Below are 104988 nucleotides of genomic sequence, written 5' to 3'. Positions count from 1 at the left end.
CGCTCCAGCGCCGCGGCGGCGAACGAGGGCAGCTTGGTCACGAAGCCCCAGGGCGTGGTGCGGGTCGGCTGCAGCCACCCGAAGTCGAGCACGGGCGAGAGGAGGACGAGACCCGACAGGCCGACGCCGACATCCTGCTGGAGCTTCTGCGCGATCAACGGCCCGCGAAAGCCGCCATAGCTCTCACCGACGAAGAATTTCGGCGAGGCGAGACGGTCGTTCTGGCGCAGGTACCGGGCAATGGCGGCGGACAGCACCGAGGCGTCCGCGTCGACGCTCCAGTACTTCTTGCCGTCGCCGTCCGCCGCGCGGCTGTAGCCGGTACCAACGGGATCGATGAAGACGAGATCGGTGAAGTCGAGCCAAGTCGTCGGGTTGGGCTGGAGCGCGATGGTCTGCGACGGGCTGATCGAGGGCCCGTCGGTCGGCAGGCGCCAGGGGCCGATCGCGCCGATATTGAGATAGGCCGAGGCCGCGCCGGGCCCGCCGTTGACGCCGAAAGTGACCGGCCGGGCGGCGGCGTCCTCCGGTTTGCCTGCCTTGGTGTAGGCGATGAAGGCGATTTCGGATTGGAGCTTGCCCTCCTCGTCCACGAGGGCGAGGCTGCCGGCGGTCGCGGTGAATTTGAGCGATTGTCCGTTGGGCAGATCGATGCTGTGTTCGGTGGTCGCGTCCGGCGGCAGGCGTCGTCCCTCCGGAGCCTTGCGCGGCTGAGGCGGCCCCTTCGCCTGGGTCTGGCCCGGTGCGTCCGCCTGCGGACCGTGCTGGGCGTGGGCGGGCAGCGGTCCCAACCCGATCGCGAGGGTGAGGAGTCCGGCGAGACCGAGCCGGCTCGCTGCGGTCCGGGAAGAGTCAGGCGGGGCTTGCGTCATCGGTTTCTCGCGATCCTCGGCCGGTTGGTCGTGCGTGTTCCTTGCGCCTCGCCGTCGGACGACGCCTTGATCTCACGCCTTCTTGGTCCAGCGCCCGCTCTCGTCCTGCTGCCAGTAGGCGACCGCATGGCCGGCGGCCTTGGCGCCGCGCCACTGCTCGCGGGCATGGAGCAGCGCGTCGGTGTCGGTGCCGTCGAACAGGATGCAGATCCGCTGGTAGCTTCCCGCATCCTCGGGCAGCTCGGCGCCCTCGACGAGGAAGCGGATCGACGCGGCGTTCGGGTTCGTCTCGCGCAGGGTCAGCACCACGGGCTGGCTCGCCGCATCCGCGTCGCGATCCGTGCCGTGAGGCAGGAAGCTCTCGTCCGTATAAGTCCAGAGCCCGTCGTCGAGCGCTTGGAGCCGCTCCTCGCTCACCGCCTGGATGGCCGCCTGCCAGCCGCGCTCCAGCGACTTCTCGACGAGGCTCGGCAGCACCTTCTCAAGGGGCTGGCGCTGCAGGTGGTAGAACAGGATCTCGGTCACGGCATCGCTGCATATAGGGTTCGATGACGCTGCGGCAGGGCGGACGCAGCGTCGCGGCCATTCTTCCCCGGATCGGCGGAGCCGGCGGGAGCGGTCGCTCTGAACAATGCCACGAGCGGCGGGTTCGTCTTCCACGATCGAGTTCAGGATCGAGATAGGGAAGGAACGAGCCATGCCGATCAAAACCATCGCTCTGGCCGCCGCGCTGACCCTCGCCGTATCCGGCGGGGCCCTCGCCCAGTCGAGCACCGGCAAGGGCGGGACCGGAGGGACCACGGACAGCGCCAGTCCGATGCGCAACAACACCGGCAACAGCATGCGGCCCACGACGGGAACCGGCGCGACCACCGGCTCGACCGGGACCATGGCTCCGGGCGCCACGACGGGCTCGACGACCGGTGCGACCGGCAATGCGCCCGGCGGCACCATGGGCGGCGGCGCCGGCAGCGCCGGGGGCGGCAACAGTGCCGCTGGCCGCTGAGCGACAGACACGCGATGACGGGAGGGGCCGGAGCCTATCCGGCCCCTCTTTTCGTGACCCTCATCAAGCCGGCTCGATCAGGTGCGGCACGAACAGCGCGCCATCCCCGGTGATCGGGCCCTCCGACTCGCGGATGCAGAGGCCGGCCGGCGCATCCCCGACGATCCAGGCGCCGAGGAGCGGGCGGCGGCCGTCGAAGAAGGGCAATTCTGCCAGACCCTGCCGGATGTAGCCCTCCGTGCCGTAGGGCCCCGGTTCGCCGGCGAGCCGCGTGCCCTCGGCCGAGAACATCTCGACATTGGCACCCTCGCGCGAGAGCAGCGGCTTGCGCACGAAGGCGCCCAGGCTCGCGCAGGCAGGATCGCCCTCGAAATAGGCCGGCAGCAGATTCGGATGGCCCGGTTCGCGGGCCCAGAGATGAGCGAGCAGGCCCTTGTTCGAGAGCACCATCTTCCAGGGCGGTTCGAGGAAGCGCGTCGGCGCGGCCGCGACCGCAGGGCCGAACGCATCCTGAAACGCCCACTCCCACGGATAGAGCTTGAACAGGCCGGCGAAGGGTCGCTCGTCCGGGCCGCAGAAGGCGCCGTCCGCGCGCAGGCCGATCTGGCCGAGGTCGAGCAGGATCGTCTCGCAGCCGGCCTGCACCGCGCAGTCCTGAAGGTAGCCGGCGGTGCCGAGGTCCTCCGGGCCGCTCGAATCGGCGGCGAAGGCGAACAGGCCCGGCGGCGCGATCTCCCCCAGCCGCGCGATCAGCCGCTCGTGAACGGCATTGAACTGGTCGCTGCCCGCGGGCAGGCGCCCCTCCGCCAGCCCCTGGTCGAGCCAGAGCCATTGGAACACAGCGGTCTCGTAGAGTGCGGTGGGCGTGTCCGCGTTGTATTCGAGGAGCTTGGCCGGGCCCGAGCCGCCATAGGAGAAGTCGAGGCGCCCGTAGAGGCTCGGATCGCCCCGGCGCCAGCTCGCCCGCACCGTGTCCCGGACCGGTTCGGGAATGGCGAGCGAGGCCAGGATGCGCTCGTCCTCCACCGCGTCGGCGGCGAAGGCGAGGCAGAGGGCGTGCAGCTCCGCGCTCGGCGCCTCGATCACCTCCTCGATCTCCGTGAGCGTGAAGGCGTAGGCGTGGCTCTCGTCCCAGTAGGGGGCGCCGTCGATGGTGTGGAAGGCGAAGCCCGCTTCCCGTGCGATCTCCCGCCAGCCCGGCCGCTCTCCGCAGGCGAAGCGGCGCATCAGCTGCTGCCGAAGGAAGAGAAGCTCTTGCCGCTCCCGCCGAAGCCGCCGAAAGAGGTTGCCTTCGCCGCGGCGGGCTTGAGCTTGGCCGAGGAGGCGTGGCCTCCGCTCCCGGTCGAGACCTTGCCGCCCGACCCGGTGCAGTAACTTCCATCATGACCGCCGTGACCCTGGCGGTGGTCGTAGACGGGCTCGGGCGTCACCCAGTCGGCGGCGCGGCGGCCGAGCAGGTATCCGGCCATCCGGGGAACGAATTGCGTCGGCGCATTCGGATCCGGCTGGCAGTGCGATGTCCCGTGATGCCCCTCGCATTCCGGCGATGAGCCGTAATGCGGTGCGGTCGAGGGATAGGCGGCGCGGGCGGTGGCATAGTCGCTGCGGCACTCGTCCGCCGGGCGGATGCCGTCGGCGGCGCAGGCCGCCGCGTCGACGTAGACGAGGACATCCTTGGACGGCGCGGTCCGGTCGAGAGAGCCGAGGCCGAGTGCGGCGAGGCCCGCGCTCGCCACCAGCACCGTCGAGACGGTCTGCGAGCGCTTGCTCGCGCTCCTGTCGGGCGGTGTAACGGCCGGAGCCGGCTCGGCCGGCCTGCGCCGCCCGAAATCGGCCTGAGCCTCGCGGTCGTCCGCCACGGTCTCAGTAGCTCATGCAGGCGGCGTTCACGAGGCCGCCCGCCAGGGAGGCGGCTCCGAGCAGGACTGCGGGCGCGGTCTCGCCCTCGTCGATGCGCCGCGACAGGTTCGGCAGCAGCGGCCGCATCAGCCAGTAGATCGCGACTTGCACAACCAGCGCGACGAGGCCCCAGACGATGCAGTCGAGGAGCGAGCCGGCGTAGCGCACCGCCGCCGAGAGCGGTATCGAGTAGCCGAGCAGGCTCCCGCCCAGCGCCAGGGCGGCGGCGAGGTTGCCCTCGCGCACCAGGGCGATCTCCCGGTGCGCCGTCGCGGTCAGATAGGTCACGAGGTAGAGGGCGGTGAGGCCGAGGGAGACGGCGAAGTAGGCAAGAAAGGCCGGAAGGCCCGAGATCGTCGTCAACCTGGCTCCCCTCTCACGTCACACCAGCCGGCTCTGCTCGATCGCGGCGGCGATGAAGCCCTTGAACAGCGGGTGCGGCTCGAAGGGGCGCGACTTCAACTCCGGGTGGAACTGCACCCCGATGAACCACGGATGCCCCTCGTGTTCAACCGTCTCGGGCAGGAGACCGTCCGGGGAAGTGCCGGAGAAGCGCAGGCCCTTGGCCTCCAGGCACTCGCGATAGGCCATGTTGACCTCGTAGCGGTGCCGGTGGCGCTCGGAGATCTCGGTCTCGCCGTACATCTGCGCGATCTTGGTCTCCGGGCGCAGCGTCGCCTTGTAGGCGCCGAGCCGCATGGTGCCGCCCAGGTCGCTCTCGGCCGCGCGCCGCTCCAGCTCGTTGCCGCGCATCCATTCGGTGAGCAGGCCGACCACCGGCTCCCGGGTCTCGCCGAACTCCGTCGAGTTCGCGTCCTCGATGCCGGCAAGCGAGCGCGCCGCTTCGATCACCGCCATCTGCATGCCGAAGCAGATGCCGAAATACGGGATGTTCCGTTCGCGGGCGTAGCGGGCCGCCCGGATCTTGCCCTCCGCGCCGCGCTGTCCGAAGCCGCCGGGCACGAGAATGCCGTGCAGGCCTTCCAAAAACGGCGCCGGGTCCTCGCGCTCGAACACCTCCGCCTCGATCCATTCGAGGTTGACGCGCACGTTGTTGGCGATGCCGCCGTGGGTCAGCGCCTCGGTGAGCGACTTGTAGGCGTCCTTCAGCCCCGTGTACTTGCCGACGATGGCGATGGTGACCTCGCCCTCGGGGTTGCGCACCCGCTCGAGAATGTTCTGCCAGCGTTCGAGCCGCGGCTCGCCCTCGGGCTCCATCTGGAAATGCGCCAGGATTTCCCGGTCGAGCCCCGCCTCGCGGTAGGACAGCGGCACCGCGTAGATCGTGTCGACGTCGCGCGCCTCGATGACCGCGCTCTCCCGCACGTTGCAGAACAGGCCGAGCTTGCGCCGTTCGTCCACGGGGATCGGCCGGTCGCAGCGGCAGAGCAGGATGTCGGGCTGGATGCCGATGGAGCGCAGCTCCTTCACGGAGTGCTGCGTCGGCTTGGTCTTCAGCTCGCCGGCGGACGGGATGTACGGCAGAAGCGTCAGGTGGAGGTAGCAGACGCTGCCGCGCGGGCGCTCCTGGCCGATCTGGCGGATCGCCTCGAAGAAGGGCAGGCCCTCGATGTCGCCGACCGTGCCGCCGATCTCGACCAGCACGAAATCGTAATCGTCGTTTCCATCGAGCACGAACGCCTTGATGGCGTTGGTGACGTGCGGGATCACCTGGATCGTGGCACCGAGATAGTCGCCGCGCCGCTCCTTGGTGATGATGTCGAGATAGATCCGGCCCGTCGTCACGTTGTCGGCACGCGAGGCCGGCAGGCCGGTGAAGCGCTCGTAATGGCCGAGATCGAGATCGGTCTCGGCGCCGTCGTCGGTGACGAAGACCTCGCCGTGCTGGGTCGGGCTCATCGTGCCCGGATCGACGTTGAGATAGGGGTCGAGCTTGCGAAGGCGCACCCGGTAGCCGCGGGCCTGGAGCAGGGCCGCGAGGGCGGCGGAGGCGAGACCCTTGCCGAGGGAGGAAACCACGCCGCCGGTGATGAAGACGTACCGCGTCATGGGCTTTGGTCCATAAAGGGGCTCAAGCGATTCGCCAAACCGCAACGGTTGCCGCACCCCGCCGGCCACACGGGACGCGGCACGGGCGATGCCCCTCGTGCCGTTGAGGAATTCGTCTGTCACAACCTCGCGGCCGATGCGCCGGCCGCAAGGGTCTTATCCGCAGATGGTGCGGCTCGGCGGCACTCAGCGCGATTGCGGTGCGTCCGGCGTGGCGGGCGCGGCCGGCGGCACGCTCGGGGCGGGCGCCGGTGCCGGGGTCGCCGGCGTGGCGGGCGCATCGGTCGGAACCGAGGCCGGCTGGCCACCCTGACCCGCGCCGCCGCGCAGCGTATCGAGGAGGTTGTCCGCGTTGACCGGCTTGTTGGTCGGCTGCGTCTGACCCTGCTGGGTGCCGGCCTCGTCGAGGATCGAGCGGGGCGCGGCGCTGCGATGCGCCATGATCGCCAGGGCGATGCTCGTGGTGAAGAACAGGGCCGCCAGGATCGCGGTGGCGCGGGTGAGCGCGTTGGCTTGGCCCCGGCCGGTCATGAAGCCGGAGACGCCGCCGCTCCCGCCGCCGCCGAGCCCGAGCCCGCCCTCCGAGCGCTGCAGCAGCACCACGGCGATGAGCGCCAGCACGATGATGAGGTGGACGACGATGAGGACGGTCTGCATAGCGATTCCGGTGCCCGCTCGCGCGGACGCTGTCGGTGTGCCGAACACTGGTCGCGTGCCAAAGCGGCGCGCCCGCGTATCCGCTGCACGAAGTGGGGGCTCCTACACGGTTTGCCCACCCGCGCCAACCGGCCATCGCGCACTCGAAGCGGGACAGACGCCGCACCGGCAGCGGAGTGGCCGGGAAAACGCGGTGCGCGCATGGTCATCGGGGGGCGGCCCGTGCGAGGAAACGGAGATGAGCGATTTCCAGCACGAAGCCGGGCGGCTCGCCGCCTTCATCGACCGCGCCGACCGCGAGGAGATGGCTGCCATCCAATCCGATCTTCTGCGGATCGCCCTCGAACGGCCCGACCCCGCGGGGCGGGCGGGGGCAATGGATGAATTGCAGGCCGCCCTCTCCGATCGAATCCGACCGGACGGCATGAGTCCGCTGCAGCAGGCGTTCTACGTCGCCGTGCTGTCGATGATCGAGCGGACCCGGGAGGCCGTGGCGAAGGCGCCGGCCCGCCAGGGCTGAGGGCGGGCCGGACCCCGCTCGCATGGCGCCGGAACGACAGGCCCTTCTCGTCGTCGATGTCCAGGCGAGCTTCGGCGTGCCAGAGGCGGTGGTCGCGGGCATCGCCGCCCTGGGCCGAAGTCTGCACACGGTCGCGACCGTCGAGCGGCACGACGAGGCGGTGACGCCGTTCGCGCGGCAGCTCGGCTGGACGCCGCCCTTCGATGAGGCGCCGCTGGTCCCGGCCGACCGCCTCTTCGTGAAGCACGGCTACCTGCCGCCGCCCGCTCTGATCGAGCATTTCAGGGCGCTCGGCGTCGAGCGCGTCCTCGTCTGCGGGGTGCAGGCCGAGACCTGCTGCCTCGCGGCCGGCTTCATGCTGTTCGATGCGGGCCTGCAGCCGACCCTGCTCAGATGGCTCAGCTTCGGATCGTCCCTCGACCGCTCGGCCGCTCTCGGCGCCGCGCTCTGGCGGCACCATTTCGGCAGCGTTCTGGACGGCCCCGAGGAGTTGCAGCTCGGTCTGGAGCCCCTCCCCTACCCCTCGTAGGCGCGGCAGATTCCCAGGAAATCCTCCGCCACGAGGCTGGCGCCGCCGACGAGCGCGCCGTCGACATTCTCGACCGCCATCAGTTCGCGGGCATTGGCCGGCTTCACCGAGCCGCCGTAGAGGATGCGGATCTTGTGCGCCTCCTCGCCGACGAGCTTGTCGAGCATCTCGCGCAGGGAGGCGTGGACCTCGGCGATCTCCTTCGCGGTCGGCGTGCGGCCCGAACCGATCGCCCAGACCGGCTCGTAGGCGATCACCGTGTCTTCGCCGGTGGCGCCCTTCGGCAGGCCGATCGCGAGCTGCGCGCGCACGATGTCGAGCGCCCGGCCCTGCTGGCGCTCCTCCATCGTCTCGCCGACGCAGATGATGCCGCGCAAGCCTGCCCGGCGGGCGCCCAGCGCCTTCGCGTGGACGCCGTCATCGGTCTCGTAATGGTAGGCGCGCCGCTCGGAATGGCCGACGATGACGTAGGTGGCGCCGAGATCGGCGAACATCTCCGCCGAGATCGATCCGGTGAAGGCGCCGCTCGGGCGAGCATGCAGGTTCTGGCCGCCGATGGCGACGGGCGCGCCGTAGACGGCGGCCACGCAGGAGGAGATCAGCGTCGCGGGCGGGCAGATCAGCACGTCGATCTTGTCGGTCAGCGCGGGCGAGAGGCCGTCGCGGATCGCCTCGACGATCGGAACCGAGGAGCGCAGACCGTTCATCTTCCAGTTGCCGGCAACCAGCGGACGGCGTCCCTCGCTTGCCATGGCGTCCCGGTTCTCCGTGTCTCGATCCAAGGGCTTCAACGTGTGCGGGGACCTAGCAGAGCAAGCTTAGGCGCGCAAACGACCTTTGCGGCCGTTCCGTTTCCGTTTGGGCGGGCGGAACACATGCCCTTTGCGCCGCCGCCCCGATCGTCTATCGCGGGGCTCGAATATGGTCCCCCGCCCCCGCGGGTCGGGGCGGTTTGAAGAAATCTAGGCCCGGGCGTCCGATGCTCCAGTCCATTCGCAGTGCCAGCCAGCATTGGCTCGGCAAGGTCGTGCTCACGGTGATCTTCACCTTCCTGATCGCGGGTGTCGCGATCTTCGGCGTGGAGGAGTTTTTCCGCGGCGGATCGAGCACGACTGTTGCCACGGTCGGCAAGACGCCGATCTCGGCCGAGGAGGTGCGCACCGCCTACCAGAACCAGCTCCAGCGCTACCAAGCCCAGCTCAAGCGGACGCTGACGCCGGACCAGGCCAGGGCGATGGGCCTGGAGCGGCAGGTTCTGGCGCAGCTCATCACCGAGGCGGCGCTCGACCAGAAGACGCACGATCTCGGGCTCGCCGTCTCCGACGCGGCGGTGCTGCGGGCGATCCAGGAGGAGCCGAGCTTCAAGAACGCCAACGGCAGCTTCGACCGCGTGCTGTTCTTCCAGACGCTCCAGCGGGCGGGCCTGAACGAGGCGATGTTCGTGCGCGAGCAGCGCTCCGTCATCGCCCGCCTGCAGCTGGCCGACGCCATCGTCGCTGAGCCGCCGGTGCCGCAGGCGATGCGCGAGGCGGTCCACCGCTACTCGACCGAGCGCCGCGACGCCGCCGTGCTGACGCTCGCGCCCGCCGCCGCCGGCGAGATCCCCGCCCCGACCGACGAGGAGCTCAAGGCCTACTACGACAACAACAAGGCCTCGTTCCGCGCCCCCGAATATCGCAGCCTCAACCTGCTGGTGCTCGACCCCGCCGCCCTCGCCAAGCCCGACGAGGTGTCCGACGAGGAGGCGCGCAAGGTCTACGACGCCAATCAGAGCCGGTTCGGCCAGGCGGAGCGTCGTACCATCCAGCAGATCAGCTTCCCCGACGAGGCCGCGGCACGCGAGGCGCGAGTCAAGATCGAGAGCGGCGAGACGCCATTCGAGACGGTGGCCGCCGAGCGCGGGCTCGACCCGAAGCAGCTCGATCTCGGCACCCTGACCAAGGCGGAGCTGTTCGATCCGGCGGTGGGCAACGCCGCCTTCGCCCTGGAGCAGGGCAAGGTGAGCGAGCCCGTGAAGGGCCGTTTCGGCACCGTGCTCCTGCGCGTCACGGCGATCGAGCCCGGCACGGTGAAGCCGTTCGACGAGGTGAAGGACGAGATCCGCCGGGAGATCGCGCTGCGGCGGGTTCGCGACGGCGGCTTCGACAAGGTGCAGGACGCGATCGAGGATGCCCGCTCCGCCGCCAAGCCGCTGGCCGAGATCGCCAAGGACCAGGGGCTGGCCCTGCTCAGCATTCCGGCGGTCGATACGCAGGGCAACGATCCGTCCGGCCAGCCGGTCGCCGGCATTCCGGACAAGGAGACCACGCTGCCGGCCGCCTTCCGCGCCGATGTCGGCAACGACACCGAGGTGCTGCGCACCAAGACCGGCGGCGCGATCTGGTACGACGTCGTCAAGATCGACCCCTCGCACGAGAAGCCGCTCGCCGAGGTGCGCGACGAGGCGGTGAAGGGCTGGACCAAGGCCGAGGTCGAGAAGCGTCTCGTGGCGAAGTCCAAGGAGCTGACCGAGCGCCTGGACAAGGGGGAGGCGATCGAGACCGTGGCGCAGGAGGCGGGCCTCCCGCTGAAGACCGTCACCGAGATCGCCCGCAACCAGAACAAGGATGACCTCTCCTCCGACATCGTCGAGCGCATCTTCACGACGCCGGTCGGCAAGGCCGCCTCGGCGCCCGCCGGCGAGGGCCGCGCGGTGTTCAAGGTCACCGCGGCGAACGTGCCGGCCTTCGTGCCCGGCACGCCGAGCGACGGGCAGCTCGTGAATTCCCTACGCACCGCGCTTGCCGACGACCTGCTCGGCGAGTTCATCGCCGAGGTGCAGAAGAGCGCGGGCGTGAGCGTCAATCAGACCGCTCTCCGGCGGGCGCTCGGCGGCGAGTATTGAGGTCTTCCATGACCGAACCCGGCATGACTGAACCCGGCTCGACGACGGCCGCGCACGAGGCGGCGGCCCGCGCCTACGAGGCCGGACGCGCGAGCCTGCTCGGCCTGACCCTTGTGGCCGATCTGGAGACCCCGGTCGCCGCCTTCCTGAAGCTGAAGGCGGGACAGGCCGGCCCCGGCTTCCTGCTCGAATCGGTCGAGGGCGGCGCGGTGCGCGGGCGCTACTCGATGATCGGCCTCGACCCCGACCTGATCTGGCGGTGCCGCGACGGCCGGCCCGAGATCGCCCGCGACGCGGGGCTCTCGGATTTCGTGCCCGACGACCGGGCGCCGCTCGACTCGCTGCGGGCCCTGATCGCCGAGAGCGCAGTGGGCGATGACGCGCAGAGCGCCGCCCTGCCGCCGATGGCCGCGGGCCTGTTCGGCTATCTCGGCTACGACATGGTCCGCGCGATGGAGCGCCTGCCCGAGCCGAATCCCGACCCGCTCGGCGTGCCGGACGCGATCCTGATCCGGCCGCGGGTGATGGTGGTGTTCGATGCGGTGGCCGACGCGCTCACCGTGGTCACCCCCGTGCGCCCGGCCGAGGGCGTCAGCGCGCGCGCCGCGCTGGAGGCCGCGCAGACCCGTCTCGACCGGGTGGCGGAAGCGCTTGAGGGGCCGTTGCCGATCGAGGCGCGGGCGGATGCGGCGAGCCTCGCCCTGCCCTCCCCGGTCTCGAACACCGAGCCGGAGGCGTTCCTCGGCATGGTGGCCAAGGCCAAGGAATACATCGTCGCAGGCGACATCTTTCAGGTGGTGCTGTCGCAGCGCTTCGAGGCGCCCTTCACCCTGCCGGCCTTCGCGCTCTACCGCAGCCTTCGCCGCACCAACCCGGCACCGTTCCTGTGCTACCTCGACTTCGAGGCGTTTCAGGTGGTCTGTTCCAGTCCCGAGATCCTGGTTCGGGTCCGCGACGATAAGGTCACGATCCGCCCGATCGCCGGCACTCGCCGCCGCGGCGCGACGCCGGCCGAGGACCGCGCGCTCGCCGACGAACTCCTGGCCGATCCGAAGGAGCGCTCGGAGCACCTGATGCTGCTCGACCTCGGCCGCAACGATGTCGGCCGGGTCTCGAAGATCGGCAGCGTCACCGTCACCGACTCGTTCTTTCTGGAATATTATTCCCAGGTCATGCACATCGTCTCGAACGTCGAGGGCGACCTGGACCCGCGGCACGACGCGCTCTCCGCGCTGGCCGCGGGCTTTCCCGCCGGCACCGTCTCCGGCGCGCCGAAGGTGCGGGCGATGGAGATCATCGACGAACTGGAACGCGAGAAGCGCGGGCCCTATGGCGGCTGCATCGGCTATTTCGGCGCGCGCGGCGAGATGGACACCTGCATCGTCCTGCGCACGGCGATCGTGAAGGACGGCCGCATGCACGTTCAGGCGGGGGCCGGCATCGTCTACGATTCCGATCCCGCGTCCGAGCAGCAGGAATGCGTCAACAAGGCCAAAGCCCTCTTCCGCGCAGCGGAGGACGCGGTACAGTTCGCGAGCCGGGCGAAGCGGGGCCAGTAGGCGGCGTGGGCAGGTCGTCTTGACTTGCAGGCTCCGCGTCGCCACCCCTTGACCAAGGTTCATCCCACCCATCCCTCCTCCTGAGGAGCCGGCAGCTCGCGTCGGCTTCAGAGGATCCTCCAGATTCCGCGCGAATCCTGGAAGATCCTTCGAGGCCGCTGCGCGGCACCTCAGGAGAAGGGGCGTGGGCGGACGCGGAGTGCTACGGCTGAGTTCGATGTCCAACGTCCTCGTCATCGACAACTACGATTCCTTCACGTGGAATCTGGTCCATCTGATCGGCCCGCTCTGCGGGCGGATCGACGTGGTGCGCAACGATCAGATCGACGTCGCCGGCATCCGCGAGCGGGCGCCGGACGCGCTCGTGCTCTCGCCGGGGCCGTGCACCCCGAACGAGGCCGGCATCTGCCTCGACGCGGTGCGGGAGCTGGGCGCGGAAGTCCCGATCTTCGGCGTCTGCCTCGGGCTCCAGACCATCGGTCAGGCGTATGGCGGCGACGTGGTGCGGGCGCCCTCCCCCATGCACGGCAAGGTCTCCACCATCCGCCACGAGGCCAAGGGCGTGTTCCGCGGCATCAACGAGGGGTTTGCCGCCACCCGCTACCACTCGCTGGTTGTCGACCGCGCGAGCTGCCCACAGGATCTCGCGGTGACGGCGGAGGCCGACGGGCTCATCATGGGGCTGCAGCATCGCGAGTTGCCGGTCCACGGCGTGCAGTTTCATCCCGAGAGCATCCTCTCGAACCACGGCACGCAGATCCTGCGCAACTTCCTCGACATCGCCGCCGCGTGGCGCAAGGAGTCCGCGGCCCGAGCGTGACAAGGCCGGCCCCGGCGTGCATTGACGGAGGACCCCTCCCTCTCCCCTTCGCGGAAGAGGGTGCCTCGCGGATGCGAGGCGGGAGAGGGGCCGGCTCCGCATTTGCCGGAAACGGCACTCCCCTCACCCGACCCCCCTTGGGGGCCACCCTCTCCCGCGGAGGGGAGAGGGCTCGAACAGAGCCACGATCCCGATGGACGCCTTCAAAACCTATCTCGCGACCATCGCGTCCGGCGCCGCGCTGAGCCGCGAGCAGGCGCGCGCCGCCTTCGACGACCTGCTCTCCGGCGAGGTCACGCCGATCCAGGCCGGCGCCTTTCTCACCGCCCTATCGGTGCGCGGCGAGAGCGAGGACGAGATCGTCGGCGCCGTCTCGGCGATGCGGGCACGGATGCTCCCCGTGGCGGCGCCCGAGGGTGCCATCGACATCGTCGGCACCGGCGGCGACCATTCGGGCAGCTACAACGTCTCGACGCTCGCCGCGATTCTCACCGCCGCCTGCGGCGTGCCCGTTGCCAAGCACGGCAACCGTGCCGCGACCTCGCGCTCCGGCGCGGCCGACGTGCTCGCGGCACTCGGCGTGAAGATCGGCTTGCCCCCCGACGCACTGGCGCGCTGCCTGTCGGAAGCCGGGCTCTGCTTCATGTTCGCACAGACGCATCACGGCGCCATGCGCCACGTCGCGCCGGTGCGCACCGAACTGCCCTTCCGCACCATCTTCAACATGCTCGGGCCGCTCTCGAACCCGGCCGGGGTCACCGCGCAGGTGTTCGGCGTCTCGCGATCGGCCTGGGCCGAGCCGCTGACGCGGGTGCTGTCGGCGCTCGGTAGCCGCCGGGTCTGGACCGTGCACGGCTCCGACGGTCTCGACGAGATCACCACCACCGGACCCACCGCCGTCGTCGCGCTGGAGGACGGCGCGCTCTCGCACTTCACCATCGATCCGCGCGAGGTCGGCCTGCGGCTCGCGACCCTCGACGACCTGCGCGGGGGTGACCCCGAGCACAACGCCGCCGCGCTCGGCGCGGTGCTGGAGGGCGCCCGCAACGCCTATCGCGACATCGCCGTGCTAAATGCCGGCGCCGGCCTCGTGGTGGCGGGCGCCGCCGGCTCGCTCGCCGAGGGCGTCGCGCGGGCGCAGGCGGCCATCGATTCCGGAGCGGCGCGGGAGACGCTGGCGCGTCTCGTCGCCGTGTCGAATGCGTGATAGACGGCCTCGAACGGCTCCAAGGACATCACCGATGGACGACATCGTGGCCGACGTGACCGTCGGGCCCGCCGCGACGGCCCCGGAACGGGCGAGCGTGCTGGCACGGATCGAGGCCTACAAGCGGCGCGAGATCGCCGAGGCGAAGCTGCGGCTGCCGCTGGCCAAGCTGGAGAAGCAGGTCGCGAAGGCGGAGGCGCCCCGCGGCTTTGCGGACGCCATCGCCCGTCATATCGGCGAGGGCCGTCCGGCCCTGATTGCCGAGATCAAGAAGGCCTCGCCCTCCAAGGGGCTGATCCGCGCCGATTTCGACCCCAAGGCGCTGGCCAGGGCCTATGCCGAGGGCGGCGCCACCTGCCTGTCGGTGCTGACCGATACCCCGTCCTTCCAGGGGGCGCCGGAATTCCTGGTCGAGGCCCGCGCCGCGTGCGACCTGCCGGTCCTCCGCAAGGATTTCCTGTTCGAGCCGTATCAGGTCTACGAGGCCCGCGCCTGGGGCGCCGATTGCGTCCTCGTGATCATGGCCTGTCTCGACGACGCCGAGGCCGCCGCCATCACCGAGACGGCACATGATCTCGGCATGGACGTGCTGGTCGAGGTTCATAATGCGCAGGAGCTGGAGCGGGCCCTGCCGCTCGGCACGCGGTTGGTCGGGGTCAACAACCGAAACCTCAAGACCTTCGAGGTCTCGTTCGAGACGGCGATCCGGCTCAAGCCCGGCATCCCGGCCGACCGGATCGCGGTGGCCGAGAGCGGCATCAGCACGCATGCCGACGTGCTGCGGCTGCGGCAGCACGGACTCGACACCATCCTCGTCGGCGAGAGCCTGATGCGGCAGTCGGACGTGACCGCGGCGACGCGGGCGCTGCTGTTCGGAGATCAGGGCCGGTGAGCGGCGCGACCCTCACCCACATCGACCGGACCGGCGCGGCCAACATGGTCGACGTTTCCGACAAGGCCGCGACCTCGCGCAGGGCGATCGCCGAGGGCGTGGTGGTGATGCGGCCCGAGACCCTGGCGCTAATCCGCGAGGGCGACGCCAAGAAGGGCGACGTCATCGGCACTGCTCGGCTCGCCGGCATCATGGCGGCCAAGCGCACCCACGAACTGATCCCGCTCTGCCACCCGCTGCTGATCACCAAGGTGCGCCTCACCTGCGAGCCCGACGACGCCCTGCCCGGCCTGCGCCTCACTGCGGAGGTGAAGGTGCAGGGCCAGACCGGCGTCGAGATGGAGGCGCTGACCGCCGTCTCGGTGGCCTGCCTGACCGTCTACGACATGGTGAAGGCCGCCGATCGCGGCATGCGCATCGAGGGCATCCGTCTCCTTTCGAAAGAGGGCGGCAAGTCCGGCGCGTGGAACGCCGATTCATGAGCCTGCTCCCGGTCGCCGAGGCGCTCGAGAAGATCCTCGCCGCGATTCCAGAGCCGGTGGCGATGGAAGAGGTCCCGATCGCGCAGGGCGCCGGCCGCACCCTCGCCGCCGACCTCACCGCCCTGCGCACCCAGCCCCCGTTTCCGGCTTCCGCCATGGACGGTTACGCCGTGCGTTCCGCCGACCTTGCGACCGTTCCGGTGCGTTTGCGCCTGATCGGCACCAGCGCGGCGGGTCACGGCTTTTCCGGGACGCTGCAGGCGGGCGAGGCGGTGCGCATCTTCACCGGCGCGCCGGTCCCCGAGGGGGCCGATGCGATCCTGATCCAGGAGAACGCCGCGACCGAGGGCGAGACCGTCACCGCCCGCGAGCCTGTGGCGGCGGGCCGCTTCCTGCGCCGCGCCGGCCTCGATTTCCGCGAGGGCGAGACGCTCGTGCGGGCCGGCGATACCCTCGACGCCCGCCGCCTCGCTCTGGCGGCCGGCGCCGGCCACGCCGTGCTGCCCGTGCGGCGCAAGCCCCGGGTGGCCGTTCTCGCAACCGGCGACGAGCTGGTTCGGCCGGGTGAGCGGGCGGCCTGGGATCAGATCGTCGCCTCGAACGGGCTTGCGCTCGGTGCGCTGAGCCTGGAAGCGGGGGCGGAGGTCATCGATCTCGGCATCGTCCGCGACGATCTCGGCGCTCTGCGCGAGGCGGTCGGCCGCGCGCGTGCGGCCGGGGCCGATCTGTTGGTGACGCTCGGCGGCGCCTCCGTCGGCGACCACGACCTCGTCCAGGCGGCCCTCGGTGCGGAGGGGATGGAACTCGGCTTCTGGCGGGTGGCGCTCCGCCCCGGCAAGCCGCTGATGCACGGCCGGATCGGCGCGATGACGGTGATCGGCCTGCCGGGCAACCCGGTCTCCTCGATCGTCTGCGGCCTCCTCTTCGTGGTGCCGGCGATCCGGGCGCTCCTCGGCGATCCGCGCGCGGGTGAGGACCGCAGCGAGCCGGCTCTTCTCGGCCGCGACATGCCGGAGAACGACGCCCGTCAGGACTACCTGCGCGCCCGCCTCGACACGGCGCCCGACCGCTTGCCGATCGCGCATCCCGAAACACGCCAGGATTCCTCGATGCTCTCGGTGCTCGGCACCAGTGAGGCCCTGCTGATCCGCCCGGCGCACGCAGGTCCGGCCAAGGCGGGAGACCCGTGCCGGATCATCCGGCTGGATCGGCGGCTCGTCTGACAGGCGTGCCAGGCTCCGCAGCGGTTGCACTGATTGCGGCTGGTTGTCGGTCTCTACGTCATTGACGTATATGGTCGGACGGGTCATCTGTCGTCATGGCCGGCGCGCTGCATACCGTGATCGAAACCGAGATCTATCTCAGGTCAGCGGAGCGCCTGATGACCGAGGCGGAACGCGTCTCGGTCGTCGACTTTCTTGCTGCCAATCCATGGGCAGGGGACGTGATCCCCGGCACGGGCGGGCTGCGCAAGGTGCGGGTGCCCTTGGCCGGTCGCGGCAAGCGAGGGGGCGCGCGGCTGATCACGTGCTTCGTGAGTGGATGCGGTGTCTACCTGCTCTTGGCCTACGCGAAGGGCGATCAAGCCAATCCGACACCGGCTCAGGCCCAGGCACTGGCAAGATTGGTCGATATGCTGTCTCGAGGATGAGTCCAATGGATGAGGCCACGTTCCACGAATTGACGCGCAGCCTGGAGCAGGCAGCCGCCCACGCCCGGGGCGAATCCGTCGCTGGCTTGTGCGTGCACGTTCCTCACGACATCGACGTCGCGGCGGTGCGGAAAGCTTCCGCCCTCTCGCAGGACGCCTTTGCCCGCCGGATCGGCGTTGCTGTCGGCACTTTGCGGAACTGGGAGCAGCGTCGACGACGGCCGGAAGGGCCTGCTCGGGTCCTGCTGGCACTGCTGGAGAAGAACCCCCGCTTGGTCGAAGAGACGCTCGGCGGCTGATCCCACCAGCGACTCCAACGCCGCAAAAGACTTGCATCTGCCCGATTTTCTGTCGAAGAGGGCGGCCTTCACTGGATAGAGGCACCGGCAGAGCGCACGGGACCGTGCGGCCTATGCCGCCGGACAAGCATGGGCGGGGAGCGTTGGGACCGATGAGCGAGACGCGGGAGCTGGGTTCGGCCGATATCCAGAAGGTGCTGGAATTGCTGCCCCACCGCTATCCCTTCCTGATGATCGACCGCATCATCGAGATCGACCGCGACGAGAGCTGCATCGGCATCAAGAACGTCACGGCGAACGAGCCGCAATTCACCGGCCACTTCCCGGGCCTCCCGGTTTTCCCCGGCGTGCTCCTGATCGAGGGCATGGCTCAGACGGCGGGCGCGATCTGCTGCCGCCACATCATGAGCGACGAGCTGAAGACCAAGCAGGTCTTCTTCATGACGATCGACAAGTGCAAGTTCCGCAAGCCCGTCGTGCCCGGCGACCAGGTCCGATTCCACATGACGAAGATGAACCAGCGCCGGACCATGTGGTGGTTCCGCGGAGAGGCTCGCGTCGAGGGTACGCTCGTGGCCGAGGCCGAGATCGGTGCCATGCTGGTGACGGAGTGAGCGCGGTGCGGGAAGGCATTCACCCGAGCAGCGTCGTCGAGGACGGCGCCCGGCTCGGGGACGGCGTGCGGGTCGGCCCGTTCTGCCATGTCGGGCCCGACGTCGTGCTCGAAGACGGCTGCGAGCTGATCAGCCACGTCGTGGTCGCCGGCCGCACCACGGTCGGCGCGCGGACCAAGATCTATCCCTTCGCCTCGATTGGTCACCCGCCGCAGGATCTCAAGTTCCGCGGTGAGCCCTCGACGCTCACCGTCGGCACCGACTGCCTGATCCGCGAAGGCGTGACGATGAACCCCGGCACGGCCGGCGGCGGCCTGGAGACGGTGGTCGGCAACGGGTGCGCCTTCCTCGCCAACAGTCATGTCGGTCACGATTGCCGGGTCGGCAATCACGTCATCTTCTCCAACAACGTGATGCTCGCCGGCCACTGCACCGTCGGCAACTACGCCATTCTCGGCGGCGGCGCGGCGGTGATCCAGTTCGCCCGCGTCGGCGATCACGCCTTCGTCGGCGGCCTGTCCGGACTGGAGAACGACTGCATCCCCTACGGCATGGTGCTCGGCAACCGGGCCTACCTCTCGGGGCTCAACATTATCGGCCTCCAGCGCCGCGGCTTTTCGCGCGAGGACATTCATGCGCTCCGCCGGGCCTACCGGCTGCTCTTCGCGCAGGAGGGCACGCTGATGGAGCGCGTCGAGGACGTTGCGGCCGAGTTCGACACCCATCCGGCGATCCACGAGATCGTCACCTTCATCCGCGCGGGCGGAAAGCGCTCGATCTGCACGCCGCGCGCCGTCGCCGCGGCGGCCTGAGGCGTCACGCCGTGATCGATCCCGCCCGGCCCCTCGCCCTGGTGGCCGGCGCGGGCCACCTGCCGGAGCTGGTCGCGGCCTCCCTTGATCGCGCGCGTCGGCCGTTCCGGATCCTCGCCGTGCGCGGGTTCACCGAACGGGCGATGCGGCGGCGTGCGGATGCGGTCGTCGATCTTCTCGACATTCCCGGCACCCTGCGCATCCTGAAGGAGTGGGCGCCGGCCGCCGTGGTGCCGGCCGGCGGCGTCACCCGCCCGAGCCCGGCCGCCCTCCTCAACGCGGCGCACGCGGTGCGCAACCGGGACATCCTGAAGAGTCTCGCCGGCGGCGACGACCGGCTGTTGCGGGCCGTGCTCTCGCTGCTGGAGGAGAACGGGCACCGGGTGCTCGGCGTCCACGAGGTTGCCCCTGATCTCCTCGGCCGTCTCGGCCGTCTCGGCCGGTTCGAGCCGGAATCCGACGCCACCCTCTCGATCGCCACCGGACGTGCCATGCTCGCCGCCCTGAGCCCCTTCGATGTGGGGCAGGCCGCCGTGGTGGCGGGCGAGCGGGTCATCGCCGTGGAGGGTCCCGAGGGCACGGACCGCATGCTCGCCCGTGCTCGCGCACTCAACCGCAAGCCGTTCGGGCGGGGCACGCCTGCCAAGGGGACCGTGCTTGTCAAGCTGCCGAAGCTCGGACAGGATCTGCGCATCGATCTGCCGGCCATCGGGCCGCGGACCGTCCGCCGGGCGGCGGAGGCCGGTTGCGCCGGTATCGCCATCGGGGCCGGCCACACCCTCGTGATCGACGCCGAGCGCACGGTGGCGGCCGCGGATGCGGCGGGTCTGTTCCTGATCGGCGTGGAGGTCGCCCCGTGACGCACCGGCGGATCTGGCTCGTCGCGGGCGAGGATTCCGGCGACCAGCTCGGCGCGAAGCTGATCCGGGCGCTGCGGGCGCTCTCGCCCGAGCCTCCGACGCTCGGCGGGGTCGGCGGTGAGGCGATGGAGGCGGAGGGCTTCCGCTCGCTCTTCCCGATCGATGACGTCGCGGTGATGGGCTATCTGCCGGTGCTCGCCCGCGCTCGCACCCTGCTGCGCCGCATCCGCGAGACGGTGGACGACGTCGTGGCGGGACGGCCTGACGTGCTCGTGATCATCGACAGTCCCGGCTTCACCCATGCCGTCGCCACCCGCGTGCGGAAACGTCGGCCGGATCTGCCGATCGTCGATTACGTCTCGCCGAGTGTCTGGGCGTGGCGGCCCTGGCGGGCGAAGGGCATGGTGCCCTTCATCGACCATGTGCTCGCCCTTCTGCCCTTCGAGCCGGAGGCGCATCGCAGGCTCGGCGGACCGCCCTGCTCCTATGTCGGCCACCCGCTCATCGAGCGGTTGACCGAGCTGCGCCCTTCACCCGAGGAGGCGGCGATCCGCGAGCGGCGCCCACCGGTCCTCGCGGTGCTGCCGGGCTCGCGCCGTTCCGAGATCGAGCGACTGATGCCGATCTTCGGGCACGCCGTCGCCGACCTCGCCCGCCGCATCGGTCCGTTCGAGGTCGAACTGCCGGCGGTGAGCCGCCACCGCGCCCTGATCGAGCGGCTCGCCGCTGCCTGGGAGCGGCATCCGCGGGTCGTCCACGGGGAGGCCGACAAGTACGCCACCTTCCGCCGGGCCCGGGCGGCCCTCGCCGCCTCCGGCACCGTGACCCTCGAACTCGCCCTCGCCGGCGTACCGATGGTGGTGGCCTACAAGGTCTCGCGGGTCGAGGAGGTGATCGCCCGGCGCTTGATTCAGGTGCCGACGATCGTTCTGCCGAACCTGATCCTGTCCGAGAACGCCATGCCGGAATTCGTGCAGGCCGATTGCACGCCGGAGCGCCTGGCCGCGGCGCTGGCGCCCCTGCTCGCGGGCGGCCCGGACCGGCGGACCCAGCTCGAGGCGCTCGCCCGCATCGACGGCCGGATGCGCCTCGCCGGCGACGAGGAGCCGAGCCGCGCGGCGGCTAGGATCGTGCTTGAGGCGCGGCGGGCGGCATGAGTGTGGACGCGGCGACGCCGAGGATCAGGATCTACGTCGATGCCGATGCCTGTCCGGTCAAGGATGAAGTGTACCGCGTCGCCGGGCGCTACGGCCTTCACGTCACCGTCGTCTCGAACAGCTTCCTGAACCTGCCGCGCGAGCCCTGGATCGAACGGGTGGTCGTCGGGGACAAGTTCGACGCGGCCGACGATTGGATCGCCGAACGGGCGGGCCCCGGCGCCATCGTGGTCACGGCCGACGTGCCCCTGGCCAGCCGCTGCGTGAAGGCCGGCGCGGTGGCGATCGCCCCGAATGGCAAGGCCTTCACGGAATCCTCGGTCGGTCTCGCGCTCGCCACCCGCAACCTGATGCAGGATCTGCGGGAGGCCGGCGCGATCACCGGCGGGCCGAAGCCGTTCTCGCCGAAGGACCGCTCCGCCTTCCTCGGCGCGCTCGACCGGGCCGTCGTCCGATTGAAGCGCGACCTCGGACTTTGAGACCGTCAGGCCCCCGGGCCGCAAGGCCCGGAGGCGAAGGGTCCACTCAGCCGCGCTGGCCGATCGGAACGTAGTCGCGACGGTCGGGGCCGATATAGAGCTGGCGCGGCCGGCCGATCTTCTGGGACGGATCCTCGATCATCTCGGCCCACTGCGCGATCCAGCCGACGGTGCGGGCGAGCGCGAACAGCACGGTGAACATCGAGGTCGGGAAGCCGAGCGCCTTGAGGGTGATGCCCGAGTAGAAGTCGATGTTCGGGTAGAGCTTCTTCTCGATGAAGTACTCGTCCTCGAGAGCGATCTTCTCGAGCTGAACCGCGACTTCCAGGAGGTCGTCCTTCAGCCCGAGTTCGTTCAGAACCTCGTGGGTGGTCTTCTGCATGATGCGCGCGCGCGGATCGTAGTTCTTGTAGACCCGGTGGCCGAAGCCCATCAGGCGGAAGGGATCGTTCTTGTCCTTCGCCTTGGCGACGTATTTCTGCACGTTCTCGGGGTGGCCGATTTCCATCAGCATCTTCAGCGCCGCCTCGTTGGCGCCGCCATGCGCCGGACCCCACAGGCAGGCGATGCCGGCGGCGATGCAGGCGAAGGGGTTGGCACCGGAGGAGCCGGCGAGCCGAACCGTCGAGGTCGAGGCGTTCTGCTCGTGGTCCGCGTGCAGGATGAAGATCTTGTCGAGTGCCCGTGCGTAGATCGGATTGATCACGTACTCTTCGCACGGAACGGCAAAGCACATCCGCAGAAAATTCGACGTATAGTCGAGATCGTTCTTCGGATATACGAAAGGCTGACCGATCGTGTACTTGTAGGCCATCGCCGCGAGCGTCGGCATCTTCGCGATCATGCGCAGCGAGGCGATCATCCGCTGCGACTCGTCCGAGATGTCGGTCGAGTCGTGGTAGAAGGCCGAGAGTGCGCCGACGCAGGCCACCATCACCGCCATCGGGTGGGCGTCGCGGCGGAAGCCCTGGAAGAAGCGGTTCATCTGGTCGTGCACCATGGTGTGGCGCGTGACCCGGTAATCGAAGTCGGCCTTCTGGGCGGAGGACGGCAATTCGCCGAACAGCATCAGGTAGGCGGTCTCGAGGAAGTCGCCCTGCTCGGCGAGCTGCTCGATCGGGTAGCCGCGATAGAGCAGCACGCCCTCGTCGCCGTCGATATAGGTGATCTTCGACTCGCAGGAGGCGGTCGAGGTGAAGCCGGGGTCGAAGGTGAATTTGCCGGTCTGAGCGTAGAGCTTGCCGATATCGACCACATCCGGGCCGATCGTTCCGGTCTTGATGGGCAATTCGACGTTCTTGTCGCCCACGATGATGGTGCTGGCGGAAGCGCTCATGGGATCGCGGACCCTTTCTCGCGACGGGAACAGCACTGGACCGGAAGGCTCCGCCTCCCGCTCCGTTGTGGCGCCGCAGCAGAGCACTGCGCCCGCTCACTGAAGCACCGGGTTAGCGGATCGGTCGGCGCCCAGCAACGGCAGGCCGCCTTCCGCTTCTTCGCATATGCGAAGAACGGGCCGCGTCTGTCACTTGCGGGGCTTGATAAGATCGGCTCCGACCCACCTCGCGCCCGGATCTCACGCGATCCCAGCTTGTCGCCGGAGCGAAGTTGACGCCAAAACGCGGCGCGAGACAAGACTTTCCGGTGTCGAGCCCCGTGAGCGGCGCCGGCCGGAGGCCGACGCTGTCATCTGTGCCGGATTGTCACCCCGATCCATCGAAGGACAGGGTATGGTCGATCCGGGGAGCAGAGCCGATCAACGCATCCTCGGATTAGATGCGTTGATCCGCCGCGCGGCCGACGATTAGGCCGGCAGGCGATCCCGCAGGCGGGCCAGCGCCTCATCACGGCCCAGCACGGCCATCACGTCGAAGACCGGCGGCGAGGTGGCGCGGCCCGTGAGCGCCGCCCGGAGAGGTTGGGCGACCTGACCGAGCTTGACGCCCTGACTCTCGGCGAAACCGCGCACGGCGGCTTCGGTCGCCGCGGCGCTCCACTCCGGCAGGGCCTCCAGGGCCGGGAGTAGGGCGCGCAGCCGCTCCGGTGCCTCGCCGGCGAGCAGGCCCTCCGCCTTGGCGTCGAGGGCGAGCGGGCGCGGGGCATAGAGGTAGTAGGCGCTGTCGAGGAGTTCGACGAGCGTCTTGGCGCGCTCCTTCAGCCCGGGCATCGCCGACAGGAGCCTTTCACGCAGATCCGGCGTGAGGGAGGTTGGCAGACCGCGCTCGGGACCGCGGGCCGGCAGGATCGCGTTGATCGCCTCGACGAGAGCCGCGTCGTCACTGCCGCGGATGTAGAGCCCGTTGAGGCTCTCTAGCTTCGTGAAGTCGAAGCGCGCCGCCGAGCGACCGATTGCCTTCAGGTCGAAGGCGGCGATCATTTCTTCGGTGGAAAAGACTTCCTGGTCGCCGTGGCTCCAGCCGAGTCGGACGAGGTAGTTGCGCAGGGCCGCCGGGAGATAGCCGCGGTCGCGGTACTCCTCGACGCCGAGCGCGCCGTGGCGCTTGGACAACTTGGCCCCGTCCGCCCCGTGGATCAGCGGGATGTGCGCCATCGCCGGCACGTCCCAGCCGAGCGCCCGGTAGAGCTGGCTCTGGCGCGCGGCGTTGGTGAGATGGTCGTCGCCGCGGATGACCTGGGTGACGCCCATGTCGTGATCGTCCACGACGACGGCGAGCATGTAGGTCGGGGTGCCGTCGGAGCGCAGCAGCACGAGATCGTCGAGGTCGCGGTTCGCCCAGGTGACGCGGCCCTGCACGGCGTCCTCGACGACGGTCTCGCCCTCGATGGGCGCGCGCAGGCGGATCACCGGCTTGACGCCCGCCGGCGCCTCGGACGGATCGCGATCACGCCAGCGGCCGTCGTAGCGCGGGGCCCGGCCCTCGGCGCGGGCGGTCTCGCGCATCTGCGCCAGTTCCTCGGCGCTGGCGTAGCAGTGATAGGCATTGCCCGACGCGAGCAGGCTCTCCGCCACCTCGCGGTGTCGCTCGGCGCGGGCGAACTGGTAGATCACCTCGCCGTCCCAATCGAGGCCGAGCCAGCGCATTCCGTCGAGGATCGCGTCGATCGCGGCTTGCGTCGAGCGCTCCCGGTCGGTGTCCTCGATGCGCAGCAGCATCCGGCCGCCGAAGCGGCGGGCGTAGAGCCAATTGAACAGCGCCGTGCGCGCTCCCCCGATATGCAGGAAGCCCGTGGGCGAGGGCGCAAAGCGCGTGACGACCGGTGACGACATCGGCGGCTGGGAGGCTTCTTCGAAAAAAGTGCGGGATGGCGGGAGGGCGGCCGCGGCCGGTCTCGCCGGGCATGTAGCACGAGCGAGCGGATGCGTTAAGAATTCGTCACGTTTGCCCGTCGCGCGGGCATCGCAGGTCTCGGGACGTGGCGGGGCATGGCGCAGGGCGGCGGCAGGGCGGTGGGCGGGGCGGTTCCAGCCCTCCTCGCCGGCCGTGTTCCCGCGCCCACGCAGCTCTGGCGGGCGACGGTCGAGGGGCTGGGCGCGGAGCTCGCCCGCGAGGCCGAGCAGCGCCGGCTGTTCCCCTGGATCGCCGTCGCCTTCGGGTCAGGCATCCTGGTCTTCTTCACGGCAGCCGACGGAGAAGCCACCCTCGCTGCTCCGCTGATCGCCGCCGCCCTCTGCCTCGTCGTCACGCCGACCCTGCGGGCGCGTCCGATCGCGCTCGCGCTGATGCTCGCCCTCGCCGCCCTGTTCCTCGGCTACGCCGCTGCCGCGTGGAGGGTCGCCTCCGTCTCGGGGCCGGTGCTGACCCGCCTGACCATCGGCCCGCTCTCCGGCCTTGTCGAAGGACTCGACGAGCGGGAGGGCGGTGCGCGGCTGATCGTGCGGGTCGAGAGCTTCGGCGACCTTGGCGCGGGGCAGCGTCCGCGACGGGTGAGGGTCTCCCACCGCGCGGCGCAGGCGGTGCGGCCGGGCGACACGATCCGCGCCACCGCCCGCCTGCTGCCGCCCCCCGAGGCGGTGCGGCCGGGCGGCTACGACTTCGCCCGTGATGCATATTTCCGCGGGATCGGAGCGGTGGGGTCGCTGGTGGGCAAGGTCGAGGTCGGGGCTCCGGCCCAACCTCTCTCCTGGTCCCTGCGCTTGGCGGCCGGCATCGACGCGGCCCGAAACGCCTTCACCCGCCGGATCACCGAGGCGATCGGCGGGCAGGCCGGCGCCGTCGCGGCCGCCCTCGTCACGGGAAAGCGGGGACTGATCTCGAACGAGACCAACGACATCCTGCGAGCGGCCGGCATCTATCACGTCGTCTCGATTTCCGGGCTCCACATGGTGCTCGCGGCCGGCGTGGTGTTCTGGCTGGTTCGGGCCGGGCTCGCGCTGGTGCCGATGCTGGCCCTCGCCTGGCCGATCAAGAAGATCGCGGCCGGCGCGGCGATGCTGGGCGTGACGGCCTACTGCGGCTTCTCGGGCTGGGATGTCGCCGCCGAACGGGCGCTGATCATGACGCTGGTGATGCTCGGCGCGATCCTCGTCGACCGTCCGGCGCTCAGCATGCGCAATCTTGCGCTCGCCGCGATCCTGGCGCTTGCCCGCGAGCCGGAGGCGCTGCTCGGCCCGAGCTTCCAGATGTCGTTCGGGGCGGTGGCCGGACTGATCGCCTGCGCGCCGCTCATCGACGGGCGCGCCTTCCGAACCGACAATCCCTCCCGGATCGCGCGGGCCGCGTCGTGGCTGGCGACGGCGGTGGTCGGCACACTGGCCACGACGCTGGTGGCGCAGATCGCCACCGCGCCCTTCGCAACCTACCACTTCCAGACCGTGCAGCCCTTCGGCCTCGTCGGCAATGCCCTGACCCTTCCCCTCGTCTCGCTCGCGGTGATGCCCGCGGCGGTGCTCGGGATGCTCGCCTACCCCTTCGCCCTCGATCGTCCGGTCTGGTGGCTGATGGGGCTCGCCGTGCGCGGCATGCTCGACATCTCCGCCTGGATCGCCGAGTTCGGACAGGCCAACGTGGTGCTTCCGGCCTTCGGGACGGGCGCCCTGACGCTGCTCGCGGCCGCCCTGCTCCTCGCGACTCTGCCGGTCTCGCGGCTGCGGCTGCTCGCCCTGCTGCCGGCGGGACTCGGCATCGCCCTGGCCGCGAGCCCGACGCGATACGACATCTACATCGACCGGGACGGCGCCGGCGCCGCGGTCCGCGGTAGGGACGGACGCCTCGTCGTCCTCGGCCGCCCGCCCGGCTTCGTGTTGGAACAGTGGCTGAAGGCCGACGGCGACGGGCGCCGCCCGGAGGTCGTTACCGGAGAAGCCGGACCGCGCTGCGACCGTCTCGGCTGCACCCTCGTGGCTGTCGATGGCCGCACGGTCGCCCACGTCACCGATAAGCGCGCCTTTGCCGAGGACTGCGCCCGGGCCGATATCCTGATCACCCGCCTGCGGGCGCCGCCGGGATGCGCCGCACCGCTGATCGCCGATCGCACCGTCCTGGCCGTGCAGGGCGCCACAGCGATCCGCCTCGGAGCGGCGGGACCGGAACTCGCTACCGCGCGCGGGGCCGGTCAGCCGAGGCCCTGGCAGCCGAAGGCGATCGACACGGCGACACCGGCCGCCCGGAGCGAGCCGCCGGCATCGGGTGATCCGAGCGCGGCGGATCCACCGGACCCGCCGCCCTCCGAAAGCCCTCAGTAGCGGCGCACGAGGCTGACGAGTTTGCCCTGAATGCGAACCCGGTCGGGACCGAGCACGCGGGTCTCGTAGGACGGGTTGGCCGCCTCGAGGGCGATCGAGGAGCCGCGGCGGCGGAGGCGCTTGAGGGTCGCCTCCTCGTCGTCGATGAGCGCCACGATGATGTCGCCGTTATTGGCGGTGTCCTGCTTGTGGATCACCACGAGATCACCGTCGAGGATGCCGGCCTCGATCATCGAGTCGCCGCGCACTTCCAGCGCGTAGTGCTCGCCGCCCGAAAGGAAGTCGGGCGACATCGAGATCGAATGACTCTGGCTCTCGATCGCCGAGATCGGCGTACCGGCGGCGATCCGGCCCATCACCGGCACCATCACCGACTGGCCGTTGCCGTCATGAGCCTGCAGCATCGCCGGCTTCGGCGCGGGCGGCTTACCCGAGAGGCCCCCCTCGACCACGCTCGGGGTGAAGCGGCGCGGCTCGGAGCCCGGGGTGGGCTTCGCGGCCGTCAGGTCCGGCATGCGCAGGATCTCGATCGCCCGGGCCCGGTTCGGCAAGCGGCGCAGGAAGCCGCGCTCCTCCAGCGCCATGATCAGGCGATGGATGCCGGATTTGGACTTGAGATCGAGCGCGTCCTTCATTTCGTCGAAGGAAGGCGGCACACCGCTCTCCTGCATCCTCTGCTGGATGAACTGGAGCAGTTCGAGTTGCTTGCGGGTCAGCATGCGGCACCTGCTGTCGACCGCGGGCCGGGGGCGCCGCAGAATCGTGGAAAACAAAGCGCGAACAGCCTAGACGTTCCTCTCCTGTTCCGCAAGACGAGCCCGAACATGCGAGGGGCAGCGGCGCCGGTGCGCCGCCGCCCCTCGTTGCGTCGTTGCCGATCCGGATCAGGCCGGAATTACGTCCACGATCTCGTAGGTGTCGGGATCGATGATGACGATGTCGTCTCCGACCAGGATGAATTGCAGACCGCGATAGGCCGGCACCAGCGAGATGATCGCCGGGGGCAGCGGGTGCAGGGAAACCGAGCGCGGGATCGCCGTGCCGACGCGAACCGCGAAGTTCACGTTGGTGACCGCCCGGACGTTGGAGCGGGTGATCGACTGGCGGAACTCGGTGCGCTGAGTCGAGCTCAGGCTTTTCGAGGCACCGCGCGCCTCGGTGGCAGCGCCGCGACTGCCCCGCTCGCCGGCTCCGTCGCGGGCCCCGCGCTCAGCCGCTCCGTCGCGGCCCGTGTCGCGGCCGCCGCGCTCGCCGGCCGCATCGCGGCCACCCCGGCCGTCGCGCTCGCCCGCACCGTCCCGGCCTGTGTCGCGGGCTCCGCGCTCACCCGGCTCTCCGGCGCGGGCGGGGCCTCCCTCCCGGCCGCCGCGGGCGTCTCCCGGCTCGCCGCCGCGCGCGCCGCCGGCCTCGCCGCCGCGGACACCACCGGCCCCACCCCCGTCACCGGCACCCCCGCGGGCCCCACTCGCGGCTCCGCCGCCCGCTCCTCCTCCCGCACCGCCACCGGCTCCGCCCGCACCGCCGGCTCCGCCCGCTCCCATTCCGGCACCGCCGCCTGCGCCGCCGCCGGCTCCCCCGGCCGCGCCCCCTCCGGCACCGCCCCCCTGAGCGAGGGCCGTCGCCGCGCCGAGCACAAGAATCGCGGCCGTCGCCGTGCTGCGAAAGAACTTGGTCATGTTCCATCCCTGTCTTCTGCCGGCAGCCGACGCGGTGCCGAGAACCCGCTCGCAACGGCGGACGTCAGAAAACTGTTCCGAAAAGGCGCGCAGGCCGCTGTTACGCAAGATGAGCGTGGCGATGCATGAATGGCCTCGGTCGAGACTGGTTGCCTGTCGGTAAGTCGGCCTTTTGTTGTTCTCGAAGTCGCCCCATTGTCTCACGGATTGTTTGTCGGCGACTCGATCCTCGCCGACGCCCCAGCACGACTGGGTCCGGCGGTCGCTCTGCGCCGATGGTCACGACGCCTCACACGTGGCCCAACCGGCTTCGGGGCGTGCGACGCGCTCGGGTGCAACGTTCGACGACATCTGTCACCGAGCGCGCGCGTGCCGCGTCGGCGGGGCGCCGGTCTCAATTAGTTACAGCTCGGATTGGCTCGCGGCCGCCGCGAAGCCGCCGACCAGGAACGACGCATGCAGAGCCTCACCGCCACGGCGGCCCCGGATGACGGTGCCGACCGCCGCCGCCGCATCATGGCGATCGTCGGATCCTCGTCGGGCAATCTCGTCGAGTGGTACGACTTCTACTGCTACGCCTTCTTCGCGCTCTACTTCGCCCCGGTCTTCTTCCCCGAGGGCGACAGCACCGGGCAACTTCTCAAGTCGGCGGCGGTCTTCGCGGTGGGCTTCTTCATGCGGCCCATCGGCGGCTGGCTGTTCGGGCGTATCGCCGACCGGCTCGGCCGCAAGACCTCGCTGATGATCTCGGTGCTGATGATGTGCGGCGGTTCGCTCGCCATCGCCCTGCTGCCGACCTACGCCACCGTCGGTCCTCTCGCGCCGGTGCTCCTCGTCCTCGCCCGCATGGTGCAGGGCCTGTCGGTGGGCGGCGAGTACGGCACCAGCGCGACCTACATGAGCGAGGTCGCCGCCAAGGGGCAGCGCGGCTTCTACGCCTCGTTCCAATATGTCACCCTGATCGGCGGCCAGTTGCTGGCCTCGCTGGTGCTCGTCGTGCTCCAGGGCCTGCTCACGGCGGAGCAACTCACCGCCTGGGGCTGGCGCATCCCCTTCGTCATTGGCGCGGGGGCCGCGGTGGTCGCCCTGTTCCTGCGCCGGTCGCTCTCCGAGACGATGAGCGAGGAGAACAGGGATTCAAAGGAGTCGGGCACTTTCGCCGGGCTGTTCAAGCACTGGCGCGCCTTCGCCGTGGTGTTCGCCTACACGGCCGGCGGGTCGTTGGCGTTCTACACGCTGACGACCTACATGCCGAAATACCTGTTCAACACCGCCCACATGGACAAGGTAACGGCCTCGCAGATCACGACGGCAGCCCTGTTCGTCTACATGGTGATCCAGCCCTTCTTCGGCTGGCTCTCGGATCGGATCGGCCGGAAGACGAGCATGATCGTGTTCAGCGGGCTCGGCATGCTGATGATCGTCCCGCTGATGACGGCGATCGGCGCCAGCACCAGCCCGATCCTGTCCTTCGCCCTGATCATGATCGGGCTCGTCATCATCAGCTTCTACACCGGCATCAGCGGCATCGTGAAAGCGGAGCTGTTCCCGACGCAGGTGCGCGCACTGGGCGTCGGCCTGTCCTACGCCATCGCCAATTCGGTGTTCGGCGGCACGGCCGAGGCGATCGCGCTCTGGCTCAAGCAGGCGGGCACGGAGAGCAGCTTCTTCTGGTACGTCGCCGTGATGCTCGCCGTCGCGTTCGTCGCCTCGCTGCTGATGCCGAATCCGAAGCGCCACGGCTATCTCGACGGCGACGGGACCGTGGAGGAGGCTCTGGGGCGCAAGACGCGCCCCGCCCTCGCCTGATCGCCGTTCAGCCGAGGCGCAGCATCGCGCGCGCCTCGGCGGGCGTCGCCGGGCGGGCGCCGTGCTCGGCGCAGATCGCGGCGGCCAGCCGGACGAGCCCGGCGTTGCCGTCGGCGAGCCGCTCCCTGGAGAGGCGGACATTGTCCTCGAGGCCGGTGCGCACGCCCTGCGCGCCCCGTGCCAGCGCCCAGCCCATCACCGGGCTCTGGAAGCGGCCGATGCCGAAGGCGCCCCAGGTGGCGCCCGGCAACAGGCGCCGGGTCTCGGCGAGCAGGAGGTCGAGGAGGTGCGGTTCCGGCGGCAGCGCGTTGCGGATGCCCATCACGAACTGCACGTGCGGCGACGCGCCGATGACCCCCTCGTCCACGAGGCGGCGGGCGTTGTGGAGGTGGGTGAGGTCAAACACCTCGATCTCGGGGGAAACCCCCTCCTCCCGCATCCGGCTGGCGAGGCTCGTGTACGACGCCGCCGGGTTCTCGTAGACCGCATCGCCGAAATTGACCGATCCGGTCGTCAGCGAGGCCATGTCGGGCCGATGGATCAGGCAGGCGCCCCGCTCGGCCGGATCGGGACCGGCGCCGCTGGTCGAGAACTGCACGATCATGTCCGGGCAATGCCGGCGGATGCCCTCCTGCACCCGCCCGAAGCGCTCCGGATCGAGCGACGGGCTCTCGTCGTCCCCGCGCACGTGGATGTGCGCCAGCGCCGCGCCGGCCTCGTAGGCGGCCTGGGTCGATTCGATCTGCTCGGCCGGCGTGATCGGTACGGTCGGGTTGTCGGCCTTGCGCGCGACCGAGCCGGTGATCGCCACGGTGACGACGACGGGTCTCATCGCTGCCGACCCTTCAGCCCAGCGCCTGCTCGACCGCGCGGCCGCAGGCCTGCGTGCCGGCGGTACCGCCGAGGTCCCGGGTGCGCAGCGCCTGCTCGGAGAGCACCCGCTCGATGCCGGCGACGATCTCGGCCGCGGCTTCGCGCTCGCCGAGATGCTCCAGCATCATCGCCCCCGACCAGATCTGGCCGATCGGGTTGGCGATCCCGGCGCCGGCGATGTCCGGGGCCGAGCCGTGCACCGGCTCGAACACCGACGGGAAGCGTCGCTCCGGGTTGATATTGCCGGAGGGGGCGATGCCGATGGTGCCGGTACAGGCTGGCCCGAGATCGGAGAGGATGTCGCCGAAAAGGTTCGAGGCCACCACCACGTCGAAGCGGTCCGGGTTCAGCACGAAATGCGCGGTCAGGATGTCGATGTGGTACTGGTCCCAGCGGATATCGGGGTAGTCTTGCGCCACGGCCCGCACCCGCTCGTCCCAGTACGGCATGGTGATCGAGATGCCGTTCGACTTGGTCGCCGAGGTCAGGTGCTTCTTCGGGCGGCTCTGCGCCAGCTCGAAGGCGAATTTCAGCACGCGGTCGACACCGAAGCGGGTGAAGACCGATTCCTGCACCGCGAACTCGCGCTCCGTGCCCGGAAACATCCGCCCGCCCGCGTTCGAATACTCGCCCTCGGTGTTCTCGCGGACCACCCAGAAATCGATGTCGCCGGGGTTGCGGCCGGCGAGCGGACTGGGGACGCCCGGCATCAGCCGCACCGGGCGCAGGTTGACGTACTGGTCGAACTCGCGCCGGAACTGGATCAGCGATCCCCAGAGCGAGATATGGTCGGGCACGCGATCGGGCATGCCGACGGCACCGAAGAAGATCGCGTCATGGGTGCCGACGCGCTCCTTCCAATCCTCGGGCATCATCCGCCCGTGCGCCTCGTAGTAGTCGCAAGAGGCGAAATCGAACCAGTCCTGGACGATCTCGAAGCCGTGGCGGGCGGCGGCCCGCTCCAGCACCCGCACGCCCTCGGGCACCACTTCCTTGCCGATGCCGTCGCCGGGGATCACCGCGATCCGGTAGCTGCGCTTCGTCTCGCCCATGCTCGTTGCCTCGTCTCGACCCCCGCGCCTCACTCGCGCCGGCAGCCGTCGGCGTCAATGGCAAGCGAGAAAGTCGGGCGCGAGCAGGCGGCGACGGCTCAGTTGATCGAGCCGGTGATCTCGCCGGGGCAGGTCTCCTGCGCGCGCGGGCGCAGCACGCGCTTCAAGCGCAGCGGCTGCGCTCCGTCGGCGCCGTCCAGAGTGCCGACCAGCGCGTCAGGGCCGGCGGTGCCGCGGAAGCTGACGGGGCCGCCGCGCGTCTCGACCTGGAAGGCCAGGGCCTTGGTGGTGTCGTCGATCGTCACCGCCGCCTCGATCGGCGCGGGCAAGCCGGCGCCCTCGTAGACGAGGTTGTCGCCCCCGGGCCAGCGCTTGAGGGTGATGCGCCGGCCGGTCTGCGCGCCGTCCCCTGCCATGGTGCAGAGGTCGGCGTAGATGTAGGTGCCGGCGACCCAGCGCGGCTGTGCCGAGGCCGGAGCGCTGGCCGCGAGAAGAAGCGCGAGGCCACCGAGGAACCCGTTCAGAGCAAGGTGCCCGGCTGGTGTCATGACGCTTCTTTCCTCCTGGCGGTCCGCGCCGCTCCGGACATGAAAGAATCGCGCCAAGTCAGGTTCCGTCTCGACCCGACCGCGACGTGTGTCTGAGCACCTCTCTCCTATCCGCCATTCTGACTTTGCCACGCTTCGCGGCCTGCCCGGTCGAGAGTGGCGAAATCTTCGTCGCTGAGGCGTAGTTCGGCCCCGGCCACGTTCTGCGCGAGATGGTCCGGATCGCCGGTCCCGGGGATCGGCAGCATCACCGGCGAGCGCTTCAGGAGCCACGCGAGCGCCACCGCGCCGCCGCTCGCGTTGAGACGCGTGGCGATCGATTCCAGCGCCGAGCCCGGGCCGGTCAGCGACCCCTTGTCGAGGGGAGCCCAGGGGATGAAGCCGATGCCGTGCCCCTCGCAATGGGCCAGCACGTCCTCGCTGGTCCGATCGACCAGGTTGTAGCGGTTCTGCACGCTGGCGACGGGGAAGTATTTCCGGGCCGCCTCGATGTCCTCGACCCCGACCTCGGAGAGGCCGACATGGCGGATCAGCCCCTCCTCCCGCATGCGGGCGATCGCTTCGAACTGCACCTCGCGGGGGCAGTCCGGCCCGATCCGGTGGAGCTGCCACAGGTCGATGCGCTCGAGCCCGAGGCGCCGCAGGCTCATCAGCACGCATTGGCGCAGGTAGTCGGGATTGCCGACGGGCCGCCAGATGTCGGGCCCGTGCCGGGTCAGTCCGCCCTTCGTGGCGATGACGAGCCCCTTGTAGGGGTAGAGCGTCTCGCGGATCAGCTCCTCGCTGACGAAGGGGCCGTAGCTGTCGGCGGTGTCGATCAGGTCGATCCCCAGGCTGGGGACCGCGCGTAGGGTCGCCTTCGCCCGCTCGCGGTCCGGCGGATCGCCCCAGATGCCCGCCCCGGTGATGCGCATCGCACCGAATCCGAGCCGGTGAACGGTGAGATCCCCGCCGATCGCGAAGGTGCCCGATGCCTCGACGCCCGCCATGCCTGTCTTCCTCTCGCAGAGTGCCCGTCGAGGGGGAGAACCCGGAACGGCGATGCCGGGTCCGCCCGTCGGATCGAAGCCTGCGAACCGGCGGGCCGGGCGCGGGGCGGGCCCCTCAGGCGGCCCGGATCGCCGCGAGGAAATCCTCGACCTCGCGCCGCACATTCTCGGACTGGATCGAGAGTTCGGACGAGGCCATCATCACCTGCTGTGCCGCCGATCCGGTCTCGCTCGACAGCGCCTGGACCTGTGCCACGCTCATCGACACGTCCTGAGTGCCACGGGCCGCTTCCGCGGCATTGCGGGCGATCTCGTTGGTGGCGGCCGTCTGCTGGACGACGGTGGCGGCGATCGAGCCGGTGATGTCGTTGACCGAGACGATGGTGCGCCCGATCTGCTGGATCGCGCCGAGCGCCTGCGCGGAAGCCGATTGGATCGCGGCGACCTGATCGGAGATCGCCTCGGTCGTGCGCGCGGTCTGCGCGGCGAGTTCCTTGACCTCGGTGGCGACGACCGCGAAGCCGCGTCCCGCCTCGCCCGCCCGCGCCGCCTCGATGGTGGCGTTGAGGGCGAGCAGGTTCGTCTGGCTGGCAAGCCCTGAGATCATCGTCACCGCTTCCCCGATCTTCTCGGCCGCCCGGGTGAGATCGGTCATCGAGACGGTGGTCGCGCCCGCCTCGTGGCTGGCGTGGCTGGCCACGTCGTGGGACTGCTGGACACGCCGTTCGATCTCGGCGAGCGAGGCGACCATCTCCTCGGCCGCAGCGGCAACCGTCTGAACGTTCACGGTGGCCTCCTCGGCCGCTGCGCTCGAGGACACCGCACGCCCGTTGGTGGTCTCGGCGACCTGCGTCATCGAGTGGGCGGTGGAGTCCAGTTCGGTCGCGGCCGAGGTGACGATCGCGATCGATTCGGCGATCTTCTGCTCGAAACCGCGCACGAGTCCATCGACACGGTCGGCCCTGCGCTGGCGGGCCGAGGCCTGCGAGACCTGCTCCGCTTCGAGCGCGAGGCGCGCCACCGCGTTCTGGCGAAACACCTCCACGGCCTGGGCCATCCGGCCCATCTCGTCGGTCGCATCCTGGGACGGCACCGCGACGGCCATCTCGCCCGCGGCGAGGCGGCTCATGGCGGCGGTCATCCCCGCGATCGGGCGGATCAGGCTGCGCCCGATCAGGAAGGCCAGGGTGGCGCCCGCGGCCAGGATCAGTCCGAGCAGGACGAGCTGAACGGCCATGGTCCGTTGCATCAGGGCGTTGCTCTGCTCGACTCCTTCCGTCAGCGCCGTTTCGAGCTTGCCGCGGACAGCCAGACCCACGGCATCGATGCCGTCGACCTTCGGCTTCAGCGTCTCGTCGAAGAAGGCTTCGCTCTCGATGATGGCCTTGGAGGTGGCGATGAAGCTCGTGTTGAGGCGGTTCAGGGCCTCGCCGACGCGTCTCAGCGCCTTCTGGTCGGCAACGGTGAGGCTGAGGCCATTCAGCTTCGACAGGGCGGCCTCGGCATTGGCAAATGCGCCCGCGGAGAGGTTTCGCCCCTTCGGATCCTTCGTGGCGAGGAAGCGCCAGTTCATGATGCGGAAGAGGAGCAGGGAGCGCTCGACCTCCACGGCCTGGGCGATCACCGCATCCTGGCCGGCGGCCCGCAACTGGGTGATGAGGGCGCCGGAGGCATGGGTCAGTTCGTCCCCGTTCACGTAGACGCCGGCTCGATTCTCCCGGATCTGTGAGCCGAGCTCAACCAGCTTCGGCAGTGTCTGGCGAAGTTCCGTGGACCCGTCGCGCAGGCGCTCGTAGGCCGCGCGGCGCTCCGCGCTCGGCGTGGTCGCGATGAGCTTCTCGGCCCTCTGCCGGATCGCATCGAGCGAGGCGACCATGCCGGTGGTGTAATCCGGCTCCTGGGTCAGCCTGTACTGAGCCGCCTGGCCGATCAGTCGATCCGACAAGCCATTGATCGTGTAAAGGTTTCTCGTCGCCGACTCGAGCTGGGCCCTTGTCTGGAACATCTGGTCGAGGCTTTGGAGTTGTGTATAGGCGAATACTCCCGTTCCGCAGGATATCAATACGAGGAATGAAAAACCACCGTACAGACGTGTGCGAATGCTTGATTTCATTGTAATAAAACCGTCAATTCGAGCTTAATTACATTGTGCGCGCCCATGTCTTTCTACGAAATTAACATAGGATGGCGATCGCTTGAAAGTGACGCAATTGCCCGGGAATGATGCTGATTCTACGCTAAGATCACTGCGCAACCTCAAGGAATTTCAGGCTTCGATCCGGTTTTCTCAGTCTCGATCGTGACCCTCCGCTGCCCATGGCGCGAGCCGAACGACCGGTCATTCGGTCTCGGGGGGAGAACGAAAAAGCGCCCGCTCTGAGAGCGGGCGCGAAGTGAGGGGATGCGCAGAAAGGGCAGCGGAGCCGCTTGGGTTCCGCTCTGGACCGGAGGAGATCAGCCCTCCTTCTTGGTGAGGCCGACGGCGACGAAGCGGGTCTGACCCTTGGCACTCTTCACCCGCATCAGCACCGCCTTGCGGCCGTTCGACTCCGCCGCGCGGATCTGCGCCTGAACGTCCGAGGGCGTCGAGACGCTGGTCCCGGCCACATCCAGGATCACGTCGCCCTGCGCGATGCCCTTGGCCGCGGCCGGGCCGTCCGGATCGACGTCCATCACCGCCACGCCCTCGTCGCCGAGGCCGACGTCGTTCGCCGGGGCGAGGCTCAGGCCGAGGCGCGGCTGACCGCCCGACGAGCTGTCACCGCGGCTCGCCACCTTGCCGTCGGTCGGAAGCGTGCCGAGCTCGACCGTGGCCACGTCGCCCTTGCCGTTGCGCAGATAGGCGAGCTTCACCTCGGTGCCGGGCTTGAGGCCGGCGATGCGGCGCGACAGGTCGCGGGCATCGTTGACCGGCGCACCGTTGACCGACTCGATCACGTCACCCGACTTCAGCCCGGCCTTGGCGGCCGGCGTCCCGCTCTCGGCGTGATCGACCAGGGCGCCCTTCGCCTTGTCGAGGCCGAGACCCTCGGCGATGTCCTTGGTCACCGGCTGCACCTGCACGCCGAGATAGCCGCGCACCACCTTGCCGTCGGTGCGGAGCTGATCGACCACCGTCTGCACAGTCTCGGCGGGGATGGCGAAGGCGAGGCCGACCGAGCCGCCCGACGGCGAGGCGATCGCCGTGTTCACGCCCACGACCTCGCCGTTGACGTTGAAGGTCGGGCCGCCGGAATTGCCCTTGTTGATCGGCGCGTCGATCTGCAGGAAGTCGTCGTAGGGGCCGGCACCGATGTCGCGGCCGCGGGCCGAGACGATGCCGGCGGTCACGGTACCGCCGAGGCCGAACGGGTTGCCGATGGCCACGACCCAGTCGCCGACGCGCGGCGCACCCTTGCCGAACTGGACGTAGGGGTAGCTGCCGCTCTCGGTGATCTTGAGCAGGGCGATGTCGGTCTTGGGATCCTTACCGATCACCTTGGCGTCGAGGGTGCGGCTGTCGTCGAGGGTGACCTGGACGGTCTTGGCCTTGTCGACGACGTGGTTGTTGGTGACCACGTAGCCGTCCGCCGAGATGATGAAGCCCGAGCCGACCGCGCCGCGCTCGCCGCGCTGCGGCATGCCGCGCCCGCCCTGTCCGTTACCCTGTCCGAAGCGCTTGAAGAACTCGCGCAGCTGCGGCGGCACCTGCTGCATGTTCGGGCTGCCGGGGCCGTCGTCATCGTCGTCGAGGGCGCTGTCGAGCTTCACCTTCACGGCGACGACGCCGGGCTTCACCTTGTCGACGACGTTGGCGAAGGAGCCGGGCGGGTGCTCGGGCGCCTCGATCGGGGTCTTGGGCAGGGCCTGGGCATAGGCGGGCGTGGCGGGTTCGGTCAGGCCGAAGCCGGCGGCGCCGCCCGCGACGAGGGCGGCCGCGGCGACGGAGGCGAAGGCGCGGCGACGGACGGTCATGGTCATAAGGTTCTCCGACGAACAGAACGTGAGGTCTGCCGCCCGTGAGCATCGGGCAGCGATCCGTGCGGAGAGTCCTAGGGTCCTCAGCCTGACCGCCGGATGGCGTGAAGATTACGGTTTGGACAGGTGAGGCCCGGCCTTGAACGCCGTCGCGCGGGGCAGGCCCGTCCGCCAGCGCAGGTCGGCGAGGAGGCCGGCCGGATGGGTGTCGAGCACCGGCGTGATCGGCAACCCTGCGGCGTTCAGCAGACCGGCCGCCCAATGATTGCAGACGTTGCTGTACGAGAAGCGGCCCTCTCCCGCGTAGAACAGGCTCGGACCGTACAGTCCCGGCCCGAGCGCCGCGGGCTGACCGTCGGCGAGATGGAAATCGGCGTCGAGACGGGCGAGCAACCGCGAGAGCCCCCTTCGCGAGAGCGGCACCGGAACGATCTCGGCCTGCGGAAAGCTCTCGCGAACCGGGCGCGCCAGCCCGACCACCTGGATCACACCCTCGCTGCCGCCGGGCGTGAACAGGGCGGAGAGGGCGAGCCGCCAGTCGAAGGCGGCGAGCGTCGGTGTCGCCCGGTAGAAGCGCGCCTCGCCCCAGCCGAATTCCACGTCATCGTAGGCGCGAAAGCGCGTGGCGATATTGCGCAGCGCCGCACCGGCCCCCTCCCCCGCCAGGCTCTCGCGGCGCAGGACGAGTCCGGAATGCCAGCCGTGGCTGACGACGAACACGGTCTCCGTGTCCGCGTCCGACGGCGGGTAGAGGCTCGGATCGCCGGGCCGCGCCGTCGAGAGCGTGAGGGCGAGAAGTGCGGCGGCCAACCCGGCGAGCGCCAGGGCGAGCCGCCGCAGCCCCCTCATGCGTCGCTGAGGCGGGCCAGAGCTTCCTCGATCTTGGCGAGCCGGGCGGCTTCCGAATCGCGGCGCTCGCGCTGCTCGTCCACCACCTCCTCGGGGGCGCGGGCGAGGAAATCGGCATTGCCGAGCTTGCCCTCGATCTTGCCGATCTCGGTCCGCGCCTTCCCGGCCTCCTTCTTCAGCCGCGCGACCTCCGCGGCGAGATCGACGATGCCCTCAAGCGGGAGCGCCGCCACGCTGCCGCGCACGAGGAGCTGGACCGCGTTCTTCGGCGCGGCCTCGGCGAAACCGATCTCGGAGAGCCGGGCGAGTCGGACCAGGGTCTCGCTCCAGCGCTCCACCCGCGCCCGCACCGACGCGTCGGCGGCGACCAGCACCAGCGGCACCTGCGCACCGGCGGGCACGTTGGTCTCGGAGCGGGCCGAGCGGACCTCGGAGATCAGATCGACGAGCCAGCCGATCTCGGCCTCGGCCTGCGCGTCCGCGTAAGCCGAGAGATCGGGCCAGGATTCGAGCGTGAGCAGGCCGCGCGGGGTCGGCAGCGCCTCGCCCTTGATCGCCCATAGCTCCTCCGTGAGGAAGGGCATGAACGGGTGCAGCAGCTTGGCGATCTGGTCGAGGAGGAAGGCGACCGTGGCTTGCGTCTCGGCGCGCGCCGCCGGATCCACGCCCTCGCCCTGGAGCACGGGCTTGGCAAGCTCCAGATACCAGTCGCAGAACACGTTCCAGACGAAGCGGTAGGCCGCCGCCGCCGCGTCGTTGAAGCGGTAGATCGTGATGCCCTGCGCCACCTCGGCCACCGCCTTGGCGGCTTCGGTGAGCGCCCAGGCGTTGAGCGTCTCCTTGACGGATTCGGGCCTGAAATCGGCCTTGAGTTCGCAGCCGTTCATCTCGGCGAACCGCGCCGCGTTCCAGAGCTTGGTCGCGAAGTTGCGGTAGCCCTCGACCCGCTGGGGGCCGAGCTTGATGTCGCGGCCGGGCGCGGCGAGGGCGGCGAGCGTGAAGCGCAGGGCATCCGCACCGAAACGGTCGATCAGATCGACCGGATCGACGACGTTGCCCTTCGACTTCGACATCTTCGCACCCTTCTCGTCGCGGACGAGGGTGTGCAGGTAGACGGTCTCGAACGGCGCCTGATCGGTCAGGTGCAGGCCCATCATCATCATCCGGGCGACCCAGAAGAAGATGATGTCCTTGCCCGTCACCAGGGTGTTGGTGGGGTAGAAGCGGGCGAGTTCCGGCGTCTTGTCCGGCCAGCCGAGCGTCGAGAACGGCCAGAGCGCGGAGGAGAACCACGTGTCGAGTACGTCGGGATCGCGGGTCAGAGCAACCTCGCGACCGTGCTTGGCCGCCGCCTGCGCAATCGCCTCGGCCTCGCTCTCGGCGACGAAGATGCCGCCTTCCGTGTCGTACCAGACCGGGATCTGATGACCCCACCAGAGCTGGCGCGAGACGCACCACGGCTCAATGTTCTCCAGCCACTGGAAGAAGATCTTTTCGTAGTTGTCTGGGACGAATCGGGTCCTGCCGTCGCGCACAGCCTGGAGGGCACGCTCGGCGAGCGGCTTGACGTTCACGTACCACTGGTCGGTCAGGTACGGTTCGATCACCACGCCCGAGCGGTCGCCGTGCGGCACCGCGTGGGTGTTGGGCTCGACCGCGCGCAGAAGGCCGCGCTCCTCCATCAGGGCGACGACCGCTTTCCGCGCGGCGAACCGGTCGAGTCCGTCGAGCGCCAGCGCGTCGGCCTCCGGCTGCGCCTCGGCGAGGAAGTCGGCATTGCCGGCGATCTGGATCCGTGCCTCGGCATCGAGCACGTTGATCGGGCGGCAGCCGTTGCGGCGCCCGACCTCGAAGTCGTTGAAATCGTGGGCCGGGGTGATCTTGACCGCACCCGTCCCCTTCTCCGGATCGGAATAGGCGTCGGCGACGATCGGGATGAGGCGGTTGACCAGCGGCAGCCGCACGCGCTTGCCGACGAGTTCGCGGTAGCGCTCGTCGTCCGGATGGACGGCGACCGCCGTGTCGCCGAGCATCGTCTCGGGGCGCGTGGTAGCCACGGTGATGACCGCCCCTGTCTCGGCGCCGGCCTCGTCCACGACGGGGTAGTCGAAGTGCCAGAGATGGCCCTTCACCTCGATCTGCTGCACCTCAAGGTCGGAGATCGCGGTCTGGAACTTCGGATCCCAGTTCACGAGGCGCTTGTCGCGGTAGATCAGCCCCTGCGCGTGCAGGTCGACGAAGGTCTTGAGCACCGCCCGGCTCAGGCCCTCGTCCATGGTGAAGCGCTCCCGCGACCAGTCGCAGGAGGCGCCGAGCCGTTTGAGCTGGCCGATGATCGTGCCGCCGGATTCCTCCTTCCAGGCCCAGACCCGGCGCAGGAACTCTTCGCGGCCGAGCTCCCGCCGGCCGGGCTGCTGCGTTTCCATCAGCCGGCGCTCGACCACCATCTGCGTGGCGATGCCGGCATGATCCGTGCCGGGCTGCCACAGCACGTCCTTCCCCCGCATCCGCTCGAAGCGGACGAGGATGTCCTGGATCGTGTTGTTCAGCGCGTGGCCCATATGCAGCGAGCCCGTCACGTTCGGCGGCGGGATCACGATGCTGAAGGGCTCGGCGCCGGCCCGCTCGGGACGGCCGGCGCGGAAGGCCAGGCCCTCTTCCCAGGCCGCTGAGACGCGCGCCTCGACGGCGGCGGGGTCGAAGGTCTTGTCCATCATGGGCGAAGGCGGGCTTTTCGAAGCGGCGATCTGAAGAAATCTCGCCGCCGCTATCGGCCCGCCGCGGTGCCGCCGTCAACCGTCGGCCGGCTCATACCGACGGTTCGACCGCTCCACCCGCGATCGCGTCCGGGTCAGCGCCCGCGGGCGACCCGCTCGATCTCGGCCCGGACCAGCCGCTCGACCATGTGCGGAAGGTTTTCGTCGAGCCAGCCCTTCAGCATCGGCCGCAGCATCTCCTGGACGAGATCCTCCAGCGTGCGGGCGTTCTGGGACAGCACGGTGTGGGCGAGGAGCTGGAAATTCTGGCCGACGCTCTCGACGGTGCTCGACGAGACCAGCCTCTCGGTCGCCTGCTCCTCGACCGCCGCGCGGATCCGCTCGCTCGCTTTCGGAGCGGGTTCGGGCTCGAAGTCGAAAGGATCGGGCCGCGCCGGCGGCGGATCGAAGGCGGGCTCCGGCTCCGCCTCGAATTCCGGCATGCGGAAGTCGATCTCGGGGATGTCGAAGGCGACGGGCTCGGGCTTGCGCAGCGGCTCGGCGACCTCGGCGAGGTCGAGCACGTCGTCGTCCTGCGGCGGAGCGGCCGGCGGAGGCGGCGCCTCGGCCTCGGCGGGCTTCGGCGCCTGGTCGTCGGCGATGATGCGGCGGATCGAGGCGAGGATCTCCTCCATGGAGGGTTCCTGCGTCTTGTCCTGAACCTTAGGGCTCGCTGCGCTCATCGGGACGATACTCGGTGACGATTGACAAGACGATGATTAGGTTAACGAACTATTTCATCGCCTCGCCCGGCATCAACCATGGTCCGTCGCCGGCCAACAGGAAAAGGCCATCCGGGCGCGCGTCAGCGGCCGTCGGGCGTCCGCACGCCGAACCAGAGATCGCGGACCTGATCGAGGTGCTCGCGGGCGCTGTAGGGCGTGACCGGCAGGCTGGTGAAGCGGACCGTGAGCCGGCCGACCGCCTGGACGACGTCGTAGGAGTTGACCACCCGGTCGCGCTGCGCGCGGATCAGGGCGACGCGGGCCGAAAGCAGTTCCTGCTGCGCGTTGAGCACGTCGAGGGTGGTGCGCTGGCCGACGCGGGCCTCCTCGCGCACGCCGTTCAGCGCCACCTCGTTGGCCTGAACCTGGGCCTGCGAGGCGATCACCTGCGCCTTCGAGGCTTCGAGGTTGCCCCAGGTGCGTACGATCGAGGCGCGAATCGTGTCGCGATCCTGATCGGCGACGAGCCGGGCGCGCCCGACATTCTCCTTGGCCTGCCGGATCGCCGCGTACTCGCCGCCGCCCTGGTAGAGCGGGATGTTGACCCGACCGACGATCGAGGCGGTGACGCCGTTGTCGCCGGGGAATTGCTGGTCGTAGCGCTGTTGCACGGCGCCGGTGACCTGCGCCTGCGGATAGAGCGCCCCCTCGGCCACCTTCACCTGCAGCTCCGCCACGTCCACGGCGTGCAGCGAGGCGAGGATCTGCGGGTGCTCCTTCAGGCCGATCAGGATCGCCTGATCGAGCGAGGCCGGCACGTAGCGGTCGAGCGGACGGCCGGGAGCGAGCTGGCGCGGCTCGACGCCGATGATCTGCCGGAAGATGCCGATCGAGGCGCGCAGGGCTGCCTCCGCCGCGCTGACCTGCGAGCGGGCGCCGGCGAGACGTGCCTCGGCCTGCGCGACGTCGGTGCGGGTCACCTCGCCGACGTTGAAGCGGTCGCGGGTCTGGCGGAGCTGCTCTTCGAGCACCTCGACGTTGTTGCGCTGAAGTTCGAGCGTCGCCGTATCGCTCAGGACGTTCATGTAGGACTGGGCCGCGTTGAACAGCGTGTTCATCTCGGTCTGGCGCAGGCCCTCGCGCGTCCCGAGCACGGTCGATTCGGCCGCCCGGACCCGATTGTCCGTCTGAAAGCCGTCGAACAGGTTCTGGTTGACCGTCAGGCCGGCGCCGCCCGGCACGGTGAGCCCGCGACGGCCGTTGATCTGCGCCCCCGAAATCGAACCCTGGAACTGCTGGACGCCGATATCCGCGGAGATCGCCGCGTTCGGCCGGTAGCCCGCCTGGAACCGATTTACGTCCTCGTCGGTCGCACGCAGGTTCGCGCGCGCCGCGTTCAGCGCCGGGTTCGCCTGGTAGGCGCGGGACAGCGCACTCTCAAGGGTCTCGGCGGCCGCCGGACAGGCAACGACCAGCACCGATGCGACGGCACCAGCCAGCCGGAGCGCGGACCGCGCCGCAGGGTTCCGTTCTTTCACGTCGATCAGCCCTTGCGGTTTCTCGATTTGCCGTCCCGCCGCACCGCCGTGTCCGTCCCGGTTCGTCGTCGTCGCAATTGCCCTCAGGGCACCTGCTGAACGACCCGCTCCGTGAGGGTCCCGACCGGGGTGCCGCATGCACGCCCGTGCGATGGAAATGGCCAGCCCGCCTCGTGCGTCAGAGTAGCCGAGCTTGAGCGGTGAGCGACAGAGCTTCCCGCACCGCGGCGGTGGATTGGCGACGGGTGCCTCAAAAAAGCGACACTCCCACCGGCTTAATCCCTCATCGTCTGGGGATTGCGCAGGGACGCGCAGCGGCGCCCGCCCGTGGCGATGTGAGGGAGGGCTCGAAGGGCGGCTGCGATGCCTCGATCATGCCGCGGCGATGCCCCGATGGAGCGCCGCCCGCATGTCGGCGGCGGGTTTCGAAGCCGGCATCCGAGCGCCGTACGGACGTCCCCGTCGTCGATCGTTCGGGCAACAGCGGAAGATATGGCGGCGATTCGGGCAGGAGCGGCCTAAAACGCGAAGCCGGGCTCGGTCGCGAAGCTCTTGAGGGCCGGGAGCGAGGCGTCGAACAGGGCGCGCGACCCGAAGGCATCGCCCGCCCGCACGAACAAGGTCGCCTTGGCGTTGCGATGCGGACCGAGCACGCAGACGAGGCGGCCGTCATCGGCCAGCTGATCGAGCAGGGACTGCGGCCGGATCTCGACGCGGCCCTCGACCAGGATAGCATCGAAGGGCGCTCCCTTGACCGGGCCAGTCAGGGCGCCCTGGACGAGGTCGGCGGTCTCCCCCAGACGCTCGCGCGCGGCGCCGACGAGATCCGGTGAGGATTCGAGGGCAACGACCTCGGCGCCGAGGCGGTGAAGGATGGCCGCACCGTAGCCGTAGCCGGTACCGACATCGAGGACGCGGGTGCCGGGGCGGATCTTGAGAGCCTGGATCATGCGGGCCAGCACCATCGGGGCCGGCATCGTGCGAACCCCGTCATCGCCCGCATCGAAGGTCAGGGTCTGGTCGATATAGGCGAAATCCTCGCGGCCCGGCGGAACGAAACGCTCGCGGGGCACGGAGTCGAAGGCGTCGAGCACTGCGACGTCGTTCACGTCGAAGGTCCGGAGCTGACAATCGACCATGAGGCGCCGCGCCTGAGCATAATCGAGCATGAGCCGTCCATTTCCTGCCGCATCGGACGCTTGCCTGCTCGCCCGTCGAGCGGCCCCGGTTCGAGCGGGTCGGGTTGTCGTGGATCGCTCACGGAATTGCAAGGCTCGCGCGAGCGCTCTGCACCGCGAGGGACGCGCCGATTGTCGGGTGTTGAGGAATTTTTGGAGGCCTCGCCCGGAATCGAACCGGGGTGCAAGGATTTGCAGTCCTCTGCGTAACCACTCCGCCACGAGGCCTCGTCGCGTCGATGCGCGACGCTCCGGGCTGAGCGGCCGCTCCGGAGCGAGGCGTCTCTAGCAGAGGCTTGACCCGCTCGGCAACGGTCTTGTCGCGAGATCGACATGAAGGCCGCCGTTCGATGCCGGCGCGGTGGAAAAAACGCCGCGCCGGCTCACCAAGATACAAAAACCGCCGAAAGCACCCTTGCGCCCGCCACCGACGAAGGCTAATGACCCGCCAGCGCCGCCGAGGCGGCCGGGTGATCCCCGATAGCTCAGTTGGTAGAGCAAGCGACTGTTAATCGCTTTGTCGCAGGTTCGAGTCCTGCTCGGGGAGCCAACAATCTCAGCCACTTAGGTGTTGATCCGTTACCGCAAAGCGGCCGGTTAGACAGGGTGGTTAGACAGCGCTCCTAGCGATTTTCAGGCCCCTACCCTCCGCAAAGGAGGGCTCAGGCATTGGCCGGTTCGACCGCTTTTACACCCCCAACAAAGCCGCTCGGCGGGAAGGCATACGGCTCCATCGGGCATCTGCCGAACTCGCGCCTTGGACCGGGCGACGAGGTGCTGAGGGAGCTTCTTTCGTACGACCCCCAAACCGGCCTTTTCGCATGGCGAAAATCCGGGACTGGTCGGAGAATCGGCGTGCCAGCGGGACGCCTAGATGCGGGCGGCTATCGGAAGATCGGCATCAATAGGCGCGTATATGCCGCGCATCACCTTGCTTGGCTGTGGATGACTGGCGAGTGGCCAAAGCAAGAGATAGATCACGCAGACAGAAATCCAGACAATAACGCTTGGGGAAATCTGCGCTTAGCTACGCGTCAGCAAAACGTCGCCAACACGGCCTGCCGAAAAGATAGCAAAAGCGGGATTAAAGGCGTTTCTCAGCGCCCGAATGGTCGATGGCGCGCTGTCATCCGCGTGGATGGCCGCCCGATAAGCCTAGGCAGCTTCGCCAGACCAGAGCAGGCCAGTGCCGCCTATGCGGAGGCGGCAGAAAAATACTTCGGCGCTTTCAGGAGGCTAGCATGACTGGCGCATCCTTCACCCCTCCGGCGAAACCGCTTGGTGGCAAGTCATATGGGTCGATAGGACACTTGCCGTCCTCCCGGCTAGGCCCAGGGGACTGGGCGATCCACGAGGGGCAGGCGAAGATCCTGACCGATCGCCCGCGCAAGGGCGACCGCATCATCGTCACGGAGAAGTTGGACGGCGCCTGCATGGCTGTCGCCAACATCGACGGCGAGATCGTGCCGCTCACCCGCGCCGGATATCGCGCGCGCCACGGTCGCTACGAGCACCTTCAGCTTTTCGAGGTGTTCGTGATGCAGCGGTACGCACAGTTCGAATCCATGCTGAAGCCGGGCGAGCGGCTGGCCGGTGAATCGCTCGCCCTGGCGCATGGCACCGCCTACGACACGGATCACGAAGGCTTTGCGCCGTTCGTGCCGTTCGATCTGTTTCGCGGTAAGGATCGCGTGCTGCGCGACGAGTTCATGAGCCGCTGCGATGTGGCCGGGATGCGGACGGCTGCTTGCGTGGCGGATGGCCCCTCACCGGTTCACGTTGAAGTGGCCCTGAAGCGGCTCGGCGCCTTCGGGCAGCATGGCTCGACTGAGCTGGTCGAAGGCATCGTTTACCGCTGTGAGCGCGAGGGCCGCGTTGATTTCCTCGCCAAGTGGGTCAGGCCCGACAAGGAAGACGGAAAGTACCTCGCCAACCTGCGGGGCTGTGCCGAGCGCTGGCACTGGCGACCGTCCGATCCCGTCTCCTCCCCTCCCGGATCCGAAGGAGCCTGAGCGATGACGATTGGCAACCTGAGAGCGTCGCTGATCTTCGGCTACTGCGGCCACGGGCGTCGGTACGGCATCATCCCGTTCGGCAACGGCTACACGCTACGAGCGGGGAGAGTGGCGCTTCACGTCTGGCGACTCGGCCCAAATGAGAGGGGCCGGTGATGACAGCGCCCAGGCTTACCCTAGACGAGCAGATCGACGGCGAGATCGAGACAATCATGTACACCTGTGCGCCGCAGGCCGTGAAGGCGGAAGCGCGCAAGCGGCGCGACGCCCTTCTCCGAATGCGGGATGTCGCGAGGACGCAACAGATCAAGCCGCCCCGAGCCGGCGACCCGTACTGCAAGCGCTGCGGCGGCTTCGGCTACCTGATTTTCTCGGTCGATGACTGCACGTGGGATCAGTGTGCCTGCACTCCTTTGACGGAGGAAGATGAATGAGCGCTCTGCTTGAGTTCGCAGAGAAGGAGCTACGTGCCGCGCCCGGTCGCATGGATTGGGATCGGATGATGCTCCACCGAGACATCGTTGCGTTGGTCGCGCTGTTCGACGCGCAGCGGCATTCGGGGGCGTCGGCGCGCTATGCGGTCGATGCTTTGGTGCGGCTACTGCGCTGGCAGAAGCTCGACGCTGCCGAGAACGATCCGGCCCCGACCGACGCCGAGCGTCAGCGCGATCTCTACGCCGCCACCTTGCGCAACGCTCTCGTCGCCATGGGGGCGAAGAAGACGTGCCCGAATATGCGGGCTGCGATCCGGCGAGTTCTCGAAAACCCCGCCACCTAGACCCGCCACAGACAGAGGGGAGAGAGGGATGATCCACCGCCTTCATCACATGATCGGCTCGCCTCAAGTGGGCCAGAGCCATCCGACGATGGGCTACGTGCGCGCCGTGCCGTGCCCGTTCTATGGGGGCTTGCTGGACCGGCTGCGCGATGCTGTGGCGGTCGTCCGCGGGGAAGCCTTCGCCGTGAAGTGGCCCGAGGGCGGCGAGCTTGAAAAGGCGCTCGGGTCTAACCCCCGCCCTGCTGAACGGAGCGCATGATGAGCGAGGCATTCTTTTCGAAAAGATTTGAGGAGAACTGAGCATGGACCAGTACGGAATCTTTGATCTGCCGCCTGATGACCCCGATCGGACCCGGCTCGGAACTGTGCAAAAGTTCGCGGGCAATAAGCCGGCCGAGCGTTGGTTCGCATCTTCGGCCCACGATCAACGCCAGGGCTTCCGAACGCTCAAGGCGGCAAGTGCTTGGCTCAAGAGGCTGCACGACGAAAAGCAGTCTACCCCATGACGACGGAGGGCATGATGAGCGAGAAGACCGATACCCTTGGCGACGCCCTGCCCCGTGAGATGGCGCGAGTGCGGGAACTCATCCCGCTCTACGACGCCGTGCCGATGGGCTACCTCGCGGCCGGCATGATGCGCCAGTCCCTTGATGTTGCGGCTCGGGCGCTGGCTGAGGGCGATGTCGTGGCGATGATCCGGTGCCACGAAGACCTGAAGGGCTACGAGGTCTAGCCTTCGCCGGCAGATCGAACGGCTGGAGAGCCTGGAGTTTTGAGGAGGTGGGGATGATCGATTTTGAGGCGAAGCTCGCGGCAGCGATGACCGAATACGGCAAGTGGGGAACCGGGTTCGACAGCCGGCGGCCTGAAGGCGCTTGCGCATGGGTCGGGCGAGAGGATCACCCCGGCCAGTGGACGGAAGTACAGGCGTATCCCGGCTCGTTCACGGCCGATAACGCTCTACACGAGCACGCGATGCGAGCGGCGTTGAAGGCCGCGCTTGCGGTTGAGGGCTGACCCCGCCCCACCGCTTCCGAGACAGAAGGATAGGAGAGGACAATGCCAAAGCTCACCGAACGACAGGTCGCCCTTTTGCGCGAAGCCGAGAAGCATGTGATTTCAGAGACAGGGAATGACTACTATCGGGTCGGTGGGTACGGCATGGCTCCGATCCGCTACGACTATCGCTCATTCCGCAAGCTGCGAGACATGGGCCTCGTGGCGCACAAAGACGGCGGCTGGCGGGCCACTGATGCCGGCCGAGCGGCCCTCGGCGAGCCCACCGCCCCGCGCTAACCTCCCCGCATGAAGCCCACCATCCCCGACCACACCGTCGAGCCCTCAGATGGCCACTTCGTCGTGAAGGTCGGGACACACACCGCCGGCACCATCTCCGAGGACAAGGAGCATCCTGGCCTGTGGTTCGTGATTGACGAGCAAGGGGCGTTTATGGGCCGGCAGATGTCGAAAGAGCGAGCCGCGGAGTTCCTGGCGGCTTGGTTCGTGGCGGATGAGGATAGCTAGCATAGAGTCGGAACGGCGTTTTTGGCATGAATTTCGGCCAAAACACTATCGATCGCAATGGCTTGCGCGAGTGAGTCGGGAGCGTTCTAGCGCCAAGCTTTCGGGCACGAAAAAGCCCGCTGCGGCGGGTGCCGAGCGGGCTGAGATGCGCTTAGGGCGCATCCTTTTCTACTACTGCTAGCCATTCCTCACGCTGGTCAGGCGTCATCACCTCCCATGCAACGATGGCCGCCACGACGTGGCGAGGTATCCCGCTCTCCCAATGCTGGTGCCCTCGCGCCGGCCGAGCTTGAGCGTGTTGCCGAACGTGATGTCGCCGTTGGCACGGATCTCACCGGGCGGCAGGGCACGGGTCTGCGCGAGCGCGGGCGCGCCCAGAGCCACCAGGGCGAGGAGAGGGGCGAGGAAGCGCTTCATTACAGGCGAATCCACAGGTTGGCGGCGCCGCGGCGGAAGCGGACGGCCTGATAGGGGCTAGTGAGGACGATCGAGCCGTCTCCAGCGATCGTGTCACCAGTGCCCGAGCCGGGAATTATCGTGATAGTGAGCGATTCAGAGCAGGCCCCACTCTCGTCGGCGATCACAAGATCCTGGCCGAGCGGAAATGTGTCTACGTCAGGAAGGGAAACCGTGCGGGCAGCGGTCAGCGATACCATGCCAACCTGCACATCTGTGGAAAGGCACTGATAGTCAGCGTCGGATACGGTGGTATGCCCGCGCTGCGCTGCCGCGGCGAGGGCGGCGCCGACGGTCCTAACACCGCCGTGCCCGTCCGGCACAGGCGCTGCGGCAAGCGCCGAGCCCACCCGTGCGTCGCCAGGGCGCATAGCGGTCGGGACACCCCCCACCCTCGTGGAGAACGTAAAGTCATCAGAGGGCATGTGGATGCCTTGCTGTCAGTTGAATTCGATGCTGAAAAGCAGACGCTCGCTCCGAACGGAGAGAAACGATCGGACGGTAGGCGCGCGCCCCGCTGTCGGAACGGGGCGCGGCGATCAACTCGTCACCACGAACGAAACACGTCGAGCGACGGTCCCAGAGTAGCCGATGAGCTTTATGGCCAGCCGCGTCGCTGTGGACTGAGCGAGCGAAGGGACAGGCACCTCGCCCTGCTGGACGCCGAAGTCGTCCCCCCATGACGCCAACAGCTTGAGCGGAGGGGCGGAGAGCGTACCTGACGGAATATCGGCATAGAGGAATCTCTGATCCGCAATCTGTGTCGGCACGCCGGACCGCGTACCGACGACAGTCGCGGCGCCGGTCTCGTGATTGATTTCAATCAGTTCATCGCCATTTCCAGCGCCGTTGAGCGCAGAGACTATGGCAGCTTCGGAAAAGCAGCCATTGGATCGCTTTCCTGTGCCGTTGACGACAGACCAGAAATAGTTCGCCAATCCGTTGTTGTTGTACTCTCGGACGTTCTTCTTCGCATTCCCGGCGTCACCGAAGTTTATGATTCCGGCACCCGGCCGAGCGGTCTCGACCCAGGAAAACTTGTTTTCGTAGATATTGATGTTCAGGACGCCGGGGGCGTCAACGTTGAAGATGTAGCGCGGAAAGCTGTCTTTTACGAACGTGAAATCGTTATCGAAGACACTGATGTCAGCGCATCCGATCCCGCATGTGAGCCAGTCCCACAAGAAGGCACCGGGATCGGCAACGCCAGGGCGGGCAGCGTTGACGATGAACAGGTTTCCTTTGATCTTGACGTTCTGGACAGCCTTAAAGTCGAAATATGTTCCGTAGCACTCGATCTGATTGTCGATTATGAACAATTCTGGCGAGGGATAGCCGCCGCCGTTGTCCATGGTCGTATTGTGGAACTTTACAGCCTGAAGGCACGAGTTAATATTGCACTGCTTGATATATATTCCTTCCATCGTCTTTTTGGCGAGGAAGTTGATTCCGTTTTTGTACCACGAAATATCGCAGTTGTTGAAGCGGAAGAAGAAGGCGCCTTGTACGTCTCCGAACTTCTCTTTGTCGAACGTCATATAGACGCCATCGCCCTTGGTCATGAGGTCGCCGCCCAGGCTTCCAACGATCTCAACACCTTCCCAGCGCAGGTTGCCTGTTCCGGTGCCAGCGACGGCACGCCCCCAATAGTTGGTGAGGGAATTGCCAGATCCGACAATCCGAACCGTGTCCATGCAGAACCCGCCGGTCGTCGGGTCTTGCTCAACGGTTAGGGCCGTGCCGCAGACTCCAGCGCAGCACAGATTGACCCCCTTCATCTCGAAGCGGGCGCCGGGAAGGGCCTGATAGCCAGAGGCGACCGTACCATGCACCCAGCCATCAATGCCGGGCTTGGTCCACGTGATGTAAGAGTTGTTGCCTCGAACGGTGGTTGCGACCTTGCCGGTGAAAATCGTGATTGAGCTTACGCCGTAGGAACCATCGGGAAGTTCCACGACGAGCGGGTCGTTGTTCAGCGATCGGGCATGATGCTCATCAATGAATTTCTGGATCGCGTGTCCGTCGATTTCTTCCGAAAGGGAAGTCGCGCGGGGGAACACCGCCTTGGCCGCCGCCAAACCAGCAGCCCCAACGCCAAAGCGCTCCGACAACGGATGTGAGCCACCGTCGCCGACAAAGCCAAGGGCTCGCAGACTAGCGCCGCGCTTCATTAGATCGGCGATCCAATCGGGCAACGGTCGCAGAATGCTCGGGGCCGTGAACGGCAGGGCGGCCTTCAGCCCTTCGGTGCGACCCACCTTCTCTGACAGCACCGGAGCCAGAGCAGGCGGCGTGACGAACTTGCTCGGGTCCTCACCGGCTGCGACATCGTCGGGGGTAGCAGCCGACGCAAAGCCGGTCGGCACGACCAGCGCGGTGCCATCGCTGGAGATGACCTCCGCCTCCCCCAGAGCGACCACGATCTGGCTCGACGACACGGCTGTTGCAACGACCTGGCTCCAGCCAGAGGTCGGGGCAGTGGGTGTGAGGCTGCCTCCCGCCCCGACGAAAAGGGGCGTCCCGGCTGCGAACCCGCCATCAGGTCCGCGAAGGTCGCCGGCATTCTGAATCGATGCCTGAAGCCCTGCAGAAGCGCCACGCGCCGTAATGCCGATGACCCGCCCCCTATGCGCGGTGTTTGACGGATCGGCGGGGGTTACCGAGCCATCGTCGTTGGCGACAAGCGCCCTCCAGGCCGGGATGCCGACCCCAGCCGTGCGGGTGAAGATGACGCCCTGACCCGGCGACCCGTCACGCCCGTCGCGGCCATCTCTGCCATCCGCGCCATCTGCCCCGTCGCGGCCGGGCGTGCCGATGCCGGGCACATAGATGGCGGACGGCGCGGGCGCCGTGCTTCCGATGATAGCCATGCAGGATTCCACGACACAGATGGGCGCGGAGGCGGAACGCCTCGACGCGACGGATGGAGGTGGGGGGTTGGTCGGGGATCAGGCGACCCGCGTCACACCGGGCACGATATTCGCCGTGCCGCTGAAAACGCGACGAGTGACGCTGCCCTCGCGAGCGATCAGGTCGTAGTCGTAGAGGGCAGGCGCGACGCCGCGCATCGTGGCGGCCGGAAGCGCGATGTTGACGGTGCCGCCGGCACCCGAGTTCACGAGTGACGGAATCGGCAGAGCGGCGGTCGAGGCCGACAGGATCACGGTGGCCGGATAATCTGAGGCCGTGCCCAATGAGCGGCGCAGTTGCATGTCGAAGCGGATGCCGGAGATGTCCTGCAAGACGCCCAGCACGGAAAGGGAAAAGCCGTCATCGACCGCGAACGCTGTCGTGCCCTGCTTCACCGTCAGGCTGATCCCGTTGACGGCCAACGGAGCCCCCACCACGCCGCGGGCCAAGTCGGATGCCCCTCCGCCCACCTGGAGCAGCGAGAGCGAATAGAAGGTCGCTCCGGCTTCGATATCGGTGATGACTACCCGGTACGTGCCAAGGGGAGCATAGGGCTGCACCGTAACAACGCCGACCGTGCCATTGCCCTTGTTAGTCGGGTCGGCGACCTCCACCGGATTGCTGGCGACCACGAAGGCGAAGCCGTCGACCCAGTCCTCGTTGGTGCCGATCTCGAAATCCTGCCTGCGCGGGATGATGTTGAGGATCTGGCTTGCCACGGCGCGGATCAGCCCGAGATCTTCAGCGCTTGGCGGAACAGATCGTCGATGGCGCTGTCATCGAGGTCGAGCAGTTGGCCGATCTGGGTGACGTAGGTGTTCCCTCGCTCCCAAACCCCGGCCAGCGCATACCAATCCTTCACCTCGTCGTCCGCCTCGGCAATCTTCGCCTCGACCCGTTCGCGCAGGCCGGAGCGACGCAGCTGGATCTTGGCCTGTGCCGCGCTGATGCTCGGCGGGACCGGCTCGGGCTGGGCCGGGGGCTTTTTGAACCGCCCCTTGGCGTAGAGATCGCCTTCGGCCACGCCATCGCCGCAGGCCACGAGTTGCGTCGCGAACTCCGGAAGGAAGATGTCCTCGCCCGGCTTCAGGCCGTCCTCCACCGACAGGATCTCGCGAACCGTCCCATCCACCACGTGTGCGAAGGTCTGCATCTCGAAGGCCCCGATCAGTACTGGATGAAGATGGCGCCATCGGCGCCGTTGCCGCCGACCTGAGCCTCGTTGATGAACCAGATGCCGCCGCCGCCCGAACCGGGCGCCAGACCGTCCAGCACACCATTGAGGTTGCGGGTCGCGGTCCGGCCGCCACCACCGAAGGCAGAGGCCGCTCCTTGGCCACCCTGAGCATCGTTGCGCACCGGATTGCCGTCGCCGCCATTGGACCCGTAGAGGTTTCGCTGGCCGCCGAGCCCCACGCCCGGAGTGCCGCCGGGCGAAGCGCTGGGGCCGCCGCGCCCACCCGCGCCACCAGAAGCCTGCATCAGGGATCCGACTGACGTTGTGCCGCCCGTCGTGGCTACGGCATCCGCCGCATTGTTCGCACCGATACCCTTGGCGCCAACGACGAGGTTGATGACGTCGCCCGGCGTGACGCGGAACCAGCCGGCCGCATAACCACCGGAGCCGCCACCGCCCGACGACCATGTCACGCCGCCGCCGCCACCCCCGCCGCCGCCGCCGGCACCCACGCATTCGGCGAAGATCCAGAACACACCCGCAGGGACGTTGAACGTGTAGCTCCCGGCGGAGGTGTAGGAGGAGAGCCGCCGGGCCGGCAGGTTTGAAGACCGGATGCCCTGCACTCGAAGAACCGAGCCGTCGTCCGTCATGAGCAGGACGTCGCTTGCGCCCCAGTCGCCGGCCTGGATCTGCGTCCCGTCCGACCGAACCACGGCGCGGGCGCCCTGGCCATCCAAATTCGCGACCACCGGCCCGCTCGGAGCAAACAGCACGCGGATCAGATGGAGCGAGCCTGCTTCGTAGGAGGCGATGTTCGGGGCGACGTCGGCGACGATGTTGTTCTGCGAGCCGGTGTCGATGCCGTAGTGGACGCGCTGCGCGCTGGGCACCACGCTCGATCCAACAAACTGACCGAGCGCGGCCTGAAAGTTGGTGCGCAGCGCGGCGAGATCGCCGTTGTCACGCGCGTCGTAATTCTGCGCTGCGATGAAGTCGCCGAGCATGGAGGCGAAGACGCTACCCTGCCGCCACGCGTTGTTGGCCAGCAGAGGATCAGCCTCGCCTTCGACGACGCCAGTCTGCCGTGCGGCGTTCGCCGCGTAGCTGCCGATGGTATAGACGTTCGCTCCCGCACCCGTGGCCCACGGGTAGAAGTCGTTCTGACCAGCCATTGCTTGCCTGCAGGTTAGGGGAGGCCGAGCCTCAAGCTTTGTTCAGCAGATATTCCGGCGAGACGGCCCACGCGCCCTTGCCCCAGCCGGAAATGTACTTGTTCTGCACGCCGAATCCGAAGATCGGCTTCCGGTCAACGGAAGTGATCCGGTAAGCCAGATCGACACCGGCCGGTTTCAGGCGGAGCGCGTTCTGCCCAAGAAGCCCAAGGAGGATCGGCGGCGGGATCTTGCCGGCGACGCAGATACTCATCGCGACGTTGACGGTGCCGATGTTCGGCTTACGGATGCCATCGGCGCGCCATGAGCCCTGCCCCCAGCCGCGGCCGGGCGTGGCCCAAGCGAAGGTCGTGCGCGGGAACGGAACCTGCCCCTTGTCCTGGATGAAGACATAGGTCTCGGGGTCGACGAAGAAGGCGTCCAGCACCTCCTGCGCGCCGGGTACCGTACCGTCCCACCGATTGGCGAGCACGACGGCCTTGAGGAGGCGGCGGTAGGTCTCATCGTCGAGGAGCGAGATCGCGAAACGCTGCGACGAAGGCTGTTTCCAGACGCCCTGCCCCCAGCCGCGGCCCGGGGTCGCCCAGGCGAACCATGCGTTCGGGATCGGCACCGGCACCCGGCGCGAAGGTCCGATCCACTCGCCATCCACGTCGAGTTGCGTGCCGACCGCCGTATCAAGATCGTAGGCGCCTGGAATCGCGGCGACGACAACCTTTGCGGCGACGACCGGATCCAGCGTGCCCGACACCGTCGCGGTGAATTTCGGATGCCCCGATTGCCATGGCGTGATCCGGCCGACGTAGTCGGCGAGGGTGACCATCACCCGATCACCGTGACGTTGACGTCGGCGGGATCGCAGATCAGCCGCTCGTAGAACGCCACCTCGATGTCGCTGGCGTCACCGGGCGCGAAGCCATCGCGCGTCGCCACCATGCCGTCAGGCACGATCTCGAATGGCGCGGAGATCGGCGATTCCTTCAGGTTGGCGGCATCGTAAGCGCGGGTGAGCGGCAACCGATTGCCGATGCCGAGCGCGTTGACCCAAGCCGCCACGGCCTGCTGGATGGCGGCCTTGGTGTCGGCCGTGTAGCCGCGGAACACCCGGATCGGGATGTAAAAGGCGACCTTCACCGGCTTCGAGCGAAAGAAGCCGACGTCGTGCGGCACGCCGTAGGCATCGGTGACCGGGACGATGATGTCGCCGTAGAGCCCGACGCCAGGCGTCTTCTTGCGCGCCAGGATGCCAGCGATGTCATTGACGTCGCCGCCGTCCACTACCGCTGCGATTGAGTGCGCCGGCACGCCATAGGCGTCGATCAGGTTGCTGTCGTTCTCGTAGACGCGGCTTGCCGCCACGCCCGTCACCGCCATCAGCGCCCCGCGCAGGGAGTCGAGGGGGGTATTGGCGGGCAGCCCCGTCGAGAGCGCCTGCCGCTGGCGAAGCTGCAGATCGGTCTCCACTGGCAGGCCGGGCGCCGCCGGGCTCGGGTTCGTCACCGACTGCCATCCGAGCGTCGGTGTCGCGATGATCGTGACGGTGTTCGTCGGCGCCGCGATGGCGCCCTTCACCTGGCATGTGGCCGTGACGGTGATCTGCCCGGCAGGCGGGATCACGACCGGGTCGGGCAGGTTCCAGGCCGTGCCGTTCGCATCGCGCACCACCCCGGCCGAGACGATCGAGCCGACCTGTCCGACGATGAGCAGATCCACCGTCGAGTAGGTAGCCGACTTCCGACGGATGCCGTTCAGCTTCACCACCGACGACAACCCCTCACCCTGCGCGGTCGAGGGCGAGAAGGCGTTGAAGACGGCGACCGTCTGCCCGTTGCAGTCGTGGATCGCGTTCGCCAGCAGGGCCATGAACTGCCCGTCCTGACTGTCCGCGCCGAGGTAGACGTCCTGGCCGTAGATGCCGCGGTAGGCCGTCTGCATGTAGCCCAGCACGTTCTCAAACGTCGGGCGCACAATGCCGGCATTCGTGATCTGGCAGATGGGGGTGGTGCCCATGTCAGCGCGCCTCGCGGACTGAGGTGGAGACGGTCGCGGTGTTGGCGGTCCGCCCCTGATGGTCGGTCCGGCTAAAGCTCGTGATGATCGTCGCGGCGACCGTGAAGCCGCGCGTGTCGCGGTTCAGGACGCTGTCGTAGCGCGCGATCTCGGTGACGCCGGGCGTGTCGAGGACGCGGGCGCGCAGGGCTGGATCGCGCAGCGTCTCGGTGCGCTTGCCGAGCACCTGTGTCTCGTAGGGGGTGCCCTCGTCGAGATCCAAGTACCACTGGCCCTCCCACAGTTGCAGGCGGCTTTCGACTACCTGCGCCACGGCCTCGGGCACATCCCGGTGAAAGGCGGCCTGATTGCCGCCGAACACCATGTCGCCGGTCTCGTCGACCTTGCGCACGCGCATCAGCGGATCACCTTGGCGAGCGTGTAGGAGGCGCGCTGAACGCCGTCGGCGGGCGTCTGGGCGGCCATAGCGAGCAGGACGGCCCCGGCTCCGATCAGGGCGCCGACGAAGCCGTTGGCGATGCCGGTGAAGCCGCCGCCGACCTGGCCCGTCAGGGTAGGCGCCTTGAAGCTCTTGTCCGAGCTGACGGCGTCGGTGAAGTGGGTCGCGCCCTTAAAGGTCGTGCCCTTGGCCGCATCCACAGCGAGCGCCGTCGTAGTCTTGATCGAGATGCCGCCCGTCGGACTCACCGACACCATGTGCTTGCCGCCGTCTGCCGCCATGGACGGCCCGTTCTTCGGGTGCAGGTCGAACACGTGCTTCCCGTCGTCCGAGCGCATCTGTGCCGACTCGGTCGAGTAGTTTTGGAGCTTGCGCTTGCCGCTGCGGACGCCGGGGATGAAGAACCCGTCCGAGAGGCTGTTGCGGCGCGCGTCGATCGCCGGCTGAGCGCCGCCCTGCTGGTGCCACGCGTCGAAGCCGCGGGACGACACGAGGTAGATGCCCTCCTCGCCCGCCTTGATCGGGAAGGTCGAGGTCATGCCGCCGCCGCTGGCGAACTGGATCGGCACATCGGAGAACGGCGGCATCTCCACCAGTTCCTTGCTACCATCTGGCTTTCTGCGCACCGCTTTCACGAGCGCCTTCAGCTTCACGGTGTGGCCGTCCTTGCTGTCCTCCGACACGCCAACGGGGATCGCGATGTGCAGCCCAGAGAGCACCGCATCGCGGATCGTTTCGTGCAGCTCGGTGTCGTCGTCGAAGCGGTAGCGCAGATCCATCAGTTGCCCTCCGCGTCCGAGATGCCGCGCGAGATCAGCGCCGGGGATGCGCCGCCGTCCGCCTTCACGCAGACGATCTCGGTGTACCAATTGGGTCCGCGGGTATCGCCGTTGTGCTCGACGAGCAGGGCCTTGTAGAAGCCATCCGCCGCCACCCCGAGGATGCCGCCGTCCTTCAGCAGTTCGTTGGTAGCCCCAGCCCCGTAACCGGGATTGAGGCTGGCGCGCTGAATGCTGCTCTCGTTGATCTGGAGCTTCGTCCCAGGCCGGATTCGGTAGTTCAGCAGGCACCGAACGATGACGCCTTGAAGGGTCTGCTCGGGCAGGCCCACCATGCCGGTGTCGGAGTTCAAAACCACCGCTCCGTCCGGCAGCGTGTTCTGGTTCTTGAGAATGTTCAGCTTGCCGTTGTGGATGTGCCACGAGGCGCCGGTCGCCTCGCAGACCTCTCGCAGCAAGTCTTTCGCCATGCCGAAGCAGATGAAGTTGCGCGGGAATTTCTTGTTGCCGAGGTCGTCGATGTGTCCGACGCTGACGCCGTACTCCTGAAGCGCCTTAGCGGCGACATCAACCCGATCCCGGAAGGTGTGGCCCGCAGCAAGCGCCTTGTTGACCACCGCGAAGTTGCGGGGGCGCTCCGAGCCGGTGGCGAGGATGTGGACGTAGGTGTCCACGACGTTCTCCCGACCGGACCGCACTTGGATGATCTCGCCGGAGAAGATGGTGCCGATGTCCTGATCGTAGCCGGCGCTGATCTCGACCTTCTTGTACTCCTCGCGGATCGCCTCGATGGTCGTCCGGCTCGGGTTCGTGATGAACAAGTTCAGGACGTGCGGCGTCGAGCTGTCTTTCTGCTGCGTCGCAAACCGCATGCGAAGGCTACTCGGATCAAGCGCCTTGCCTCCGACCGTGAAACTGGCCTTCCAGTTTCGAGCGTATTGCTGTCCCATCGCCCGTCAGGTCGCCACGAAATAGAGGTGCGAGGTGACGCCGAGGCCGTCAAAGGTAGGAGCCTCGCCGGTATCCCGATCCGTCGTCACCACGAGAGCGCCAGGCCATTCCATGTGCGCGTATTGCGCAAGCAGATTAACGCCAGGGATAAGCGGGATGCCGGCCAAGAGGATCGCCCCGTCACCCTTGCCGATGTCTAGCGTCCAGCCGCCCTCGTCGGCATCGTTGAACATCAAGCGCATCCGGTAAGACACACCACCGAGCGTGATGGAAAATGACTGCGCCTCAGGCGTCAGCGGAATTTCGACAATCGCCACAGATCAAGATCCGAAGACATTATAGGGGTCCGCGTAGACGCCCTCGCCGCCTACCGAAGGGCTGCTTCCCACCACACTCTGTTCAGGCAACGTCACCTCAAGCGGCCCGCCCGAACTGATGCCGTCCAAGCCGAATTGGTTAGGGCTCAGGCCGAACGAACCATTTCCGTCTGTACCGAAGCCACCTGGAGAAAAGCTTGGATTGTTCGGGTTGAAGTTCGGCTGGGCGGCGCCGATGAATTCTTGACTGCCGACGCCGACGCCCTGTTGCTCGCCCTTGTTCTGCACTCCACCGGTCGATGCCGGGTTGGTTTGCGAGGCGCCGGCTCCGGCGGTGTTGGTGCCCGTACCCGTCGTCTTTGTGGAGACGATGATGATTTGCTGAAGCCGCACCGCGACCGCCAGTACGTTCTCTGTCCTCGCCTCCGTCGTCACGCCGAGGTCCGCGATCAGCATGTCCCGATAGGCGCGCTTGCCCGTGTAGACGCTGAACGGCTGCCGAGAGGCTTGGAGGCGCCTCAGAGCGTCGTAAACCTGCCGCGCGTAGCCCGCGTCGCCGTGCGATGAGTTGGAGAACCCACACCGCATCTCAACTTCGGCGGGACGCAGGAAGGCGTGATCCGTGATCGCCGCCCCCTTCTCCACAGGGTGCTGCGTGATGATGAGGCTGTCGCGGTGGGTCTCCTCAATCACGACATCGGGGATGATGCCGCCGATGGACCGCGAGGAGGTCGAGATCAGCGCGTAGGTGAGTTCGCCGAGAAGGGCCATGCGTCAGCGGCCCTCCTACCGAGCCGTCATTCTCTTCGTGGCTTCAGCAGCTCTCGCACGGCGTCGTCCGCGTTGCCGATCGGCTTCAGCGGCTCGGACAAGGCCAGAGCGATCCGGGCAACGTCTTGAGGGTTAGGCGCTCCGTCACGGATGCGTGCCAAGGCGTCGCCGAACTCTTCCAAAGCCTGCGCCGCCTGCCCCGAGGCTGTTTCTTCGGCCGGCACCCCGTCGAGGTCGGAGGCCAAATCCTCAGCATCAGCACGCAGATCCTCAACCATCTCGGCGAGGGTCATGCGCGGTGTGGGCGGTGGCGAGCGGGGCACCGTCCCACGGTAGGAGGAACAGGCGGACTCGACAAGGCGTTTGCAGCGGTTAGGTTCGACCAATGCGCTTGCTCGCCGCCCTCACTCTCCTAGCCCTCGTTCCATGCTCCGCTTGGGCTCAGGCGTCGCGCGATCAGGACGGCTTCCCAATCTACGACGCCGAGGCGCGCTGCCGCCACAACTTCAGAGGCAATCCTGGCATCTGCGTTGACGCCGAGCAGCGGGATTATGACCTCGCGCGGATGCTCTGGCCCAACCTTTCTCCTGCGCAGAAAGTCAAGTGCGCGGCCTACGCCGATACGTCTGAGCCTCGCCGATACGCTGCGGTCTCAGGCTGCGTCACCCTGCACACGGATCTCAATGACGTCCAGCGCCGGCAGGCAACCACCAAATTCCGGTACTGACCTCATGAAGCGCAGCGCCCTTGCCATTACCGTTGCCATGGTCCTTGCGGCTTCGGCCGCCGAGGCACGCACCATCTTCCCTGAATTGATGTCTCGCTTCGACATCGCCCATGCTGCCTGTCAGAGCGGGCCAGAGCGGGCGCCTGAGACCCGCAGGGCTTGCCGAGAGCGCGACACTTATTGGCGCAAGCTCCGCGACGCGGGCTACACCCTGCATCGCGACCCGACCAACCCGAACGGTTACGTCTGGCAGTAGCTACCTGATCGCGGTCTGCGCGTTGCGCAGGCTCAGGTCAGCAACGCGGGTCTGAGCACGCTCAACACGGTTTGCGACCGACGCGGGATCGCCCGTGCCATCCACTCGGATCTCGGTCTTGTGCTCCAGCTTCACGTTGTTGGTCGAGAGGTTGTTTGTGTTCGCTCCCATTGGTGGAGCACCGGTCAGCGCGTTCACATCGAAACCGCCAGGGCTCATGTTCATGCGGGGGAAAGCCGGGGCCTTCGGCGGAGGAGCAGTCAACTCCGGCTGCGCCCCACTCTCCAAGAACCTGCGAGCCCGAGCCCCATGCGTCCGGCGCATGTTCTCAACGTGGCTGCGCACTGTGCCGTTGCCGTCGCTGGCGTTGTAGCGGCCAGGCGTGCCGGCGTTGATGGTGCTGTAGAGGTCCAGCAGGCCCATGCCGGGCTTGAAGCCGCGGGTCTTGAGGTAGCGAACGACGGCCGGCAACTGCTCTTTGAACGTCTGCTTATCGTTAGCGCCAAACTGCGCCCGCTCGGAAGGGCCGAACTGGATCAGCCCCATGTACCGCCCGCCCTTGCCGCCATAGATGCTCGGACTGAAGCGACCGCCCGTTTCATAGCTGATGACGGTGGCCAGATCTTCCGGTGATGTGCCAAGTTCTTTCGCGGCTTGCTTGAGGGCAGCCGCGTTATCGCCCGTGAAGTTGTAGTTCGTCTTATCGGCTTCTGCTGCGCGCCGAGCACGGCGCGCAATGCCGGTCTCCGCGTTCAGGCTGGTCTTCTCGGGAGACCCGCCGAGCCATGTCGGGCGGCGACGCCACGCGTCTCGCAATCCTCCGACGAACCCACCCCGAGAAGCCCCCTGCTCTCGATTGATCGCTTCCTCGCCCTCGCGGATCGTGTCCGCGCGCCCCTCTGCCGTGCTGTTCTTGTAGACGTCCATGCCGATGCCGGCGAGGAGCGCGATCCATCCGAGCTTTACCTTGCCGAAGGCGCCGAGGATGCGAACCAGCCACGAGCCGACGAGGAAGACCGCGAAAGCCTCCATCGCGGCTTGCAGCCCTTCCTTGCCGGTCAGGTGTTCGGCCATAGACTGGAAGCCCTGCGCGACCGGCGTGAGCGCCTTAACGATGTCTGTGAAGGCCGTGACGAGCGCGATGGCTGCCGCGATGATCGCCTCAATGGCTTTCGTAATCGTCTCCGGGTTCTTCTCAATCCAAGACCGGATGTCCTCAAGGAACTTCGTCAGCACCGGGGACAGATCAGTCAGGATCTTCTCGGCGACCGCCTGCGCGGATGCCTGCAAGCCGCGCAGCGCCGTCATGAACTTGTTCGACGAGGCAGCAGCCGCATCGTTGTTCAGTCCGACCGTTCGCGCCGTTCGCTCGTACTCGGCGCGGAATTCCTTGATCTCCTTCCGGTAGGACGAGAGCGTGTTGAAGGTCTGCTCGTCGATCCCGAGCAATGCGGCCATCTGCGCCCCGACGTAGTAGGGGTGCTTCTTCTGGATCGCGTCGATGGCGTCGGTCAGGACATCGACGCTGTCACGGGTCTTGCCTCCTGCCTCCGTGGCAACGCCCAGATCCCGCACGAACTGGCGGATGCCGGGGTTGGTCCGCATGGACCGCGAGAACGATTCGATCGCCGAGACCGCACCAGCGCCCGAGCCGCCGACTTGGCCGAAAGCGTAAGCGAGCCCCTTGATGTTCTGGACCGTCGCGCCGGTCCGCTGGCTCACGAAATAGAGATTGTCGAACTGCGCAGCGATCTTGGCAACCGCTGCCGTTGCGGCCAGGGCGGCGGCGCCGAGTGCAGTCGCCAGAAGCGCGGCCTGCTTCGTGACGCTGCCAATCGCCTCGGAAACGCGGCGCTCGCCCTCCCGATCGACTTTCCACCCGAGGGATACTACGAAGGATTTTAATACGTCATCAGCCATTCGGACGCTGGGCCTCTTGGATGCGACGTCGGTTCTCGGCTGAGTATGACATTGCCTCGTTTATTTCCACGAGGTGTTCGATTTGCAGCGGGCCTTCGAGCAGATCGATGTAGCTATAATAGCCAAGTTCGATCGGGCCCATATAGAACTGCTCTTCGTCCGGCATCGACAAAAGATCGACGTCTAGAGACTGGCCCCGCCGTTCGATTGAAGGGCGAGGCCCTTTTGAAAAAGCGCGGCGTAGTTGTCTCGAAGCACGTTGGCTGCGATCTGGAGAAGCGCCATCAGGTCGATGTCGTCGAACATGTTGCGCCCGCCGTCGAGCTTCACCTTCGCCCAACCGGCTTCGCCCTGCTTGCGCTCGACCACCTCAAGGCAGCGGTCGAGGATGTAGTCGGAAGCGTCGTCCGACAAACTGCCGATGGCCTGCGCGAGCGGCACCAGCGTGCCGTTCAGATCACCCGTAGCGACGGACTGGAGAGGCGCCAGGATAGGAGCCATGCGCCGCATCACGTGGAACTGCGTGCGGGCGTTCATCTTCTTCGAGCGGTAGGTGTGCCCGTCAACCTCGAACTCGTTCATCGCCGCCTCACGCGCCCGTGACGATCATGCCGATGCCGAGCTGCGTGCTCACGTCGGCCGAGTTGAACGTCCATTCCATCATCCCACCGTCCTTGCCGTTGACGTTGTCGGGGCGCTTCACGAAGGCACACTGTCGGCAGGAGTGATCGTCACCCCAAGCCGGGTTCGACATCGTGATGACGTTCTGCCCCGTGTAGGCGCTCGACGTGCTCTGGAAGTTCATCATGGCCATCAGCGCGGCGTTGGCGGGGCTGGTCTTGAGCAGGCGCACCCGCACCCGGCCGGCGTTCGAGGCGTGCAGGTTGTGCATCGCCCCGCGGCCGGCACCGGTCGTCATCGACGTCTTGTCGTCGATCATCTCGATGGAGATGCCCTCATCGGCCACGGACTCGTCGGAGAGGTTGATGGTTCCGCCGGGGCCGGTGATCGTGGCCACGACGTCTTGGAAGGAGTAGGTGGGCATCGCGGACCCTCGATTAGCGGTTAGCGGTGATGCTGATGATGACCGCGTGGACAGCGCCCGCGAGCTTCACGGCGACTTGGAAGGGGACGGTCTTGCGCGCGGCGCGGTCGGCCTCCGACTGCGTGGCGATCGGCGGGGCGTAGACGAAGAAGCCGTTCTCCAGCACGTCGCCCGTGTTGAGCGAGCCGATCTTCGGTCCGGTCCAGACGCCGGGGGCGAGCATGCCGTTCGTCACGGCTTGGTAGCAGCGCGACTTGATGACAGCCTTGATCATCTCCATGCCGGCGTCGGTCTGCGGCACCTTCGTCGTACGCGTGTAGAGCAGGTTGTAGACGGCGGTTTGGATCGTATTCTGGAGCCAATCGAGGTTGTGAACCTCGTCAAAGTAATAGCCGTTTGACATCACACCATTCTGGAGGATGGCGGTGTCGTTGTTGTAATTGACGAACACGTTGCCGTTCTTGGCCTTCAGGGTTGCGGCCTGGCTCTCGGTGATCGTCTCGGCGATCACGCCCGGCTCCTTCTTGAACATCATCGTGATGGTCGTGTCGGCGCCCTCGAAATCGACGGTCGCCGCACGTCCGAAGTACGAGACATGCGCGAAGGGGTTCGTGGCGGAGTACTGCCAGAAGGTCCGCTTGAAGCCGGAGTCCTTCAACTGGCTACCGAGGTCCGCACTCGTGGTTGGGTCGAGCACGTTCGCATTCTGGATCGTGATGCCGAACAGGTGGCTCTGGCCGAGCCCCTCCACTACGGCAGCCGTGGCGAGGTAGGTCGCGTCATCCGGCAGGGTGTTGACCGCAAGCAGGTAAGCGTAGTCGCGGCTGTCCATGTCCGCGAACAGGCTGATGCACGCCGGCAGACTTTCGGGCGCCACACCGAGGACAGGCGCAGAAGCGTCGGCTGCCGTCAGGTGCAGCAGGCCAGAGACATCAGTACCGGTGGTATGGCTCGTGGCGTAGGATACCGAGGACTCGGTTCCGGTCGTGCCAGATGCCACCGTGAAACGGCCGAGCACGCTGTCCCACTTCACCGTGGCGCCCGTCGAGACCGCCGACAGCGCGTCCTGCACGATCTGGGCGACACCGTTGAGGTTGAGAGCCGCCGAGAAGTTTAGGCCGGTTAGCGTGCGCTCCGTGCCATCAACGCTGATCTTCATCGAGCCGTTGGTGACGGCGGTGAAGTTGCCGAGTGCTCGCTGCGACGGGCTCAGGGTTGCGCCCCGCAGCAGGCCCGCGGTGGCTGCCTGAGCCCAGCGGCCGACATAGACGATCTCGGGCTGCGGCTCTTGGCTGAAGTAAAGCGTCGCGGCCTTGGCTTCCGGGCTGTTGACGCCGAAGTCGGTCGCGATGGCCTCTGCCGAGGTGTAGAGGCGCTTGCGCTCCGTGACGTCGATGACATTCGACGAGCCGACGATGATGCCGGTGCCGAAGTTGCGCTCCTGCGCCGCGATCGGCTGGAGCGTGACGGAAACGCGAACGACGCCTGAGACGTCCAATCCCTTGGCCATGTATCAGCCTCTCGGCGTCTTGAGTGGTTGCTGGTTGGTGACGGCGCCGTCTTGGCTGCCGCCCCTCCCGATGAGGGTGCCGTCGAGTTCGAGCAGGTTGCGAACGGCGTAGGTGCGCTCAACGCGGCGTCTTAAGCGGAAGCCGAGGTCCACGCGGCGGCGCGGACTGGTATTGACGATCTCAGGGACGCGCCGACCGGTGCCGACGTCGATCAACCCCATATTGGCGCGGAACAGAGTCTCGCGGTTCTGCGCAACGTAAAGTCCGCTCCGCACGAGTTCGGCTAGAGCCGAGCTGCGGGGGCCATAGAAGCTCGCCAGCACGTCGAGCGTCATGTGCTGGATCTGGATTGATATGCCATCGCCTGCCCCGTCGTGGATCGTGGCAGGCTGGCCGTCGGCCTCTACCGACATGACCCCGACCGCAGCCCAGTTGTCTCTCTGGTCCGGATTGCGAGGCGTGGTCCTCTCATCGTCGAGCGTCACATAGCGGGGGCGAACGTTCTCGCCCTTAAGTCCAGTGAGGCCGACAATCAGCGCCTGCATGAACAGGTCGAGGTCGAGATCATCGTCGGGCGCTGCTGTGAGGGGGGCGAGAAAACCGCCCGTTGCGCTGGTGTTAGAGGTAACCGGCATCGGGCGCGCTCGTCCCCGGTCGCTTGGGGTTCAGGTCTGTCAGGGCGCAAATGGCTTGCGTGTAGGTCTGTCCGAACAGCCAGGGTTTCGTCGCGACCACGCGGTAGGCAGCGCCGTTCCAGAGCACGACGTCGGCGTCGTAATCGGCGTCGCCCGCCGTCAGGGCGGTTCGGGTGAAGATCGTGATGTCGCCCTGGACCTGGTTGCCCTCAGCCGTCTGGATCAATTCCTGACCGCCGTCCGGCACAACCACGCCAGAGAACGTGATTTGGCCGCCTTTACCGAGGGCGAGGCCATCAGACTGTTGCGCGACAACCTTGCGGGTCAGCACGAGCGTCGTGTCGAGGAAATCGGGGTCGTCGAGGACGTCGGTGACGTCGAGGAGGGCATGGCCCATCAGCGCTTGCCCTTCGGAACCACAACGTAGGTATGCGCGCGGCGGTACTGCCCAGTGTCGAGCAGCGGCTTCTCGCCGGTTCGGCCCTTGGCTCTACGGCGCTTGATCGTGACCGGCGACAGCGGGGCGAAGGGGCCGTTCGTGATGCGAGCCCGCACCGCGTTCTGGCCCATCAGCCCCACCGCGTGTAGCGCCTTCTCGGCTTCCTCAGGCTTGCCCGACAGGGCTTGCTCGCCCGCCTTGCGAAGCCGCTCTACCGCCTTGCCCTCGATCTCCTCCACAGCAGGCAGGAGATGCGGACGCGGCGGCAGGTTGTCCTCGGGGGCGCCGAACTCCATCCGGTAGCCGATCACCGCGTTGTTCGGCGGGTTCGGCTCATCCGTGTCTGGCGTGCGATCCGCACCCTCAGCCGGGATGCCGATCAGGACTTCCTTAGAGGTGAGTTCGCGGATCGCGGCGAGAACGGCTGCGGTCCGATCACGAGTGACGGTGACGCTCACTGGATGAAGCCACGCGTTCCAAAGCGAGGAACCGTGAACGCCTTGACACTCGGGCGGTAGAACGGCCCTGCGGTCAGACCGCGGATCATCGCCCAGAACCGCTGACCATAAGGCGTCGCGTTCCAAACCCCTGCGTTCTGGTACGCGGTCAGGCCCGTGTCATAGCTCTTCGAGACGGGGCCGACCGTCTTGGATGCCGTGGGGGCGAACGAAGCGCCCACAGCCCCCGAGGCCGTCACCTGACCGAGCATGAGATTGTGCGCGGCGTAGAGCATGATTGCCAGCTTGCGGCGCGTGCCGAACGAAGCCTCCGACAGCACCGTCTCGCCGTCGTTGAGCCAGAGATCCACCGACGCATCGGGGAACTTGGTGCTATCCCGAAACTCTGGGAAGGCAGCCTCAAAATCGGCGCGCGTCACCAGCATTGGATCAGGACCGGCGCTTAGCCTGCGACTGCGTGGATGCCTGCGCCGCAGCCTCGTTCTCCGCGGCCGGATCGTCCTTGGGCTGCTTGCCCTTCTCGAACACGGCGCCGGAGGTGATGAGGTCGCTCTTCTCGTTCTGCTTGAACCACTTGGCCCACAGATCGGCGTCGGCATCAGTGAAGGCCACGCCATCGTCGTCCTTGCCGTCGAGGCCGCCGGGCGCGGCGACGTGCCGGCCAGATCCCGCAAGCGCAACCTCGCCGATCTCGTTCAGAACGTTCTCGCCGAACGCATCCTTGCCCGGCTCAAAAACGCGCAGGCGGATGCCCTGAGGCAGGCGGCAGCCCACCTTGATCGTGCTTGCCATGATGGCCTCCTTACTTGGGCTTCTCGGCGCGCTCGACGCCGCGGACGCGCTGGCCGGGCTTCTCCGGGTCGATGCCCTCGAAGCCGGTTTGGGCGCTCTCATGGTCTCGGCTCCACGCCTTCACGGAGTCGCGCTCGGCGTTGGCGTAGACGAGATGGTTCCTGACGAGATCGCTGTTCTTGTTCGCCGCATACCAGTTGTCCCACAGGGACTTCGGCACGTCGGGCGTGAAGCGATAGCCGTTGATGAGGATCGGCGGGGTGTCGCCGATACGATAGGCGGCACCCTTGATGACGACCTGTTTGCCGGTTTCGCGATGCACGACGATCTCGCGCGTGCCGCCGCCCATGACCTGTTCGATCTCGGTGCGCTCGGTGAATTCGCGCATGATGAAGCCGCTGGGCAGCTTGCACGCCACCGTGACCACGTCGCGGGCCTCGGTGACGGTGTTGGCCGGCGGCACGCCCTGGCGGGCGCCCTGGTGAACCTGAGGCGCCGCCATGTCAGATGCCCGTCATGGACGCGACTGCGTAGGGGAAGCGGATCACCGCGCCCCACACGCCGCCGGACCACTTCTTCTTGTAGCTCGACATCTCGGTGACGAGGTTGTGCTGCCGCATCTTCTCGGAGAACGCGGCGAAGCCGGTGTTTTGGCCGTCGATGGTCTCGGCGATGAGCTGCATGAAGTTGCCGGCGGCGACGCCCTGCGGGTTCGATGCGCTCTGCTTGCCGTACTGCACGGCAGTCACGATGCGCATGTTCGGGAACTCCTCCTTCAGAGCCTCCCGAACCTTCAGGTTGAACTGGTTGATGAAGCCGAGCGCGACGGCGGCGCCGGGCGGCAGCACCAGCACGAGCCGATCGGTGGACTCGACAAGGCCGCCGGTCTGAGCGACGAGCTGCGTGAACAGCGCGAGGACGTCGTTGTAGACCTCGTTGGCGGTCGCGTTCGGAGCGCCGCCCGTGGTCTGCCACGTCGTGCCGCCCGCCGCCTTGGTCGAGGGGGTCAGGGTCGCTGGCAGCACCGGATCGTTCGTCAGGCCGTAGTTCTGAAGGCCCTGGATGCCGAACAGGTAGGCGGCGTTCTCGAACCGACCCATGACGTTGGCCGCAGCCGCGTCACGCTCGGACACGAGGTTGATGCCGGCGAGGCCCGCGCGACCGACCTCACGCTCTCCGTACTCGGAGATGGTCTGATAGAGGTAGTTCTGGCGCTGCGGCCAGTTGGCGTTCACGCCGACCATGCCGTTGTTGGCGTAGTCGCCGTAGCTCGACACTTCGCCGGTGTGCTCGATCACGCCGAACGCGATGGTGTCCTGAAGCCAGTCGCCCTTCTTCTGCTCGCCGAGGATTTCGGCGGCCTTGTTCGGGACGAAGCGCACCCGGATCACCTCCGGATCAATGGTGGTGGTCAGCATCGCGGGGATGCCGGCGTTGGCCACGGTGAGACCGGGCGGCAGGCCGTCGAGCGCGATGGTGTAGTCGCGCTTCATGTCCGCCGTGGCGTAGCTGGCCACGCCGTCAAGGACGATGCCGCGGTCCGCCAGGTAGTCCTTGTCCGCGAGAAACTGCGAACGGGCTTCGGTCGCATTCATGTGAGGGTTCTCCGTTCTAGCCGATCTGTCAGCCGTTCGGCTGGGAGGAGATCTTGATGAGGGTGTTCTGCGCGCCGGGGGACATGCAGATGAACTTAGTCTCGGTGGAGTCAGCCACGGTAGCGCCAGCCGCCGCGAAGGTGACGGTGCCGTCGGTGTTGTTGGCGAAGGCCTTCATGCCGATGGTGGCCGCAGCCGAGCCGCGGTTGAGCACCCAGAAGCCGCCCGACTTGAACAGCGTGATCGGGAAGCCCGACGGGACGACATTAGAGGTCTCGGCCAGGAAGGTCGTGATGATCCCCTGCATCTCGCGGTGCAGGAAGCCGGTCGGGGCGCCCGTGCCGGTGTTGCTCACCACTGCCGGGGCACCGTTGGCGTCATTCGGCGACGTCGCCCACGCGAAACGGCCGACGGTGACGCCGTTCGTGCCAGCGACGAGGCCGCCGGGGCCGGCGTTCACGGTCGAACGCGGATTGGCGTCGCAGAAGTCGCCCTCGACGGCGGGCGCGGGAGCGTAGGAAACCGAGGTCGGGAAGGTCATGTCAGGTTCTCCGTTGCTGGCAGCCGATCAGGCGGCGAAGCCGATGCGAGCAGCACCGGGGAAGCGGTCAGCGAAGGACTTGGCCGAAGCGGCGTCCTGAGCCACGCGGACGGGGGCGGCGGGCTTGTCGCTGGCCTTCGGGCAGCTCTCCAGGATGTCCATCAGGGCATCCGCGTGCTTGCCGTCGGCATTCTTGCCGAGCATCTTGAGAGTAGTACGCAGCACGCCCTCGGCGCTGTCGAACGACATGGCGAGGTCACCGACCCACGGGCGAACCGTGCGACGGGCGTCCTCGATCGCGTTGATGTGCGCCGCCGTCTCGGTGCGGGCCTGCGTGATGGCGGCGTCCATGGCGGTCTTCGAGACCATGCCTTTGGTCGCCTCGGTCACGGCGCGCTTGATCGCTGCGTCCATGGCCTTCTTCTCGTCCTCGTCGTTCTTCTCATCGACGGCGGCGGCGACGGTCTTGGCGCAGATGCGGTCGATCTCCTCGTCGGAACAGCCCTTGGCCTTGAGCATCGCGCGCAGATCGGCGTCGGTGTCGTCGGAAGCGGTCTCCTCGACCTTCACGGCCGGCTCTTCCATCTGCTCGATGATGGGCGCCAGCGCCTCGATGACCTCGGCGACGTCTTCGAGTTCGGCGTCCTGAGCCAGCTTGCCCTTGGCGCCACGGATGACGCCGAGCGTGATCGCCGGGATCATGGCCTTGAAGTTCTTCTTCTCGACGCCCGAGACGATCGGGCCGAGATCGACGCTGGCGTCCTGAGCCAGCTTCGTGCGGAGGTATACGGTCAGCGCGCCCTGAAGCTGGGCGGCGGCCGGCGACAGAGCGTGCTTCGCCATAACAAGGTTCTCCATGGAGTCGCCGACGACAACATCAGGCCCGGCGCGGCCCTTCCTCACCAGAGCGACGTGATTGGCGGAGATCCCGCGCATGACGCCGTCGTATTCGACCCCCAGAAACTCGCCGGGCGTCATGTCCGCCGTGTACCGGTAGGCACTCGACAGTTCCTTTTGCGACCCGTCCTCAATGGTTCGGATGGCAGGCCCGGCCCAGCACGCGAGATCAGCGTAGAGGTACGGGAACTCGAATTCGGGATTGCTGACCGCGCCGACCGTGCGGACGTGGTCATGCTCGTCTGCGCTGACCGGGTTGTGGTCGAACAGCAGCGGCTTGTTGTTGAAGGTCTCGGCGGCCTTCGCGAGTTCATCGGGATCGCGCAGCAGCTTGTAGCGGCGCTCGCCGTCGAGCCCGAGACCCTGCCAGTCGGGGATTTCATGCCCCCAATACTCGCAGACGTTGGCCTTGCTGATCGGGGTTCGTTTGACGTGAAGGTGGCCGTCCGCGTCGAATAGGCGGGCGGAAGCGCGGTCAAAGGCGATGCGGGTCTGTTCGCTTTTCTTTGTCATCACAAATCAATCAGGGATGACAGGCTCGGTAATCAGCGGGTGACGTGCTTCACTGCCCACATCACCGCCTGCTCGGCATTGGTAATCGCGAGGCTGATTTCACGGCTGCTGCCGGCCTTCTGGCATTCGGCAATGAACGCGGCGCCAAGGTCCTTCAGACGGACCATCTGCTCCTTTTCGGCATCGCTCAGGACGCGGTACTGATGCCGAACGGCATTGTTCGCGGTGCGATCGTCCGAGGCGCTATCGACGTGGGCCATTGCAGATTTCCTTCGCTCTGATGGCCCACTCGCGAACTTACGTTCGCCTATCGCGAGCCCTGCCTGCCCCGTTCGGCATCTTCGAGCGAGGCGGCTGAGATGTTGCGCGCTCTAGGGTCCAACCGGAGAGAATGCGCGCTCGAAGAGTGTTGGCGGGGATGCCGCACAGATGGGCAATGGTAGCAAGCGGCACTTCCTCACCATCAACCACAACGAACTGTGTGTTTCGGCGGTTCGTCATGTTTTCCGTGGGAAGCCGCCACTCACAATTGCCCGGCTCGTAACCCACCTCGTTTCTAATCCTGTCGATTTGGTGCCTGTGGCTCGGCCGTGGGCCTACGTCCTCGTAGAAAGCCCCAAACGAGTTGCGCCAGCGCTCGCACACCGTAATGCCTCGGCCGCCATAGTCGGCGTACCGGGGGTTCCGTGGATTATGGCAGCGTGCCTTCATATTCTGCCAAGCGGTCGCCTCTGGAGTGCGACGGCCGAATGAGCAATGTCCATGGCGGACGTTAGATGCGTAATGTTCAGTCATTCCGCATTTGTAGTACAGTTATGCTCAAACGCCTAGTCCGGGATCACTGGCTCACAAAAACATCGGCAGTTCGGAAGCGCCCCAGCGTGCCCCGTGAGGCCGTCGAGCGTCGGCGGGCTATCCCACCGCACGAACTTGCCGTTCATCGCCTTGTGCGAGGCGCGGACGTCGCTATCGCCTGCCGTAATCCACTTGTAGCCCTCGCTGCCGACGTGCTCGGCTCGGGCTTGGGTTAGAAGCGTCGAGGTGCGCCCGACTTCGGTACGCGCGATCAGGTCAGCCCGGCTTTTTGTCACCTCGCCGGTCTTCATGACCTCGGCGGCGATCTGACTGGCCCGCCACCCTTCGGCGATGCCCTCGCGGGTCATCTCGCCGACACGCTGCGCCGCTTCGGTCGGCAGGCTGGTGATGAGCCGGACCTGCTCGGCTTGCCTCTCTCGCATCACCTCACCGAGGGGGGCGCTGGCGATCTCGTCCCGCAGGGCACGACCCATGCGATCTGCCTGTGCGAACCATGACCGCTCGTCGCGGCGAGCAACCTCCGTCACCATCAGCCGCCCCACGGACTCGGCCCACGGGCGAACTGTGCTCGCGTACCGATCCAAGGCGGATCGGATCACCGGGGTGATCGTCAGGTCTTCGAGGTCGAAACCGCGGATCAGATCGGTGACTTGACCAGCGACGGAGCGAAGCCGCCGAGTGTATTCCCTTTCGATCTTCCTCGCCCGGATGTGCGCCGAGCGCGCCGACTGCCCTGCCCTGTCTTGAGCAAGCAGGTTATTCTGCGGCCTGAGGCAGGACGGGCACGTCCTCGGGTCGATCCGGTAGCGGCTCGGCTGCATTCGGGTCCGTCTCGGGCATCGGCGCGATGGCCTCAGCCTCCTCGATGTCCTCGTCGGTGATCTGGCCGAACACGCCGGTTGGCTCCGACATCTCTCGCAGCTCGCGCAGCACGGTGGCCGGCGCGAGCGCCGCTTCGGCGGTCATCACTGCCTGCGCCCGCTTCAGGGCAACGTCTGCTCGCTCCAACTCCGACATCTGCCACAGCGGCTCGAACTCGAAGCCGATGGCCTCGTCGATCTCGCCGAACTCGGACAGCATGACGAAGCCGAGGAGCTTCTTGAGGGCTGGGGCGAACAGGCGCTCTTGGTACGCGTGGATGTAGTCGTAGAAGACGCGGATCTCGCCGTCCGAGGAGGCATTCAAGCCCGCCGGCTGCACGCCGAGGAGCTTAACGAGCGGGATGCCGCAGATCGACGCCATCTGCTCTTGGGCTTGGGCTTGCAGTTTGTCGAGCGTGCCGAGCGGGGTAGCGACGCAGAAGAACTCTTCCTCGCCGTTCAGGGCCATGAAGCCCCGGTTGTCCCGCAGATTATTGAACACCTCGATCCGGTTGAACAGATCCTCGACCTCACCGTTCGCCAGGGCGTCGGCGAAGTTCATCTTCTTCACGCCCATGACCGCGAACGACGAGATCAGGTCGGATACACTCTCCCGCGTCTTCAGCCAGTTATCGACGTACGGCTTGGCCATCTGCGTCATGCTGAGCCCGCCGAAGGCGTAGGAGGGCTTGAGCACGTCGGGGACGGGGCGCCCGATGAAAGTCAGGAGGCGAGACGCATGAACCTGCTCGCCGAGGACGCTCCAATTGCCGGGCCGGTAGAAATCCGGGGCCAGCGGGTTGGTGGTGTTGAAGCCGATCGGGTTGGCGGCGATCCAGTACGGCTCGACGTTCACAAGCCCGACGAGCCCCCCCCGCCCCACCTTGCCGAGAGCCGTCGCATCCCGACCATCGCCGATCGACGACTGCCGCTCGTTGACGACGTCGTCGCCCTTCAGTGAGACGAAGATGTGTGACCGACCGAAGAACCCATCGTGCTCGGCTGCCTTGCGGAACACGTCGCGCGCCCGCAGACGCTCTAGTGCGTCCTCAATGGCCTTGATGCGGTCCGTCTTGTCGTCCTCGCCCCAAGCCGTGATCCGGACCCACTTGCGGGTCATCTCGGTGGCGACGACGTCCACGATCTTGCGGAACTCGGCGCGCTGGGCAAGCGAGGCGAGATAGGGGTAGCCGAGGAAGGCGATGCCCTCATCGAGGGCGTAGTCGCCGTACGAGGCCGCAGCCCATCCCATGGCCTGCGTCAGGGCATTGTCCTGCGCGATGCCACTGCCCGAGGCCTCGACACCTGGCGGGAACAGCTTGGTGAGCCGCCCGCTATCGAACGGGCTTGGACCGGGCTCCTTGAGCTTCTGTCGCGACTTGAGCAGCGCCATCGGATGAACCGCGGGTCGCTTCGACTGCTCCTTGTGTTCGGGTGGCCGGGCCTGAGCCCGACGCTGACGTGAGGTTGCCATCAGAGATGAAAACTGACCCGTCGCGGAGTAAGCATTGCGGTTCTCCTGACGGCCTCAGCGCTCACTCTCAGCGGCGCCTTAGCGTGCGCCTTCTGACTGACCGCAAGGGCGAGCGCGCAAACGCAATCATCATGGAATCCGTCCGGCGCCTCGTAGCGAACGCCAGTCCGCGTGTAAGCGTATTCGAAATTCTCAAGCTCGGATCGAATGGGCCCGTCGGGGAAGGCGATCTCCTGCTTCTGGATCGCAACCGCCAGGCCTTCCATCACACGTTGCTTTGACTCGCTCGTGAACTTGAAGCCCTCGAAGCGCGAACCGGAACGCTTCTGGAGCATCTCCAAAATCGGGTCACCGACCCCGGTGCTGTCCACCAAAGCGGGCACCGAACCCGTCACTTCAGCGATGCGGTCCATCGTGGCGTCCCAAGGCTTCTGGAACCGCTCAAACCGACAAACACGCCCCTCTTCGTCTAGGGCGATCCCGACGGTCCAATCGACCGACTTGGCGAGGTCCCATCCCCACGACGTTGGCTTGCCCGACGATAGCGGGCCGACACAGGAGCCGATCGCCGCCATGCCGAAAGGGTTGCCACCATCATCCGACGGCTCTGCGAGGTAGAGTTCGCGGAACACCGCCTCAGGCAGATCAGCGCGGGCCTGCTCAATTTCCTCTTGGCTGAGGATGCCGGCTTGGATCGCGTCGAACGCCGTGATGCGCCTGTACGACATCCCCTCGGCGCCAGCTTCGGCTTTTCGGGCCAGCGCGAACGCCCAATTCCGTCGCCCCTTCACGTTGCCGATCACACGAACCGGCCCGCGTGTTGCGGTCAACGTTGATCGGACGGCATACCAACTCTCTTCTCGGCAGCGGCTCGCCTCGTCGATAACCGCGCTGTAAACATCCTCGCCGTAGAGGTTGTCGGGCTTCTCTGCCGACTTAAACCACATGCGCCGGCTGCCCGGCAGTTCAATCCACTTGTCCGTGTCGTGGGTTTTGATGATATCGCGAGGCAGCCCCCGCTTCATCCGTTTGTAGGCGATCTCAGCCTGCGGGTAGACCGGCGCAACCCACCAATGGTTTTGCCCCTCGCCCCCGAACATGCACTGCTCGGCGAGCCAGATCAGGCAAGGCGCGGTCTTCCCGCACTTGGTCGAGCCCTCGACGATGCCGTACCGCTCGGGGCCGAACAAAGCCGCACGCTGGTAGTCGGCCAGCCACGGGCGCTCGTATTCAAAGCTCACGACTGCGCCGGACGATCCAGCTTAAAGGTGAAGACAGGGGGCGCCCCATCGGGGCCAACCGGCTCCACCTTCTGCGCAATCCCGAGATGCCGCCCGATCTCCTGTAGGGCAGCAACCTTATTGTGCATCTTCACCTTCAACGCGCCGTCCTTGGACTGGCTGATCTCCGCCACCGCCGCCGCCGCGTCGTGGTCTATTTCCGCGCTGCCGATCAGCTCGACCTCATTAAACGCGCGCGTTTCAGGAACGCCGTCCTCGTCTTCCTTGCCGGTTTCGGCGGTGTTCGCCCGCCACGCGACGACGCTACGGATATCGCCGAAGCCGATGCGGGCAAGCTCTGTCAACACCCGGTCAGCAGTAACGCGAGTGCGGACGGAGCGCTCGGCCATCGCATCCGCAATTGCCTTTCCAATTTCAACATTTTTCAACAGGCGCCCGCCCTGAGAGCCCGCCGTCTCCTCACTGTACCCGGCGCGGATTGCAGCCTGAGTCGCGTTGAGGTCAACGAGGTATTCTTCGACGAACCTCTGCTGCTGCGGGTTGAGTGCCATGAGGTGACTACGGAAGCCTCTGCGCCGTGACAGCCATTGCAAGGTTGGCGGCGAGGATGAGAGCCCAGACAAGGGCGAGGTCGTTCAAGCTACTCGCGGGGCTCGTGAGCGACACAACCGAATTCGGCGCCCGTGACGAGGTAAGCGCGCTCGTCGGAGTTAGTTTGAGCGGCGAAGGCCATGCGGTCATGGAAATCAGCGCAGTCGCAAACGGCGCTGCACTCTCCGGTCGCTTCGCCGGGCTGCGCATCCCAATGGCGGCAAGTCTCACAGGTCTGCATGGCGCTACCGCTTGCTACCCGAAGAGCCGCCAGTTGGCGGGTTGAGCGGCGCAGACCCGAACCGCGCCGCTGGGCGGCCCTTCACGAAGCCGTTGAAGGCAGAGACGACGAACAGGATAACGACGAAGGCAGCGAACGCGCCGAGGAAGGCAGCGCAGGTCACGCCGAGAACGTAGACCACAGTGGAGAGGATGCCGAACAGGATCTCCATCACCGGCTGTCCTTGCCCTTGTATGCCGAGCCGCAAATGAGCGAGGCGTGACGGTCAACGATGGATCTGAACGGCTCAACCCGCACCTCACCCTCGGCACAGGGGATCGGCTCCGCGACAGGCACCGGCCCTACATGCGGACCGCGCCAATCGGCAGCTCGGCTCATTGCTCTCCCGAACGCGACAGCGCCCCTCACATTCGGAGCGTCATCCATGCGGGCGGAGATGGAGGCGAGGCCGGAAGGGAGGTTCATGCAAGCCGACCTTCTCGCTGAAGCTGCTCACGGCAAGCGGCCCGAAGGTCGCCGAGCGGAGCGTACTGCCACCAGAAATCAGCGCCGCCGCTGAGATAGTCGTGCTTCTGGATGCGGCGCCGACCAACCTTGCAGAGCCACAGCCGCACGCCATCGAACGACTCTACCGGATACCATGCGAACCAGGGCCGCCAAGGGCCGATGGGATCGCCGAACATGGGGCGCGGGTCCTTCATCTCACTCCCCCACCGCCATCCGATCGCCCTTCGGCTTCCGCTTCTGCTCTGTGACTGCTCCCCGCTCTGAAGGACGGGGCTTCTGAACCTCATCCGACATATGGGGCTCCTGCTACCAGCGTGCTCAGTCCAGCACGGCAAATGTTAATTGCGCCGTTTACGTCGCGGTCGTGTTCCGTGCCGCAATCGTCGCAAATCCACATCCGCTTAGACAAATCTGCGATACCTCTCGGCCGCGACGGCGGAAGTGATCCGCACGACGAACAGACTTGGGAACTATAAGCCTCGGAGACTTCCGCGTAGCGCCGCCCATGCGTAATCGCCTTGTAGCGGAGCATTTCTCGGAAGCCTGACCACCCGACGTCGTACACAGACTTCGCCATCGTGGTCTTGGCCAGTTTCGACGGAGACACATCGCCGACGACGATGGTCCCGTGTTTCTCGCACAGGGCCTTGCTGGCCTTGTGCAGGAAATCCTTGCGGCGGTTGCGCGCTTTGGCGTGGATCGCCCGCGCCCGCTTCGTCTTGCGCGCCCGCTGCGCCTTCGCCAGCGCCTCTTCGCTCTCGCGGTAGAAGCGGGGCATCTCGATCTTATCGCCCGTCGAGAGCGTCGCGAGCGTCTTCAGGCCGAGATCGATCCCGACCGCGTCCTCAACCTTCGGCTCGGCGCACTCCACTTCAACTGGCAGATTGATGTACCAGTGTCCCTTAGCATCGGCATTGAAACTGCCCGCCCCAAAGCGCATGCCCGGCTTCAGAACGTCGCGCAGGTGCATCGCTTCGTAGCGACCCCCGTGGAAGACGAAGCACTCGCCATCGAACAGGACGTGGCCGGTGCTGAAGGGGACCCAACCAAGCGACTTGCGTCCGCGCCAGCGCAGCCACGGCCTCTTCTGCGCCGACCGTGATCGGTCGTAAGCAATGCACACCTGCTGGATGGTGTGTGAATGGAGGTTGAGGAGTTTGCTGGACCCGGCTGTCAGCTTCTTGAGATCGACCCAAGTCAGCCACTTGCGCTGGGCCTGCGCCGCCTTCTTCTGCACCTCGTTGACGTAGTTCCAGACGACGTTCACCGCCCGCGCCTGACGACGCAGGCTCGCAGCGCGCTTGTCGCGCAGCCGGATCTTGACGGTGATCGTCTGTGTGGGGGAAGACGGGGCAGCCACGATGACCGTTGACGCGGTTTCGGGGTTAGGGCCGGAGCCGGTGTTGACGCACCGCTTCGGCCCGAATTGTTCTACGCTGTTCCCGTAGAAGCGCAAGATCCGCCCCGCCGAACCCACCCCGGCTTGAAGGCCGAAGGCTGCTCTCTCACGGCCTTGGCGAGAGCTTGTTCAGTGAGGCCGTGGTCTTTGGCGATGCGGGAGATGAGGCGGCGATCGGCTTCGGTCACTTGTCGTCCTCGCCGTCGTCGGTCTTCCAGCGAACACTGCAGTGAGTGAGGATGGCTCCGAGGATGAACCAGCCCCATCCGTCCTGACCATGCCAAGCGATAAGCCCGGCCGCGATGACGAACGCGAGCGAGGGGAGGTTTGCCGCGAAGGCGAATGCGGCGCCCTTCACAGACGCCTCGTCACAAGCAACACGATCAGAACGAGCAGCAGAATGCCGCCGATGCCGAAGCCAGGGCCGCGGTAGGCGCCATTGCCGTAAAACTGCCCGCCGCCGAACAGCAGGAGGATCAGCAGGATCAGGAGAACCGTGGTCAGCATGGCGCTCGTCCTGCGAGAGGGGTTCGATGACGGGCCGGGCTCGACACCGGCTGTAGCCCGCCTCAGTCTGTCGAGGTGGCGCTTGCAGGATTTATCAGGGATCTGGCATCCAGCTTTTAGCCGGGTAGCTTCACACGGCACTGTGCCTACCTGACCGTGTACCCTTGGGCCGAACGGGCACCCGCTCGCCTGCATTGTCCCTCAGCACGTCCTTCCGTGCCGCCGTCATCGAATTCGCCACCGCCCAGACCGGTCAGCGTCAGGGTGCAAAGGGGCGCGAGGCTTGAAGCGCTGTCCGATGCCTGGGCGGTGAACTTGGAGCCGAGGGCTGGGATCGAACCAGCGACCGCCCGCTTACAAGGCGGGTGCTCTGCCGTCTGAGCTACGTCGGCAAACTGATTGATGCGGGCGGGGCCTGCTACCGAACCCCGCATTGCGATCCGAGGCGTGTCATCCGAGCCGGAGCAGCGGTGGTGCCTCGTCCTACGGCCAGCAGATTGAGCGCGGGTCTATGTGCGCTCTCAGGGCCGAAGCCCTTTCACCGTGTCGCCGCACCAAACCTATCCCGAGGGGGTGTGCGTCGAAGCGCAGTGACCGTTTCCTCGGGCTTACCTGAAACTGCTGCCCTAGTCGGACCGCTTGCGCGGCGAGGCCCTCACGAGGTCTTTGCAGCCACCCTTAACCGACTACGGCTATATGGCGGGCCGTCCGCCCTGCGAGCCAGAGACAATTCCTCCGCCACGCCAAACGCGCACAGCCAGATCGGCCTTGCGGTTCGGCGGTGAAGTCGGCGGGGTTTCACCCTCTTCGGCTCACGCGCGCTTGAAGTTAGAGAAACGCGAAGCCTTGTCAAGCCCTGCGCAGAGCAGCCGCGCCATTCACCTCCGGTCTCGACAGGTTTTCCAACTCTCTGACGGAGATCGTTGCGTAGACGGTCTGTCCGAACATCTCACGTGAGATGCGGACTTTGCCCCGCTCGTCGTTGTCGTTCTCGGCGGTGAAGTCATGGCCGGCCATAGCGCCGGTCTTTGGCCGCACAACGTCGCCCGCCCACACGGGAAGAGCAGCACGGCGGCGGATCTCTTCTGCCGCTTGTGCGTCGGCTTCCGCCTGAGCCTTGAGCCGATCTTGCTCAGAGATCAGCGCCGGGCGCTTCCGCTCATCGAACCACCCGGCCCGCTCCTCCTCTGCCAGCGGGGCCAAGCCGCAACGCTGACCTTCGGCATTCTGATATTCCAGCGGCATCGGAACCGGCTTGCCCTTGAGTCCGAGAACGTGAAGCACCTTCAACTTCGACTGCCCCCACGCATCGCGCTCGAAAATCGGCGCCCACGACGGGGGCAGCTCATAGGTCGTCCCGGAATTGCCCTGGCGTGCGATAGGAAGCCCCAAGAGGGCGAAGACGTACCCGCGCAGTAGTGGGCGCTGCAATTCGGTCGGGTAGGCTTCCTTGCCCTTCCTACGGCGTTGCCAGTGGGTTTCGGTCGGGACGTAGGTGGCGATCCCCGCTTCCGATAAGCCATCAGCGCAGTGATACTCGCCCTGCGGCGTGGTCACGATGCAGAACCAGCCCTTGCCCGGCTCGTTCTCGATGATCGGGGCGCCGCGCCGCTCATCGGGCGGGATCGGGATCTCGCCGTTCTCGTTCGGCTTGCGCTGATGGTTGTCGTTGTCGGCCTTGGCACCCGTCCGACTGCCGTACATCTTCGCGCCCATGGTGGCCTCCTCAGATCGGACGAGCGAGAGCGGCATCGGAGACGCCGAGATACCAGCGCCAGCGGGGCTGACGGACCCAATCGGCGCGGCCATAGCCATGATCGACGTACCCGCCGACGACTTCCTCCGGATCAACGCCGATGGCTTGGCAGTAGTCGCGAGCGTGCTGCTCAGGGGAGCGGCTGTGGAAGTGAAACACTGGCGGCTTTCCTCCGAAGGCTACGGGTGGGGTGAGGCGGGACGGGATGGCGCGGCAACGCCATTCCAGCGGGCCAGGATTTCGGCGACGGGCTGACCGGTCTCAGCGGCCTCGGCGGCGGCGGCCTTCCGCAGGCGCCAGCCAACCTTCATTTCCCGATACTTCTCGGTTCCGAGCCGGGATCGAAACCGGATGGCACGGGCGCGCTTCGCGGCACGGGTGCCAACGATGTCAACCGTACCTTCCTGTGTCTCGAACCGGTGCCCGCAGCCGTCACACTGGCGCCGGCGCCGGATCACGGTCGGGTCGTCCGCGTGAGGCCGGCTGTCCTTGACCCTCGTGTCGGCTTTGCACTTGGGGCAGATCATGCGGCTGCCCTCCGACCAGCGTTGAACACGTCGCACCAATCCGAGCCGAGGGTTTCGGGGATCTCGACGCGAACCCGGCCCGTGAAGACCGGCGGTTGCAGGCGCTTCGCCAGCGCATAGGCCGCAGCCTGCCCGGCGAACTTCTCGTCCGCGTCGCCGAAAATCACGACTTCCTCGACGCCGGGCGGTGGCTCCCACTTCACGAGCATGGTCGAGTTGAGCGAGGCCCACACCGGCACGCCGAACAGCGACGCGGCGGCGAAGGCGGTCTCGATGCCTTCCGCGATGCCGAGCACGGCGCCCGGCGGGAAGAGACGCACCGCAGCCCCATCAGGGATCGGGCCGGGCATCATGCGGCGCGGAGATTCTACGTCCGCTTTGCGCCCGTCCGCCGTCAGGTACGTGCGATGGATCTGAGCGCCGCTACCGTCCGGCGCCGCTACCCGCGCGATCATGCCGGGGTGAAACGACGGCGTGTCGTCCTGATAGCGAAGGCGCTCGACCGTGCGCAGGCATTCAGGCACGGACACGAGGCCAACCCGAGCCGCGAGGTAGCGGGAAACGGCATCACCCCGCTCAACGCGCCTGGAAGCCTGCCAGAGGGCTTCCAGGCTTTTCCGGGTGTCTGCCTCGTCCCGACCCTTCTTTGGCGCTGTAGGCTTAACCTCGCCAATCAGAGGGGCCATCCGCTCGGCTAGTTCCTTGAAGTCGATGCCGAGCACCTTCATGGCGAGGTCGATGCCGTTCCCGGCCCCGCAGTGATTGCAGATCCAGGTGCCGCGGCCTTCCAGATCATCGAAGCGGAAGCGGGTCTTGCCGCCGCAGATCGGACAGGGGCCGTTCTTGCGGCCAGACAGGAAGCGGCTGTCCACGCCCAGCATCGGCAGCAGACCGGCCCACCGGCCGCGTGCGCGCTCACTCAGCGGCGGCAGCATAGGTCGGCTCCTTGCGGCGATTGGCGAAGGCAATCTGTCGGGATTTGATCCATGACAGGATTTCAGGGGTCGGCTCCACGTCGGGAGCGAGCCGGTGGGCGTTCGGCCAGACGCCGAACATTTCCCTGAACTTGTGGGCGGCCCAACCCTCCCGTAGGCGCCGGCTCTTGGCGTAGTGGCGGAGTTGGCCGAACACGAACGCCTTCTCATCGGCCTTCGCCTTCTTCCGGCGAGGCGTCATCTCCACGAGTTGCCCGTCCTCGCAGACGATCTCGCTCTGACGCTCAGGCTTGAACCCGCAGGCCGGACACTTCGGCGTCTTGGCGGGCTTGAGGAAGTTGCAGGCGCTGCACTCCTTCGGGAGGGCCTCGGGCTTCTGCCGGGGCTCGGCCTTCTGCCGCTCGCGACCGTCGTCCAGCACGTCGTGGTGAATGTCGGTGACGAACCCCATCCGGAGCGTCGTGTCGCTGTGGTCGAGGATCAGGCAGTCCGTCTTGGGACCGTAAACCGGGTGATCTGAAGCGGTCCGGAGCCCCCTGCCGATGATCTGGCAGTTGCCGACAACCGTAACCTTCCCGCGCCGACGGGTGACGATGGTTCCGGTTTCAGTTTCGACACACCAGACCCGCTCAGCGGTTGCCGGAGCGGTCTCGACCTGCGGACGCGGCGAGCGATTGGCGGCAGCGTAGCCGCCGATATGGCGCCAATCCTGCGGCGTGATCGTGAGGAACCATATCGGGTTCTTCCTGGCTCCCAACTCAGAGCGAAGGTGGCCGGTAAACCCGTTGACTGCGGCTAGAGCCTGCAAGCGTTCCGCGAACAATGGCCGCGCCGAACAGATAGTCCACGAGCGCGGTGTCCAATCAACGCTTGGCGACTTCAGCTTGAAGCCGTCGCCGTCGTGAATGCCCTGCAACAGCGTCAGAAACTGGCTTCGCGACAGAGCCATGAGGGCCGGCGCGAAGTCCTTGTCGAGGAACGGCAGCAGATGCCGGTAGCCAGTGACGCCAGCGACCTCCTTGTAGGTTCGCTTGGTCGCTACCTGTCCGCGCCCCAGGTTGCCGTGCCCCTTGGGTTTCCCAGCCGAGATATCGAAGCGCCACCGAGTGTGACGCTCTTGCACGGCAGCGCCCTCATCTGGCGACGCTACCCGGCTCTTCGTGTAGCCGATGCCGCAACCGACAAGACAAGCCTCGATCCGCTCGATGATCTCGGGATGCCGCTCCGATTGTGAGATGCTGCCAGCGGTCGCTGTCCACGTCCCATCGGTCATCATCATGCCGATGAAATACAGCTCGGCGTCGGTGAGCGGCACGCCTGGCTGCCGGATCGTGACAGCGGTCGGCACTTTCACGCCGCCTTTCACGGGCAGCATTTCTGCCGCAGTAGCAATCCGGTAGCCGGGCTCTTTCTCGTGGGCTCCACGGAAGATCATCCGGTGCTGATCGGTCACGCGGAAGTTGGCGCGAGGGGACTGATAGGAAACCCACGCTTCCAGCGGGTCCATGTCACGCTCAACGACAGCCTTGACAGGAGACCACTGCCCCTCCCCCGTCACGAGATCGGCCAGCGTGGCAACGCAATCGCCTTCGCGCACGTCGCCCATTCCACGCCAGCCGTGCGAGGTCAGCACCTCAGTCTCGCTGTCGAGGCAATACAGCATCTCGGATTTAGTCGGCCGGGCGAGCACGATGCAACGCACGTCCAGATCCACGCCCGTCGTCAGACACCCGACGCTGGCAATCACCTTCGTCTCGCCGGCCGTGAAACGCTTGAAGATCGCCTCTCGCTCGGCCGCCTGCGTGAAGGCGTCGATGTAGCCGCAATTGATGCCGGCCTTCTCGAACTCGCCTTGAAGGTGCTTGGCGTGGGCGCGATCGACGGCGAAGACGAAGGTGGGCCGGTTCTCGCCGCGCTGGCGCCATGTCGTCACGACGTCGGCCACGAGCGCGGGCTTATTCATCGCCTCGCTAAGGTCGCCCTCGTGGTAGTCACCCGCCACGGTGCGGACGCCGCCGAGATCGGGATGCGAAGGCGCGTAGACCCGGAACGGCGAGAGGTATCCGGCCTCGATCAGCTCGGCGGTCGTCGTGACCTGGATCAGGTCGTCGTAGTGCTTGCCGAGACCGCGCGTCCAAGGCGTGGCGGACAGGCCGATGAAGGGCACCTTCTGCCACGTCTCGGCGGCCATCCACTTGCCGAGCATTTCAAAAAAAACGTGCGCCTCGTCCACGACCACGACGTCGAAGGGCGGGATCGCGCGGCGCTGTAGGGTCTGGATCGACGCCACCTGAACCGGCGCCTCCGGTCGCGTCATGGGGTGCTGCCCCTGAATGACGCCGATGTCGGTGATGCCCTCGGCCCAAAACGAGCGCACCGTCTGGTCGATGAGGCTGATCGCGGGGACCACGAACAGCACCCGCTTGCCCTTGGCGCGGGCGCCTTTGACGATCTCGCCAGCGCAGCGGGTCTTACCGGCGCCGGTCGGGAGGAACAGCAGCGGGCGGCGGAAGCCTGCCTTGAGCGATGAGCGCAGTCCGTCGATCGCCTTGATCTGGTGGGGGCGCAGCTCCCGGCTCATCGGGCGCCCCCATCGGTGAGGACGCATCCACTGAACTCGTCGTCTTCCGAGCCGTGGGGATCAGGGGGACCGAAGGCGTACTCAGCGAACGGGTCGGCGCCTGCCGCAAGCCACGGGTCCTCGTACAGTGCTACATCCTGAACCCTCTCTTCACGGCTAGGATATAGGTTCCTTTGGTTTCCTGTTAGGTTCTTTCCCCGGCACGACGTGCCGCTAACCTGTCCTTCATATGCCGCTAACCCGTCCTTAATATGCCGGTAAGCTCCTTTGTTAATACCGGCATCTGGTGCCGCAAAGGGGTCCTCGTCAGCGGCCTCATCGACCGCTTCCATCAGGTCGAAGTCGTGTTCAACGTTCAGAGTGATGAGGTCCGAAGCCCGGCCGCCGTGACCATTGCCCCGGTGCTGCCGAGCAATGACGCCAGCGGCCTCCATCTCGGCGAGAACGAGGCGCACCGTGCGAACAGCAAGCCCCGTGTCAGTCGCAAGCGTTGCCTGCGACGGCCAGCATTTGCTGTCCTTATCGGCGCGATCGGCAAGAGCGTTGAGGACGATGCGGCACGTCGTGCGGACACGCTGGCGCTTGGCCCATTTCATGGCGGCGACGCTCATTGCTCGCCTCCCTTCATGGAAGCGGCCACGAGATCGTCGGCCGTTCGATATGCCACCTCAGCGGCATAGGGCAGGCTCGCCGCCTGCGAGACGGTCGAGGCGCCGTAGCGGATCAGGTTTTCGCCGAACTCCACCACATGCCGGAAGTCGCCGGAGCCCCTGGCGCGTCGCACGAGATCATCGCGCAGCGCTCGCAGAGCTTCGTTCGCGGCTCGGTAGAGAGCAGGGTCGGCGTTTAGCCTAGGCATGACATCGGACATGACGAAGCCGTTCCGAGAAGCGCTGGCGCGCTCGGTTACAGAGAGGCGGTGACGGACGGGAAGGCGCGTCAGGTCACGGCGGCGCACGGATCTGCGCCTTCTCCTTCGGCTTCAGGTGATCTCGGAAAGTCGTGGCCTCGCTGTCGTGGCGAGGCATGAGGCGCGTCAGGAAGCGCGCGGTGTCGGCGTGAGCCTTGGCGCGCACACGATTGCGTCGCTCGGCTTCCTTGGTGCCCTCGGCGTCGCTGGCGCGGCCCTGGTTGGCTTCGTAGCGGGCATGAGCCGCAAGGCCGTCAGCGAGGTCGGAGCAGCTTCTGGCGCTGTTCTCGTTCCACTCAACAAGGCGCTCTAGGCGCTGCAATTCGGAGAATGTGAGTGGGGCGGTCATGCTGCCTCCGATCGACGGACGTACGTATCCCTCGACGGCAGACCCCAAGCCCGCACTAGATCGCGCACGTCATCGACGGATCGCGCGACAGCGACCTTGAACCCGGCCAGTTTCAGCCGGTCATGTACGTCGTGCTGAACATCGGAGAGACGGCCAGCAGGGGTCTTCACCTCGATGAACCAAGCCGTGGGGTTCTCGTCTTCCGCCTGCCCGTACACCGCGAGGTCGGGCCAGCCGGCCACGGCGCCCATCGACTTCTCACGAGCGCCAGCAACCGCCGACCGAGGCTTGTTCGCGGTGGATTGGACGATGAAGCCTGCGGGCAGCACGTGCCGCAAATATCTGACGATCGCGCGCTGAATGTCGTCTTCGTCAGACGTGCGCGGCGCAGTGAGGCGAAAGGCCCTCGTCATCACTGACGCGTCCGGCAATAGGCGGCAAGCCCATCACACCAGCCACCGAGCACCTTGCCGGCCCAAAGCCAGAAGGCTTCGCCCGCCACCCAAAAGCTCTGACGCCAACCGCGCCCCGTGTTCGTTGAACGCATATTCAGAGCCTCGCCAGCATGGCTTCACGAGCGGCAATTTCAGCTTTGAGGGTCGCGGCACGCTCGTCGCGGCGGGCTTGGTCGAGCCAAGCGGGCGGCGACGTGAAGGCGGTCGCGAGGAAGTCAGGGCCGTAGGCAGACACGAGCCGGGCGAAGTGGACGACGCTTGGCGCCGAGCCGCGGTCAAGCCACTTCTGAACGGTGCCAGCCGGGACACCGCTATCGGCGGCCACGTTGTCGGCGGTCTTGATGGGGTGCTGTCGGCGCAGGAACGCGATCACGCGCTCTCCGACATTTGTCCGAGCGGCGGAGTCAGTTTGCCGAGAACGAACGGGCTTCTGACTCGCGGCGGCAGCAGTGTGTCTCATGGCTTTCCCCGATGCTGTGAGCATCGAGGACGGGGCCACAGAGCCCTCAGAGGGCCAGCCGATGGAACCCGCTACTGCGAGAGAGGAGGACGGCGACATTTCAGGGACACCCGGTCTGGCGGATCGGGAACGCAAGGCACGACGTGAGATCGATCGGACGGCGGCAACCGAGCCGGTCGAGGAAGGCGCCAAAGGTCCGGCAAGACCGATGGCGAAGGGACCGAACGACCAAGCCGGCAAGCGAGGTCGTCAGATGAATGCCCGGCTCGTGCGGATGCACGGCGGGCTGGTGATTGAGGGTGGGCGATGAAGCGAGCCGCATCACGCAGCCTCGCCCGAGCGATGCCAGACCGAGCCGCGAGAAAGCGGGCCTACTGGCAAGCAGTCCGCCGCGAACTGCGACAGGCGCAGGCCACCCTTGGCTTCGCAGCCCTGGCCGAGCCGCATCCGCGCTTCCTGGCGATGCATCCGTATTGGGCGCAGCTGGCAGGCGAGGATGAGTTTTGAGAGAGGGGTCATGCCTGCCCCCTCGGGGCCAAATCGAACCAGAGGGAGACGAGAAAGACGCTCCCATTGGCAGCCAGCGACAGCCCCAGCGAAGCATCGTCGGTCGCCGCGAGCATGCCGGCCGCCATCAAGGCAGCGAGCGCATTAAACACGGTCAAGTATCGCCAGAACGCGATCATGTACGCACCTCGGCGAGGGCGCGATTGCAGGCCGCGAACAGTCGCTCGTCACGAAGAGCACGACGACGTAGCCCCGCGATGGACTCCGAGATGTAATGCCTCACCGTCGTCCACGACCGGCCTTCGTTGCGAGCTATCCCGCGAACGGAGACGCCCGCGTCGGCCGCAGCCTGCCAGCGTCTGACGTCTTGGTTCGAGACCCACCGAACGGCCATCTCAGCGCCCCACCAGCAGGAGGGCGAAGCCGACAGCCAGAAGCGAGCCGGGAATGGCGATGACGATGCCGTGCTCTTCGCGCTCGAAGCCGCCGACGACAGCGGCACGCTGAGCAAACAGAGCGGCAAGGGATGCAAACCACAGCGATGCGAGATCCATCACCGGCTCCAATGCATCTGAGGGAAAAGATCGCCGCGCTTGGCTGCCGCTACTGCGAGCCCGCCACAGACGGCGAAGGTCGCCAGAACGAGAGCGAGGGCGAAGCTGCCGATGACGCAGCAGAGGCGGAGATCGCGCGGGCTCATGCCGCAACTCCGTTCGCCACAGACGCAGCGGGCTGTTCTGACAGAGTGATGGTGCGCCCACGGCCCGGCGAAAGGCTCAGATGACCACGACTGACGAGGCCATGGACGAGACGGTGGACGCCCGACTTGCTGAGCACGCCGATGCTGTCGCCGATCTCTTGGTAGCTCGGGGCGCAGCCGTGCTCGGCAAGGTAGCCGCTGATGTAATCAAGCACGCGCCGCTGTTGCGGAGTGATGCCGACTTTCGTCTCACACGCGACGGCGCCAGCATATTTCGGCCGAGCCTTCGTGCGCTCAAGGTTGCGCCTGAGCACGTAAGCCGGTCGGTTGTTGAACTTCAGATCGCCCCAAGTCGGGATGTGATCGACCCCAACGCCGCGCGACCGCTCAACGAACGCAGCGAACTCACCGCGCAGCACGAACCACTCGCCATGCTCGCGGTAGGAACGGAACCGCTCATGCAGAGCGTGCTCGTCAACCTGAGAGCCGGGCCAGCATGCGATCAGGCGCGTCAGAACAGGGCTGTGAAGGCGCGTCGCCTGGAAGCGGTCACGCACCTTCTGAGCGACGCCGATCTTCACGAGGCCGTTGGCCGCTTCGATCAGGTAGATGAATGTGGGGGTTGTGCTCATGCCGCCTCCGCAGGGGCTGGGATGAACGAGGCCGCACTGACCGGCTTGTCGTGCTTGATGGCGTACCCGAGGAGCTTGCTGACGTGCTTCTGAGGGATGAAGCCTCCCGTGCCGCCCTTCGAGCGGGGACGCATCCAGTTCGAGACGCGCGTCCGATGGACACCGACAATCTCGGCGACTTTGGATGGCCCTCCGAGGGCCCTGACTATCGAGGCAGCCGGTTCCATGCGCCGCTTGTAGCGCATATCGCTACGAGTTTGCAAGCGGGTGTAGCGAACTTAGTCACGGACGCGCGTCGCGATACGCGCTACGCCGAACCTATGTTACAGGAGTGGGTCACAGACGCGCTAAAGCACTCGAAGCTCTCGCAGGCAGAGCTTGCGAGGCGGCTAACTGCTCATTTGCACCGCGCTATTGATCGTGCCGCCGTCAACAAAATGACGCTCGGCAAGCGAGCTGTAGCGGGCGACGAAATGATTGCTATCGAGGAGATCACGGGCTTCCCGGCTCCTCTTGAGAATGCCGACGGCCTCGTAAAAGTCCCCATGCTGGATAGCCTCGTGAGCGCCAGCAATCTGTCGGCGCGCGAAGCTGTGAAGGCCGAGGACGTTGAGCGATACATCGCCGCGAGCGATCTTCCGCCTGGAGACTGGATTGCCCTATCCGTCGAGGGCGATAGCATGGATCTCGTATCCCCGCCTGGGTCGGTCATCTTCGTCAATCGTGCTGATACTCGGCTGATCGACGGCGGCTTCTATGTGGTCGCGGCGGATGGCGACCATGGCACCACATACAAGCGCTATCGGTCCAGGCCGGAGCACTTTGCCCCCTACAGCACTAATCGGGATCACGGGCCGGTTCTTGTGGATGGCCCCTTTCGCGTAGTGGGCCGGGTTTATCGCACCATGCTCGACATCGGCCCGAGCGCCGGGCGTCGCGGAAAATAATTGTAGCGTTCTTCGCTACGCGGGATTGACGGGACGTAGCGCCTATCGCTACAACGGTTTCATCGCAGCGACGCGATGGAGCCGCCCCGATGACCCGCCGCCAGATCAGCAACCTCACCTTCCGGTCGGCGCTCCAGGCTGATCGCATCAGCGGCGACGCTCGCAAGGTCGCCATCGCGGCGTTCAACGCCAAGAAGCTCGCCGAGGCTCAGGCCCGCGATGCTGCCCGCGCCGCTCTGACGGCCGCCAAGGCTTCTCCCCTCTTCGTCTCTGGCTCGTTCGACCGCGCCGCAGTGATGCGGCTTGCCCACGCTCGCGCCAAGCAGTCCCGCGCCGCCGGCAATACGGCTCGTTGGGCCGACCTGATCCGCTCCAGCCTGCTCAATGCCTGGAGCGAAGCCCGCGCTCAGCGCCGCTCGGCCGCGCACTGATCCCCTTCCCCTCCCCGCCTACCGAACCGGAGCAGCCGCCGTGCTTCACCCTTCTGCGCCTCCCGAGCCGCCTGCTCTGACTGAGCGCGCCAACGCCGCCTTCTTCCTCTCGCTGATCCCGGCCTGCGCCGTGGTCGTGATCGTCTGCCTCTTTCATCTCGGAGTTCTCTAATGGCTGGTCAGCATACCCCTGGCCCGTGGGCGTTTGAGGATCCGCTAGGACCGGAAATCTTGTCGATCGTCGTCGGCAAGGAGCCGTACGACTGGCGGCACGTCGCCCAGATCTCGGCGGATGGGGACGAGATCCCGAAGGCGCAGGCCAAACGCAATGCTCGTCTGATTGCTGCCGCCCCGGATCTGCTGGAGGCGCTGCGGGCTGTGGTCCGCGTCGCCGATCGGAAGACTGCGGAATTTGATTTGGCCCGAGCGGCCATCGCCAAAGCTCTCGGCGAGGAGGCTTGATCCATGGCCTCCGCCGACATCCTCCGCGCCGCGCGCGCTCGGATTGAAGATCCGAAGAATTGGCTCCGTGGCGGTCTGGCTGCTGACGCTACCGGTTGGGCAGTCCAGCCCTGGTGGGGAGACGCCGTGTGCTGGTGCGCTGTCGGCGCCGTCCGGGCAGATCGGGCACAGTATGACGCCAATGACCTTGAACAGGCCGAAGCAACGCTGCGGTCGGCCTCATACGAACTGTTCAGTCGTCCGGCACCGGATACGAACGACGATCTCGGCCACGCCGCCGTCATGCAGATGTACGACGCCGCCATTGCTGCCGCAGAGGCGGAGGCGGGACGATGACCGGCCTCGCTCTCAAGACCTCTGCGGTCGCGTTCTACGACTTCCGCACCGTCGTCGGTGAAATGGCTGACGACGCGGTTCGCCGGATCAATCAGCGCCTCGTTTGCGGCGCCAGTTGGTCGAGAGACGGCGGCACTGCCGAGATCACGGTTTCCGAGGCGGACGCCCGGCAACTGCTCGACACCATCCCAGCTCGGCCTGAAACACGCGAGGTTCTGGCCGAGATCGCCAAGAAGCTGGCGTCGCCCAAACCGACCGTTCGCTTCATCGTCCGCCAGCGCACCGCCCTGTCTTTCAACGTGGTGCGCGAGATGACCGGCCTCGATGTGGTGCCGGTCGAGGAAGAGGCCACGTTCGGCCCCTTCGAAGGCGAGGACGCGGCCAACGAGTTCGCGGACAACGCTGCGGCTCGGTTCAGCCAGCGCTACCCGACCTTCAAGGTCGAAATCGTCCGGTATCCGAAACTCGGTCGCCGGCCGGGGCAAGCCTACGCCGAGCATCCAGGCCGAGCCGCGAACGATGAGCAGCGCCTGACGCCCGCCGACTGCCTTGAGCCCCGCCTGCCTGCTGTCGGGAGCTTCTGGTGACGATCGCCTCGCTCTCCCTCGCCAGCATCCTTGGCATCATCGCCATTCGTCATCTCAGCGAATGGCTCTCCCGCCGCGACAACGAGCGCGACGGCATCCCTCCCTCGTTCATCACCTACGGAGACGAGCCGTGAGCACCTACGACGGTTCACCCGTGTTCGACCGCTCGCTCCGAGCCGCGCACGACACGGAAGTCCTGCTGAGCACCTTCGTCGGCTCGATGAAGCACGAGGCCCGGCACGCCGAGCCGTCTGCCGATCGCGCCGCAGAGCTTGAGCACGTCGCGACCCTGCTTCGCGCCCATGCCGTGACGCTGACGACGCTCGCGGCCCGGCTTTCCCCCACCGTTGAGACGAGGAGCGCCGCTTGATGGGCGAGATCGCACGCACCCACGACGATGCGCCGTCCGTCCCGGCCCAGGCCGGTGAGACGACCGCCATCATCAGCATGATCGAGCGGGCGGTGCGCGACCCGTCCGTGGACATTGATAAGCTTGAGCGGCTGATGTCCATGCAGGAGCGCGTGGCTCTGCGCAGCGCCGAGATGGCCTTTAACGCGGCGATGCAGGCCGCGCAGGCCGAGATGCCTCAGGTCTACCGCGATGCCAAGAACGAGCAGACCCGCTCGCGCTACGCCCGGCTTGAGAGCATCAGCGCCGCCATCCGCCCTGTCATCACGCAGCACGGCTTCTCGCTCTCCTACGGCACGGATACCTCGCCGCTGAAGGACCACTACCGCGTCACGTGCGTGGTGGCTCACGCGGCCGGCTTCTCGCGCACCTACTTCGCCGACATCCCGACCGATGCCAACGGGATGAAGGGCAACCAGAACAAGACGGCGACGCACGCCTTCGGCTCCACGATGAGCTACGGCCGCCGCTACCTGCTGCTGATGGTCTTCGACATCGCTCTCACGAACGATGACGACGATGGCCAATCGGCTGGCGGCTACAACGCGCGCCGCCAGCCTATGACCGGCGGCGACGTCATCACCGACGAGCAGGCTTCGCAGATCCGCGCCCTAGCCACGGAAGTCGGCGCCGACATCGGCCGCTTCCTGAACTACTTCAAGGCCGAGAGCATCCCCGACATCCCGGCCGCTCGCTACGCCGAAGCCGTCCGCCTCCTCGAAGCCAAGAGGGGGCGCCAGTGACCGACCTCGACCTGGTCCAGGGCAGCGATGCGTGGCTTGAGGCCCGCGTCGGCAGCCTAGGCGCCTCGCGCATCGCCGAGGCTGTCGCCCGCACGAAGACCGGTTGGGGCGCCTCCCGTGCCAACCTGATGGCCGAGATGGTTGCTGAGCGGCTGACCGGCACGCCGGCCGATCGCTTCACCAATGCCGCCATGCAGTGGGGCACGGAGAAGGAGCCGGAGGCCCGCGCCGCCTATGAGTTCCTGACCGACGTGGACGTGGCTCTCGTCGGCATCGTGCGACATCCGACGATCGCCGGCACGCACGCCAGCCCTGACGGCTTGGTCGGGGATGACGGGTTGGTCGAGATCAAGGCCCCCAACAGCGCAACGCACATCGACACGTTGCTCGGGCAAAAGGTGCCTGAGAAGTACGTCCTGCAAATGAACTGGCAGATGGCCTGCACGGGCCGCCGCTGGTGCGACTTCGCCTCCTACGATCCGCGACTGCCCGAGGCAATGCGTCTGTTCGTGAAGAGGGTCGAGCGCGACGACGCTCTGATTGCGACGCTTGAGAAGGACATCGCCGCCTTCCTCGCCGAGCTTGAGGAGAAGGTCGCCAGCCTGCGGGCGCTCTACGGCGGCGAGGAGCGCGCGGCAGCATGACCGCACTCCCCTGCCACGATCTCCGCTCTGACGTCCACGAGGTGCTGGACGACATCTGGCTCAACGCTGTCGAGACCGGCGGCTATCGCGGAAGCCAACTCACTTGGCTGCGCGGTCACAGCGGCGGCGCCCGCAAGAGCGCCCGGCAGCGGGTCTACGCTTGGCTCGCCGAGCAGATGTGGCTCCTCCCCGATGAGTGCCACGTCCGCTGCTTCACCTTCGACCAATGCATGGAGGCGATCTGCCTCCTCCACGGAACGACCTACGCCGAGATCCGGGCGTGGGCACGTCAGCGGGAGAACGCCCGCGCCTTCCATGACCGATACGAGCGGAGGCTTGCGGCATGACCGACCTCTTCGACCACATCCCCACCCGCGACCCTGAGACGATCCCCTTCGTCCGCGGCTCGGAAACCTCCAAGCAGGCGGCCGAGAGCATCCGTCACATCCTCCCGCATCTGGAGCGGGTGGTGTTCGACGCGATCAAGTCGCGCGGCCAGCACGGGGCAACCTGTGAGGAATGCGAGACGGCGACGGGCCTGCCGCATCAGACAGCGAGCGCCCGAATTCGTGGCCTCGCGATCAAGGGCGCCATCGCTCTGAGCGGCGCTAAGCGGCGCACGCGGTCGGGGCGGCATGCCGGAGTTTATACGGCCCGTTGGGAGCGCGCGGAATGAGCGCCCGTCACGTCCTCACGCTCGCCAATGAGACCGTTCGTGCCCGCGCTATCCGCTGGATACAGGGCCTGCCGGTCGGCACCAAAGTCGAGTTTAAGCCGCCGTCGCGCTCGCTCGATCAGAACGCCAAGCTCTGGGCCTGTCTGACGGACGTATCCCGTCAGGTCGAATGGTACGGCCAGCAACTCACGCCCGAAGAATGGAAGGACGTGTTCACCGCGTCTCTCCGCAAGGCGAAGGTCGTCCCCGGCTTGGATGCCGGCTCCTTCGTGGTGCTCGGTCTCCGCACGTCGAAGCTGACGAAAGCCGAGTTCTCGGACCTGATTGAACTCATAGCGTGCTTCGGCGCCGAGCGTGGCGTCGTCTTCTCTTCTGACCAGTTGGAGGACGCGGCATGAACTTCAAACATGGGGGACGCCGCACGTCGGAATACGGCATCTGGCTCGGCATCAAATCGCGGTGCCTGCTGAAGACGAATAAAGCGTACGGAAATTACGGCGGTCGAGGCATCTCCATCTGCGATCGGTGGATGGATTTCGCCAGCTTCCTAGAAGACATGGGACCGCGCCCGTCCAAGGGGCACTCGGTCGAGCGCCGGGACAACAACGGCGGATACAACCCCGCCAACTGCTTCTGGGCAACGCGGACAGAGCAGAACAGAAACAAGAAGGACAACGCTCTCCTTACCGTCGATGGCGAAACCCTCCCCGTCAGCGCATGGGCCGAGAGGTGCGGACTGAAGTACGGGACGCTGCACCAGCGCCTGCGCCAGGGCTGGACGCCTGAGCAAGCCGTCAAGACGCCGAAAGTGACTGCGCGGAAGGGCGTAAAGCGCGGCCTCAGCTTTCGTACGGCCGGCGCCGAGCATGGCGTCGTTTGGAGCGAGCCGGCCGTTCGCAATGAGCGGGAGGCCGCGTGATGGGTGAAGTCTTCCAGCGCCCCCGCGTCGAGCCAGAAGAGCGGCAGGCTTTCACGACCACATTCGAGCGCGACGTGCTCCGCCGCTTCGTCGTCTGTGCTCAGTGCGGCGAGCGGATGCGCAAGCGGTCTGAGTACCAGCTTGACCACGAGATTCCACGTGAAATCGGCGGCAAGCATGCCGTCGAGAACGTCCGGCCTCTCTGCATCGAGTGCCACAAAGCCAAAACCGCCTTGGACGCCAAGGTGATCGCCAAGGCCAAGCGCCTTGCTGGCGAAACCTGCACTGGCCCGAGCCGCCGTCCGATGAAGTCGGGCCGCCCCCTCCCCGGCACCAAAGCCTCCGGTCTCAAGCGCCGCATGAACGGCACCGTTGAGCGCCGCAACCCGCACGGAGAAGCCTGATGAACGTCGATTACGTTCCTGTCGCTAATCTGACGACCGCCGCCGAGATGATCGCTCGGCAGAAGGAAATCCGGCGTCGGCAGGAGGAGGCAAGCCGCAAGCTTAAGGCGCTTCAGCCGAAGCCCGTTCTGGTCGAGGCGGAGCAGGAGCCGGCAGAAACAGCGCCGCCGCCGGCTGCCCTTCCGCAGGGATCGTCTGACCTGCGCGACGCGCTCGCACGCCTGCCGAGATCAATCATTCGCCGGGTGGCTGCTCAGCACGGAGTGACCTTTGACGACATCGTGGGCGAGGATCGCTCCGTTCAGTTCGTCACGGCTCGGCATGCCGCAATTCGAGCCGTGAGAGAGGCGCATCCGACCTTCAGCATCAAGCGGCTTGGACGCATCTTCGGCGGGCGCGATCCGTCTTCGATCCGCAATGCGCTCGGACTGAACCCGAGGCCACGAAGCGCCAATCGGCAAAAGTCCGGAGTGGTTTGCGCCGAAGCGCCTGCGCCAATGCAAATCATTGAGGACACGTCTCGGAAGTACAGCGTGTCCCCGCATGATGTCATCGGTCGGTGCTACGTTGAAGCAGTTAGTCTCGCTCGCCACGAAGCTGTTGCGAACATTCGCGCGGCTCATCCCGAGATGACTGCGCGTCAGATCGGGAATCTTTTCGACGGCCGATCTGACAACTTCGTCGCCCATTGTCTCGCCTACATGAGAAGGGCCGCCTAATGACCCTCACCTCCGAGACACGAGCGCCTGTGAGGGCGAGACCTGTCCGCCTTCAACTGAGCCGGAAGAAGGGGTTTGACCTTCAGGCGCATAGCCGGGCGGTGAACGGGCTGCCGGCGGTCAACGTCGCGCGGCCGAGCCGGTGGGGCAATCCTTACAAGGAGGGCGTTACGCCGGGGAACTATGCCTCGTGGTTCCGCGCCGACGTCGCGCGGGAGATGGCTTCCCCTCAACCGACCGAGGACCATCCGTGGAGCCGGCACCTTCACGCCATCGGCCGTGATGTGCGGCAACTCGCGGGCCGCAACCTCGCATGCTGGTGCGCCCTCGATGCGCCCTGCCATGCCGACGTGCTGCTCGAACTCGCCAACGGGCCGAGCTGCGAAGCCCTCCCCGCCAACGAAAGCCAGAACGAGGGGGCTGCGGACAGCGGCTCCGTGAAGGAGCGCGCGTGATGGCCGAGACCACCAACATCGAGTGGGCGGACCGGACGTGGTCGCCCTGGATCGGCTGCACCAAGATCAGCCCGGCGTGCGACGGCTGTTATGCCGAGCACCTGATGGATACCCGCATGGGCCGGGTCGAGTGGGGTCCGCACGGCGAGCGCTCGCGGACCAGCGCCGGCTATTGGCGGAAGCCGCTGGCATGGGACCGCGAGGCGAAAGCTGCCGGCAAGACGATCACTGTCTTCCCGAGCCTGTGCGACCCCTTCGACAACCGGGCCGACCCGGCTGTGCGCCGCGATTGGTTCGACCTGATCCGGGCGACGCCGAACCTGCTCTGGCTGCTGCTGACGAAGCGCCCGCAGAACGCGGTCGAGATGTCGGAAGCGGCCGGCGGGCTGCCGGGCAACGTCGCCCTCGGCGCCACGTGCGAGGATCAAAAGCGGACCAATAAGAACGTCCCGGCCCTTCTCGTGGCGAAGCACACCCTCGGCGCCAAGATCGCGTTCCTATCCTGCGAACCTCTCCTCGGCCCGATCGATCTGACCTCCATCTCGACCATGTGGTTTCGCGGCGCGGAGGTGCTGAACGGACTGACGGGTGAGCTTTCCGGCATGTTCGGTGATCCGTGCGGGACACGGTTGCCCGGATTGGACTGGATCATCACGGGCGGAGAGACCGACCAGGGCCAACATCGGGCCCGGCCGACGAACCCGCAGTGGTTCCGAGATATCCGCGACCAGTGCTCCGCGGCTGGGGTGCCGTACCTCCACAAGCAGAACGGTGAGTGGGCCTCCGTCAGCGAGGTCGAGGGACCGGGCGAGATCTACACCTTCCCCGATGGCCGCAATGTCCGTCGCGTCGGCAAGCGCAAGGCTGGCCGCACACTCGACGGCACAACGCACGACGGTTTCCCGACCCCTGGCGGTCTCGCTGAAGGGGGGCGGTGAGATGGCCGTGAAGCGCCCTGATCTGTTCGACGTGCTGGAAGTGGTTCGGGAGAAGCCCGGCTGCCAGAGCTACGTTTATCGCAACATGCTCGTGATGAAGGGGCACAGCGACTTCACGACAGCGCTCGTGCTGGCCCGCCTGCGGATGCTTGAACACCTCGGCAAGGTCCGTCTCGCCGGCAACAGCCGCTTCCCGCCCTACGCCTGGGACACCACCGCGGACACGAGCGCTCCGCCGACGTGGGTCACCATGCCCGTGGCCCGGAAGCCCGTCACGCCAAAATCCCGCACCCTCACCCCCGGAGCCTAACCCCATGTCTATCCCAGCACAGGGCGCGGTAGGCGCTGAGACGATGACGATCGATCACGAGTTCAAGTCGCACCCAGATGTGTTCTGGCCTGCGGCTCGGGGCGAGAAGACCTTTGAGTATCGCCGCGACGACCGAGGCGGCTACGAGGTCGGGCAGACGGTCCGCCTGCGCTGCTACGACCCAGATCACGGATACCACGGCAACCCGCCGCTCGACCGCCGCATCACCAACATCCTTCGCGGCGGCGAGTTCGAGCTTCCGATGGGCTACTGCATCCTGTCGCTGGCGCCTCTCGCCTCACCCCGTGCGGACAGTGACGAGCGGACGGCGGGGGGCTGGCGCAAGGTCATGCGCGACCTGATCGCTGAGCACGACAAGCACGCATGCCTTCACGAGGAGACGCACCGCGGCGGCGCAATCTGGACGATCTGCGATCACTGCGGGCGGAAATGGGCCGACGACGAAGGCGGCTTTCAGCCATACGAGGAGCCGGCAGCCGTGACTGCGGCTTGGGCTCTCCTGAAGTGCGAGGACGCCACCCCCGCCCAGCCGGCAGGGGCCGTGCCGGATGGCCTGCGGGCGCTGAGCGAAGCGGCGTCAAAGGGACGGTTCAAGGTCGTTAGGGGCCTCCACGACTACGCCGTGGTTCCCGAAGCAAGGGAACAGAAAGGGCCGCTCAACTCAGCGGACGCCGACTTCGCGGCAGCCTCGGCGAACCATATCCGAGACATTCTCGCCTCCCATCCGGCCGGGCAGAGCGCCGGGTCGGGGGCGGAGACCGATGCGCTCGTTGATCGGTTTTCGGCGGCCCTGAAGGTGAAACTGCGCGCGGCCGAGGCTAAGTATGGCTGGAAGAACGGGTGGCTCAAGAGTAACTGGCAGGTGGAGTGCCAGAACGGTCTCCTACGCCACGTCGGCAAGGGCGACCCGCTCGACGTGGCAGCCTACGCAGCGTTTTGCTGGCATCACGGATGGCCATCTGCATCAAGGCGATCAACTGACTTCGTTACTGGCGCCGTTATACCGACAGCAGGTGCCATTGCGGCGTACGAAACGCGCTACCCAGAAGGCTCGCTTTCGGAAACCAGCGACAACGCCATTGAGGCTTGGAACCGGGTCGCAGCCGCTGTCTGCCTCGCCGAGAAGCCCGCTCCCGACAGCACCCGCACGGATCAGGTTGGGGTAGCTGTTGAACAAGCCGTCGCGAAGGCGGCAGAGCGGGCCGTGGAGCAGCTTGAGAACGCTGCCTCTGGCGGCCTCTTCCATTGCGAGGCTGACCGAGAGGAAGCCGTCGAGATCGTCACAGAAGCGATCTGGACCTCGCCCCTCGCCGCCCGCCCGGCAGCCCCGGAAGCGCAAGGGGCGGACGATCTGGCCGAGCGTCTGCGCCGCGAGATCGGCGAGATCCGCACCATGGCGGCCGATCCGGAGAACAAGGCGGCGTTCTGCGAACTGACGGTCGTTGCCGACAATCTCGAAGCGCTTCTGCCCGCTCCCCCGTCCTCCGGTCAGGGAGGGCGCTGATATGGCCGGCGGTGGCAAGCTGATCGAAATCCTCCCGATGCGTCTTGAGGGCGGCAAGGACGTGTTGCGCCTCTGGGTCATCTCGACCAACGCGGGCGGCCCTGGCGTCCACGACGAGACGTGTGTCTATGCCGAGCCGCAGGACAGTCTGCCGGCCCTCGGCGACACGATCTGGTGGGGCGGCGGTCGCTGGATCATGTTCGACAACGACCGTCAGCAGATGACGAAGGTCGGCTACTCGTTCGCAGCACCGGGGAGACGCCAATGACGCCCGCCGCCACCCCCGAGGCGCTGGCTGAGGCGCTGGCCGAGTTCCAGCGCCGAAACGGCTACCACAGACCCGAGATCGAAGAGCTTCTGGTGGAGTTCGGCGAGCTTGTCCTTGCCACCGCCACCGCCGAAGCAGCCGGCCTCCGGGCCGAGGTGGAGGCGAAGGACAGGGCGCTTGCGAGCCTCGCCGACAACGAGACGCTGTTGCTGCGCGCCGCCAACCTGATCGACTGCGGCACGGCCAAGCACTGCGAATATTTCTTCCACAGCAAGCGGGTGTCGGGCCGGCATGTGCCGGCGCAGTGCGCCCGCGAGACCGAAGAAGGGCGCGGCTGCCTCGCCGACGATGCCACCAGCTTGCGCATCCTGTCCGGCAAGCTCCGAGAGGCCACCGCGCTCGCCCGCGCGGCCACGGCAAGGGAGGGGTAGAGCCATGGCTACCGCAACCGCTCTGCTCGCAGCCATCGGCTTGGCGACGCTCGCCTACGTGTTTCTGACGCTATCCAGATGGCGATCTGACGCCAGCACGCCCGGATCGGTCATCGTGGTCGCTGGGCTGACGATGTGCCTGCTGGCGCTGCTCCTCTCAATCGTCTCCGGCGTCCTCGCCTGGGCTCCGTCACAAGCCTCCACCCCTGCGCTCAATTGTGAGGAGGCCGACCGTGGCTGATCTGGAAACGATGAAGGGGCTGATGCTCCGCGCGCAGGAGGCTAAGGAGGCCGACCGCGCCTTGGATGAGGCGATCATGGCCGCGTTCTACGTCCGCGACCGACGGTACATCGGCGCTCACGACTACTACACGGACGAGCGGCTGGACGACGACGTGTGGATTGATCCCCGCACCGACAAGTTCGTCACCAACCAAGCCTGCCGGTTCACGTCGGAAGCCGAGGCCGTCAAGCGACTGATCGGGTTCCTGCCGGGCGGCTACCAGATCAGCACCATGACGCCAGATCCGACGCGGGGAGGGCTGGCGGGCCGGGCGTGGGCGAAGATCAACCCGTGGGTCGGGAATGATGCCGGCTGGCGCGTCGGCTCACGCGATTGCTCTGCGCCTACCGTGGCGCTCGCTCTGACGACCGCAGCACTGATGCTCCACGTCGCCGCCCTCATCGCTCAGGCCGAACAGGAGGCTCGCTCCCATGGCGCCTGACAAGAGCCTCGCCGCCGAGATCGAGGCGGGATTGAGCAGCGACGCACGCCAAGTCGCCGCCGCATGGTTCGGCGGCATGAAGATCGGCGGCACGAGCCACCTCCGCTTCGCCATGGTGGAGCACCGCCCCTCGCCGCGGGCGCAGGCCGGTTTGGACGAACTGGTGTCGGCCGGGATCATCTCGCGAGAGAACGAGCAGTCAGGTGCCGTCACCTATCGTCCGCTCGTCTGCTGCCGGCATCATCTCGCCTGGGCGTTCGAGCAGCAGGATAGCATCGACAGCTTCCGGCTCGTGGACCGGATCGAGCCCGGCAAGCGCCCGAAGAAGCGGGCTGGGACGATCACGCTCGCCGTCCTCGCCGAACAGGAGAAGTGCGATGCGTAGGCTGACGGACGCGCAGCAGTGGGCGTTGCTGGCTATCGCAGAGGGCCACGGGTCAAGCCCGGCCGCTCTCGGCCAGAGAATGATGAAACGGCCGGGCGTCGAAGAGCGGCGCAAGGGCGGCAACCGTAACAGCCCCCAAGGGCTCGGCCGCATTGGCGGGACGATGATGACCCGCTTGCGGCAGGGTGGGCTTGTGGCTCTCTCCAGCGGCGTCGGCCGCAATTGGCATGCGACCCGCGCGACGCTCACCCCGAAGGGCCGCGCCGCCCTTGCCCCCAACACGACAGGGAGAACGGATCGTGCCTAGGGAGAGGGGTGGATCTATGCCGAACTGGCCCCGGCTGATGAAGCCGACCCTTGCCGCAAGCTATTGCAGCATGTCGGTCGGCGCCTTCAAATCGCGTTGCCCGGTCGCTCCCGTGGACTTCGGCGACAAGCGCTTGGAGGTCTACGACATCCGCGATCTGGACGAGTGGATCGAGACCCGCAAGAAATCGGCTGGCGGCCTAACCAGCGTCACCGACGCCCTTGCGGAGTTCAAGCGTGCGAACCGTCGCTCCCGTGAAGCATCTTAAACGTTACCGCGACAGGCACGGCAAGCTGCGGCTGTACCATCGGCCGAGCGGCACGCCCATCGCCTCGGTCTACGGCACGCCCGAGTTCTTCCAAGAGCTTGAGCGCCTGAACGCGAAGACGGCTCGGCAGGCGGCCAAGCCCAAAGGCACGTTGCTGATGGTGTGGGAGGCGTACAAGAAGCCGGCCTTCCTCACGCTCGCTCCTGCGACGCAGAAGGGCTACGAAAAGTATTTCAAGCTCCTGGCGCCCTTTCACAACACGCCCGTTCGCGAGATCACGTCAGCGACCGTCTCCGAGATCCGAGACCACCTCTTCGTCACGAAGGGGCGGCGCACAGCCAACTACGTGATGGCGGTGCTGTCCGTCGTCTTCGCCTTCGCCGTCGAGAAGCGCTACGCGCACACGAACCCGGTGAAGGAGGTCAAGCGCGTCCGCAAGCCGAAGAAGGCTCCGCGCGCCAATCGTCCTTGGACAGCCGGCGAGTGCCGCGCTGTGATTGATCGTGCGCCGCCGCATCTGCGCTTGCCGCTGGCGATGTGCATGTTCACCGGCATGCGGAAGCGCGACGCCCTCACGCTGACAGCCGCCGCAATCGACAAGGCGGGGCGGCTGACGTTCGAGACATCGAAGACGGACGAGATGGTGTCGGTGATGCCGCATCCGCTCCTCAAGGAAGCGCTGGCTCGCCGCCCGCACCCGAACGCCAAGACGCTCGCCGTAACCATGGAAGGCCAGCCGTGGACCAGCTCGGGCTTCGACACGGTATGGAGCCGCTTTAAGGCTGGCCTGGAGAAAGAAGGGCTCGTTGAAAAGGGTCTGACGATCCACGGGTTGCGGCACACGGTGGGCGGACTGTTGGCAGACGCTGGCTGCGACCCTGACACGATCCGGCGGGTGCTCGGGCAGAAGACCCTTCACATGGCCCTGCTGTACTCGGAGCGGGCTAAGCGGGCGCGCGACACCCATGCCGCGATGGCCGATTTCGACCCCTTCAGGTTAGACAATTTTGGAGAAATCGAAATGCCGACAATCGACGGTTAGACACTTCCAAAGCGTGCTAAGTCGTTGTAGTATCTGATTTGGGTAGGCGACTGTTAATCGCTTTGTCGCAGGTTCGAGTCCTGCTCGGGGAGCCAATTCTTTCAAGCACTTAGCTAGAACTCGACGAGAGCGTGTTACCGCGCCTGTTACCGTCGTTGTTCTCGGGGTGTTTTCAGCCTGCGGGCTTCGTCTTCCGCCGCGCCGTTCGTAGCTCGGCCACGCGGCCCGACTGAACTACCGATCCGCGATTATAAAGCATCGTCGTCGACATCTGCGTGTGCGTCGCGGTGCGCATCACGTCGGCCGGCGCTGCGCCCGCTTCGAACGCCTCGCTGACCGCCCCTGCCCTGCTGTCCATGTTCCAGATGCCGTCGGGCCAACCGGAGGCTCGGGCGATCTCGCGGAACGTCCGGCTGAAATGCGAGCGCCTCCAGGGCAGTCCGGATCGTTCATCGATGACCAGGGGCCCGACGCCGCGGGGCGGCAGTTCCGCGAGCAGTTCGGGGTAGTGGCTGAGATCGTGCTCGGCGACCTCGTTGCCGTTCGACTTCGACGTCGGCTTGCGCAGGATCGTCCCGTCAATGTGGTTCCAGACGAGCCCCCAATCCCAGACCCATGCGCCGTCCGTGATGGCCCCGGCGATTCGGGCTCGTGCGTCCGCATCAGGGCGGTCCCACTCTCCGATCACGTCCTTCTGTCGAAGCCCTAGCTCGAACTGGAGCGTCACCGCGAGCGCGATGCTCGGCCGGCCCGCTTCATGGGCGGCGGCACGAAGCGCGACGATCATCTCGTGGCTCGGGCGGAGCTTGCGGGCGCGCGGCTGCCGGAACGTCGTCTTCGACAGCACGGTCGCCAACTCGATCGCGTCTCGGTCCCGCAACTCGCAGCCGTAGTTCACGACCCGGCGGAGCGTCTGGATGCAGGCATAGGCGCCGCGCTCGCCGAGATCGTCCATCCAGGCGCGGTGCCAGCGCCGCACGTCGCGGCCGATGATGTCGGCCATGTGCTCGTCGCCGGCCGCCTCGACGAGGTGGCGGATGTATTTGCAGTAGAAGACGCGCGTGTCGCGACGGCGCTCATGGATCGGCGAATCGGGGTCTGTCTCGAAGGCACGGCAGATCCAGCCGATAGTGCCGAGAGCGAACGCGTTCCGGCCTGGCTCGCGGCCGGCGGCCCACTCCAACATCTCGGCCTGCAGGATCGCGCAACGCGACGCGATCTCCTGCGACGGCCAGTCTCCGAACAGGCGAACCGTCTTCGGCGTGAACCCCTTGGCCACGAGCTTCTCGTCGGCCACCCAATAAAGATCGACGCGCCCGTTGTGGCGCTTCATCCGCTTAAGACCGGGCGCGTGCAACTCGTGCTCCGCTGGCATGGCCACCTTCCTCCCTCCGGCCCTGCTGCCGGGTGGAGGCATGGTCGCCGGTATGGTGGTAGCGGTCCAGAAATTCCCGGACGGCCGGCCAGTACCGACCGCCCATCATCGGATCGATCTTCGGCAGGCCGCTGCGCTCGAGCACGGCGGCGAGCCCACCCCACGCCTTGGCGCGCTTTGGGCCGAGCACGACTCGCGCGAGTTCGGTCTCGTCGGGGTACAGGCAGGATGGCTCCTGGGCCGGAGCCGAGGTGCGGACGCTACCCACGGGGACCTCGTGCGGTGGTGCTGGTGGATGGGGTCAGGGCGAGCGCCGCGCGCAGCATCTCCGCCGACCGGCGGTAGCGCAGTTCGTGCTCGGGTGAGGCGGCCGTAAAGCTACGCGACGGGTCGAGGTTGTCCTCGTTGTCGCTGAGCTTCACGATCATCGCGAGCCGGTCGCCGCTGGCGATGATGCCGGCGACGCACTCGAGATACGGCTTGCCCAGCGGTCGGGTGAGCAGTTGGACAGCCTGCACGACAGCCGGATCGAAACCGGCGTCGAGAAGATCGTCGGCGGTGGTGTCGGTGTCCTCGATCGTGTCGTGCAGCCATCCGACCTGCTGACACCATTCGGCGTGCTGGATCGGCAGTCCCATCGCCTCGGCGTGCGCGCGGGCGCGAGCTGCGACCCGGCCGAGATGCCCGGAGTATGGCGCGCCGCCCTTGTCGATCTGCCCGGCGTGGGCGCGGCGAGCGAAGATCTCGGCGGCGAGCGTTGGCCAATCAGCCACGGGCGCCTCCATCCTGCTGCGATAGCGCGGCATCGGGCGCGCGCCGGATCCAGGGTTGCCGACGGTCCGGACCGGGGCGCATTTCGT

At 67.0% G+C, this 104988-nt stretch carries 138 protein-coding genes and 3 tRNA genes (1 of these 141 only partly in view); 59 read left to right on the top strand and 82 right to left on the bottom strand.

Going from position 1 to position 104988, the window contains the following annotated elements; all coding sequences use genetic code 11:
- Both HNR01_RS09005 and HNR01_RS09000 read right to left on the bottom strand, forming a co-directional pair.
- A protein-coding gene (locus HNR01_RS09005; RefSeq protein ID WP_183667472.1) for a S10 family peptidase crosses the window boundary here: on the bottom strand, positions 1–872 show its 5' portion. Its footprint begins 781 nt before the window's first position; only the first 872 of its 1653 coding nucleotides appear in the window; the start codon lies at positions 870–872; the stop codon falls past the left edge of the window.
- 72 nt (positions 873–944) lie between these two features.
- Complete coding sequence (locus HNR01_RS09000; RefSeq protein ID WP_183667471.1) at positions 945–1397, bottom strand: DNA polymerase III subunit chi; 453 nt, start codon at positions 1395–1397, stop codon at positions 945–947.
- Positions 1398–1569: 172 nt separating this feature from the next.
- On the opposite strand from HNR01_RS09000, the gene HNR01_RS08995 reads away from it, so the two are divergent.
- Positions 1570–1878, top strand: a complete 309-nt coding sequence (locus HNR01_RS08995) for a hypothetical protein (RefSeq protein ID WP_153873183.1) — start codon at positions 1570–1572, stop codon at positions 1876–1878.
- A 63-nt stretch (positions 1879–1941) separates the two neighbouring features.
- Here the strand turns inward: HNR01_RS08995 and HNR01_RS08990 are convergent, their stop codons facing one another.
- The 5 genes from HNR01_RS08990 to secG form a co-directional block, all read right to left on the bottom strand.
- Entirely contained in the window at positions 1942–3105 is a 1164-nt protein-coding gene (locus HNR01_RS08990; protein WP_183667470.1) for a glutathionylspermidine synthase family protein, read from the bottom strand.
- Complete coding sequence (locus tag HNR01_RS08985; RefSeq protein ID WP_183667469.1) at positions 3105–3737, bottom strand: DUF1190 domain-containing protein; 633 nt, start codon at positions 3735–3737, stop codon at positions 3105–3107. The genes HNR01_RS08990 and HNR01_RS08985 overlap by 1 nt, the downstream gene beginning before the upstream one ends.
- Positions 3738–3741: 4 nt before the next feature.
- The gene (locus HNR01_RS08980) at positions 3742–4140 is read right to left on the bottom strand and encodes a DUF350 domain-containing protein (RefSeq protein ID WP_183667468.1); all 399 of its coding nucleotides are present in this window, start codon (positions 4138–4140) and stop codon (positions 3742–3744) included.
- An 18-nt stretch (positions 4141–4158) separates the two neighbouring features.
- Positions 4159–5787, bottom strand: a complete 1629-nt coding sequence (gene pyrG / locus HNR01_RS08975) for a CTP synthase (protein WP_153873185.1) — start codon at positions 5785–5787, stop codon at positions 4159–4161.
- A gap of 186 nt (positions 5788–5973) precedes the next feature.
- A complete protein-coding gene (gene secG, locus HNR01_RS08970) occupies positions 5974–6444 on the bottom strand; it encodes a preprotein translocase subunit SecG (protein ID WP_017483438.1) in 471 nt (156 codons plus the stop codon).
- A gap of 238 nt (positions 6445–6682) precedes the next feature.
- On the opposite strand from secG, the gene HNR01_RS08965 reads away from it, so the two are divergent.
- Complete coding sequence (locus HNR01_RS08965; protein WP_183667467.1) at positions 6683–6964, top strand: hypothetical protein; 282 nt, start codon at positions 6683–6685, stop codon at positions 6962–6964.
- 22 nt (positions 6965–6986) lie between these two features.
- Complete coding sequence (locus tag HNR01_RS08960; RefSeq protein WP_183667466.1) at positions 6987–7493, top strand: cysteine hydrolase family protein; 507 nt, start codon at positions 6987–6989, stop codon at positions 7491–7493.
- On the opposite strand, the gene tpiA is transcribed toward HNR01_RS08960, so the two are convergent.
- A complete protein-coding gene (gene tpiA, locus HNR01_RS08955; protein ID WP_183667465.1) occupies positions 7481–8245 on the bottom strand; it encodes a triose-phosphate isomerase in 765 nt (254 codons plus the stop codon). The genes HNR01_RS08960 and tpiA overlap by 13 nt on opposite strands.
- Positions 8246–8472: 227 nt before the next feature.
- On the opposite strand from tpiA, the gene HNR01_RS08950 reads away from it, so the two are divergent.
- From HNR01_RS08950 to HNR01_RS08885, 14 genes are all read left to right on the top strand, one after another.
- On the top strand, positions 8473–10377 hold the full coding sequence (locus HNR01_RS08950) for a peptidyl-prolyl cis-trans isomerase (RefSeq protein WP_183667464.1): 1905 nt from the start codon (positions 8473–8475) through the stop codon (positions 10375–10377).
- Between the two features lie 8 nt (positions 10378–10385).
- Positions 10386–11936, top strand: coding sequence for an anthranilate synthase component I (trpE, locus tag HNR01_RS08945; protein WP_375373186.1), 1551 nt, complete (start codon positions 10386–10388; stop codon positions 11934–11936).
- 217 nt (positions 11937–12153) lie between these two features.
- Positions 12154–12756 (top strand): anthranilate synthase component II, encoded by a 603-nt coding sequence (locus tag HNR01_RS08940; protein WP_183667462.1) that lies wholly within the window; start codon positions 12154–12156, stop codon positions 12754–12756.
- A 193-nt stretch (positions 12757–12949) separates the two neighbouring features.
- Complete coding sequence (gene trpD, locus HNR01_RS08935; protein WP_017483431.1) at positions 12950–13963, top strand: anthranilate phosphoribosyltransferase; 1014 nt, start codon at positions 12950–12952, stop codon at positions 13961–13963.
- A 34-nt stretch (positions 13964–13997) separates the two neighbouring features.
- Complete coding sequence (trpC, locus tag HNR01_RS08930) at positions 13998–14855, top strand: indole-3-glycerol phosphate synthase TrpC (RefSeq protein WP_183667461.1); 858 nt, start codon at positions 13998–14000, stop codon at positions 14853–14855.
- The gene (gene moaC, locus HNR01_RS08925) at positions 14852–15337 is read left to right on the top strand and encodes a cyclic pyranopterin monophosphate synthase MoaC (RefSeq protein WP_183667460.1); all 486 of its coding nucleotides are present in this window, start codon (positions 14852–14854) and stop codon (positions 15335–15337) included. The genes trpC and moaC overlap by 4 nt, the downstream gene beginning before the upstream one ends.
- The gene (locus HNR01_RS08920) at positions 15334–16560 is read left to right on the top strand and encodes a molybdopterin molybdotransferase MoeA (protein ID WP_183667459.1); all 1227 of its coding nucleotides are present in this window, start codon (positions 15334–15336) and stop codon (positions 16558–16560) included. Before moaC ends, HNR01_RS08920 begins: the two co-directional genes overlap by 4 nt.
- Positions 16561–16655: 95 nt before the next feature.
- Entirely contained in the window at positions 16656–16988 is a 333-nt protein-coding gene (locus tag HNR01_RS08915; protein ID WP_183667458.1) for a type II toxin-antitoxin system RelE/ParE family toxin, read from the top strand.
- 5 nt (positions 16989–16993) lie between these two features.
- The gene (locus HNR01_RS08910; protein ID WP_183667457.1) at positions 16994–17287 is read left to right on the top strand and encodes a helix-turn-helix domain-containing protein; all 294 of its coding nucleotides are present in this window, start codon (positions 16994–16996) and stop codon (positions 17285–17287) included.
- 152 nt (positions 17288–17439) lie between these two features.
- Positions 17440–17901 (top strand): 3-hydroxyacyl-ACP dehydratase FabZ, encoded by a 462-nt coding sequence (gene fabZ, locus HNR01_RS08905; RefSeq protein ID WP_017483427.1) that lies wholly within the window; start codon positions 17440–17442, stop codon positions 17899–17901.
- A gap of 5 nt (positions 17902–17906) precedes the next feature.
- A complete protein-coding gene (lpxA, locus tag HNR01_RS08900; protein ID WP_183667456.1) occupies positions 17907–18713 on the top strand; it encodes an acyl-ACP--UDP-N-acetylglucosamine O-acyltransferase in 807 nt (268 codons plus the stop codon).
- Positions 18714–18724: 11 nt separating this feature from the next.
- Complete coding sequence (locus HNR01_RS08895) at positions 18725–19573, top strand: LpxI family protein (protein ID WP_183667455.1); 849 nt, start codon at positions 18725–18727, stop codon at positions 19571–19573.
- Positions 19570–20730 (top strand): lipid-A-disaccharide synthase, encoded by a 1161-nt coding sequence (gene lpxB, locus HNR01_RS08890; RefSeq protein ID WP_183667454.1) that lies wholly within the window; start codon positions 19570–19572, stop codon positions 20728–20730. Before HNR01_RS08895 ends, lpxB begins: the two co-directional genes overlap by 4 nt.
- Positions 20727–21209, top strand: coding sequence for a YaiI/YqxD family protein (locus HNR01_RS08885; RefSeq protein ID WP_183667453.1), 483 nt, complete (start codon positions 20727–20729; stop codon positions 21207–21209). Before lpxB ends, HNR01_RS08885 begins: the two co-directional genes overlap by 4 nt.
- Positions 21210–21255: 46 nt before the next feature.
- Here HNR01_RS08885 and gltA read toward each other — a convergent pair whose 3' ends face one another.
- Both gltA and gltX read right to left on the bottom strand, forming a co-directional pair.
- Complete coding sequence (gene gltA / locus HNR01_RS08880) at positions 21256–22545, bottom strand: citrate synthase (RefSeq protein ID WP_017483422.1); 1290 nt, start codon at positions 22543–22545, stop codon at positions 21256–21258.
- A gap of 468 nt (positions 22546–23013) precedes the next feature.
- Complete coding sequence (gene gltX, locus HNR01_RS08875) at positions 23014–24438, bottom strand: glutamate--tRNA ligase (protein WP_017483421.1); 1425 nt, start codon at positions 24436–24438, stop codon at positions 23014–23016.
- A gap of 156 nt (positions 24439–24594) precedes the next feature.
- Here gltX and HNR01_RS08870 point away from each other — a divergent pair, with 156 nt between their 5' ends.
- Positions 24595–26853 (top strand): ComEC/Rec2 family competence protein, encoded by a 2259-nt coding sequence (locus HNR01_RS08870; protein ID WP_183667452.1) that lies wholly within the window; start codon positions 24595–24597, stop codon positions 26851–26853.
- Here HNR01_RS08870 and lexA read toward each other — a convergent pair.
- Both lexA and HNR01_RS08860 read right to left on the bottom strand, forming a co-directional pair.
- Entirely contained in the window at positions 26847–27572 is a 726-nt protein-coding gene (gene lexA, locus HNR01_RS08865; RefSeq protein WP_183667451.1) for a transcriptional repressor LexA, read from the bottom strand. The two genes, HNR01_RS08870 and lexA, sit on opposite strands and share 7 nt — an antisense overlap.
- Before the next feature lie 165 nt (positions 27573–27737).
- Positions 27738–28529 (bottom strand): DUF1236 domain-containing protein, encoded by a 792-nt coding sequence (locus HNR01_RS08860; RefSeq protein ID WP_183667450.1) that lies wholly within the window; start codon positions 28527–28529, stop codon positions 27738–27740.
- Between the two features lie 456 nt (positions 28530–28985).
- On the opposite strand from HNR01_RS08860, the gene HNR01_RS08855 reads away from it, so the two are divergent.
- Positions 28986–30338, top strand: a complete 1353-nt coding sequence (locus HNR01_RS08855; protein WP_183667449.1) for an MFS family transporter — start codon at positions 28986–28988, stop codon at positions 30336–30338.
- A 7-nt stretch (positions 30339–30345) separates the two neighbouring features.
- Here HNR01_RS08855 and HNR01_RS08850 read toward each other — a convergent pair whose 3' ends face one another.
- The 12 genes from HNR01_RS08850 to HNR01_RS08795 all read right to left on the bottom strand — a co-directional run bounded on the left by HNR01_RS08850 (position 30346) and on the right by HNR01_RS08795 (position 44971).
- Entirely contained in the window at positions 30346–31170 is an 825-nt protein-coding gene (locus HNR01_RS08850) for a 3-oxoadipate:acetyl-CoA acetyltransferase (RefSeq protein WP_183667448.1), read from the bottom strand.
- Between the two features lie 13 nt (positions 31171–31183).
- The gene (locus HNR01_RS08845) at positions 31184–32263 is read right to left on the bottom strand and encodes a tartrate dehydrogenase (RefSeq protein WP_017483415.1); all 1080 of its coding nucleotides are present in this window, start codon (positions 32261–32263) and stop codon (positions 31184–31186) included.
- 98 nt (positions 32264–32361) lie between these two features.
- On the bottom strand, positions 32362–32811 hold the full coding sequence (locus HNR01_RS08840; protein ID WP_017483414.1) for a hypothetical protein: 450 nt from the start codon (positions 32809–32811) through the stop codon (positions 32362–32364).
- A gap of 107 nt (positions 32812–32918) precedes the next feature.
- Positions 32919–33800: an aldo/keto reductase gene (locus HNR01_RS08835; protein WP_183667447.1), complete on the bottom strand. Its 882-nt coding sequence runs from the start codon at positions 33798–33800 to the stop codon at positions 32919–32921.
- Positions 33801–33915: 115 nt separating this feature from the next.
- The gene (locus HNR01_RS08830) at positions 33916–35913 is read right to left on the bottom strand and encodes a HAMP domain-containing methyl-accepting chemotaxis protein (RefSeq protein ID WP_183667446.1); all 1998 of its coding nucleotides are present in this window, start codon (positions 35911–35913) and stop codon (positions 33916–33918) included.
- Positions 35914–36254: 341 nt separating this feature from the next.
- Positions 36255–37760 (bottom strand): Do family serine endopeptidase, encoded by a 1506-nt coding sequence (locus tag HNR01_RS08825; protein WP_183667445.1) that lies wholly within the window; start codon positions 37758–37760, stop codon positions 36255–36257.
- 108 nt (positions 37761–37868) lie between these two features.
- Positions 37869–38606 carry a DUF2459 domain-containing protein gene (locus HNR01_RS08820; protein ID WP_183667444.1) on the bottom strand — a complete coding sequence of 246 codons (738 nt, stop codon included), beginning with the start codon at positions 38604–38606 and terminating at the stop codon, positions 37869–37871.
- Entirely contained in the window at positions 38603–41323 is a 2721-nt protein-coding gene (locus HNR01_RS08815; RefSeq protein ID WP_183667443.1) for a valine--tRNA ligase, read from the bottom strand. The genes HNR01_RS08820 and HNR01_RS08815 overlap by 4 nt, the downstream gene beginning before the upstream one ends.
- 134 nt (positions 41324–41457) lie before the next feature.
- Complete coding sequence (locus HNR01_RS08810) at positions 41458–42045, bottom strand: PopZ family protein (RefSeq protein WP_183667442.1); 588 nt, start codon at positions 42043–42045, stop codon at positions 41458–41460.
- Positions 42046–42167: 122 nt separating this feature from the next.
- On the bottom strand, positions 42168–43703 hold the full coding sequence (locus HNR01_RS08805; RefSeq protein WP_375373220.1) for a TolC family outer membrane protein: 1536 nt from the start codon (positions 43701–43703) through the stop codon (positions 42168–42170).
- Positions 43704–44083: 380 nt separating this feature from the next.
- Entirely contained in the window at positions 44084–44734 is a 651-nt protein-coding gene (locus tag HNR01_RS08800; protein ID WP_183667441.1) for a protein-L-isoaspartate O-methyltransferase family protein, read from the bottom strand.
- A 163-nt stretch (positions 44735–44897) separates the two neighbouring features.
- Positions 44898–44971: transfer RNA gene (locus HNR01_RS08795), tRNA-Cys, on the bottom strand.
- A gap of 246 nt (positions 44972–45217) precedes the next feature.
- Between HNR01_RS08795 and HNR01_RS08790 the strand changes: the two genes are divergently transcribed.
- The 12 genes from HNR01_RS08790 to HNR01_RS08735 all read left to right on the top strand — a co-directional run bounded on the left by HNR01_RS08790 (position 45218) and on the right by HNR01_RS08735 (position 49060).
- A tRNA-Asn gene (locus HNR01_RS08790) sits at positions 45218–45293 on the top strand.
- Between the two features lie 119 nt (positions 45294–45412).
- Entirely contained in the window at positions 45413–45988 is a 576-nt protein-coding gene (locus HNR01_RS08785) for an HNH endonuclease (RefSeq protein ID WP_183667440.1), read from the top strand.
- A complete protein-coding gene (locus HNR01_RS08780; RefSeq protein WP_183667439.1) occupies positions 45985–46755 on the top strand; it encodes an RNA ligase family protein in 771 nt (256 codons plus the stop codon). Before HNR01_RS08785 ends, HNR01_RS08780 begins: the two co-directional genes overlap by 4 nt.
- Positions 46756–46758: 3 nt before the next feature.
- Positions 46759–46914: a hypothetical protein gene (locus tag HNR01_RS08775; protein ID WP_183667438.1), complete on the top strand. Its 156-nt coding sequence runs from the start codon at positions 46759–46761 to the stop codon at positions 46912–46914.
- Positions 46914–47192, top strand: coding sequence for a hypothetical protein (locus tag HNR01_RS08770; RefSeq protein WP_183667437.1), 279 nt, complete (start codon positions 46914–46916; stop codon positions 47190–47192). The genes HNR01_RS08775 and HNR01_RS08770 overlap by 1 nt, the downstream gene beginning before the upstream one ends.
- A complete protein-coding gene (locus HNR01_RS08765; RefSeq protein WP_183667436.1) occupies positions 47189–47536 on the top strand; it encodes a hypothetical protein in 348 nt (115 codons plus the stop codon). The genes HNR01_RS08770 and HNR01_RS08765 overlap by 4 nt, the downstream gene beginning before the upstream one ends.
- A 28-nt stretch (positions 47537–47564) precedes the next feature.
- On the top strand, positions 47565–47795 hold the full coding sequence (locus tag HNR01_RS08760; RefSeq protein WP_183667435.1) for a hypothetical protein: 231 nt from the start codon (positions 47565–47567) through the stop codon (positions 47793–47795).
- A gap of 43 nt (positions 47796–47838) precedes the next feature.
- Entirely contained in the window at positions 47839–48042 is a 204-nt protein-coding gene (locus tag HNR01_RS08755) for a hypothetical protein (RefSeq protein ID WP_183667434.1), read from the top strand.
- Entirely contained in the window at positions 48039–48269 is a 231-nt protein-coding gene (locus HNR01_RS08750) for a hypothetical protein (protein WP_183667433.1), read from the top strand. Before HNR01_RS08755 ends, HNR01_RS08750 begins: the two co-directional genes overlap by 4 nt.
- Before the next feature lie 53 nt (positions 48270–48322).
- A complete protein-coding gene (locus HNR01_RS08745) occupies positions 48323–48553 on the top strand; it encodes a hypothetical protein (RefSeq protein WP_183667432.1) in 231 nt (76 codons plus the stop codon).
- 42 nt (positions 48554–48595) lie between these two features.
- Positions 48596–48832 carry a hypothetical protein gene (locus HNR01_RS08740; RefSeq protein ID WP_183667431.1) on the top strand — a complete coding sequence of 79 codons (237 nt, stop codon included), beginning with the start codon at positions 48596–48598 and terminating at the stop codon, positions 48830–48832.
- Positions 48833–48841: 9 nt separating this feature from the next.
- Entirely contained in the window at positions 48842–49060 is a 219-nt protein-coding gene (locus HNR01_RS08735) for a hypothetical protein (protein ID WP_183667430.1), read from the top strand.
- Between the two features lie 207 nt (positions 49061–49267).
- Here HNR01_RS08735 and HNR01_RS08730 read toward each other — a convergent pair whose 3' ends face one another.
- The 14 genes from HNR01_RS08730 to HNR01_RS08665 form a co-directional block, all read right to left on the bottom strand.
- Positions 49268–49477, bottom strand: a complete 210-nt coding sequence (locus HNR01_RS08730; protein ID WP_183667429.1) for a hypothetical protein — start codon at positions 49475–49477, stop codon at positions 49268–49270.
- Positions 49477–49716 carry a hypothetical protein gene (locus tag HNR01_RS08725; protein ID WP_183667428.1) on the bottom strand — a complete coding sequence of 80 codons (240 nt, stop codon included), beginning with the start codon at positions 49714–49716 and terminating at the stop codon, positions 49477–49479. Before HNR01_RS08725 ends, HNR01_RS08730 begins: the two co-directional genes overlap by 1 nt.
- Before the next feature lie 339 nt (positions 49717–50055).
- On the bottom strand, positions 50056–52386 hold the full coding sequence (locus tag HNR01_RS08720; RefSeq protein ID WP_183667427.1) for a hypothetical protein: 2331 nt from the start codon (positions 52384–52386) through the stop codon (positions 50056–50058).
- A 78-nt stretch (positions 52387–52464) separates the two neighbouring features.
- Positions 52465–53145 (bottom strand): hypothetical protein, encoded by a 681-nt coding sequence (locus tag HNR01_RS08715; RefSeq protein WP_183667426.1) that lies wholly within the window; start codon positions 53143–53145, stop codon positions 52465–52467.
- Positions 53146–53153: 8 nt separating this feature from the next.
- Positions 53154–53579, bottom strand: coding sequence for a hypothetical protein (locus HNR01_RS08710; protein ID WP_183667425.1), 426 nt, complete (start codon positions 53577–53579; stop codon positions 53154–53156).
- Positions 53580–53593: 14 nt separating this feature from the next.
- Complete coding sequence (locus HNR01_RS08705; protein ID WP_183667424.1) at positions 53594–54778, bottom strand: glycine-rich domain-containing protein; 1185 nt, start codon at positions 54776–54778, stop codon at positions 53594–53596.
- 31 nt (positions 54779–54809) lie between these two features.
- A complete protein-coding gene (locus HNR01_RS08700) occupies positions 54810–55601 on the bottom strand; it encodes a baseplate wedge 1 family protein (protein ID WP_183667423.1) in 792 nt (263 codons plus the stop codon).
- Positions 55601–56788, bottom strand: coding sequence for a baseplate J/gp47 family protein (locus HNR01_RS08695; RefSeq protein ID WP_183667422.1), 1188 nt, complete (start codon positions 56786–56788; stop codon positions 55601–55603). The genes HNR01_RS08700 and HNR01_RS08695 overlap by 1 nt, the downstream gene beginning before the upstream one ends.
- Before the next feature lies 1 nt (position 56789).
- Positions 56790–57185 (bottom strand): contractile injection system sheath initiator, encoded by a 396-nt coding sequence (locus HNR01_RS08690; RefSeq protein WP_210313113.1) that lies wholly within the window; start codon positions 57183–57185, stop codon positions 56790–56792.
- A complete protein-coding gene (locus HNR01_RS08685; protein WP_183667421.1) occupies positions 57185–58006 on the bottom strand; it encodes a Gp138 family membrane-puncturing spike protein in 822 nt (273 codons plus the stop codon). The genes HNR01_RS08690 and HNR01_RS08685 overlap by 1 nt, the downstream gene beginning before the upstream one ends.
- Positions 58006–58956: a phage protein gene (locus HNR01_RS08680; RefSeq protein ID WP_446685697.1), complete on the bottom strand. Its 951-nt coding sequence runs from the start codon at positions 58954–58956 to the stop codon at positions 58006–58008. The genes HNR01_RS08685 and HNR01_RS08680 overlap by 1 nt, the downstream gene beginning before the upstream one ends.
- A 6-nt stretch (positions 58957–58962) precedes the next feature.
- Complete coding sequence (locus tag HNR01_RS08675; protein WP_183667419.1) at positions 58963–59274, bottom strand: phage baseplate plug family protein; 312 nt, start codon at positions 59272–59274, stop codon at positions 58963–58965.
- Positions 59275–59277: 3 nt separating this feature from the next.
- Complete coding sequence (locus HNR01_RS08670; protein WP_183667418.1) at positions 59278–60045, bottom strand: phage baseplate protein; 768 nt, start codon at positions 60043–60045, stop codon at positions 59278–59280.
- Positions 60046–60071: 26 nt separating this feature from the next.
- Positions 60072–60338, bottom strand: coding sequence for a hypothetical protein (locus HNR01_RS08665; RefSeq protein WP_246417444.1), 267 nt, complete (start codon positions 60336–60338; stop codon positions 60072–60074).
- 438 nt (positions 60339–60776) lie between these two features.
- Here HNR01_RS08665 and HNR01_RS08660 point away from each other — a divergent pair, with 438 nt between their 5' ends.
- The gene (locus tag HNR01_RS08660; protein WP_183667417.1) at positions 60777–61028 is read left to right on the top strand and encodes a hypothetical protein; all 252 of its coding nucleotides are present in this window, start codon (positions 60777–60779) and stop codon (positions 61026–61028) included.
- On the opposite strand, the gene HNR01_RS08655 is transcribed toward HNR01_RS08660, so the two are convergent.
- The 41 genes from HNR01_RS08655 to HNR01_RS08455 form a co-directional block, all read right to left on the bottom strand.
- The gene (locus tag HNR01_RS08655; protein ID WP_183667416.1) at positions 61029–62948 is read right to left on the bottom strand and encodes a phage tail tape measure protein; all 1920 of its coding nucleotides are present in this window, start codon (positions 62946–62948) and stop codon (positions 61029–61031) included.
- On the bottom strand, positions 62941–63114 hold the full coding sequence (locus tag HNR01_RS08650; protein WP_183667415.1) for a hypothetical protein: 174 nt from the start codon (positions 63112–63114) through the stop codon (positions 62941–62943). Before HNR01_RS08650 ends, HNR01_RS08655 begins: the two co-directional genes overlap by 8 nt.
- A 17-nt stretch (positions 63115–63131) precedes the next feature.
- On the bottom strand, positions 63132–63530 hold the full coding sequence (locus tag HNR01_RS08645) for a phage tail assembly chaperone (RefSeq protein WP_183667414.1): 399 nt from the start codon (positions 63528–63530) through the stop codon (positions 63132–63134).
- Positions 63531–63537: 7 nt separating this feature from the next.
- The gene (locus HNR01_RS08640) at positions 63538–63993 is read right to left on the bottom strand and encodes a tail tube family protein (RefSeq protein WP_183667413.1); all 456 of its coding nucleotides are present in this window, start codon (positions 63991–63993) and stop codon (positions 63538–63540) included.
- Between the two features lie 13 nt (positions 63994–64006).
- Complete coding sequence (locus tag HNR01_RS08635) at positions 64007–65503, bottom strand: DUF3383 domain-containing protein (RefSeq protein WP_183667412.1); 1497 nt, start codon at positions 65501–65503, stop codon at positions 64007–64009.
- 3 nt (positions 65504–65506) lie between these two features.
- Positions 65507–66139: a phage neck terminator protein gene (locus tag HNR01_RS08630; protein WP_183667411.1), complete on the bottom strand. Its 633-nt coding sequence runs from the start codon at positions 66137–66139 to the stop codon at positions 65507–65509.
- Positions 66123–66536 (bottom strand): hypothetical protein, encoded by a 414-nt coding sequence (locus HNR01_RS08625; RefSeq protein ID WP_183667410.1) that lies wholly within the window; start codon positions 66534–66536, stop codon positions 66123–66125. The genes HNR01_RS08630 and HNR01_RS08625 overlap by 17 nt, the downstream gene beginning before the upstream one ends.
- The gene (locus HNR01_RS08620) at positions 66536–67036 is read right to left on the bottom strand and encodes a hypothetical protein (RefSeq protein ID WP_183667409.1); all 501 of its coding nucleotides are present in this window, start codon (positions 67034–67036) and stop codon (positions 66536–66538) included. Before HNR01_RS08620 ends, HNR01_RS08625 begins: the two co-directional genes overlap by 1 nt.
- Positions 67033–67455, bottom strand: a complete 423-nt coding sequence (locus HNR01_RS08615; protein ID WP_183667408.1) for a DUF4054 domain-containing protein — start codon at positions 67453–67455, stop codon at positions 67033–67035. Before HNR01_RS08615 ends, HNR01_RS08620 begins: the two co-directional genes overlap by 4 nt.
- Positions 67456–67465: 10 nt before the next feature.
- Entirely contained in the window at positions 67466–67828 is a 363-nt protein-coding gene (locus HNR01_RS08610; protein WP_183667407.1) for a hypothetical protein, read from the bottom strand.
- A gap of 10 nt (positions 67829–67838) precedes the next feature.
- Positions 67839–68330 carry a hypothetical protein gene (locus HNR01_RS08605; protein ID WP_183667406.1) on the bottom strand — a complete coding sequence of 164 codons (492 nt, stop codon included), beginning with the start codon at positions 68328–68330 and terminating at the stop codon, positions 67839–67841.
- Position 68331: 1 nt separating this feature from the next.
- Positions 68332–69423, bottom strand: coding sequence for a major capsid family protein (locus HNR01_RS08600; RefSeq protein WP_183667405.1), 1092 nt, complete (start codon positions 69421–69423; stop codon positions 68332–68334).
- 28 nt (positions 69424–69451) lie between these two features.
- Entirely contained in the window at positions 69452–69964 is a 513-nt protein-coding gene (locus HNR01_RS08595) for a structural cement protein Gp24 (RefSeq protein ID WP_183667404.1), read from the bottom strand.
- 27 nt (positions 69965–69991) lie between these two features.
- Entirely contained in the window at positions 69992–71374 is a 1383-nt protein-coding gene (locus HNR01_RS08590) for a DUF2213 domain-containing protein (protein WP_183667403.1), read from the bottom strand.
- A 32-nt stretch (positions 71375–71406) separates the two neighbouring features.
- The gene (locus HNR01_RS08585) at positions 71407–71634 is read right to left on the bottom strand and encodes an Acb2/Tad1 domain-containing protein (protein WP_183667402.1); all 228 of its coding nucleotides are present in this window, start codon (positions 71632–71634) and stop codon (positions 71407–71409) included.
- Positions 71635–72201: 567 nt separating this feature from the next.
- Positions 72202–73011, bottom strand: a complete 810-nt coding sequence (locus HNR01_RS08580) for a phage head morphogenesis protein (protein ID WP_183667401.1) — start codon at positions 73009–73011, stop codon at positions 72202–72204.
- Positions 72947–74443, bottom strand: a complete 1497-nt coding sequence (locus HNR01_RS08575; protein WP_183667400.1) for a DUF1073 domain-containing protein — start codon at positions 74441–74443, stop codon at positions 72947–72949. Before HNR01_RS08575 ends, HNR01_RS08580 begins: the two co-directional genes overlap by 65 nt.
- A gap of 80 nt (positions 74444–74523) precedes the next feature.
- Entirely contained in the window at positions 74524–75765 is a 1242-nt protein-coding gene (locus HNR01_RS08570; protein ID WP_183667399.1) for a terminase large subunit domain-containing protein, read from the bottom strand.
- On the bottom strand, positions 75762–76316 hold the full coding sequence (locus HNR01_RS08565) for a terminase small subunit (RefSeq protein WP_183667398.1): 555 nt from the start codon (positions 76314–76316) through the stop codon (positions 75762–75764). The genes HNR01_RS08570 and HNR01_RS08565 overlap by 4 nt, the downstream gene beginning before the upstream one ends.
- A 285-nt stretch (positions 76317–76601) precedes the next feature.
- Complete coding sequence (locus HNR01_RS08560) at positions 76602–76808, bottom strand: hypothetical protein (protein ID WP_183667397.1); 207 nt, start codon at positions 76806–76808, stop codon at positions 76602–76604.
- A gap of 250 nt (positions 76809–77058) precedes the next feature.
- Positions 77059–77280 (bottom strand): hypothetical protein, encoded by a 222-nt coding sequence (locus tag HNR01_RS08555; RefSeq protein ID WP_183667396.1) that lies wholly within the window; start codon positions 77278–77280, stop codon positions 77059–77061.
- Between the two features lie 107 nt (positions 77281–77387).
- Entirely contained in the window at positions 77388–78560 is a 1173-nt protein-coding gene (locus tag HNR01_RS08550; RefSeq protein ID WP_210313112.1) for an RNA-guided endonuclease InsQ/TnpB family protein, read from the bottom strand.
- A gap of 127 nt (positions 78561–78687) precedes the next feature.
- Positions 78688–78861, bottom strand: coding sequence for a hypothetical protein (locus HNR01_RS08545; protein ID WP_183667395.1), 174 nt, complete (start codon positions 78859–78861; stop codon positions 78688–78690).
- Complete coding sequence (locus tag HNR01_RS08540; RefSeq protein ID WP_183667394.1) at positions 78858–79010, bottom strand: DUF3309 domain-containing protein; 153 nt, start codon at positions 79008–79010, stop codon at positions 78858–78860. Before HNR01_RS08540 ends, HNR01_RS08545 begins: the two co-directional genes overlap by 4 nt.
- A 316-nt stretch (positions 79011–79326) precedes the next feature.
- Positions 79327–79402: transfer RNA gene (locus HNR01_RS08535), tRNA-Thr, on the bottom strand.
- 457 nt (positions 79403–79859) lie between these two features.
- Positions 79860–80726, bottom strand: coding sequence for a transcription termination/antitermination NusG family protein (locus HNR01_RS08530; RefSeq protein ID WP_183667393.1), 867 nt, complete (start codon positions 80724–80726; stop codon positions 79860–79862).
- Positions 80727–80736: 10 nt separating this feature from the next.
- Positions 80737–80925 carry a hypothetical protein gene (locus HNR01_RS08525; protein WP_183667392.1) on the bottom strand — a complete coding sequence of 63 codons (189 nt, stop codon included), beginning with the start codon at positions 80923–80925 and terminating at the stop codon, positions 80737–80739.
- A gap of 20 nt (positions 80926–80945) precedes the next feature.
- A complete protein-coding gene (locus HNR01_RS28015) occupies positions 80946–81293 on the bottom strand; it encodes an NrdR family transcriptional regulator (protein ID WP_183667391.1) in 348 nt (115 codons plus the stop codon).
- The gene (locus tag HNR01_RS08515; RefSeq protein ID WP_183667390.1) at positions 81290–82228 is read right to left on the bottom strand and encodes a DUF7146 domain-containing protein; all 939 of its coding nucleotides are present in this window, start codon (positions 82226–82228) and stop codon (positions 81290–81292) included. Before HNR01_RS08515 ends, HNR01_RS28015 begins: the two co-directional genes overlap by 4 nt.
- Complete coding sequence (locus HNR01_RS08510) at positions 82209–84809, bottom strand: DEAD/DEAH box helicase (protein ID WP_183667389.1); 2601 nt, start codon at positions 84807–84809, stop codon at positions 82209–82211. Before HNR01_RS08510 ends, HNR01_RS08515 begins: the two co-directional genes overlap by 20 nt.
- Positions 84806–85420 (bottom strand): helix-turn-helix domain-containing protein, encoded by a 615-nt coding sequence (locus tag HNR01_RS08505; RefSeq protein WP_183667388.1) that lies wholly within the window; start codon positions 85418–85420, stop codon positions 84806–84808. Before HNR01_RS08505 ends, HNR01_RS08510 begins: the two co-directional genes overlap by 4 nt.
- On the bottom strand, positions 85417–85680 hold the full coding sequence (locus HNR01_RS08500) for a hypothetical protein (RefSeq protein WP_183667387.1): 264 nt from the start codon (positions 85678–85680) through the stop codon (positions 85417–85419). Before HNR01_RS08500 ends, HNR01_RS08505 begins: the two co-directional genes overlap by 4 nt.
- Positions 85681–85753: 73 nt before the next feature.
- Positions 85754–86068 (bottom strand): hypothetical protein, encoded by a 315-nt coding sequence (locus HNR01_RS08495; RefSeq protein ID WP_183667386.1) that lies wholly within the window; start codon positions 86066–86068, stop codon positions 85754–85756.
- Positions 86065–86481 carry a VRR-NUC domain-containing protein gene (locus tag HNR01_RS08490; protein ID WP_183667385.1) on the bottom strand — a complete coding sequence of 139 codons (417 nt, stop codon included), beginning with the start codon at positions 86479–86481 and terminating at the stop codon, positions 86065–86067. Before HNR01_RS08490 ends, HNR01_RS08495 begins: the two co-directional genes overlap by 4 nt.
- Positions 86482–86617: 136 nt before the next feature.
- Positions 86618–86896, bottom strand: a complete 279-nt coding sequence (locus tag HNR01_RS08485) for a hypothetical protein (protein ID WP_183667384.1) — start codon at positions 86894–86896, stop codon at positions 86618–86620.
- A gap of 408 nt (positions 86897–87304) precedes the next feature.
- Positions 87305–87502: a hypothetical protein gene (locus HNR01_RS08480; RefSeq protein WP_183667383.1), complete on the bottom strand. Its 198-nt coding sequence runs from the start codon at positions 87500–87502 to the stop codon at positions 87305–87307.
- On the bottom strand, positions 87499–87669 hold the full coding sequence (locus HNR01_RS08475; protein WP_183667382.1) for a hypothetical protein: 171 nt from the start codon (positions 87667–87669) through the stop codon (positions 87499–87501). Before HNR01_RS08475 ends, HNR01_RS08480 begins: the two co-directional genes overlap by 4 nt.
- A gap of 216 nt (positions 87670–87885) precedes the next feature.
- Complete coding sequence (locus tag HNR01_RS08470) at positions 87886–88044, bottom strand: hypothetical protein (protein ID WP_183667381.1); 159 nt, start codon at positions 88042–88044, stop codon at positions 87886–87888.
- Entirely contained in the window at positions 88044–88190 is a 147-nt protein-coding gene (locus tag HNR01_RS08465) for a hypothetical protein (RefSeq protein ID WP_183667380.1), read from the bottom strand. Before HNR01_RS08465 ends, HNR01_RS08470 begins: the two co-directional genes overlap by 1 nt.
- Positions 88187–88822: a LexA family protein gene (locus HNR01_RS08460; RefSeq protein WP_183667379.1), complete on the bottom strand. Its 636-nt coding sequence runs from the start codon at positions 88820–88822 to the stop codon at positions 88187–88189. The genes HNR01_RS08465 and HNR01_RS08460 overlap by 4 nt, the downstream gene beginning before the upstream one ends.
- Complete coding sequence (locus HNR01_RS08455; RefSeq protein WP_183667378.1) at positions 88819–88956, bottom strand: hypothetical protein; 138 nt, start codon at positions 88954–88956, stop codon at positions 88819–88821. The genes HNR01_RS08460 and HNR01_RS08455 overlap by 4 nt, the downstream gene beginning before the upstream one ends.
- Positions 88957–88977: 21 nt before the next feature.
- Here HNR01_RS08455 and HNR01_RS08450 point away from each other — a divergent pair, with 21 nt between their 5' ends.
- The 27 genes from HNR01_RS08450 to HNR01_RS28010 all read left to right on the top strand — a co-directional run bounded on the left by HNR01_RS08450 (position 88978) and on the right by HNR01_RS28010 (position 102753).
- Positions 88978–89769 carry a S24 family peptidase gene (locus HNR01_RS08450; RefSeq protein ID WP_183667377.1) on the top strand — a complete coding sequence of 264 codons (792 nt, stop codon included), beginning with the start codon at positions 88978–88980 and terminating at the stop codon, positions 89767–89769.
- 89 nt (positions 89770–89858) lie between these two features.
- Complete coding sequence (locus tag HNR01_RS08445) at positions 89859–90200, top strand: hypothetical protein (RefSeq protein ID WP_183667376.1); 342 nt, start codon at positions 89859–89861, stop codon at positions 90198–90200.
- Between the two features lie 40 nt (positions 90201–90240).
- Positions 90241–90372 carry a hypothetical protein gene (locus HNR01_RS27885; protein WP_281384555.1) on the top strand — a complete coding sequence of 44 codons (132 nt, stop codon included), beginning with the start codon at positions 90241–90243 and terminating at the stop codon, positions 90370–90372.
- Complete coding sequence (locus tag HNR01_RS08440) at positions 90372–90662, top strand: XkdD/Y8K6 family phage-associated protein (protein ID WP_512698653.1); 291 nt, start codon at positions 90372–90374, stop codon at positions 90660–90662. Before HNR01_RS27885 ends, HNR01_RS08440 begins: the two co-directional genes overlap by 1 nt.
- A gap of 3 nt (positions 90663–90665) precedes the next feature.
- Positions 90666–90998, top strand: coding sequence for a DUF6197 family protein (locus HNR01_RS08435; RefSeq protein ID WP_183667374.1), 333 nt, complete (start codon positions 90666–90668; stop codon positions 90996–90998).
- Entirely contained in the window at positions 90995–91585 is a 591-nt protein-coding gene (locus HNR01_RS08430) for a hypothetical protein (protein ID WP_183667373.1), read from the top strand. Before HNR01_RS08435 ends, HNR01_RS08430 begins: the two co-directional genes overlap by 4 nt.
- A complete protein-coding gene (locus tag HNR01_RS08425) occupies positions 91582–91719 on the top strand; it encodes a hypothetical protein (protein WP_183667372.1) in 138 nt (45 codons plus the stop codon). The genes HNR01_RS08430 and HNR01_RS08425 overlap by 4 nt, the downstream gene beginning before the upstream one ends.
- Positions 91716–91955: a hypothetical protein gene (locus HNR01_RS08420; RefSeq protein WP_183667371.1), complete on the top strand. Its 240-nt coding sequence runs from the start codon at positions 91716–91718 to the stop codon at positions 91953–91955. Before HNR01_RS08425 ends, HNR01_RS08420 begins: the two co-directional genes overlap by 4 nt.
- A complete protein-coding gene (locus tag HNR01_RS08415; RefSeq protein WP_183667370.1) occupies positions 91955–92737 on the top strand; it encodes an ERF family protein in 783 nt (260 codons plus the stop codon). Before HNR01_RS08420 ends, HNR01_RS08415 begins: the two co-directional genes overlap by 1 nt.
- On the top strand, positions 92734–93381 hold the full coding sequence (locus HNR01_RS08410; RefSeq protein ID WP_183667369.1) for a lambda-exonuclease family protein: 648 nt from the start codon (positions 92734–92736) through the stop codon (positions 93379–93381). Before HNR01_RS08415 ends, HNR01_RS08410 begins: the two co-directional genes overlap by 4 nt.
- Positions 93378–93728, top strand: coding sequence for a hypothetical protein (locus tag HNR01_RS08405; RefSeq protein WP_183667368.1), 351 nt, complete (start codon positions 93378–93380; stop codon positions 93726–93728). Before HNR01_RS08410 ends, HNR01_RS08405 begins: the two co-directional genes overlap by 4 nt.
- Complete coding sequence (locus tag HNR01_RS08400; RefSeq protein WP_183667367.1) at positions 93725–94057, top strand: hypothetical protein; 333 nt, start codon at positions 93725–93727, stop codon at positions 94055–94057. The genes HNR01_RS08405 and HNR01_RS08400 overlap by 4 nt, the downstream gene beginning before the upstream one ends.
- Positions 94054–94455, top strand: coding sequence for a recombination protein NinB (locus tag HNR01_RS08395; RefSeq protein ID WP_183667366.1), 402 nt, complete (start codon positions 94054–94056; stop codon positions 94453–94455). The genes HNR01_RS08400 and HNR01_RS08395 overlap by 4 nt, the downstream gene beginning before the upstream one ends.
- Entirely contained in the window at positions 94452–94976 is a 525-nt protein-coding gene (locus HNR01_RS08390; RefSeq protein ID WP_183667365.1) for a hypothetical protein, read from the top strand. The genes HNR01_RS08395 and HNR01_RS08390 overlap by 4 nt, the downstream gene beginning before the upstream one ends.
- Entirely contained in the window at positions 94976–95380 is a 405-nt protein-coding gene (locus HNR01_RS08385) for an HNH endonuclease signature motif containing protein (RefSeq protein ID WP_183667364.1), read from the top strand. Before HNR01_RS08390 ends, HNR01_RS08385 begins: the two co-directional genes overlap by 1 nt.
- Complete coding sequence (locus tag HNR01_RS08380; protein WP_183667363.1) at positions 95380–96099, top strand: helix-turn-helix domain-containing protein; 720 nt, start codon at positions 95380–95382, stop codon at positions 96097–96099. Before HNR01_RS08385 ends, HNR01_RS08380 begins: the two co-directional genes overlap by 1 nt.
- Positions 96099–96554 (top strand): DUF4326 domain-containing protein, encoded by a 456-nt coding sequence (locus tag HNR01_RS08375; RefSeq protein WP_183667362.1) that lies wholly within the window; start codon positions 96099–96101, stop codon positions 96552–96554. The genes HNR01_RS08380 and HNR01_RS08375 overlap by 1 nt, the downstream gene beginning before the upstream one ends.
- Complete coding sequence (locus HNR01_RS08370) at positions 96554–97492, top strand: DUF5131 family protein (RefSeq protein WP_153876869.1); 939 nt, start codon at positions 96554–96556, stop codon at positions 97490–97492. Before HNR01_RS08375 ends, HNR01_RS08370 begins: the two co-directional genes overlap by 1 nt.
- A 7-nt stretch (positions 97493–97499) precedes the next feature.
- A complete protein-coding gene (locus HNR01_RS08365; protein ID WP_183667361.1) occupies positions 97500–97802 on the top strand; it encodes a hypothetical protein in 303 nt (100 codons plus the stop codon).
- 43 nt (positions 97803–97845) lie between these two features.
- Positions 97846–99327 (top strand): DUF3850 domain-containing protein, encoded by a 1482-nt coding sequence (locus tag HNR01_RS08360; protein ID WP_183667360.1) that lies wholly within the window; start codon positions 97846–97848, stop codon positions 99325–99327.
- A 1-nt stretch (position 99328) separates the two neighbouring features.
- A complete protein-coding gene (locus tag HNR01_RS08355) occupies positions 99329–99595 on the top strand; it encodes a hypothetical protein (protein ID WP_183667359.1) in 267 nt (88 codons plus the stop codon).
- Positions 99592–100026, top strand: a complete 435-nt coding sequence (locus tag HNR01_RS08350; RefSeq protein ID WP_183667358.1) for a hypothetical protein — start codon at positions 99592–99594, stop codon at positions 100024–100026. Before HNR01_RS08355 ends, HNR01_RS08350 begins: the two co-directional genes overlap by 4 nt.
- 4 nt (positions 100027–100030) lie before the next feature.
- Positions 100031–100267 (top strand): hypothetical protein, encoded by a 237-nt coding sequence (locus tag HNR01_RS08345; RefSeq protein WP_183667357.1) that lies wholly within the window; start codon positions 100031–100033, stop codon positions 100265–100267.
- Positions 100260–100751: a hypothetical protein gene (locus HNR01_RS08340; RefSeq protein ID WP_183667356.1), complete on the top strand. Its 492-nt coding sequence runs from the start codon at positions 100260–100262 to the stop codon at positions 100749–100751. Before HNR01_RS08345 ends, HNR01_RS08340 begins: the two co-directional genes overlap by 8 nt.
- Positions 100741–101136: a hypothetical protein gene (locus tag HNR01_RS08335; protein WP_183667355.1), complete on the top strand. Its 396-nt coding sequence runs from the start codon at positions 100741–100743 to the stop codon at positions 101134–101136. The genes HNR01_RS08340 and HNR01_RS08335 overlap by 11 nt, the downstream gene beginning before the upstream one ends.
- A 323-nt stretch (positions 101137–101459) precedes the next feature.
- Positions 101460–101711 (top strand): hypothetical protein, encoded by a 252-nt coding sequence (locus HNR01_RS08330; protein WP_210313111.1) that lies wholly within the window; start codon positions 101460–101462, stop codon positions 101709–101711.
- Entirely contained in the window at positions 101680–102753 is a 1074-nt protein-coding gene (locus HNR01_RS28010) for a tyrosine-type recombinase/integrase (protein WP_183667353.1), read from the top strand. The genes HNR01_RS08330 and HNR01_RS28010 overlap by 32 nt, the downstream gene beginning before the upstream one ends.
- A 172-nt stretch (positions 102754–102925) precedes the next feature.
- On the opposite strand, the gene HNR01_RS08320 is transcribed toward HNR01_RS28010, so the two are convergent.
- From HNR01_RS08320 to HNR01_RS08310, 3 genes are read right to left on the bottom strand one after another with little or no spacing between them, the layout of a single operon-like run.
- Positions 102926–104128, bottom strand: a complete 1203-nt coding sequence (locus tag HNR01_RS08320; RefSeq protein WP_246417442.1) for a site-specific integrase — start codon at positions 104126–104128, stop codon at positions 102926–102928.
- The gene (locus HNR01_RS08315; protein WP_309236243.1) at positions 104091–104396 is read right to left on the bottom strand and encodes a hypothetical protein; all 306 of its coding nucleotides are present in this window, start codon (positions 104394–104396) and stop codon (positions 104091–104093) included. The genes HNR01_RS08320 and HNR01_RS08315 overlap by 38 nt, the downstream gene beginning before the upstream one ends.
- Positions 104389–104934, bottom strand: a complete 546-nt coding sequence (locus tag HNR01_RS08310; RefSeq protein WP_183667352.1) for a phosphohydrolase — start codon at positions 104932–104934, stop codon at positions 104389–104391. Before HNR01_RS08310 ends, HNR01_RS08315 begins: the two co-directional genes overlap by 8 nt.
- Positions 104935–104988 lie beyond the last annotated feature (54 nt).

The organism is Methylorubrum rhodesianum, from assembly GCF_014199985.1.
GTDB lineage: Bacteria > Pseudomonadota > Alphaproteobacteria > Rhizobiales > Beijerinckiaceae > Methylobacterium > Methylobacterium rhodesianum.
Note: the sequence above shows the minus strand (reverse complement) of the source record. Positions and strands in the feature narration are given on the sequence as shown.

What these genes read in the sequence shown, in the direction of transcription:
- HNR01_RS08995 (WP_153873183.1), top strand. Translation starts at nt 1,570, where the DNA reads ATGCCGATCAAAACCATCGCTCTGGCCGCCGCGCTGACCCTCGCCGTA.
- HNR01_RS08990 (WP_183667470.1), bottom strand. Translation starts at nt 3,105, where the DNA reads ATGCGCCGCTTCGCCTGCGGAGAGCGGCCGGGCTGGCGGGAGATCGCA.
- pyrG (WP_153873185.1), bottom strand. Translation starts at nt 5,787, where the DNA reads ATGACGCGGTACGTCTTCATCACCGGCGGCGTGGTTTCCTCCCTCGGC.
- secG (WP_017483438.1), bottom strand. Translation starts at nt 6,444, where the DNA reads ATGCAGACCGTCCTCATCGTCGTCCACCTCATCATCGTGCTGGCGCTC.
- HNR01_RS08965 (WP_183667467.1), top strand. Translation starts at nt 6,683, where the DNA reads ATGAGCGATTTCCAGCACGAAGCCGGGCGGCTCGCCGCCTTCATCGAC.
- HNR01_RS08960 (WP_183667466.1), top strand. Translation starts at nt 6,987, where the DNA reads ATGGCGCCGGAACGACAGGCCCTTCTCGTCGTCGATGTCCAGGCGAGC.
- tpiA (WP_183667465.1), bottom strand. Translation starts at nt 8,245, where the DNA reads ATGGCAAGCGAGGGACGCCGTCCGCTGGTTGCCGGCAACTGGAAGATG.
- HNR01_RS08950 (WP_183667464.1), top strand. Translation starts at nt 8,473, where the DNA reads ATGCTCCAGTCCATTCGCAGTGCCAGCCAGCATTGGCTCGGCAAGGTC.
- trpE (WP_375373186.1), top strand. Translation starts at nt 10,386, where the DNA reads ATGACCGAACCCGGCATGACTGAACCCGGCTCGACGACGGCCGCGCAC.
- HNR01_RS08940 (WP_183667462.1), top strand. Translation starts at nt 12,154, where the DNA reads ATGTCCAACGTCCTCGTCATCGACAACTACGATTCCTTCACGTGGAAT.
- trpD (WP_017483431.1), top strand. Translation starts at nt 12,950, where the DNA reads ATGGACGCCTTCAAAACCTATCTCGCGACCATCGCGTCCGGCGCCGCG.
- trpC (WP_183667461.1), top strand. Translation starts at nt 13,998, where the DNA reads ATGGACGACATCGTGGCCGACGTGACCGTCGGGCCCGCCGCGACGGCC.
- HNR01_RS08920 (WP_183667459.1), top strand. Translation starts at nt 15,334, where the DNA reads ATGAGCCTGCTCCCGGTCGCCGAGGCGCTCGAGAAGATCCTCGCCGCG.
- HNR01_RS08915 (WP_183667458.1), top strand. Translation starts at nt 16,656, where the DNA reads ATGGCCGGCGCGCTGCATACCGTGATCGAAACCGAGATCTATCTCAGG.
- HNR01_RS08910 (WP_183667457.1), top strand. Translation starts at nt 16,994, where the DNA reads ATGGATGAGGCCACGTTCCACGAATTGACGCGCAGCCTGGAGCAGGCA.
- fabZ (WP_017483427.1), top strand. Translation starts at nt 17,440, where the DNA reads ATGAGCGAGACGCGGGAGCTGGGTTCGGCCGATATCCAGAAGGTGCTG.
- HNR01_RS08885 (WP_183667453.1), top strand. Translation starts at nt 20,727, where the DNA reads ATGAGTGTGGACGCGGCGACGCCGAGGATCAGGATCTACGTCGATGCC.
- gltA (WP_017483422.1), bottom strand. Translation starts at nt 22,545, where the DNA reads ATGAGCGCTTCCGCCAGCACCATCATCGTGGGCGACAAGAACGTCGAA.
- gltX (WP_017483421.1), bottom strand. Translation starts at nt 24,438, where the DNA reads ATGTCGTCACCGGTCGTCACGCGCTTTGCGCCCTCGCCCACGGGCTTC.
- HNR01_RS08870 (WP_183667452.1), top strand. Translation starts at nt 24,595, where the DNA reads ATGGCGCAGGGCGGCGGCAGGGCGGTGGGCGGGGCGGTTCCAGCCCTC.
- lexA (WP_183667451.1), bottom strand. Translation starts at nt 27,572, where the DNA reads ATGCTGACCCGCAAGCAACTCGAACTGCTCCAGTTCATCCAGCAGAGG.
- HNR01_RS08860 (WP_183667450.1), bottom strand. Translation starts at nt 28,529, where the DNA reads ATGACCAAGTTCTTTCGCAGCACGGCGACGGCCGCGATTCTTGTGCTC.
- HNR01_RS08855 (WP_183667449.1), top strand. Translation starts at nt 28,986, where the DNA reads ATGCAGAGCCTCACCGCCACGGCGGCCCCGGATGACGGTGCCGACCGC.
- HNR01_RS08850 (WP_183667448.1), bottom strand. Translation starts at nt 31,170, where the DNA reads ATGAGACCCGTCGTCGTCACCGTGGCGATCACCGGCTCGGTCGCGCGC.
- HNR01_RS08845 (WP_017483415.1), bottom strand. Translation starts at nt 32,263, where the DNA reads ATGGGCGAGACGAAGCGCAGCTACCGGATCGCGGTGATCCCCGGCGAC.
- HNR01_RS08840 (WP_017483414.1), bottom strand. Translation starts at nt 32,811, where the DNA reads ATGACACCAGCCGGGCACCTTGCTCTGAACGGGTTCCTCGGTGGCCTC.
- HNR01_RS08835 (WP_183667447.1), bottom strand. Translation starts at nt 33,800, where the DNA reads ATGGCGGGCGTCGAGGCATCGGGCACCTTCGCGATCGGCGGGGATCTC.
- HNR01_RS08830 (WP_183667446.1), bottom strand. Translation starts at nt 35,913, where the DNA reads ATGAAATCAAGCATTCGCACACGTCTGTACGGTGGTTTTTCATTCCTC.
- HNR01_RS08825 (WP_183667445.1), bottom strand. Translation starts at nt 37,760, where the DNA reads ATGACCATGACCGTCCGTCGCCGCGCCTTCGCCTCCGTCGCCGCGGCC.
- HNR01_RS08820 (WP_183667444.1), bottom strand. Translation starts at nt 38,606, where the DNA reads ATGAGGGGGCTGCGGCGGCTCGCCCTGGCGCTCGCCGGGTTGGCCGCC.
- HNR01_RS08815 (WP_183667443.1), bottom strand. Translation starts at nt 41,323, where the DNA reads ATGATGGACAAGACCTTCGACCCCGCCGCCGTCGAGGCGCGCGTCTCA.
- HNR01_RS08810 (WP_183667442.1), bottom strand. Translation starts at nt 42,045, where the DNA reads ATGAGCGCAGCGAGCCCTAAGGTTCAGGACAAGACGCAGGAACCCTCC.
- HNR01_RS08805 (WP_375373220.1), bottom strand. Translation starts at nt 43,703, where the DNA reads ATGCGGCACCCCGGTCGGGACCCTCACGGAGCGGGTCGTTCAGCAGGT.
- HNR01_RS08800 (WP_183667441.1), bottom strand. Translation starts at nt 44,734, where the DNA reads ATGCTCGATTATGCTCAGGCGCGGCGCCTCATGGTCGATTGTCAGCTC.
- HNR01_RS08780 (WP_183667439.1), top strand. Translation starts at nt 45,985, where the DNA reads ATGACTGGCGCATCCTTCACCCCTCCGGCGAAACCGCTTGGTGGCAAG.
- HNR01_RS08775 (WP_183667438.1), top strand. Translation starts at nt 46,759, where the DNA reads ATGACGATTGGCAACCTGAGAGCGTCGCTGATCTTCGGCTACTGCGGC.
- HNR01_RS08770 (WP_183667437.1), top strand. Translation starts at nt 46,914, where the DNA reads ATGACAGCGCCCAGGCTTACCCTAGACGAGCAGATCGACGGCGAGATC.
- HNR01_RS08765 (WP_183667436.1), top strand. Translation starts at nt 47,189, where the DNA reads ATGAGCGCTCTGCTTGAGTTCGCAGAGAAGGAGCTACGTGCCGCGCCC.
- HNR01_RS08760 (WP_183667435.1), top strand. Translation starts at nt 47,565, where the DNA reads ATGATCCACCGCCTTCATCACATGATCGGCTCGCCTCAAGTGGGCCAG.
- HNR01_RS08755 (WP_183667434.1), top strand. Translation starts at nt 47,839, where the DNA reads ATGGACCAGTACGGAATCTTTGATCTGCCGCCTGATGACCCCGATCGG.
- HNR01_RS08750 (WP_183667433.1), top strand. Translation starts at nt 48,039, where the DNA reads ATGACGACGGAGGGCATGATGAGCGAGAAGACCGATACCCTTGGCGAC.
- HNR01_RS08745 (WP_183667432.1), top strand. Translation starts at nt 48,323, where the DNA reads ATGATCGATTTTGAGGCGAAGCTCGCGGCAGCGATGACCGAATACGGC.
- HNR01_RS08740 (WP_183667431.1), top strand. Translation starts at nt 48,596, where the DNA reads ATGCCAAAGCTCACCGAACGACAGGTCGCCCTTTTGCGCGAAGCCGAG.
- HNR01_RS08735 (WP_183667430.1), top strand. Translation starts at nt 48,842, where the DNA reads ATGAAGCCCACCATCCCCGACCACACCGTCGAGCCCTCAGATGGCCAC.
- HNR01_RS08730 (WP_183667429.1), bottom strand. Translation starts at nt 49,477, where the DNA reads ATGAAGCGCTTCCTCGCCCCTCTCCTCGCCCTGGTGGCTCTGGGCGCG.
- HNR01_RS08725 (WP_183667428.1), bottom strand. Translation starts at nt 49,716, where the DNA reads ATGGTATCGCTGACCGCTGCCCGCACGGTTTCCCTTCCTGACGTAGAC.
- HNR01_RS08720 (WP_183667427.1), bottom strand. Translation starts at nt 52,386, where the DNA reads ATGGCTATCATCGGAAGCACGGCGCCCGCGCCGTCCGCCATCTATGTG.
- HNR01_RS08710 (WP_183667425.1), bottom strand. Translation starts at nt 53,579, where the DNA reads ATGCAGACCTTCGCACACGTGGTGGATGGGACGGTTCGCGAGATCCTG.
- HNR01_RS08705 (WP_183667424.1), bottom strand. Translation starts at nt 54,778, where the DNA reads ATGGCTGGTCAGAACGACTTCTACCCGTGGGCCACGGGTGCGGGAGCG.
- HNR01_RS08700 (WP_183667423.1), bottom strand. Translation starts at nt 55,601, where the DNA reads ATGGTCACCCTCGCCGACTACGTCGGCCGGATCACGCCATGGCAATCG.
- HNR01_RS08695 (WP_183667422.1), bottom strand. Translation starts at nt 56,788, where the DNA reads ATGGGCACCACCCCCATCTGCCAGATCACGAATGCCGGCATTGTGCGC.
- HNR01_RS08690 (WP_210313113.1), bottom strand. Translation starts at nt 57,185, where the DNA reads ATGCGCGTGCGCAAGGTCGACGAGACCGGCGACATGGTGTTCGGCGGC.
- HNR01_RS08685 (WP_183667421.1), bottom strand. Translation starts at nt 58,006, where the DNA reads ATGGATCTGCGCTACCGCTTCGACGACGACACCGAGCTGCACGAAACG.
- HNR01_RS08680 (WP_446685697.1), bottom strand. Translation starts at nt 58,956, where the DNA reads ATGGGACAGCAATACGCTCGAAACTGGAAGGCCAGTTTCACGGTCGGA.
- HNR01_RS08670 (WP_183667418.1), bottom strand. Translation starts at nt 60,045, where the DNA reads ATGGCCCTTCTCGGCGAACTCACCTACGCGCTGATCTCGACCTCCTCG.
- HNR01_RS08665 (WP_246417444.1), bottom strand. Translation starts at nt 60,338, where the DNA reads ATGACCCTCGCCGAGATGGTTGAGGATCTGCGTGCTGATGCTGAGGAT.
- HNR01_RS08660 (WP_183667417.1), top strand. Translation starts at nt 60,777, where the DNA reads ATGAAGCGCAGCGCCCTTGCCATTACCGTTGCCATGGTCCTTGCGGCT.
- HNR01_RS08655 (WP_183667416.1), bottom strand. Translation starts at nt 62,948, where the DNA reads ATGGCTGATGACGTATTAAAATCCTTCGTAGTATCCCTCGGGTGGAAA.
- HNR01_RS08650 (WP_183667415.1), bottom strand. Translation starts at nt 63,114, where the DNA reads ATGCCGGACGAAGAGCAGTTCTATATGGGCCCGATCGAACTTGGCTAT.
- HNR01_RS08645 (WP_183667414.1), bottom strand. Translation starts at nt 63,530, where the DNA reads ATGAACGAGTTCGAGGTTGACGGGCACACCTACCGCTCGAAGAAGATG.
- HNR01_RS08640 (WP_183667413.1), bottom strand. Translation starts at nt 63,993, where the DNA reads ATGCCCACCTACTCCTTCCAAGACGTCGTGGCCACGATCACCGGCCCC.
- HNR01_RS08635 (WP_183667412.1), bottom strand. Translation starts at nt 65,503, where the DNA reads ATGGCCAAGGGATTGGACGTCTCAGGCGTCGTTCGCGTTTCCGTCACG.
- HNR01_RS08630 (WP_183667411.1), bottom strand. Translation starts at nt 66,139, where the DNA reads ATGCCGGTTACCTCTAACACCAGCGCAACGGGCGGTTTTCTCGCCCCC.
- HNR01_RS08625 (WP_183667410.1), bottom strand. Translation starts at nt 66,536, where the DNA reads ATGGGCCATGCCCTCCTCGACGTCACCGACGTCCTCGACGACCCCGAT.
- HNR01_RS08610 (WP_183667407.1), bottom strand. Translation starts at nt 67,828, where the DNA reads ATGGCAAGCACGATCAAGGTGGGCTGCCGCCTGCCTCAGGGCATCCGC.
- HNR01_RS08605 (WP_183667406.1), bottom strand. Translation starts at nt 68,330, where the DNA reads ATGGCGGCGCCTCAGGTTCACCAGGGCGCCCGCCAGGGCGTGCCGCCG.
- HNR01_RS08600 (WP_183667405.1), bottom strand. Translation starts at nt 69,423, where the DNA reads ATGAATGCGACCGAAGCCCGTTCGCAGTTTCTCGCGGACAAGGACTAC.
- HNR01_RS08595 (WP_183667404.1), bottom strand. Translation starts at nt 69,964, where the DNA reads ATGACCTTCCCGACCTCGGTTTCCTACGCTCCCGCGCCCGCCGTCGAG.
- HNR01_RS08590 (WP_183667403.1), bottom strand. Translation starts at nt 71,374, where the DNA reads ATGACAAAGAAAAGCGAACAGACCCGCATCGCCTTTGACCGCGCTTCC.
- HNR01_RS08585 (WP_183667402.1), bottom strand. Translation starts at nt 71,634, where the DNA reads ATGGCCCACGTCGATAGCGCCTCGGACGATCGCACCGCGAACAATGCC.
- HNR01_RS08580 (WP_183667401.1), bottom strand. Translation starts at nt 73,011, where the DNA reads ATGCAGCCGAGCCGCTACCGGATCGACCCGAGGACGTGCCCGTCCTGC.
- HNR01_RS08575 (WP_183667400.1), bottom strand. Translation starts at nt 74,443, where the DNA reads ATGGCGCTGCTCAAGTCGCGACAGAAGCTCAAGGAGCCCGGTCCAAGC.
- HNR01_RS08565 (WP_183667398.1), bottom strand. Translation starts at nt 76,316, where the DNA reads ATGGCACTCAACCCGCAGCAGCAGAGGTTCGTCGAAGAATACCTCGTT.
- HNR01_RS08560 (WP_183667397.1), bottom strand. Translation starts at nt 76,808, where the DNA reads ATGGAGATCCTGTTCGGCATCCTCTCCACTGTGGTCTACGTTCTCGGC.
- HNR01_RS08555 (WP_183667396.1), bottom strand. Translation starts at nt 77,280, where the DNA reads ATGTTCGGCGATCCCATCGGCCCTTGGCGGCCCTGGTTCGCATGGTAT.
- HNR01_RS08540 (WP_183667394.1), bottom strand. Translation starts at nt 79,010, where the DNA reads ATGCTGACCACGGTTCTCCTGATCCTGCTGATCCTCCTGCTGTTCGGC.
- HNR01_RS08530 (WP_183667393.1), bottom strand. Translation starts at nt 80,726, where the DNA reads ATGGGCGCGAAGATGTACGGCAGTCGGACGGGTGCCAAGGCCGACAAC.
- HNR01_RS28015 (WP_183667391.1), bottom strand. Translation starts at nt 81,293, where the DNA reads ATGATCTGCCCCAAGTGCAAAGCCGACACGAGGGTCAAGGACAGCCGG.
- HNR01_RS08515 (WP_183667390.1), bottom strand. Translation starts at nt 82,228, where the DNA reads ATGCTGCCGCCGCTGAGTGAGCGCGCACGCGGCCGGTGGGCCGGTCTG.
- HNR01_RS08510 (WP_183667389.1), bottom strand. Translation starts at nt 84,809, where the DNA reads ATGAGCCGGGAGCTGCGCCCCCACCAGATCAAGGCGATCGACGGACTG.
- HNR01_RS08505 (WP_183667388.1), bottom strand. Translation starts at nt 85,420, where the DNA reads ATGAGCGTCGCCGCCATGAAATGGGCCAAGCGCCAGCGTGTCCGCACG.
- HNR01_RS08500 (WP_183667387.1), bottom strand. Translation starts at nt 85,680, where the DNA reads ATGTCCGATGTCATGCCTAGGCTAAACGCCGACCCTGCTCTCTACCGA.
- HNR01_RS08495 (WP_183667386.1), bottom strand. Translation starts at nt 86,068, where the DNA reads ATGACCGCCCCACTCACATTCTCCGAATTGCAGCGCCTAGAGCGCCTT.
- HNR01_RS08490 (WP_183667385.1), bottom strand. Translation starts at nt 86,481, where the DNA reads ATGACGAGGGCCTTTCGCCTCACTGCGCCGCGCACGTCTGACGAAGAC.
- HNR01_RS08480 (WP_183667383.1), bottom strand. Translation starts at nt 87,502, where the DNA reads ATGACCCCTCTCTCAAAACTCATCCTCGCCTGCCAGCTGCGCCCAATA.
- HNR01_RS08475 (WP_183667382.1), bottom strand. Translation starts at nt 87,669, where the DNA reads ATGATCGCGTTCTGGCGATACTTGACCGTGTTTAATGCGCTCGCTGCC.
- HNR01_RS08470 (WP_183667381.1), bottom strand. Translation starts at nt 88,044, where the DNA reads ATGGATCTCGCATCGCTGTGGTTTGCATCCCTTGCCGCTCTGTTTGCT.
- HNR01_RS08465 (WP_183667380.1), bottom strand. Translation starts at nt 88,190, where the DNA reads ATGAGCCCGCGCGATCTCCGCCTCTGCTGCGTCATCGGCAGCTTCGCC.
- HNR01_RS08460 (WP_183667379.1), bottom strand. Translation starts at nt 88,822, where the DNA reads ATGAGCACAACCCCCACATTCATCTACCTGATCGAAGCGGCCAACGGC.
- HNR01_RS08455 (WP_183667378.1), bottom strand. Translation starts at nt 88,956, where the DNA reads ATGCGTCCCCGCTCGAAGGGCGGCACGGGAGGCTTCATCCCTCAGAAG.
- HNR01_RS08450 (WP_183667377.1), top strand. Translation starts at nt 88,978, where the DNA reads ATGGACACCGACAATCTCGGCGACTTTGGATGGCCCTCCGAGGGCCCT.
- HNR01_RS08445 (WP_183667376.1), top strand. Translation starts at nt 89,859, where the DNA reads ATGACCCGCCGCCAGATCAGCAACCTCACCTTCCGGTCGGCGCTCCAG.
- HNR01_RS08440 (WP_512698653.1), top strand. Translation starts at nt 90,372, where the DNA reads ATGGCTGGTCAGCATACCCCTGGCCCGTGGGCGTTTGAGGATCCGCTA.
- HNR01_RS08435 (WP_183667374.1), top strand. Translation starts at nt 90,666, where the DNA reads ATGGCCTCCGCCGACATCCTCCGCGCCGCGCGCGCTCGGATTGAAGAT.
- HNR01_RS08430 (WP_183667373.1), top strand. Translation starts at nt 90,995, where the DNA reads ATGACCGGCCTCGCTCTCAAGACCTCTGCGGTCGCGTTCTACGACTTC.
- HNR01_RS08415 (WP_183667370.1), top strand. Translation starts at nt 91,955, where the DNA reads ATGGGCGAGATCGCACGCACCCACGACGATGCGCCGTCCGTCCCGGCC.
- HNR01_RS08405 (WP_183667368.1), top strand. Translation starts at nt 93,378, where the DNA reads ATGACCGCACTCCCCTGCCACGATCTCCGCTCTGACGTCCACGAGGTG.
- HNR01_RS08400 (WP_183667367.1), top strand. Translation starts at nt 93,725, where the DNA reads ATGACCGACCTCTTCGACCACATCCCCACCCGCGACCCTGAGACGATC.
- HNR01_RS08395 (WP_183667366.1), top strand. Translation starts at nt 94,054, where the DNA reads ATGAGCGCCCGTCACGTCCTCACGCTCGCCAATGAGACCGTTCGTGCC.
- HNR01_RS08390 (WP_183667365.1), top strand. Translation starts at nt 94,452, where the DNA reads ATGAACTTCAAACATGGGGGACGCCGCACGTCGGAATACGGCATCTGG.
- HNR01_RS08385 (WP_183667364.1), top strand. Translation starts at nt 94,976, where the DNA reads ATGGGTGAAGTCTTCCAGCGCCCCCGCGTCGAGCCAGAAGAGCGGCAG.
- HNR01_RS08380 (WP_183667363.1), top strand. Translation starts at nt 95,380, where the DNA reads ATGAACGTCGATTACGTTCCTGTCGCTAATCTGACGACCGCCGCCGAG.
- HNR01_RS08375 (WP_183667362.1), top strand. Translation starts at nt 96,099, where the DNA reads ATGACCCTCACCTCCGAGACACGAGCGCCTGTGAGGGCGAGACCTGTC.
- HNR01_RS08370 (WP_153876869.1), top strand. Translation starts at nt 96,554, where the DNA reads ATGGCCGAGACCACCAACATCGAGTGGGCGGACCGGACGTGGTCGCCC.
- HNR01_RS08360 (WP_183667360.1), top strand. Translation starts at nt 97,846, where the DNA reads ATGACGATCGATCACGAGTTCAAGTCGCACCCAGATGTGTTCTGGCCT.
- HNR01_RS08355 (WP_183667359.1), top strand. Translation starts at nt 99,329, where the DNA reads ATGGCCGGCGGTGGCAAGCTGATCGAAATCCTCCCGATGCGTCTTGAG.
- HNR01_RS08350 (WP_183667358.1), top strand. Translation starts at nt 99,592, where the DNA reads ATGACGCCCGCCGCCACCCCCGAGGCGCTGGCTGAGGCGCTGGCCGAG.
- HNR01_RS08345 (WP_183667357.1), top strand. Translation starts at nt 100,031, where the DNA reads ATGGCTACCGCAACCGCTCTGCTCGCAGCCATCGGCTTGGCGACGCTC.
- HNR01_RS08335 (WP_183667355.1), top strand. Translation starts at nt 100,741, where the DNA reads ATGGCGCCTGACAAGAGCCTCGCCGCCGAGATCGAGGCGGGATTGAGC.
- HNR01_RS08330 (WP_210313111.1), top strand. Translation starts at nt 101,460, where the DNA reads ATGCCGAACTGGCCCCGGCTGATGAAGCCGACCCTTGCCGCAAGCTAT.
- HNR01_RS08320 (WP_246417442.1), bottom strand. Translation starts at nt 104,128, where the DNA reads ATGCCAGCGGAGCACGAGTTGCACGCGCCCGGTCTTAAGCGGATGAAG.
- HNR01_RS08310 (WP_183667352.1), bottom strand. Translation starts at nt 104,934, where the DNA reads ATGCCGCGCTATCGCAGCAGGATGGAGGCGCCCGTGGCTGATTGGCCA.